This is a genomic window from Phycisphaeraceae bacterium (assembly GCA_019454185.1).
In the GTDB taxonomy this organism is placed as follows: Bacteria; Planctomycetota; Phycisphaerae; order Phycisphaerales; family UBA1924; genus JAHBWV01.
This window is the reverse complement of the sequence record CP075368.1, coordinates 1726657-1841999: the sequence shown is the minus strand read 5'-3', so window position 1 is coordinate 1841999 and position 115343 is coordinate 1726657. Positions and strand designations below refer to the sequence as shown.

97 protein-coding genes (1 of these 97 running past the window's edge) are annotated in these 115343 nt (G+C 63.6%); 49 read left to right on the top strand and 48 right to left on the bottom strand.

All coding sequences use genetic code 11. From position 1 onward, the window contains the following. From KF838_07800 to KF838_07765, 8 genes are all read right to left on the bottom strand, one after another. Positions 1-1061 carry the 5' portion of an IS5 family transposase gene (locus KF838_07800; GenBank protein ID QYK49747.1) on the bottom strand. It extends 376 nt beyond the left edge of the window, so only the first 1061 of its 1437 coding nucleotides appear in the window; its start codon is at positions 1059-1061; the stop codon falls past the left edge of the window. Positions 1062-1064: 3 nt separating this feature from the next. Next, positions 1065-1265 carry a hypothetical protein gene (locus KF838_07795; GenBank protein ID QYK49746.1) on the bottom strand — a complete coding sequence of 67 codons (201 nt, stop codon included), beginning with the start codon at positions 1263-1265 and terminating at the stop codon, positions 1065-1067. A gap of 20 nt (positions 1266-1285) precedes the next feature. Then, entirely contained in the window at positions 1286-1552 is a 267-nt protein-coding gene (locus KF838_07790) for a transposase (protein ID QYK49745.1), read from the bottom strand. Positions 1553-1759: 207 nt separating this feature from the next. Continuing rightward, a complete protein-coding gene (fabG, locus tag KF838_07785; protein QYK49744.1) occupies positions 1760-2500 on the bottom strand; it encodes a 3-oxoacyl-[acyl-carrier-protein] reductase in 741 nt (246 codons plus the stop codon). Between the two features lie 43 nt (positions 2501-2543). Beyond that, positions 2544-3398, bottom strand: a complete 855-nt coding sequence (locus KF838_07780) for a hypothetical protein (protein ID QYK49743.1) — start codon at positions 3396-3398, stop codon at positions 2544-2546. Then, a complete protein-coding gene (locus KF838_07775; GenBank protein QYK49742.1) occupies positions 3367-4344 on the bottom strand; it encodes an ACP S-malonyltransferase in 978 nt (325 codons plus the stop codon). Before KF838_07775 ends, KF838_07780 begins: the two co-directional genes overlap by 32 nt. Positions 4345-4413: 69 nt before the next feature. After that, positions 4414-4908 (bottom strand): YbaN family protein, encoded by a 495-nt coding sequence (locus KF838_07770; protein ID QYK49741.1) that lies wholly within the window; start codon positions 4906-4908, stop codon positions 4414-4416. A gap of 119 nt (positions 4909-5027) precedes the next feature. Then, on the bottom strand, positions 5028-6557 hold the full coding sequence (locus tag KF838_07765; protein ID QYK49740.1) for a catalase: 1530 nt from the start codon (positions 6555-6557) through the stop codon (positions 5028-5030). Positions 6558-6670: 113 nt separating this feature from the next. On the opposite strand from KF838_07765, the gene KF838_07760 reads away from it, so the two are divergent. Next, positions 6671-7594 (top strand): LysR family transcriptional regulator, encoded by a 924-nt coding sequence (locus KF838_07760; protein ID QYK49739.1) that lies wholly within the window; start codon positions 6671-6673, stop codon positions 7592-7594. A gap of 21 nt (positions 7595-7615) precedes the next feature. Here KF838_07760 and KF838_07755 read toward each other — a convergent pair whose 3' ends face one another. After that, complete coding sequence (locus KF838_07755; protein ID QYK49823.1) at positions 7616-9832, bottom strand: copper-translocating P-type ATPase; 2217 nt, start codon at positions 9830-9832, stop codon at positions 7616-7618. Between the two features lie 206 nt (positions 9833-10038). Between KF838_07755 and KF838_07750 the strand changes: the two genes are divergently transcribed. Next, on the top strand, positions 10039-11454 hold the full coding sequence (locus tag KF838_07750) for an L-serine ammonia-lyase (protein QYK49822.1): 1416 nt from the start codon (positions 10039-10041) through the stop codon (positions 11452-11454). A 225-nt stretch (positions 11455-11679) separates the two neighbouring features. Continuing rightward, positions 11680-12021: a DUF2934 domain-containing protein gene (locus tag KF838_07745; GenBank protein QYK49738.1), complete on the top strand. Its 342-nt coding sequence runs from the start codon at positions 11680-11682 to the stop codon at positions 12019-12021. Positions 12022-12042: 21 nt separating this feature from the next. On the opposite strand, the gene KF838_07740 is transcribed toward KF838_07745, so the two are convergent. From KF838_07740 to dnaG, 4 genes are all read right to left on the bottom strand, one after another. Beyond that, positions 12043-12612, bottom strand: a complete 570-nt coding sequence (locus KF838_07740) for a DUF2179 domain-containing protein (protein ID QYK49737.1) — start codon at positions 12610-12612, stop codon at positions 12043-12045. A gap of 40 nt (positions 12613-12652) precedes the next feature. Beyond that, positions 12653-13807 (bottom strand): TerC family protein, encoded by a 1155-nt coding sequence (locus tag KF838_07735; protein ID QYK49736.1) that lies wholly within the window; start codon positions 13805-13807, stop codon positions 12653-12655. 220 nt (positions 13808-14027) lie between these two features. Further along, positions 14028-16007 (bottom strand): RNA polymerase sigma factor RpoD, encoded by a 1980-nt coding sequence (gene rpoD / locus KF838_07730; GenBank protein QYK49821.1) that lies wholly within the window; start codon positions 16005-16007, stop codon positions 14028-14030. Between the two features lie 215 nt (positions 16008-16222). Beyond that, positions 16223-18073, bottom strand: a complete 1851-nt coding sequence (dnaG, locus tag KF838_07725; protein ID QYK49735.1) for a DNA primase — start codon at positions 18071-18073, stop codon at positions 16223-16225. A 344-nt stretch (positions 18074-18417) separates the two neighbouring features. On the opposite strand from dnaG, the gene KF838_07720 reads away from it, so the two are divergent. The 5 genes from KF838_07720 to clpX all read left to right on the top strand — a co-directional run bounded on the left by KF838_07720 (position 18418) and on the right by clpX (position 22236). Beyond that, complete coding sequence (locus KF838_07720) at positions 18418-18687, top strand: acylphosphatase (GenBank protein ID QYK49734.1); 270 nt, start codon at positions 18418-18420, stop codon at positions 18685-18687. 49 nt (positions 18688-18736) lie between these two features. Beyond that, entirely contained in the window at positions 18737-19447 is a 711-nt protein-coding gene (locus KF838_07715; GenBank protein ID QYK49733.1) for a haloacid dehalogenase-like hydrolase, read from the top strand. Between the two features lie 63 nt (positions 19448-19510). Continuing rightward, positions 19511-20242: a hypothetical protein gene (locus tag KF838_07710; GenBank protein ID QYK49732.1), complete on the top strand. Its 732-nt coding sequence runs from the start codon at positions 19511-19513 to the stop codon at positions 20240-20242. Positions 20243-20273: 31 nt separating this feature from the next. Further along, positions 20274-20753, top strand: a complete 480-nt coding sequence (locus KF838_07705) for an SHOCT domain-containing protein (protein QYK49731.1) — start codon at positions 20274-20276, stop codon at positions 20751-20753. 157 nt (positions 20754-20910) lie between these two features. Further along, positions 20911-22236 (top strand): ATP-dependent Clp protease ATP-binding subunit ClpX, encoded by a 1326-nt coding sequence (gene clpX, locus KF838_07700; GenBank protein QYK49730.1) that lies wholly within the window; start codon positions 20911-20913, stop codon positions 22234-22236. Between the two features lie 156 nt (positions 22237-22392). Here the strand turns inward: clpX and KF838_07695 are convergent, their stop codons facing one another. The 4 genes from KF838_07695 to rsfS form a co-directional block, all read right to left on the bottom strand. Then, positions 22393-23805, bottom strand: coding sequence for a hypothetical protein (locus KF838_07695; protein ID QYK49729.1), 1413 nt, complete (start codon positions 23803-23805; stop codon positions 22393-22395). Positions 23806-23860: 55 nt separating this feature from the next. Then, the gene (locus KF838_07690) at positions 23861-25432 is read right to left on the bottom strand and encodes an AAA family ATPase (GenBank protein ID QYK49728.1); all 1572 of its coding nucleotides are present in this window, start codon (positions 25430-25432) and stop codon (positions 23861-23863) included. 130 nt (positions 25433-25562) lie between these two features. Then, entirely contained in the window at positions 25563-26777 is a 1215-nt protein-coding gene (locus tag KF838_07685) for a 3-dehydroquinate synthase (GenBank protein QYK49727.1), read from the bottom strand. 10 nt (positions 26778-26787) lie between these two features. Next, complete coding sequence (gene rsfS, locus KF838_07680) at positions 26788-27543, bottom strand: ribosome silencing factor (GenBank protein ID QYK49726.1); 756 nt, start codon at positions 27541-27543, stop codon at positions 26788-26790. Between the two features lie 115 nt (positions 27544-27658). Here rsfS and KF838_07675 point away from each other — a divergent pair, with 115 nt between their 5' ends. Together KF838_07675 and KF838_07670 are read left to right on the top strand one after the other, a co-directional pair. After that, complete coding sequence (locus tag KF838_07675; GenBank protein ID QYK49725.1) at positions 27659-28531, top strand: glycosyltransferase family 2 protein; 873 nt, start codon at positions 27659-27661, stop codon at positions 28529-28531. Further along, complete coding sequence (locus KF838_07670) at positions 28528-29469, top strand: glycosyltransferase family 2 protein (GenBank protein ID QYK49724.1); 942 nt, start codon at positions 28528-28530, stop codon at positions 29467-29469. The genes KF838_07675 and KF838_07670 overlap by 4 nt, the downstream gene beginning before the upstream one ends. 18 nt (positions 29470-29487) lie before the next feature. On the opposite strand, the gene truD is transcribed toward KF838_07670, so the two are convergent. From truD to KF838_07655, 3 genes are read right to left on the bottom strand one after another with little or no spacing between them, the layout of a single operon-like run. Next, complete coding sequence (truD, locus tag KF838_07665) at positions 29488-30780, bottom strand: tRNA pseudouridine(13) synthase TruD (GenBank protein ID QYK49723.1); 1293 nt, start codon at positions 30778-30780, stop codon at positions 29488-29490. Continuing rightward, complete coding sequence (locus KF838_07660) at positions 30781-31263, bottom strand: bifunctional nuclease family protein (protein ID QYK49722.1); 483 nt, start codon at positions 31261-31263, stop codon at positions 30781-30783. It abuts the gene before it with no gap. Continuing rightward, positions 31254-32180 carry an NAD(P)H-hydrate epimerase gene (locus KF838_07655; GenBank protein QYK49721.1) on the bottom strand — a complete coding sequence of 309 codons (927 nt, stop codon included), beginning with the start codon at positions 32178-32180 and terminating at the stop codon, positions 31254-31256. Before KF838_07655 ends, KF838_07660 begins: the two co-directional genes overlap by 10 nt. A 39-nt stretch (positions 32181-32219) precedes the next feature. Here KF838_07655 and KF838_07650 point away from each other — a divergent pair, with 39 nt between their 5' ends. From KF838_07650 to KF838_07635, 4 genes are all read left to right on the top strand, one after another. Further along, positions 32220-33446 (top strand): glycosyltransferase, encoded by a 1227-nt coding sequence (locus tag KF838_07650; protein QYK49720.1) that lies wholly within the window; start codon positions 32220-32222, stop codon positions 33444-33446. Further along, positions 33443-33889, top strand: coding sequence for a biopolymer transporter ExbD (locus KF838_07645; protein QYK49719.1), 447 nt, complete (start codon positions 33443-33445; stop codon positions 33887-33889). Before KF838_07650 ends, KF838_07645 begins: the two co-directional genes overlap by 4 nt. A 120-nt stretch (positions 33890-34009) precedes the next feature. Further along, entirely contained in the window at positions 34010-35305 is a 1296-nt protein-coding gene (locus KF838_07640) for a hypothetical protein (protein QYK49718.1), read from the top strand. A gap of 38 nt (positions 35306-35343) precedes the next feature. Beyond that, entirely contained in the window at positions 35344-35886 is a 543-nt protein-coding gene (locus tag KF838_07635) for a hypothetical protein (protein QYK49717.1), read from the top strand. Here the strand turns inward: KF838_07635 and KF838_07630 are convergent. Further along, complete coding sequence (locus tag KF838_07630; GenBank protein QYK49716.1) at positions 35881-39135, bottom strand: UvrD-helicase domain-containing protein; 3255 nt, start codon at positions 39133-39135, stop codon at positions 35881-35883. The genes KF838_07635 and KF838_07630 overlap by 6 nt on opposite strands. Continuing rightward, positions 39132-42089, bottom strand: a complete 2958-nt coding sequence (locus tag KF838_07625) for a PD-(D/E)XK nuclease family protein (GenBank protein QYK49715.1) — start codon at positions 42087-42089, stop codon at positions 39132-39134. Before KF838_07625 ends, KF838_07630 begins: the two co-directional genes overlap by 4 nt. 141 nt (positions 42090-42230) lie before the next feature. On the opposite strand from KF838_07625, the gene KF838_07620 reads away from it, so the two are divergent. The 4 genes from KF838_07620 to KF838_07605 all read left to right on the top strand — a co-directional run bounded on the left by KF838_07620 (position 42231) and on the right by KF838_07605 (position 48716). Continuing rightward, positions 42231-43220: a WYL domain-containing protein gene (locus tag KF838_07620; protein ID QYK49714.1), complete on the top strand. Its 990-nt coding sequence runs from the start codon at positions 42231-42233 to the stop codon at positions 43218-43220. Between the two features lie 124 nt (positions 43221-43344). Continuing rightward, positions 43345-44034 carry a hypothetical protein gene (locus KF838_07615; GenBank protein QYK49713.1) on the top strand — a complete coding sequence of 230 codons (690 nt, stop codon included), beginning with the start codon at positions 43345-43347 and terminating at the stop codon, positions 44032-44034. A gap of 94 nt (positions 44035-44128) precedes the next feature. Then, a complete protein-coding gene (locus KF838_07610; protein QYK49712.1) occupies positions 44129-47398 on the top strand; it encodes a DUF1080 domain-containing protein in 3270 nt (1089 codons plus the stop codon). Positions 47399-47453: 55 nt separating this feature from the next. Then, a complete protein-coding gene (locus tag KF838_07605; protein QYK49711.1) occupies positions 47454-48716 on the top strand; it encodes a DUF1080 domain-containing protein in 1263 nt (420 codons plus the stop codon). A 21-nt stretch (positions 48717-48737) separates the two neighbouring features. Here KF838_07605 and KF838_07600 read toward each other — a convergent pair whose 3' ends face one another. From KF838_07600 to lpxA, 5 genes are all read right to left on the bottom strand, one after another. Beyond that, positions 48738-49403, bottom strand: coding sequence for an HAD-IA family hydrolase (locus KF838_07600; protein QYK49710.1), 666 nt, complete (start codon positions 49401-49403; stop codon positions 48738-48740). Continuing rightward, positions 49400-50353: a hypothetical protein gene (locus tag KF838_07595; protein QYK49709.1), complete on the bottom strand. Its 954-nt coding sequence runs from the start codon at positions 50351-50353 to the stop codon at positions 49400-49402. The genes KF838_07600 and KF838_07595 overlap by 4 nt, the downstream gene beginning before the upstream one ends. After that, a complete protein-coding gene (locus tag KF838_07590; GenBank protein ID QYK49708.1) occupies positions 50346-51143 on the bottom strand; it encodes a methyltransferase domain-containing protein in 798 nt (265 codons plus the stop codon). The genes KF838_07595 and KF838_07590 overlap by 8 nt, the downstream gene beginning before the upstream one ends. Next, entirely contained in the window at positions 51140-52015 is an 876-nt protein-coding gene (locus KF838_07585) for an MBL fold metallo-hydrolase (GenBank protein ID QYK49707.1), read from the bottom strand. The genes KF838_07590 and KF838_07585 overlap by 4 nt, the downstream gene beginning before the upstream one ends. 61 nt (positions 52016-52076) lie before the next feature. Next, a complete protein-coding gene (lpxA, locus tag KF838_07580; GenBank protein QYK49706.1) occupies positions 52077-52976 on the bottom strand; it encodes an acyl-ACP--UDP-N-acetylglucosamine O-acyltransferase in 900 nt (299 codons plus the stop codon). 15 nt (positions 52977-52991) lie between these two features. On the opposite strand from lpxA, the gene lipB reads away from it, so the two are divergent. Beyond that, positions 52992-53786, top strand: a complete 795-nt coding sequence (gene lipB / locus KF838_07575) for a lipoyl(octanoyl) transferase LipB (protein ID QYK49705.1) — start codon at positions 52992-52994, stop codon at positions 53784-53786. On the opposite strand, the gene KF838_07570 is transcribed toward lipB, so the two are convergent. Then, the gene (locus tag KF838_07570; GenBank protein ID QYK49704.1) at positions 53783-54436 is read right to left on the bottom strand and encodes an OmpH family outer membrane protein; all 654 of its coding nucleotides are present in this window, start codon (positions 54434-54436) and stop codon (positions 53783-53785) included. The genes lipB and KF838_07570 overlap by 4 nt on opposite strands. 114 nt (positions 54437-54550) lie before the next feature. Between KF838_07570 and rsmH the strand changes: the two genes are divergently transcribed. The 4 genes from rsmH (at position 54551) to KF838_07550 (ending at position 58957) form a co-directional block, all read left to right on the top strand. Continuing rightward, positions 54551-55519 carry a 16S rRNA (cytosine(1402)-N(4))-methyltransferase RsmH gene (gene rsmH, locus KF838_07565; GenBank protein ID QYK49703.1) on the top strand — a complete coding sequence of 323 codons (969 nt, stop codon included), beginning with the start codon at positions 54551-54553 and terminating at the stop codon, positions 55517-55519. Positions 55520-55601: 82 nt separating this feature from the next. Continuing rightward, positions 55602-56507, top strand: a complete 906-nt coding sequence (locus KF838_07560; GenBank protein QYK49702.1) for a LysM peptidoglycan-binding domain-containing protein — start codon at positions 55602-55604, stop codon at positions 56505-56507. Positions 56508-56552: 45 nt separating this feature from the next. Then, entirely contained in the window at positions 56553-56888 is a 336-nt protein-coding gene (locus tag KF838_07555) for a hypothetical protein (protein ID QYK49701.1), read from the top strand. Then, on the top strand, positions 56885-58957 hold the full coding sequence (locus KF838_07550) for a penicillin-binding protein 2 (protein ID QYK49700.1): 2073 nt from the start codon (positions 56885-56887) through the stop codon (positions 58955-58957). Before KF838_07555 ends, KF838_07550 begins: the two co-directional genes overlap by 4 nt. Positions 58958-58967: 10 nt before the next feature. On the opposite strand, the gene KF838_07545 is transcribed toward KF838_07550, so the two are convergent. Together KF838_07545 and KF838_07540 are read right to left on the bottom strand one after the other, a co-directional pair. Beyond that, entirely contained in the window at positions 58968-60035 is a 1068-nt protein-coding gene (locus KF838_07545) for a DUF1570 domain-containing protein (protein ID QYK49699.1), read from the bottom strand. Positions 60036-60122: 87 nt separating this feature from the next. Next, positions 60123-61121, bottom strand: coding sequence for an aldo/keto reductase (locus KF838_07540; protein QYK49698.1), 999 nt, complete (start codon positions 61119-61121; stop codon positions 60123-60125). A gap of 199 nt (positions 61122-61320) precedes the next feature. Between KF838_07540 and KF838_07535 the strand changes: the two genes are divergently transcribed. Both KF838_07535 and KF838_07530 read left to right on the top strand, forming a co-directional pair. Further along, positions 61321-64221, top strand: a complete 2901-nt coding sequence (locus KF838_07535) for a PAS domain-containing protein (GenBank protein QYK49697.1) — start codon at positions 61321-61323, stop codon at positions 64219-64221. Between the two features lie 96 nt (positions 64222-64317). Further along, positions 64318-64578: a 4Fe-4S binding protein gene (locus tag KF838_07530; GenBank protein ID QYK49696.1), complete on the top strand. Its 261-nt coding sequence runs from the start codon at positions 64318-64320 to the stop codon at positions 64576-64578. Positions 64579-64605: 27 nt separating this feature from the next. On the opposite strand, the gene KF838_07525 is transcribed toward KF838_07530, so the two are convergent. Further along, positions 64606-68700 carry a class I tRNA ligase family protein gene (locus KF838_07525; GenBank protein ID QYK49695.1) on the bottom strand — a complete coding sequence of 1365 codons (4095 nt, stop codon included), beginning with the start codon at positions 68698-68700 and terminating at the stop codon, positions 64606-64608. Between the two features lie 35 nt (positions 68701-68735). Here KF838_07525 and KF838_07520 point away from each other — a divergent pair, with 35 nt between their 5' ends. Continuing rightward, complete coding sequence (locus KF838_07520) at positions 68736-69782, top strand: tetratricopeptide repeat protein (GenBank protein ID QYK49694.1); 1047 nt, start codon at positions 68736-68738, stop codon at positions 69780-69782. After that, the gene (locus KF838_07515; protein QYK49693.1) at positions 69742-71577 is read left to right on the top strand and encodes a hypothetical protein; all 1836 of its coding nucleotides are present in this window, start codon (positions 69742-69744) and stop codon (positions 71575-71577) included. The genes KF838_07520 and KF838_07515 overlap by 41 nt, the downstream gene beginning before the upstream one ends. A gap of 107 nt (positions 71578-71684) precedes the next feature. Here KF838_07515 and KF838_07510 read toward each other — a convergent pair whose 3' ends face one another. Beyond that, positions 71685-72497, bottom strand: a complete 813-nt coding sequence (locus tag KF838_07510) for a PEP-CTERM sorting domain-containing protein (protein ID QYK49692.1) — start codon at positions 72495-72497, stop codon at positions 71685-71687. Between the two features lie 253 nt (positions 72498-72750). On the opposite strand from KF838_07510, the gene mdh reads away from it, so the two are divergent. The 7 genes from mdh (at position 72751) to KF838_07475 (ending at position 82151) form a co-directional block, all read left to right on the top strand. Beyond that, on the top strand, positions 72751-73731 hold the full coding sequence (gene mdh / locus KF838_07505) for a malate dehydrogenase (GenBank protein ID QYK49691.1): 981 nt from the start codon (positions 72751-72753) through the stop codon (positions 73729-73731). 65 nt (positions 73732-73796) lie between these two features. After that, positions 73797-74852, top strand: a complete 1056-nt coding sequence (locus KF838_07500; protein QYK49690.1) for an FKBP-type peptidyl-prolyl cis-trans isomerase — start codon at positions 73797-73799, stop codon at positions 74850-74852. A 61-nt stretch (positions 74853-74913) separates the two neighbouring features. Beyond that, complete coding sequence (locus KF838_07495) at positions 74914-75861, top strand: DnaJ domain-containing protein (GenBank protein QYK49689.1); 948 nt, start codon at positions 74914-74916, stop codon at positions 75859-75861. A gap of 100 nt (positions 75862-75961) precedes the next feature. Continuing rightward, positions 75962-77437, top strand: coding sequence for an undecaprenyl-phosphate glucose phosphotransferase (locus KF838_07490; protein ID QYK49688.1), 1476 nt, complete (start codon positions 75962-75964; stop codon positions 77435-77437). Between the two features lie 15 nt (positions 77438-77452). Further along, positions 77453-78301, top strand: coding sequence for a WG repeat-containing protein (locus KF838_07485; GenBank protein ID QYK49687.1), 849 nt, complete (start codon positions 77453-77455; stop codon positions 78299-78301). Between the two features lie 101 nt (positions 78302-78402). Next, entirely contained in the window at positions 78403-80358 is a 1956-nt protein-coding gene (gene mnmG, locus KF838_07480) for a tRNA uridine-5-carboxymethylaminomethyl(34) synthesis enzyme MnmG (GenBank protein ID QYK49686.1), read from the top strand. Further along, entirely contained in the window at positions 80355-82151 is a 1797-nt protein-coding gene (locus tag KF838_07475) for a cation:proton antiporter (GenBank protein ID QYK49685.1), read from the top strand. The genes mnmG and KF838_07475 overlap by 4 nt, the downstream gene beginning before the upstream one ends. A 28-nt stretch (positions 82152-82179) precedes the next feature. On the opposite strand, the gene KF838_07470 is transcribed toward KF838_07475, so the two are convergent. Continuing rightward, a complete protein-coding gene (locus tag KF838_07470) occupies positions 82180-83031 on the bottom strand; it encodes a UvrB/UvrC motif-containing protein (GenBank protein ID QYK49684.1) in 852 nt (283 codons plus the stop codon). 360 nt (positions 83032-83391) lie between these two features. On the opposite strand from KF838_07470, the gene KF838_07465 reads away from it, so the two are divergent. The 4 genes from KF838_07465 to KF838_07450 all read left to right on the top strand — a co-directional run bounded on the left by KF838_07465 (position 83392) and on the right by KF838_07450 (position 87871). After that, positions 83392-84345, top strand: coding sequence for a sigma-70 family RNA polymerase sigma factor (locus KF838_07465; GenBank protein ID QYK49683.1), 954 nt, complete (start codon positions 83392-83394; stop codon positions 84343-84345). Between the two features lie 119 nt (positions 84346-84464). Next, a complete protein-coding gene (locus tag KF838_07460) occupies positions 84465-86066 on the top strand; it encodes a hypothetical protein (GenBank protein QYK49682.1) in 1602 nt (533 codons plus the stop codon). Positions 86067-86140: 74 nt separating this feature from the next. Next, positions 86141-87142: a thioredoxin-disulfide reductase gene (trxB, locus tag KF838_07455; GenBank protein ID QYK49681.1), complete on the top strand. Its 1002-nt coding sequence runs from the start codon at positions 86141-86143 to the stop codon at positions 87140-87142. A 9-nt stretch (positions 87143-87151) separates the two neighbouring features. Beyond that, positions 87152-87871 carry a phytanoyl-CoA dioxygenase family protein gene (locus KF838_07450; GenBank protein QYK49680.1) on the top strand — a complete coding sequence of 240 codons (720 nt, stop codon included), beginning with the start codon at positions 87152-87154 and terminating at the stop codon, positions 87869-87871. On the opposite strand, the gene KF838_07445 is transcribed toward KF838_07450, so the two are convergent. From KF838_07445 to KF838_07410, 8 genes are all read right to left on the bottom strand, one after another. Next, positions 87855-88334, bottom strand: coding sequence for a hypothetical protein (locus tag KF838_07445; protein QYK49679.1), 480 nt, complete (start codon positions 88332-88334; stop codon positions 87855-87857). The genes KF838_07450 and KF838_07445 overlap by 17 nt on opposite strands. Positions 88335-88508: 174 nt before the next feature. Beyond that, positions 88509-88865, bottom strand: coding sequence for an iron-sulfur cluster insertion protein ErpA (erpA, locus tag KF838_07440; protein ID QYK49678.1), 357 nt, complete (start codon positions 88863-88865; stop codon positions 88509-88511). A gap of 304 nt (positions 88866-89169) precedes the next feature. Further along, positions 89170-89601 carry a Fe-S cluster assembly scaffold IscU gene (gene iscU, locus KF838_07435; GenBank protein ID QYK49677.1) on the bottom strand — a complete coding sequence of 144 codons (432 nt, stop codon included), beginning with the start codon at positions 89599-89601 and terminating at the stop codon, positions 89170-89172. 60 nt (positions 89602-89661) lie between these two features. Continuing rightward, the gene (locus tag KF838_07430; GenBank protein QYK49820.1) at positions 89662-90897 is read right to left on the bottom strand and encodes an IscS subfamily cysteine desulfurase; all 1236 of its coding nucleotides are present in this window, start codon (positions 90895-90897) and stop codon (positions 89662-89664) included. 128 nt (positions 90898-91025) lie between these two features. Further along, the gene (locus KF838_07425) at positions 91026-91466 is read right to left on the bottom strand and encodes an ATP-binding protein (protein ID QYK49676.1); all 441 of its coding nucleotides are present in this window, start codon (positions 91464-91466) and stop codon (positions 91026-91028) included. A gap of 41 nt (positions 91467-91507) precedes the next feature. Further along, a complete protein-coding gene (locus KF838_07420; protein QYK49819.1) occupies positions 91508-91864 on the bottom strand; it encodes an STAS domain-containing protein in 357 nt (118 codons plus the stop codon). Positions 91865-92028: 164 nt separating this feature from the next. Then, the gene (locus KF838_07415; GenBank protein QYK49675.1) at positions 92029-95493 is read right to left on the bottom strand and encodes a hypothetical protein; all 3465 of its coding nucleotides are present in this window, start codon (positions 95491-95493) and stop codon (positions 92029-92031) included. Between the two features lie 406 nt (positions 95494-95899). Continuing rightward, entirely contained in the window at positions 95900-96910 is a 1011-nt protein-coding gene (locus KF838_07410) for a hypothetical protein (protein ID QYK49674.1), read from the bottom strand. Between the two features lie 95 nt (positions 96911-97005). On the opposite strand from KF838_07410, the gene KF838_07405 reads away from it, so the two are divergent. The 4 genes from KF838_07405 (at position 97006) to KF838_07390 (ending at position 100995) form a co-directional block, all read left to right on the top strand. Continuing rightward, on the top strand, positions 97006-97809 hold the full coding sequence (locus tag KF838_07405) for a type III pantothenate kinase (GenBank protein QYK49673.1): 804 nt from the start codon (positions 97006-97008) through the stop codon (positions 97807-97809). Positions 97810-97811: 2 nt separating this feature from the next. Next, positions 97812-98780: a 50S ribosome-binding GTPase gene (locus KF838_07400; GenBank protein QYK49672.1), complete on the top strand. Its 969-nt coding sequence runs from the start codon at positions 97812-97814 to the stop codon at positions 98778-98780. Positions 98781-98888: 108 nt separating this feature from the next. Further along, entirely contained in the window at positions 98889-99779 is an 891-nt protein-coding gene (locus KF838_07395) for a hypothetical protein (protein ID QYK49671.1), read from the top strand. 10 nt (positions 99780-99789) lie between these two features. Further along, the gene (locus KF838_07390) at positions 99790-100995 is read left to right on the top strand and encodes an RluA family pseudouridine synthase (protein ID QYK49670.1); all 1206 of its coding nucleotides are present in this window, start codon (positions 99790-99792) and stop codon (positions 100993-100995) included. Between the two features lie 21 nt (positions 100996-101016). On the opposite strand, the gene KF838_07385 is transcribed toward KF838_07390, so the two are convergent. The 3 genes from KF838_07385 to KF838_07375 form a co-directional block, all read right to left on the bottom strand. Continuing rightward, positions 101017-101910 (bottom strand): hypothetical protein, encoded by an 894-nt coding sequence (locus KF838_07385; GenBank protein ID QYK49669.1) that lies wholly within the window; start codon positions 101908-101910, stop codon positions 101017-101019. Between the two features lie 68 nt (positions 101911-101978). Beyond that, positions 101979-102614: a YceI family protein gene (locus KF838_07380; GenBank protein ID QYK49668.1), complete on the bottom strand. Its 636-nt coding sequence runs from the start codon at positions 102612-102614 to the stop codon at positions 101979-101981. Between the two features lie 265 nt (positions 102615-102879). Then, positions 102880-103509, bottom strand: a complete 630-nt coding sequence (locus tag KF838_07375) for a Fe(2+)-trafficking protein (protein ID QYK49667.1) — start codon at positions 103507-103509, stop codon at positions 102880-102882. A gap of 78 nt (positions 103510-103587) precedes the next feature. Here KF838_07375 and KF838_07370 point away from each other — a divergent pair, with 78 nt between their 5' ends. Further along, positions 103588-104577 carry a dihydroorotate dehydrogenase gene (locus tag KF838_07370; GenBank protein QYK49666.1) on the top strand — a complete coding sequence of 330 codons (990 nt, stop codon included), beginning with the start codon at positions 103588-103590 and terminating at the stop codon, positions 104575-104577. Between the two features lie 184 nt (positions 104578-104761). Here KF838_07370 and atpD read toward each other — a convergent pair whose 3' ends face one another. Continuing rightward, complete coding sequence (gene atpD, locus KF838_07365) at positions 104762-106201, bottom strand: F0F1 ATP synthase subunit beta (protein ID QYK49665.1); 1440 nt, start codon at positions 106199-106201, stop codon at positions 104762-104764. 344 nt (positions 106202-106545) lie between these two features. Between atpD and KF838_07360 the strand changes: the two genes are divergently transcribed. Together KF838_07360 and pgeF are read left to right on the top strand one after the other, a co-directional pair. Beyond that, a complete protein-coding gene (locus tag KF838_07360; protein QYK49664.1) occupies positions 106546-107142 on the top strand; it encodes a hypothetical protein in 597 nt (198 codons plus the stop codon). A gap of 97 nt (positions 107143-107239) precedes the next feature. Beyond that, positions 107240-108076: a peptidoglycan editing factor PgeF gene (gene pgeF / locus KF838_07355; GenBank protein ID QYK49663.1), complete on the top strand. Its 837-nt coding sequence runs from the start codon at positions 107240-107242 to the stop codon at positions 108074-108076. A gap of 45 nt (positions 108077-108121) precedes the next feature. Here the strand turns inward: pgeF and KF838_07350 are convergent, their stop codons facing one another. Continuing rightward, positions 108122-108613, bottom strand: a complete 492-nt coding sequence (locus KF838_07350) for a GNAT family N-acetyltransferase (protein QYK49662.1) — start codon at positions 108611-108613, stop codon at positions 108122-108124. Positions 108614-108730: 117 nt separating this feature from the next. Between KF838_07350 and KF838_07345 the strand changes: the two genes are divergently transcribed. The 3 genes from KF838_07345 (at position 108731) to KF838_07335 (ending at position 111837) form a co-directional block, all read left to right on the top strand. Then, a complete protein-coding gene (locus KF838_07345; GenBank protein ID QYK49661.1) occupies positions 108731-109495 on the top strand; it encodes a hypothetical protein in 765 nt (254 codons plus the stop codon). 81 nt (positions 109496-109576) lie between these two features. Continuing rightward, complete coding sequence (locus KF838_07340; protein ID QYK49660.1) at positions 109577-110761, top strand: aminopeptidase P family protein; 1185 nt, start codon at positions 109577-109579, stop codon at positions 110759-110761. 254 nt (positions 110762-111015) lie between these two features. Further along, a complete protein-coding gene (locus KF838_07335; GenBank protein QYK49659.1) occupies positions 111016-111837 on the top strand; it encodes a hypothetical protein in 822 nt (273 codons plus the stop codon). 341 nt (positions 111838-112178) lie between these two features. Here KF838_07335 and KF838_07330 read toward each other — a convergent pair whose 3' ends face one another. Together KF838_07330 and KF838_07325 are read right to left on the bottom strand one after the other, a co-directional pair. Then, a complete protein-coding gene (locus KF838_07330) occupies positions 112179-113168 on the bottom strand; it encodes a DUF58 domain-containing protein (GenBank protein ID QYK49658.1) in 990 nt (329 codons plus the stop codon). A gap of 108 nt (positions 113169-113276) precedes the next feature. After that, positions 113277-114041, bottom strand: a complete 765-nt coding sequence (locus KF838_07325; GenBank protein QYK49657.1) for a 3D domain-containing protein — start codon at positions 114039-114041, stop codon at positions 113277-113279. A gap of 397 nt (positions 114042-114438) precedes the next feature. Here KF838_07325 and KF838_07320 point away from each other — a divergent pair, with 397 nt between their 5' ends. Continuing rightward, positions 114439-115230 carry a sulfite exporter TauE/SafE family protein gene (locus KF838_07320; GenBank protein ID QYK49656.1) on the top strand — a complete coding sequence of 264 codons (792 nt, stop codon included), beginning with the start codon at positions 114439-114441 and terminating at the stop codon, positions 115228-115230. The last annotated feature ends 113 nt before the right edge of the window (positions 115231-115343 follow it).

Below are 115343 nucleotides of genomic sequence, written 5' to 3'. Positions count from 1 at the left end.
AGATGATCGAGCATCGCCAGCGTGTTCTCACGCTCGGCCGTGCCGCACGCCTCGTCCACACGCACGCACATCACCAGCCCATGCCGGTTCTCGGTGAGCGCATGCCCCGAGTGGCAGAGGAACGCGCCCACGCCGTCGCCCTTCCTGTACAGCTTCGCCTCGGGGTCGGTCGTGCTCTGGTGCGTGGCGTTGGTGCGACGCTCCCCCTTGAAGTCCACAGACGGGTTGCGTCCCCGCGTGCCTCCGGCCGATGTCGGCGGATCGCCCCCATCATCCTCTCCGGCGGCCTCCCGCTCGATCTTCTTGAGACTCTTGAGCGACGCATGGCTCTGGATCAGGGAGCCGTCCACGGTGAAGTGCTCGTCGCTGGTCAGCCCGGCATCAATCGCCTGCTTCACCACGTGGTCGAAGAACTTCTGTGTGATCCCATGCTCGCTCAGCCGCACTCGGTTGTGCGTGAAGACCGAGTGATCGAACACGTCGTCCGACGGCTGGAGGTCCAGGAACCAGCGGAACAGCAGGTCGGTCTTCAGCCGCCGGCACAGCTCGCGTTCGGACCGGATCGTGTACAGGCACTGCAAGAGCAGGGCCTTGAGCAGCGTCTCGGGCGGGATGCTCGGGCGGCCACGATCGCTGTACGCGGCCTTGAACGTCCGGGACATGTCCGCCAGAGCGCGATCGACCATCCGCTTGATCGCACGCAGCGGATGGCCGGGCTCGATCAGGTCCTCGACGTTGAACGTGTGATAGACTGCCGCCTGACGCTCGGGTTTGCCCTTCATACCCAACTGTTCGCAGCACCAGCCGTTGCGGATGCGCCCGCTCAAGAGCACTTTTTCAACGGCCTGCTCGCGGCTGAAGTCATCCACCAACGTCAACAGCCGAAACTTCCGCCCGTCGAAGAGCTGGTCGGCCATGAAGTCCATGCTCCAGCTCTCGTTCACCCGCATCGCCGTCGTCCGCGCAGGCCTGGTCACCGCGCTGCGATGCCGCCGCGGCTTGTGCCGGCCCACACAGAGCCCCTCCTGCCGGTACAGCCGATACACGCGCTTGCGGTTCACGCGTCAGCCTTCCCGCCGCAGCTTCACCCAGATCCGCGGGTAGCCCCACGTCACATGCACGCCCGCGATCTCCCTGATCCGACTTCGAAGCACCGCCTGATCGTCCTTCACCGATTTGTACCGCTGCGTCGCACGGGCCTGATGCAACACCCGGCACGCGCGACGCTCGCTCACCCGGTACGCCATGCGTGCCTTCTGCACCATGGTTCGCCGACGATCAGGCGTCAGAGTTTTCCCCGCAGGGCATCCTGCAGCATCGCCTTATCCAGCGCAAGATCCGCCACCAACGCCTTGAGCTTGCGGTTCTCTTCCTCCAACTGCTTGAGCCGCCGGACCTCAGTGATCCCCATCCCCGCGAACTTCTTCTTCCACCGAAAGAACGTCTGCTCCGAGATCCCCATCTTCCGGCAGACCTCGACGATCGGTGTGCCGCTCTCCGCCTGCCTCAACGCGAACGCGATCTGTTCTTCCGTGTACCTCGACTTCTTCATCGTCCTGACCTCCAAGCAGAGGCCGGACTGAAGCTCCAAACTCTCACTCAGACTGGATCAGGATTCGGGTTTGAGCGCACTGCGTGGGCCTCAAGCTCCTTGGCCAAGTCTGCGGGTATCGGCACGTTGGTGATGGGAGCGACCACAGCACATTTTATCGACCATCCATCCATCACGGAATAGCGGCTGTCCACCCCCCAATAAGCCCTAACACATCGTCATGCCGCCGTCAACACAGATCGTCTGGCCGGTGATGTAGCCCGCATCGTCGGCCGTGAGGTAGGCGATGGCCGCGGCGATGTCGTCAGAGACGCCGAGGCGGCGGATGGCCATCATCTGCTGGATTTTGTCCTTGATCTCCGCGGGGAGGTCTGAGGTCATGTCGGTCTCGATGAAACCCGGGGCGACGACGTTGCAGGTGATGTTCTTGCCGCCGAGTTCGCGGGCGACGGTCTTGGAGAGGCCGATGAGACCGGCCTTTGCAGCGGCGTAGTTGGCCTGTCCGGCGTTGCCGACGACGCCGGAGGTTGACGAGATGTTGACGATGCGGCCGAACTTGCCGCGCATCATGTGGCGTGCGGCGGCCCTGATCGCGACGAAGCAGGAGGTGAGGTTCGTCTGGATGACGGTGTTCCAGTCTTCGTCGGACATGCGAAGGATGAGCCCGTCTTTCGTGATGCCAGCGTTGTTCACGAGGATGTCGATGCGCCCGAGATCGGTCGCGATTTTCTCGATGGTTTCAGCGAATGCCTTGTTGTCGGCGACGTCGGCGGCGAAGACAGATGCTTTGCCGCCGGCGGCTTCGATGGCGTGTTTGACGTCGCCGAGTGGTCCTGCTGAGCGTGAGACGAGCGCGACGTGGCGGCCGTCTCTGGCGAGTCGGAGGGCGATGGCCTTTCCGATGCCGCGGGATGCGCCGGTGACGATAGCGGTGCGAATGTCGGACATGATTTTCTCTGCGGAGCGTTGGAGCGAGTTGGTGGGAGGAAGATCAGTTGGCGTCACGCCCGCCCGGCGCTGGGCCACCCGGGTTCGGGATGGTGATTGGTCCGCCTGGAGTGGACTTGCGGATGACGTCGGGATTCTGTCTGAGGGCTTCTTCGACGGCGGCTCGTTGATCGGGCGTCAGGCCTTCGAGCATCTTGGCGATCTCGTCGTCGAGGCCTGCCTCGTTGAACGTGAACGCGCCCGCATCTGCGTAGAGGGTTTCCGGCTGATTGTCCCACATGGCGGCGCGGGCCCGAGTCTGGCCTGTGGAGGGCATGGAGGTGAATCGCCACCCTGCGAGGGCCTGCTTGGCAGTCCACGCGAGGACGTATGCCGCGCCGGGCTCTTGGATAGCGAGCACGACGTTTGCCTCGCTGGGCTCTGCGTTCTGGAGCGCGTCGGGCGTGATGAAGACGACGCGAACGCCTTCGATCTTGGAAGTTCCCTCTTCCCAGCCGCCGGACGCAAGGAGTTCGTCGACGATCGCGCCGGATTGCGGAGCAAGAACCGACTTGACGGTCTGGGCGTCCCCCTTTGCGAGCCCCGTCGCGAGTGTGATGATGGCGCGAGCGAGGGGCTCGCTGACGGGCGATTGTTCCTGCGGGAACTGCACGCGGGGATCGGTGCCCATGGACTGCATGAGGGCAGAGATCTCAACCTGTTGTGGCTTGGGCGGGGGTGGCGGCGGGGGTGGCGGCGGTGGTGGTGGCGGGGGTGCCTTTTTGCAGGCCATCGGCGTTACGGCGAGTGCCGCGACGAGACCGATTCCGACTGCCTGGAAGAGCGTGATCGACAGAGCCGCAGCATGCCAGCGGCGCATGCGGGATTTACGCTGCGTGTGTCTGTGTGGGGTCTTCATGGGTCGTCACCTTGATGTTTCTGTCGATGCGTCGCATCAGTCCAGCGAGGGTCTTTCCCGGCGCGAGTTCGTGGAACTCAACTCCCGGACGGGTGGAGGCGAGAGATGAAAGCGTCTGGCACGATTCCGCCCATCGCACGGGTGAGGTCAGTTGGTCCACGAGTCTCTGGCGGATGGAGTCTTCGAGAGTGGAATCTTCGGCTCTGTGGGGGCTTGCCGTGACATTCGAGATGACGGGGCAGCGGGGCGCGCGGATCGGCGTGCGGGCGAGTGCGTCACGTAGACGGTCTGCGGCGGGGGCCATGAGCGGCGAGTGGAACGCGCCGGCGACAGCGAGTTCTGTGGCGCGGAGGCCGAGATCGGTCGCGACGGAGGCGGCACGTGTGATCGCGGCTTTGTGGCCGCTCAGCACGATCTGACCGGGCGCATTGAAATTAGCGGGTACGAGGACATCGCCCTCGGCGGCTTTGTCGCACACGGTTCGGGCCTGGGGCTCATCGGCACCGATGAGGGCGAGCATTGAGGATGGCTGTGCTTCGGCGGCGTCCTGCATTGCGCGGCCGCGGAGCGTGACGAGTTCCAGGCCGTCTTCAAAGGATAGTGCGCCTGCGATGCAGAGCGCGGTGTACTCACCTAATGAGAGGCCTGCGGTGGCGACGAGGTCGGTCTCGTTGGCTCCCATCGACCATTCGGCGAGCAGGCCGCGCCAGCACGCGATGCTCGCGGTGTAGATCGCGGGCTGCGAGGCGTCGGTCTGATTGAGTCGTTCGGCAGGGCCGTTGAAGCAGAGATCGGAAAGCGTGTGCCCGAGACGTGTTCCGAGCGCGGAATCGGCAACTTCGAAGACCTTGCGGGCCTCAGGGGAAAGCTCGCACCAAGTCTTGGCCATGCCGATCGCTTGGGCACCTTGGCCGGGGCAGATGATCACGTGTGGAGGGATCGCCATGTCTGCCGGAATGGTATGTGCCCAGCCGGTCAAAGACGCGGGCACCTCCCCACGGGAACGGTCACCGGCTCATTGCCCTGCGTGTTCGGGTGTGAACGCGGGGGATTGTCTGGCGGTGTGTCCTTGCCGCACGATGCAGAGTGTTCCGATGATGCCGGAGAGCATGATGATGGCGGGGATGAGAGGCGAGACGGACCGGGAGAGCAAGAGTGCGCACGAGAAGATGATCGCGAGCCACATCGCGGAGATCGCGACGACTTTGGCCCGACGCGGCATGATTGCGCCTGGCTCGAGATATCGAAGGAATGGTCCGAAGAAGCGGTTGCGTACCAGTCGATCCGTGAGCCACGGGCAGGATCGGGTGAAGCACCAGACAGCAATGATGAGGAAGACGGTGGTGGGGAGTCCCGGCACGATCGCGCCAACGCCGGCAAGCCCGACACAGCCGATGCCTGTTCCCGCGAGCAAGATGCGAACAGGCGAGAGCGACTTCGGCTGCTGAACGTGCGCAGTGCGAATCTCGCACGTGTCGGCACCGGAGAGGTTGGTGGGCAGCGTCGTCAAAGTCGCCGAAGGACCTGTCGGCCCTCCGGCGGCGAGATCATTGATGCGACGGTCCGAAAAGTCACGCGCTATTGAGACTGAATCTCAGGCGTTGTGATAGGATGTTGTAAGGATTTGGCTTACGGCTGTCCGGCACCGACTGCGGCCTCGTGCTTGAGTTCCTGGAGACTAGATGGCGTGAACGCGGCGGTATCAACGCCGAGTTTCTTGGCGACGCGGGTTCCGTAGTCGGCATCGGCGCGGAAGAAGTGGCAGAGCTGGCGCAGCTGGATCTCCTTCCGTGCCTGCGAGAGACCGCCGGCGATGCGGGTGGTGAGTCGGTCGCGGTGGGCTTCGTCGAGCATCCTGTAGAGATTGCCGGGCTGCGTGAAGTCGTCATGGCCGCCGGTTGAGTCGAAGCGATCGACAACGACCTGTCCGAGGTTCCACGCGGGATCGGCGTGTGCGGCGTTCGGGCGTGGTGTGCCAGCGTGGCTGTTCGGCCAGTAGTTTGGAGCCGCGCCGTACGAGCCGTCGGTGATCGCGCCATCGCGGATGTAGTTCATGACGGGGCAGCGCGGCTTGTTGACTGGTATCTGATGGTGGTTGACACCGAGACGATGCAGGTGGGTGTCGGCGTATGACATCAGACGGGCCTGGAGCATCTTGTCGGGCGATGCGCCGATGCCGGGGACGAGAGCGGAGGGTTTGAACGCGGCCTGCTCGACCTCGGCGAAGTAGTTCTCGGGGTTTCGGTTGAGTTCGAGCACGCCGACCTCGATGAGCGGGAATTCGGCGTGGGGCCAGACCTTGGTGAGATCGAACGGATTCCAGCGGAACGAGTCTGCCTGAGACTGCGTCATGACCTGGATGCAGACGCGCCACTTCGGGAACTCGCCTCGGGCGATCGAGTTGTAGAGGTCGCGCTGATGGCTTTCGCGGTCGTCTCCGATCAGGCGCGAGGCCTCATCATCGGAGAGGTTCTTGATCCCCTGCATGGTTTTGAAGTGGAATTTGACCCAGACGCGATCACCCTCTCTGTTGACCATGGAGTAGGTGTGGCTTCCGTATCCGTTGAGGTGGCGATAGGTCGCCGGGATGCCTCTGTCGCTCATCAGGATCGTGACCTGGTGGAGTGACTCGGGACAGAGCGACCAGAAATCCCACTGCATGTCGAGGTCGCGGAGGTTTGTGGCGGGGTGGCGCTTCTGGGTGTGGATGAAGTTCTGGAATTTGTAGGGATCGCGGACAAAGAAGACCGGTGTGTTGTTGCCGACCAGGTCCCAGTTTCCTTCTTCGGTGTAGAACTTGACGGCGAAGCCGCGCACGTCGCGTTCGGCATCGGCCGCGCCGCGTTCGCCCGCGACGGTTGAGAAGCGGAGGAAGGTCTCGGTTGTCTTGCCGACAGACGAGAGGAACCCGGCTTTCGTATAGCGTGTGACGTCGTGTGTGACGGTGAAGGTGCCGTACGCGCCGGATCCCTTGGCGTGTACGACGCGCTCCGGGATGCGTTCGCGGTTGAAGTGCTGCATCTGCTCGAGGAGTTGAACATCCTGCATGAGGACGGGACCCCGGGGGCCGGCGGTCAGCGCCTGCTGCACGCCAATCGGGGCTCCGTTGGCGGTCGTGAGTGGACATTGAGGGGCGTTGGACCCGTTCTGGTTTGACATGTGCTGACTCCTCTCGGGGTGTGATCTGCTGCGTATGCAGTGCGCTGGCAGATTAGGGGGATTTGTCATAGTTTTCCAATATGCTATATCCAATGCATGTATAGACTATAGCTATGGACATTCGGCAGCTCACTTACTTCGTCGCGGCAGCGGAAGTGGGGACGATCAGCAAGGCGGCGGAGCGGTGCGGGATCGCGCAGCCATCGCTCAGCCAGCAGGTTCGGAAACTTGAGGACTCGCTCGGCGTGGACCTGTTCGACCGGGTCGGGAAGGGTGTGGCACTGACCGACGCAGGGAGGGCGCTGCTGCCGCGGGCGAGGCGGATTCTCGCGGACGTGCGAGAGGCCGAGGCGAACATCAAGCGAGAGTCTGAAGCGGGGGCGGCGACGATCTCGATCGGCGCGATACCAACGATGGCACCGTACCTCTTGCCTCGGGCGGTGGAGCGGCTTCGTCATCAGTGGCCTGATGCAGAGATCATGATCCAGGAGGCAATGACCGAGCAGCTCATTGATGCGCTGGTCGATATGGTGATCGATTGCGCGGTCGTGAGCACGCCGATCGTTCATGATCAGATAGACGTTGAGGTGATCGGGACAGAGGCGTTGCTGCTGGCGATGCCTGTTGGTCATGCGAGGGCGAACAGGGGTGTTGCATCGTGGATGGATCTGCGTGGCGAGCCCACTGTGACGTTGCGGGAGATGCACTGTCTGGGCCGGCAGATCGAGGGTTTCTGCACTTCACGCGGCATGGCGGCGAGGGTCGTGTGCAGAACGGCCCAGCTGGCCACGGTCTTCGAGCTTGTCGGGCTCGGGCTCGGCGTCTCGATTGTACCGGAGATGGCGGCAGTGCATGAAGGAACTGAGAAGTGGCGGTACGCGCGGCTCACAGGTGAGGCGCCGGCGAGAGAGATCGCCGTCGCGTGGCGGAAGGACAGGAGTCGTGCAAATGGCGCACGCAGACTGGTGGAATTGATCGCAGAGGACCTTCGTGCCGGTCGGCACACGCTCCAGAGGCGGCGAGCCGGTACGCGGTGATCGGTTTGGCGGTGTGCAGGTTCATCGAAGCCTGAGACTGTTCAGAACGACGCTGATACTGCTGAGGGACATCGCAAGCCCTGCGATCATCGGCGAGAGAAGCCAGCCGGTGACGGGGTAGAAGAGGCCGGCCGCCAGCGGAATCGAAACGAGGTTGTAGCCAAACGCCCAGCAGAGATTCTGGCGGATGATGGCCAGTGTTCGGGCTGAGAGCGCGATTGTCTCGGCGACGGAGCGTGGGTCGTTGCGCATGATGGTGACGTCGGCGACCTCGGCTGCGGCGTCAACGCCAGAGCCGAACGCGAAACCGACATCGGCCAGCGCGAGCGCGGGAGCGTCGTTGACGCCATCGCCGACCATGGCGACGAGCTCACCGCTCGATCTGTAGGACTTGATGAACGCGGCTTTGTCTTCGGGCCGCAGGCGAGCATGAGACTCGGTGATGCCGACGGATGCCGCGGCTACGCGGACGGCGTGCTCGTGGTCGCCGCTCAGGAGCGCGACTCGGATCCCCATCGCATTGAGGCGATCGACGGCCTCCGCGGCCTCAGGTCTGATGGCGTCTGAGATTCCGATGACACCTGATGGCTGGTCCGCGATCGCGACCGCAACGATGCTCTCGGCGCGGGCTGCGGCACACTCAATAGCTGACGCGAGGGGTGAGGTGTCGGCACCGTGAGAGGCAAGAAAGTCCATCGTTCCGACGAGCACCGTGCGCCCGTTGAGGTTTGCTTTGAGTCCCGATCCGGCGGTGATGGTCGTGTCGATGCCTGTCGCGAGAGAGAGGCCTCGGCGGGTCGCTTCGGCGACGATGGCGCGGGCGATCGGGTGTTCGCTGGACTGCTCGAGGGACGCGGCGGTTCGCAGGAGTTCGGTCTCGTCCACGCCGGGCACTGCGTAGATTGAGGAGACGGTGGGATTTCCGCGCGTGAGCGTGCCGGTCTTGTCGAACGCGACGAGCGTGATCTTGTGGGCCTGTTCGAGCATGGCGGCATCTGAGAACAGGATGCCCCGGCCAGCGGCTCGGCCCGTAGCGGCCATGATCGCTGTCGGGGTCGCCAGACCGAGGGCGCACGGGCAGGAGATCACGAGCACAGAAACGCTGGCGCTGAGCGCGAAGTGGAGGGAATTCTCTGTCGGAAAGACGAGGTACCAGCAGCAGAACGTCAGGAGCGAGGTGAGCAGCACGAGTGGAACCAGCCACGCGCTCACGCGGTCCGCGAGGCGTGAAATCGGGGCTTTGCCCGACTGGGCCTCCTGAACGAGACGGATGATCCGGTCGAGCATGGCGTCGCCAGGCGGCGAGGAAACCCGTGCACGGAGAGACCCGGTTGTGTTGAGCGTGCCGGAGTGAATCGTGTCGCCGACGGCTTTATCGATGGGCAAACTCTCGCCGGTCAGGAGCGATTCGTCGAGCGCGGATGATCCGCTGACGATGTTCGCATCGGCCGCGACGCGCTCGCCCGGGCGCACGACAAGGAGATCTCCGACTTTCAGCGAGCGGGCATCGACCTCGCGAAGTCCGTGATCGCTCTCGATGGTCGCGCGGGGGGGGCGGAGCGTGACGAGGCGATCGATCGCGTCGGCTGCCCTGCGCGTCGCGCGTGATTCGAGCCGCTTGCCGACGAGGATGAGCAGGATGACGACTGCGGTTGTCTCGAAGTAGACCGGTGCGTGCGATGGGGAGTCATGCGGCGGATTGTGTGTGAGGAGAGATGACGCGACCGTCGAGTAAGCGGAGAAGAAGTACGCGGCTCCCGTGCCGAGCGTCACGAGCGTGTCCATGTTCGCGGTCCTTGCTCGGGTGCTTCGCCACGCACCGCAGATCAGCGGCCAGCCGGCGAAGAACAGGACCGGTGTTGTGAGAACGAGTTGGACCCAGTTAGACAGCGCGCCGTGCAACCACGGGATCGTGCCGTGCGACATGGCGATCACGAAGACCGGGAGGGTGCAGACGAGGGCGATAATGAGGCGTATCTCCGCGAGTTCCAGCGTCCTCGAGCCTGGTTTGGGATCGGGAACGGGCTGCTCGATGTCGAGTTTCTGTGCGACCGCGGCGTCGAACCCGAGAGCGCGGATCGCGCCAAGCACGCCGTCGATGTCCTGCGACGTCGGACCCGATGGCAGGTTGAACTGAACCGTGGCGGTAGCGGAGGCGAAACTCACGCTCGCGAGGCTGATGTTTGGGAGCCGGAGCAGCGAGCGTTCGATGCCGGAAGCACAGCCGGCGCAGGACATACCTCGGATGTGTATGAGTGTCCGTCCCGATTTGGGTGGGTTGTCGAACGAGTCGGATTCGGTATCGCTTCTCGGCATGCTTCCGTGATTGTTGCACTCAGTGGGGGCGTGTGGGGGGGGCGTGTGGGGGGGGCGTGTGGGGGGAGTTGGATCGGCGTGGAAGGTCTCAGGCGTGATGCTGCATACGCTGATGCCCCGTGGACCCGATCAGTGTGTTTGACATCTTCAAGGTCGGCGTGGGGCCGTCGAGTTCCCACACCATGGGGCCGTGGCGAGCGACCCAGCGGTTCATCGAGTTGTGCAGGCGTGAAGCGGGTCCGAGCGGGCTCGACGCTGTTCAGTCGGTGCGCGTCGATCTCTTCGGCTCGCTGTCAAAGACCGGGAAGGGGCATGGGACTGATATTGCGGTCATCCTCGCGCTTCGCGGCGAGGACCCAGTTACGTGCGATACGACGCTGATCGAGCACACGGTACGATCGATCAGGGAACGCAGGATGCTGATGCTGGGAGGATGCCGCCTGCTGGCATTCGATCCCGCCCGTGAGATCGTCTTCCATGACCGTTCGCTGCCTGAGCACCCGAACGCGATGACCCTGACTGCCCGGCTCAGCGACGGGCGCGAGGTGCAGCGGTCTTACTACTCGATCGGAGGCGGGTTTGTTACCGAGGAAGGGGCCGGAGGCGGCTCGTCGTCTGGACCGGTTGTTGTGCATCCTTATCCGGTCGGGAGCGGCGAGCAGTGGCTCGGGCACTGCGTCGGGCCCGATCTGGCGACGATCGTGCGTGCGAACGAGCGTGTGTGGCGATCGGACGATGAGATCGATCAGGGGCTGCTGCAGATCTGGAGCGTGATGCGAGAGTGCATGCACCGAGGATGCCACTCGGCGGGCGTGCTGCCTGGCGGGTTGAACGTGAGCCGCCGTGCCGCGCCGATGGCCGACCGGCTGCTTGGCGGCGCGACGTACGAGAGCATCGACTCGTGGTTCGACGCGGTCAGAGGTTCCGGAGCGAGCTTTCGGCAGGTTCTGAAGTGGGTGAGTTGCTTTGCGCTTGCGGTTAACGAGGAGAATGCGAGCTTCGGGCGGGTGGTGACCGCACCGACGAATGGTGCGGCGGGGGTGATCCCCGCGGTGATGATGTACTACGACCGATTCTGTCAGAGCACGCAGAGGGGGCTGATCGACTTCATGCTCGTCGCTGGTCAGGTCGGGTCGCTCTTTAAGCAGGGGGCCACGATCTCTGCGGCGATGGGGGGGTGTCAGGCGGAGATCGGGGTTTCGAGCGCGATGGCGGCCGCGGGGCTCGCGCATGTGCTGGGGGCGTCGCCGGAGCAGTCGCTGATGGCGGCGGAGATCGCGATGGAGCATCACCTGGGGATGACATGCGACCCGATCGGCGGGCTGGTTCAGGTGCCGTGCATCGAGCGGAACTCGATGGGGGCTGTGAAGGCGATCACGGCCGCGAATATCGCGGTGGATGGCGACGCGAAGGCGGCTCGGGTCTCTCTGGACGATGTGATCAGGACCATGTGGGCGACTGCGCTCGACATGAACTCGAAGTACAAGGAGACGGCAGAGGGCGGGTTGGCGGTAGCTATCCCGGTGGGTGTGAGCGAGTGCTGAGCTGTACAGAATCGCTCGGAGTCCATTGATCGGGGCGCGAACAACCGGCGGCTGCCAGGGGTTGGATCTGAGGCCTGCGGGACTCATGGGTGGCGGGCGGTGCCGGCGAATCGGGCGTTCGATTCTGAAATTCCGGATCGGGCGAAAGTGGGTTCTCGGGCCTGCCGAACATCGTGTGGCGTGATGGCCCGGCGTGATCAATCGCGCGGTAGACGGAGAGCCACGATGGATCGCGAGACAGTCCAGCCGGCGTTGCCTGCGATGTCCTACACGGTGGTTGAGTCGTCCGGGCGTGAGCTCATGCGTCCGACCGAGGCGCAGATTCGGGATCGCGCGCATCGCATCTGGATCGCACGTGATTGCAAGCCGGGGAACCCCACGCTGGATTGGCTGCAGGCGGAGCTTGAGCTTGTGGCGGAGTTAAGACTCGGTCGGCCGATCACGGACGTGTCGGTAGAGCACAAGGGTGCGAGGCCGAGGGCGTCTTCGATGGTCGAGGCCTCGCCGACGGAGACGGACCGATTCGTGCGAGCGGATGCGCCGCGCCGGGCGTCAAGGGCCGCGTGATCGCGTGCTGATCGGGCGCGGCTACTTGCGTTTGAGTTGTGACCGCCAGCCGCCGGACTGCTGCTGGGCTTCGACGAGCTTCGCGGATGCGATACGAATGTCGTCGACGACCACGAAGCAATCGGGATCGAGCTTCCGGGCATCGGCGAGGAGTTCTCGCGCGGTTCGGCGTTCTGTCTCGATGAAGAGCATGTCGACGGGCCCGTCGCGGCCTCTGCCGGAGAACTCGGTCACGGCGTAGCCGTCTTCGCGGAGCTTGCCGACAACCTCGGGTCCTTTCCGCGTGAAGACGCGGACGACCTGGTGGCCGAAGGCGATTTTGCTCTCGATTGTGATGCCGATGAAGTTTCCGGTGGCGAAGCCGAGCGCGTACGCGACGGGGTAGAGCGGGTTCTTCGGGACTTCGCCGATGACGCGCGAGACGACGACGATCCATACGAGGACCTCGAAGAATCCGAGGATCCACGAGACGCCGCGCAGGCCGTTGATGACGGTGATCGTGCGGATCGTGCCGAGTGAGACGTCGGTGACCCGGGCGAGCACGATGAGCAGGCACGTGAGAAGGACATCGGAATTGACAGCGAAGTTCATGCGTGCGAGCTCGTCGGGGTGCGTGGCGGTAGATGGGAGGTCATGATGTGGATGAATCCGGGGCGTTGGTGCTTGCCGGCGCGGGTGTGTCCTTGGGCTTCCGGCGGAACGCCGCGGCGGGGTCGAGGATGCCTTCGGGGCCGGGGAGTTCGTGCTCTTCTCCGGGCTTCGCGGGGATGAGCCACGAGGCGAAGACCGCGATGCCGAGGAGTGAGATGATGACGGCGAGCGAGACGGAGTTCGGGATCTTGAACTCGGTGTGGACGAGCAGCATCTTGACGCCGACGAACGCGAGCACGAGGATGAGCGCGGGCTTCAGGTAGCGGAATGCCGAGATCATGTTGGCGAGACAGAAGTAGAGCGCGCGGAGCCCGAGGATTGCGAAGACGTTGGAGGTGAAGACGATGAAGGGGTCCGCCGTGATCGCGAAGATCGCGGGGATCGAGTCCACGGCGAAGATGAGGTCCGTGAACTCGACGAGGACGAGCGTCAGGAACAGCGGCGTCGCGGCGCGATGCCCGTTCCAGTTGGTGAAGAACTTCTGTCCGTCGTAGTGGGGCGTGACCGGGATCATTCGGCGGACGAGTTTGACGGCGGGGTTGTTGTTCGGATCGACGTTCTCGCTCTTGATCACCGCCATCTTGAGGGCGCTCAGGATGAGGAACCCGCCGAAGACGTAAACGATCCAGGTGAACTTCGCGATGAGGGCGGCACCGACGCCGATCATGAGGCCGCGCATCAGGAGCGCGCCGATGATGCCCCAGAAGAGCACGCGGTGCTGGTACTTGGCGGGGACGCCGAAGTAGGTGAAGATCATCGCGATGACGAACACATTGTCCATCGAGAGCGATTTCTCGACGATGTACCCCGTGAAGAAGAGCTTCGCGGCCTCGGCTCCGCCCACGTCTCGCGCTGCCGCGCCGAGTTGCTGGACATCGCGTCCGATTCCGAGCACGTGGTTCTCGTAGATGAAGTAGACGCCCACGTTGAAGAGCATGGCGCAGACGACCCAGACGATCGTCCATGTGATCGCCTCTTTGACCTTGACCTCATGGGCGTGCCTGTGGAAGACGCCCAGGTCAAGGGCGAGAAAGACGAGCACCATCGCGACGAACGCGATATAGAGCCAGACGACCCCGGGGTGGGAAGCCGCGGGGAGCGTGACGGCTGCGAGGCCGGAGACAAGATCATTCATTGGGGAGTGCTTTCTGCGTGCGCGCAAGAGACCGACGACGGAAACCGCCGTGTGGTCTTGCCTGTGCGTTCTTCACGCAAGGAGCGGCCGGGGGTTGGAGTCCTTCCCCGTGTTGACGACCGGCTCCTGCCCGCTTGACTGCGGGAGGCTACTCCCCATCACGCGCGAACTACTCGCACCGATAGGGTAGCGATGTTCGGGTTGCCGTCAATCGGGCTGATCAGTCGTCGGTATCGTCGATGAAGTCGTCCCTGAAGCCCTCTTGGGCGAAGGGGACATGCCCGGGCGAACCGTTGGGGCCAGTGCCGGGGGCGCCGGCGCGATGTCCCCCGTTCTGGCCTGTTCCTGGGCCTGTTCCCTGAACAGCCGAGGGGTTGCCACCGGCGGCATCGGGGCGAATCTCGCGGTAGACAGAGCCATCGACGAACCCGTGGAGCTTGCGGGCGCGGACCGGGTGCTGCAGCTTGCGGATGGCCTTGGCCTCGACCTGGCGCACACGCTCTCTTGTGACCTTGAAGATCCGGCCGACCTCTTCGAGTGTGTACGTGTACCCATCGCCGATCCCGTATCGGAGCTTGATGATCTCTCGCTCGCGGTAGGTCAGCGTCTTGAGCACCTGCTCGATGCGGTTCTTGAGCATCTCCTGAGCGGCGGTGTCGGCGGGCGGGGCGGCCCGGTCGTCTTCAATGAAGTCGCCGAAGTAGGAGTCCTCGCTCTCGCCGACGGGGCGATCGAGCGAGACCGGGTGGCGGCTCACCTTCATCACGCGCCGGACCTCGGAGACGGACATCTTCGCGCGGTCGGCGAGCTCCTCAATCGTCGGCTCCTGCCCGGTCTCCTGGAGGAACTGCTTCTGGATGTTGCGGAGACGAGACATGGTCTCGATCATGTGGACGGGGATCCGGATCGTGCGGGCGTGGTCCGCGATGGCTCGGGTGATCGCCTGGCGGATCCACCACGTGGCGTAGGTGCTGAACTTGTAGCCCCGCTTGTACTCGTACTTATCAACAGCTCTCATCAGGCCGGTGTTGCCTTCCTGGATCACGTCGAGAAAGGAGAGCCCGCGGTTGCGATACTTCTTCGCGATCGAGACGACGAGTCGGAGGTTGCCTCCGGAGAGGTCTCGCTTTGCCTGTTCGTACTCCCAGAAGACAGAGCCGATGTTCTTGACGCGAGAGGCCAGTTCGTCCGGCTCTTCGAGGACGAGCGCCCTGAGCCCGTCGAGCTCGTCCGAGAGGACATCGAGATCCTCGGCGTGCGACTTTCCTTCGCTCTGGAGGCGGTCGGCCTCTTTCTTCAGCGAGTCCATCTTCATCGCGATCGAGCGGAGCTTCCTCATAAGGGGGATGATGCGACCGGTGCGGAGCGAGAGTTCCTCCGTGAGTGCCGCCATGCGTCGGCGACGGTCGCTCATGCGTTGCCTGATCGCTTCCGTGTCCTTTGTTCGTCGGGACTTTCGGGCCGCTTCGAGCAGATCCCAGTCGGCGGCGTTCATGTCGAGCAGTTTCTCGATGGTTCTCAGGTTCGCGGGGATCCGACGGGCAATCTTGTCCTTTGCGTTCGCTTCCGCCGTCGAGATCCTCATAGTTCGATCGAAGGGAAGGTCACCCGCGTCCACCAGACGGAGTGTATCGACCGCCTGCTTGACGACGTAATCAGATTCGAGGCAGCGACGCCTGAAGATCATCCGCGTGGTCTCGATCTTCTTCGCGAGGCGGATCTCCTCGTCGCGTGTCAGCAGCGGGATCGACCCCATCTGCGTGAGGTACATCCGAACCGGGTCGTCGATCCGCTTCGCGCCCGCTTCTTCTGACGCAGCCTCTTCGAGTTCGCGGGCCAGAGCCGCCTCGTCCATCGCCTCGGCTTCGGCGACGTCGAGCTCCGCTTGTGTGAGTGGGCGTCCGTCCGCGGTCGGTTGCTTCGAGAGCGCGGCGGCCTCATCCGAGCGTTCGCCGCCCGCGACGCTCATGGCGCGGAACTGGCGGATGCTCCCTGTGACGCCCGCCATCGGCGCGCGGGAGAGGGCGTTGTGGTTCGGTTCTTCGCCACGCGCGAGGGACTCTCGGTGGAGGCGGGCGCGAAACTCGAGTTCATCGATCAGTTCGAGCCCGAGTCGGTCGCAGACGCAGAGGAGCTCGTCGATCGGCTCCGGCGCGACAACCTCGTCCGGGATCGTGTTGTTGAGTTCCTCGTATGCCATCCACCCGCGTGTGGCGGAGAGGGACAGCAACTCCGCGACAGCGGGGTGCATGCCCGTGACGAGCAGGGCCGCATCGACCTGCTTCGTCGAGCGATGGCTCTTGGCTGGTTTCTTAGTGCCGCTCGTTCCTTGCGTGGCTCGCATCGGCCGTTTCCTCTCAACACATCAGGCACTGCCGGTGCGCCATCGCAACTGACCGGCGGCGGGGAACGTGATCAGTTCATGCTTCTCGGGAGGATACGCATGTCATCGCCGAGCTCTGCCCTTGCGCGCCGATTTGCTTCCAGGCGCGCAGCGAGGTCATCCACAGAGTCCAACTTGACACGAGCTCGCGACTTTCGAGAGGTCAGCAGGCAGCCCTCAAAGTGAGCCCTGAGTCTCGCGGGGTCGCTGCCTGTGTCCTGCTCGATGCGCTGGGACAAAGAGACCGCTGCGGCGTGGAGGCCTTCTGCATCCTTGCTTCCGAGGACGAACGTCAGCCCGGGCTGAGTCCCGTCGACGGCGGCTTGCAGCAGCATGTGAGTGAGCTTCTCGATCACGGGCCAACGGTAGGCAGAGCACTTCATGAGGTCGCGATCCTCATCGCTCAGCATATCCCAGAGCGAGGGCTCAGCGAGCAGGCATCCGACGAGTGACTCTGTGGGACCGATCGCCACCCTCGCGATCTCTCTCGCTGCGAGCTGTTCGGCGGCTGATTCTTGTGAGCCGGCATCCGAGCGAGCGGCGCGTCCAGACGGGATCGCGGCTCCGATCGATCGTGCATCAAGACCGGTCACCTCTGCCAGCCGACGGATGATCAACTGGCGTCGAATCGGGTCGAGGCGGTCCATCCCGAGCTCGGCAAGACGCCCGAGTTCATCTCGGACAGCCCGGTCGAGCTGCGCGAGCCCCGCGCCGGAGAGTCGGGCGCGGAGACGGGCGAAACGGAACTCGATCAGATCGGTCGCGCTGTTGAGGACTCGCTTGAATGTGTCTGCGCCTCCGGGCTGCTTCAGCAGTTCATCAGGATCTTTCGCGGTCGTGTGCGGGGCGAGAGTCGCGACGCGAACATCAAGGAACTCGCCGAGGAGGATCTCGATGGCTCGGTCTGCGGCACGCTGCCCGGCATCGTCGCTGTCGAACAGGAGCACGACGGTGTCGCAGAGGCGCTTCAGAACGGCGGCGTGCTTGCGCGTCAGCGCTGTGCCCAGCGTGGCCACAGTGTTCTGGAAACCGCCCTGGTGGCAGGCGATGGCATCCATGTACCCTTCGGTCACGATCGCCACCCGCTCTCTTTGGATGGCCCTCGAAGCAAGGTGAAGCGCGTAGAGGGTCGACGATTTGTCGAAGAGAGATGACTCGGGGCTGTTCAGGTACTTGGGCTCGTCGGCATCGTCGATCCGGCGTGCGCCGAAGGCGACCACACGACCGATCTGGTCGTGGATCGGAAACATGAGTCGGTTCCTGAAGGCGTCGTACAGCCCGGATCCGTTCTCGCGACGTTTGAGCAGGCCCGCTGCGATGTATGGCTCGACGTTGAGGTCTCGAGATTGCAGCGTGAGAAGCAAGCCGTCCCAGCGATCCGGGCTGGCACCGATGCCGAAAGTCTCCACGGTTTCGGCCGAAAGGCCCCGGTTCGCGATCACGCCACGGGCCATCGCCCCGAGGTCGGGACGCTTGAGAACGGTGATGAAGAAGTCGTTCGCGGAGCGGCACGCGCGGAGCATCGCCGCACGCGGCGAAGGAGCGGGGGAGTCGGCTTCCTGCTGTGTCTGCAGCATGGATCTGCGGGTGAGCGCGATGCCAGCTCGCTCCGCGAGATACTCCAGCGATTCTCGGAAGTCCATCTTGTGGAACTTCTGGACGAAGGTGAAGACATCTCCTCCCGCGCCGCATGAGAAGCAGTGGAAGATCTGTTTCTGGGGCACGACATTCATCGACGGCTTGTGGTCGTCGTGGAAGGGGCAGAGGCCGACGTACTCTCGCCCCTTCGGCTTGAGTTGGAGGTGCTCGCCGATGAGACGAACGATGTCCGACGCGTCTCTGACGCGGTCGCGATCGTCGGTGTGGCTCGGGTCGGTCTTCACGCGTTCCTTACGGTACGCGCCCGAACCCGCGTGAAGCGTGGCTGCGAAAGAGAACAATGTGGGATGACGCTGCCGCGAGAAGAAAAATCAGGTCGGAGACGCTTGGGAGCTGTATCGCTGGATCGCGGCGCGAGTGGCTCTCGGGGTCTCCTCGAGCGGTGCCGTCGATTGGATGCTCAAGCGTGCCGACCTGTATGGCTACAGATTACCACAGAACCGCGTTGGTGCAATGGATATTCTCAGCGATTGGCAGACTTAGAGCACAAACTTCACGCACACGCCCGATCATCGCGAACTGGCACATTGTGGCCTGTTGAATCGGCTGTGTGCCGAGGGGCTGGGTGATGCAGCGAATCCGCGTGACGTTCTCGGGCCGCGTGCAGGGCGTGGGCTTTCGAGCAACGGTGCTCGATGGCGCCGCAGGATCTGGTGTGACGGGCTGGGTCCGGAATCAGCATGATGGAACCGTCTGCATGGAGGTTCAGGGCGAGTGGGAGCAGATCGAGGGCGTGCTGAGTCGTGTGAGGACTCGTTTCAAGGGCATGATCACCGGAGAGAATCGATGCGGGGTTGAGCTTGTTGATGATGAGGTGGGGTTCTCGATCCTGAGGTAGCTGTCGTCGCGGGACTTGTTGCAGATATTGGTAAGACCTTGAGGTGTGTGTGAGGTACCTGCTCTTCGACATTGATTCGACCCTGATCGACACCCATCGTTCGGGGATGCTTGCCATGCTTGACGCCGGCAGGGAGCTCTACGGTCAGAGCTTTACTACCGACGGCGTTGAGTACGCTGGGCGGCTCGATCCGCTGATCGTGCACGACCTCCTGAGCGGGGCGGGCGCTGGAGCGTCGCCATCCTCGGTCGACGATTTCCGAGCTGCCTACTTCGCGATGCTGCGCCGACGCCTGGAATTACCCGGCACAGCGCGGATGCTCCCGGGTGTCAAGGGGTTGCTGACACTGCTGAGTCGTGAGCCCGGCGTGCGGCTCGGGCTGCTGACGGGTAACTACGAGGAGTCCGGCGTGATGAAGCTCCGCGCGTGCGGGATCGATCCTGCGCTGTTTGAGGTACGTGTGTGGGGCGACGAGTCCCCGATTTGGCCTCCGTGCCGGGATCACTTGCCGCCGGTGGGTATCAGGCGATTCTCGGAACGCGCAGGGCGTTCGGTCAATCCCGCCAGCGTCACAATCATCGGCGATACCCCGCATGATGTCCGGTGCGGCTTGACGAACGGCTGTAATGTCCTTGCGGTCGCGACGGGGAGGTACGGAGCCGCGGCACTTCGCGAGGCCGGTGCGGAGCATGTCATGGATGATCTCTCGAACACCGAGCGCGTGGCCGAGGTCCTTCTGCGATCGGGTACGCTGCGATAGACTTCGCCTCGTCGTTGGTCGCGAGCCGCGGTGCATGTGTTGAGCCGACCCAGGAGGAGCCCGATGGCCGAGAGCTTCAGAGCGATGGTCTCGGATATGTATGTCAACCAGAAGTTGAGCGTGAAACTGGATCTGCCGAAGAACCGGGAGACCGTGCTCGATCTCTTCGAGCGCGTCCGGCGCGAGCACCCGATGATGGAGAACTTCAAGCGGTACAAGGAGGAACTGGCTCTCGAGTCTGCGGCGGGCGTCTTCCCGAATCGCTGGCTGGCGATTCGGAGCAATACGGTGCGTGCGGGTGAGGTCAACGGCGAGTCTCTCAAGAGTGCGTACGACCTTCACAGGCGTCTGCTGGAGATCGTGCCCTTCTATCTCTCGGTGAGCCCGCTCGATATCGAGAGCCAGGAGCTGTTGTTCGGGTTCGATCTTGCGGCTTCGGGCAACCATGACGCGATCGTGCACGAGGCCCTGTACATGGGCACGTCGTTCGGTCAGGCGTTCGATGTTCCCGGGGCGATGGCGGTTGATTGCCAGCCGGTGATCGGGCTCTCGCTCGGGAATCAGGTGCAGGCGATCTTCGAGGTAAAGACCCGTTCAGGTGCGAAGAGCGAGTCGGATGGCGAGCCAGAGCCGATCAGCGTGTACCTGACCATGCGCCGACGCGGACCAGTCCGTGAATTGAGAGAACTCGTGGATCACTTTTCGACGCTTGTGCGGCACGGCGAGGAGCTGCTGCGCAGCAGGGTGGTTCCTCATATCATCCATCCGATCCGCCACGCGATCGCATCCAGTTAGACGAGCACGTTCACTCAAGGAGATGCCCGGATTGGGTCATGTACCAGCATATGGTCTGCCTGCCATCGGCACGATCGCGCAGACGGAGGCGGCGGGGGCCATCGTCTGGGCAATCGTCCTGATTGTTGCGGCGATCATTGGCGGCTTTGTGATTCTGGCCGTTCGGAAGCGCATACTCTCGCCGGAGAGAACGGACATGGAATCCGAGGGACTCTTCGACTCACTGCGACGCATGCGGGATTCGGGAGAGATTTCCAGGCAGGAGTATGACTCTGCTCGAAAGCGGATCATCGAGAGAACACTCGACGCAAGGTCGTCCGACGCGAGCGAGCGTGGTTCGGCGGGCGGCTCGACGGAAACGAGATCGCTGGCAAAGCCGTACCGTGCAAGCACCGACTCGCGACAAGATGCTCAGGGTGAGCGCGACGCACCGCCGATTTCGGCTCCCCCCGGTTACGACCTGACCGGAGATCCGCTTCCGGACTCGTCGCGAGAGACAGGTTCCGGATAACGAGCCGAGGACGTGGGCGAGCCGGGGATAACTGCGAATTGACGATGTTTGTAGCGAGTTCGGGCTCTTCGCTATAGAGAAAGATCGGCGGCAGGCCGATAGACTCGCTTTCGAGGGATGCCGCTGTCGGCGACTCTCTGTGTCAAGCGAGGGACGCATGCCAAAGAACAGGACAGAGGGCGGAGATCAAACAGGCGGCACCGACAACGCGGACGGCGGCTTTCGCGGCCGCAAGGTCACGACGTGCAGCTTCTGCGGCAAGACAAGCCGCGATGTCGGCCCGATGGTCGAGGGGCCGAGCGAGGTCTACATATGCGGCCACTGCGTCGATCTCTGCCAGAACATTTTCCGGCAGGAGCGGCGTCGTGTTTCGTCGTTCGGTTCGCAGTTGCGTGAGATCCCCGCGCCGCGGACGATCAAGGAGTATCTCGATCAGTATGTGATCGGCCAGGACCACGCGAAGAAGTCGCTGTCGGTCGCGGTCCACAACCACTACAAGCGACTCCAGCACCTCGAGAGCGGCGAGCAGGGCAAGGTCGAACTCGACAAGTCGAACGTGCTCCTGATCGGGCCGACCGGTTCGGGCAAGACGCTGCTCGCGAAGACGCTCGCACGTATGCTGAAGGTGCCGTTTGCGATCGGCGATGCGACGACGCTGACCGAGGCGGGCTACGTGGGCGAGGACGTTGAGAACCTCGTGCTGAAGCTCCTCCAGGCGGCGGACTTCGATCTCGAAGCTGCACAACGGGGCATCATCTACATCGACGAGATCGACAAGGTCGGCAAGACATCCAACAACGTCTCGATCACAAGAGACGTGTCGGGCGAGGGTGTGCAGCAGTCGCTGCTGAAGATGCTCGAGGGCACCGTCAGCAACGTGCCTCCCCAGGGAGGACGCAAGCATCCCGAGCAGCAGTACATCCAGGTGGATACCACCAACATTCTCTTCATCTGCGGCGGCACGTTCGTCGGGCTTGAAGAGATCATCCGCAGGCGTCTGGGTCGGACCAAGATCGGCTTCAACATCGGGGCCGACAAGGACGTGCGAGGCGACAACGCCGAGACAGCCCAGGTCCTCAGCCGCGTGACGGCAGACGATCTGATCGAGTTCGGGATGATCCCGGAGTTTGTGGGCCGTCTTCCGCTGCTCGCCCCGCTCATGCCGCTCACGGTGGACGCGCTGGTATCGATCCTTACCGAGCCCAAGAACGCGATCACTCGTCAGTACAAGCACATGTTCTCGATCGAGGGAGCAAGTCTTGAGTTCACGCACGGCGCGCTGCGAGCGATCGCGGAGAAGGCGCTCAAGCGTGACACCGGTGCGAGAGCTCTTCGTGCGGTCATGGAAGAGCTGATGCTCGACCTGATGTATGAGCTGCCCGACATGGAGAATGAGGGTGCTCACTACGTGATCGATGGCGACGATGTGGTTTCGAGGCGTTCCCTGAAGGAGCTTCGGGTGCAGCGGAAAGAGTCCGCCTGACGCTTCGGCACTCGATCACTCATAGTCCCACACGTGCAATCGGACCCGCAAGTCGGGTCCGATTGTCTTTGAGTGATGTGATTACACGAAGAGGGAGGCCGAACCAGTCACCAGGGTGGATCCACGGTGCTGGGGCTGGCGTTCTGGCGATTCGGATCAGTTGAGGTCAAGAATCGCCGCATCGCTCCCGAGCCGGACAAAGGCGTGGACCTTGACGTCGGTGTCGAGCAGCCGCCTGTCTGTTGCGGGGTCGCTCGTGACGTAGTGGAGCGTCGGTTCTGAGGCATTCTCAATAGAGGGGGCGGCGAGAGCGAGCAGAGACGCGTGCGAGCGAGCCCAGTTGGCGACGGCAAGCAGGTTGCCCATCGGATCGCGCGAGCCGGAACGCTCGACGATGTGCAGGCGTCCATCGTCATCCACCGCGAGTTGAACCGCGGGGAAGAGCGGGCACCTGACCCCGACATCCCGCAGCCCCGCGAGAGGGATCGAGTCGGTCGGGCTCGTCGTCGGAGTTGCAGGACGCGGCGCAGATTCGCTTGATGCCACTTCACGGGGGCTTGGTGGGCGCGTCTCGGGCACAGGTATGGATGCTCGTGCGTTGTCGAGAGAGCGGGCATTCGTTGCCGAAGTGGGGCTTGGTAGCGATTGCTCTGAGGGGGCAAAACGAGTGGGTGAAGATCGGATGAGCGAGATCGCCTCGCGCCAGGACATCGAAGCGGGTCCATCGAACAGGAGCGACGTTCGCGAGGCACCGATCCGGGCCACACAGGCCGAAATCTCGAGGTCTGATTCCAGGTACGCCTCGGCTGCGCGCCCGATCTTCTTGCCGGCCTCAGCCGCCTTGATCGGATCGGCTCCCATGATCGCGACACGCCATTGGATGGGGCCGGTGGCGAGGTGGTCGGAGGACGAGTCGGGTTCGCGTGTCGTGAGCGACTTCAACGTGCGATAGCAGGCGACGATGGCCGCTTCGTCCGCGCCGGTCAGGAGTGTGAGGGTGTCAACGCAACCGTCAGCCAGCTCTGGTTCGCAGGCATCAGGCAATCTGACGATCCATCTCGGGTTCAGCGCGACGGCGGCCCGGATCGCATCCGAGAGTGTGTCCGATCTCGTGCCGTTGGATTCTGAGCGGCGTGCGGCGTGGTGAACGTCCAGAGAGGCACGGTCTCCGGTGAACCGGAGAAAGGCGACGGTCTCTTCCTGCGTCTGCGCGACATGCTTGGCGTACTGGCTTGCCCAGGCGGAGGCAAAGACCGGAAGGTGTCCGAGGATGATGCCCTCGATCGGCATGCGATCGGCGGCGAGATGGACGGGCCGATCCAATGGGTTTGAGGCGGGAGAGGCGGAGTGGGGGAGAGAAGTCGGTGAGGGGGTTTCTCGTTGGGTGTCGTCTTTACAGACGAGTCGCAGCGGAGCGGGAGAGGTCGCTTCCGATCGCGCGGGCGGACCGAGGAAGAGTTCGGCGAGCGTATCGAATGGATCGCCACGGCCGTGACCATGCGCATCGACGCCATGCGGCTGATGCGGGCGGAGGGGGTTGTCATGTGATGGGCGAATCGGTGCATCCATGCTTCGATCTCCCTGCCGGCGTGGGCGCTGCTTTGCGTGAAGGGTGGTTGATGGTTCAGGATGGCTGTGCGTTGTGAGGGTAGAGCGGGTTCACGGACACGCTCGGAAGGGTCGATGTCGGGGTTCCCTGAACGACCACGATGCTGTTGAGTTCGCCGAATGGGTTCGGTGCTGCATGTGGGTTGTAAGGGTCCGGCGTCCAGCGGCCGTCGATGATGAGTCGGTACTGCCACACGCCGGGCGGTAGTTCGACCCGAGCCGCGAGCACGTCGCGAGTCTCGTCGAGCGCGAGCACGACCTCCGAATCGGACCAGTTGTTGAAGTCGCCGCTGACGATCACTCTGCGCCCGACTGTGGTGGGCTGGATGAAGTGGACTCCATCCTGCGCGGCGTGTGCTCCGAACTCCGAGGCGGGCCGGGGGGTGGACCGAGCGGGACGCTTGTGCGTGCGATCACCAATGCCATCGGTGCGGGTGCGTGCGATCGCCGCCGCACGTCTCGCGACATCGATGGATCTGTTGGTCGTTTCCGGCTCGTGGGGCGAGGTGGCTCCGTGACGGAAAGACTCCGCAGCGGGCGCGTGTTCTTGGATGAGTTGGGTCTGCTCCGGAGTCATCGCGGCCTGGCCGGATGGGGCAACGCGGCGGGAGGCGGGCACCGGCTTTCTCGGGCGATTGACGACCTCGAGCGGCTGCTCCGGATCGCGATCGTCATGAGAAACGCGTCCCAGCCCGGGGTCAGGTTCGTGGTGAACCGATGCGGGCACCGGGTGAGCGATCTTGGTGCTTGTTACGGACCCGGTGGGCTTCGTGGCGGGTTCGGCACCTCTCGCATGGTCTGGCTCGGTGTTCGAGTCGAATCGCTCACGAAGCCAATCGGCGAGCGCGGCGTAGTCCTGAGCGCCCGGGCATTCCGGGGCGTAGTCAACGACGGGGAGGCCGAAACTGGCTGCCTCACGCAGCGCCATGTCGTGATGGATCACGACGGGGCAGACCGCTTGCTCGTAGCGCCTGTGCAGCTCTTCGAGAAGATCGCGGGCGAGTGCGCTGGCGGGGTCGTGGATTGTCGCGAGAAGCCACGTGGGGACACCTGTGCCGACACGTCTTGAGAGAGACTGGATTGTTGAGAGCTGCTTGGCCGCGCCCTGAAGCGAAAAGAACGACGTTTCGACAGGAACGAGCACGAAATGTGCCGCGACGAGAGCGTTGTATGTGAGCAGGCCGATCGAGGGCGAGCAATCGATACAGCAGACGTCGTACCGGTCTGCGAACCTGTCGAGCACGCGTGAGAGTCGCTGGTCGCTGTCGGTCTGATCGGCGAGTCCGCCTCGGGCTGCTTCCAGACCTGCGACACGGGTGCGGCTCGGAAGGAGGTCGAGGTTGCGTGAAACCCGCCAGATCAGTCGCGAGGGCTCGACCGGTTGATCGGCGGGAGCCAGCATGGCATCCCCGATGTCGAGATCGATTCGTTGCTCCGGGATCGCGAGACCCGCGGCACAGTGTCCTTGGGGGTCCATATCAACGAGCAGCGTGCGCATGCCCTTCCTCGCGAGGATTCCCGCGAGATTGATGGCAGTCGTGGTCTTTCCACAGCCGCCCTTTTGGTTGACGATCGCGATCCTGCGCACCGCAACCCCCGATCGTTCCGCGCGAGGACCAGGCAGCAGCTCCAGTCAACGCCGGAACAATCTGGTTATCGGGTTCACGTCGGAAACCCCTTGAATCCCGAGCAGCGTAAGTCGCGTTGTGGACAACTCTTTATGCCCGGACCGCATTCCACCCGGCTTCGATCACCGGAACCGGCGGGTCAAAGTGCGAGCGGGCGTGTCCCAGTCCGTGCGGCAGAATCAGCCGCAGACGCCCAGCCGAGACCTTCTTGTCGTGGTGCATTCGAGCGATCAGGGTTTGATTGTCGGGCAGGCCCGCGACGCGATCGGGAAGACCAAGCGCGGCTACGGCATCCCTGATACGAGACGCGTCACGCTGATCGAGCGTGCCGAATTCGACAGCGGCGTATGCCGCGGCAACCAAGCCGAGCCCGACCGCTTCGCCGTGATGGAGCGGGCAGTTCTTGGGATTGCCGTCCGGCGAGAGATTCGCGAGGGTCTCGATCGCGTGGGCAAATGTGTGGCCGAGGTTCAGGATCGCACGACCCCCGACTTCAGCAGTTGACGTTTCGTGTTCATCGCTCTCAACAACCCGGGCCTTGACGGCGAGGTTTCGCGCGATCAGCTCGATCATCTCGCCCTTGTTCGGTTCGGTCAGACTTTGGGCGATGTCCCTCGTTTGCTTGAACAGGTCGGTCTCGTGCGTGCCGGGATGCTCAACATCTCGTGAGATCAGCGCGTGCTTCAGGCACTCGGCCATGCCGGCACGCAGGTGACGGACGGGGAGGGAGCCAAGGCACGCGACATCTGCAAGGACCAGCGAGGGTTGATGGAACGCTCCGACGAGGTTCTTGAGCAGCGATGTGGTTCCGTCGGCGTTTGGCACCTCGAGGTTGGCGCCGGTCTTGCCGCCTATCGAGGCATCGACCATCGCGAGCAGTGTCGTCGGACACTGGATCACGGGCACGCCACGCCGGTACATCGATGCGGCAAAGCCCGCAACATCTCCGACGATGCCGCCGCCGATCGCGATGACGGGGTCTTGCCGCTCCATGCGTGCCGAGGCCATGCGTGTGCAGATCCGCTCTGCTTCGCGGACGGACTTGTTCCGCTCTGTTGCGTCGAGTTGGACACTCGAGACCAGGAAGCCGGATAGCCGCAGGGAGGCATCGGCTGAGGCGACGAGTTCGACCGGGAGTGAGGAGTCTGTGACGAGGGCCGCGTGCTTTGGGGAGGTGCCAAGCGTGGCACGGACGTGCTCGCCCACTTCAGCGATGAGGCCGCTCCCGACAACCACCTCGTAAGAGCGTGGGCCGAGCTCGACTCGCACTCGGCGAAGGGGCTTGTTGTGGGGATCGAGCGGCATGGTTGAGCAATCAAGATGACGAACGGGTCTTCCGAGCCGAGGTTTGGGCGGGCTTGCGAATCTTTCCTGCCGGCCGCTCCCAATCGATTCGCTTCGCATCACCCCACATCATCTCGATGTCATAGTGAGCCCGTGTGTTCGGTTCGAAGATGTGGATCACGACATCCGAGAAATCGATGAGGAGCCAGAGGGCTCGCGGGTCTTTGTTTGACCGGTAAGGGGGGTGCCCCAGGGAAGCACCGAGGTCTTCGGCGTGATCGGCGACCGCCCGCATCTGGCGGTCGGAGGTTCCTGACGCGACGACCACGTAGTCGGAGATGGAGCTCAGCCCTCGCACATCGAGGAGCACGATGTCGCTGCACTTGTCGTCGAAGGCGAGGCGGGCGAGTTCGATCGCAAGGTCCCTCGAATCGATTCGAGAGGGGGGCCGAGTGGCACGCGGCACGTCCACTGCCGACTTGGGATCCTCTGCCACGACCTGTCCGTTCTTCTTCGCGACGGGCTTACGGACGCGAGTCGGGGCCGTGGGGGCCGTCGGGGCGGCGGTCTTTTTTGCAGTTCGTTTGGTCGGCTTGGACGTCTTCGAGGCGGACGCTTTCTTCGCTTTGGCGGGTCGCTTTGTTGGCGAGGTGGGCGCTGAGGCGCTGCTCGATCTTGCGTGCGACTTCCCGGCTGTGGCTGCTTTGGACCCTGAGCGGGCCGCCCCGGGCTTTGCCTTCGCCTGCTTCTTTGGAGTCTTCTTTGACGTTGCTTGTTTCTTGGCCATTCGAAACAAGCGTAGCCATGATCGCGCCCCTGTCCGAGATTGGAGGACGTTTGAGCCGCCCAATCGTACAATCCGGGGCGAGGGCCGGAGAAGCCGGTCGGGGAACACTTCTCGAATGTCGCTGCACGTCATTGTCACCGCGTTCAACCCTGATTCGGCACTGCTTGAGCGGGCGGTGGCCAGCGCGCTGGTATGCGACAGCGTCGAGCGTGTGACGATCGTCGACGATGGTTCTGCGCTACCTGTGAAGTGCCCCGTGTCCGACAAGCGGGTGGAGGTCGTCCATCGGCAGAACGGGGGTCCGTCTGCGGCACGGAATACAGGGCTCGACCGGGTTCGCTGTGACTATGCGATGATGCTCGATGACGATGACGAGCTGATCGCGGAAGGCGTCGCGGAGGTGGTCTCGCTCGCGACCCGGCTCGGGGCCGTTGGTGCCCTTGTCGGCAGGATCGAAGAGAGGGATGATGGTTCGGTGTATTCCCGGCTGGCACCCGCCGAATGGGCGGGCAAGACCATGCCGTGCCCCGGCGACGCGTTCAGGCCCATACAGATCTTCAACGCATCGGGCACGCTGATTTCGAGGCGTGCCATCGACCTTGGGCTTCGCTACGACGAGACGTTGTGGGTTGTCGAGGATCGTGAGTTCATCCGGCGACTTGCAGATATCGGGCCGATCGCGATCTCGGCGGGCGCGGCGGTTCGATCGGGAGTCAGGCCGGGAGGTGTGAGACTGACCTCCGCGGCCAATCTCGTGAAGCGAGCAACGGGGCATGCGTCCATGATGTCAAAGTGGCTTGATGGGGAGAGCGAGGCGCACTTTCGCGATGCCACGCTCTGGCTCTTGAACGCAATGAGCAAGTCAGGCCTCTCTGGCGATGCGACGTTCGTGGCGTTGCACGCTGTGGCTCTTGAGCGTCGCTGGATCGGTCCGCTGCGACGGTTAAAGCTACGGAGCAGAGATTGCTTTCGGAGGCCGCCTGCGTGAACGCGGATCGCATGGTCATCGGAGTCTGCACATACAACAGGGGCGAGCGGATCCTGCGCACGCTGCGGACGATTGCCGAGATGGATCGTGCCGGTGGCCGAGTGACACGGTGTGTCATTGTGGACAACCGGTCGAATGATGGGACGAGCGAGATCATCGATCGATTCATCGCGTCAGGTCCTGCACTGCCGATGGTGAGAGTGCGCGAGGAGAAACCGGGGAAGCCGGAGGCGTTGCGCCGTCTCTTTGAAGAAACCGATGAGCCGTTGCTGGGTGTGATCGATGACGATTGCCTCTGCGATCCGGCTTGGGCGCGCGAGATCCTGCGGGTCTTCGATGAGCAGCCCAGGGCAGGCCTTGTTGGCGGCCCGGTGTCTGTTGTATGGGAGAGCGGCCCGACGAAGATCGCGAGAATCTACAAGCAGTCGCTCGTCGATCGCACGCTTGGGAACGAGCAGAAGCTGCTCTCGGGTCCGACGGACTTTGTCGTTGGCGCTGCCCAGGGCATGCGCCGGGCGTCTGTGATCGAGACCGGCTTTCTCTCACAGCGTGTGATGGATTGCCTGCGGGGCGAGCGCCTTGAAGCGGGCGACGATGTCGAACTGTGCATCAGAGCGAGAAAGCTGGGATGGGAAGTCTGGTACACACCCGACGCGAAGATGGGGCATCTGATCCCACCGTCTCGGCAGAGCGTTGCGTACATCGCCAGACTGCGTGAGAGCATACGCCGCAGCGAGCCGTGGACCGAATGGATCGCGGGGCTCGTCGACCGTGATCGAGCGAAGCGCGAACGCACGCGGGCGCGGCGTCTGTACCTGAAGTCACTCTTCTTTGATTGGCGTCCTGCTCGCAGGCGTGTTCGTCTCGCAGAGCGAGCGGGCACCCTCCGTGGGTGGGAGGGGGTCTGCCGTCGCATGTCGGGAGAGCAGGGCGTGTAGCCACATGCTGGCGCGTGCCTATTCGTCCTCGGCCATGGTGGTGTCGGGCAAGGTCGGCTTGATGACTTCACGCATCACGGTCGTTGCGAACGCTCCGCGCGGCAAGTCGAACGCGCATCGCACGTAGTGGCCGTGCTCGTCGATGCCGCCCTCAGACTCGATGTCGGAGATCGCGATCCTCAGTGGCCGACGCGCGCCCTCGATCATGTCTCGTGTGTTGCGATCGAACTCGTTGATCGCGTCCAGACTGACCCCGGATCGGTGGAGTAAATCGAGCTCGAGCGAGTCGATCGCCCCGGATGCGCGACGCATGCGCGGACCCCACATCGGGCCCGAGGGTCCTATCTCGCAGGATGCGAGGCGCGGGGCCGTGTCCGGCGCGTCGAGCACGGCCTGATCGACCCCGAACGTGTTCCGCGAGTCCTGGTGCATCGCGACATCGCCGAGGCAGAGCGTCGCGAACGTGCCGTCCGAGATGCGCCGCGCCAGCACGTCGTTGAAGACCGATGATTGCCATGAGGAGACGAAGAACGAGAGGGCACGAACCCCCGCGGCTCTCAGGGCGTGCTTCGGCTCGACGCCCTTCGCGAGCAGTCTGAGCACCGTTCGCTCGGTGTGCAGGGTTCGCATGAACGCTGCGTACGCGCCGGCGTAGTCTCCGGCTTCGTACATGCGCCGAGCGTCCAGTTGGGGGCCGGTATGCTCAGGCATCGGAAGCAGCATCAGGTCGATCGCCCGTTGGAAATCACCTAACACGAGTGCTCGACCGATGTCGTGGTTGTTGGCGAGGGCTCCGAAACGCTGCTCACCGAAGGCGTTGGGTACCCCGGTGCGGCTCAGGCGGTCGAGCACTCGCTTGGCCGCGAGCACGCGGGTCATGTCGAGGCCTCGGATCTTGATCGAGAAGCGGTTTCCCTTGAGATGTCCCTGCCTGAGCTTGTTCGTGTGAAGGTCAACCCAGAGCACGGACATGCGATCGTGGCGCAACATCGGGAAATCTTCGGGCTTCTTTCCCGGTACGTGCACGGAGAGAACCTGTCTCGTAATGGCGTGCTTGTCCTTGAGCCCGGCGTATCCCACGGCGTCGTGACGGACGCCGAAGTGATGAGCGATGACGCCCATGGCCTCGAAGGTGGCCATGGCTCTCTTCTCGATCATGATGTAGATGTGCTCGCCCTCGCCGCACGGGTCGTAGAGAGGGATCTCCTCGACGAGAAAGTCCTCCGGCCGCTGCTTGATGGTGCCGCCGGTGCCCGGTAAATCGCTGGTGACGAACGGGATGAGAGGCAGCCGAGTGCGCAGGTCGATCACTCACGACTCCTCTGGCTTCGATGCCGCCTCGATGACATGCTCCTCGACGTAGATCGGCACGTCGTTCGCGATCCCAAGGGCGATGGCGTCGCTCGGGCGAGCATCGATGTGCAGGAGTTCGCCCTGGCTCGTCTCCACATCGAGCGTTGCGAAGAAGGTGCCCTCGCTGAGATCACAAATCGTGATCGATTGCAGCGTGCCGCCGAGCGCAGTGATAACGCCTGCGAGCAGGTCGTGGGTCTGAGGCCTCTTGATGGGGATGTTCTTCAACCGACGCTCGATCGCCTGCGCCTCGGGAAGCCCGATCACGATGGGGAATGACCTGAGGCCGCTCTCCTCAGGGTCTGCCGACAGGGGGTCGGATTCTGCGATGTCGAGTTCGTCGCGTTCGATCGCATCGGGATCGATCTCACGCAGCTCGATCAATTGGTAGTCGTTGAGTTCCCGGATCAGAACTCGTGATAACTCCATCCTCACCGCCATGGGTTATCTCCGCCTGAGGTACACGATTGGTCTTCTCTCGATTGCGTGGCGTCTGCTCGCGAAAGGTGGCACTGTGACTCACCGAAGGGCACATGGTCCGGGCTGCACGGTGTATTCGATGCGTCTCGATCGCCGGAGTCACTCGCTGATTGATTGAAATCGACCGGCGTCCCGTATCTCTGGATGAGCTCGATAGGCGCACCGATGTCGCCGATCATGATCTCACCGCACGCGGCGCGGCCGACGGACGTGAGCATGCCCCGCTTGAGGCCGACGAGGGAAACCGTCAGGTCTGCAATGACGCAATCCCGGCAGGCAACGCCCGTATCCGCATCAAGACCCGACGGCAGATCCACCGAAACGATGGCGGCAGACTGACATCTCATCGCATTGCACATCGCGAGCAGAGTTTGAGTCTCGGAACGAATCGGACCGGTGAAGCCCGTTCCGAGCAACGCATCGAGAACGATGTGCGGCTTCGCGAAGGCATCGGGCAGGTCGTTCCAGACGCTCACCGGACGATCGGGATGGAAGGTTGCGAGCGGCATACTCGACCGCTGCGCGATTGTCAGGTTGGTCAATGCGTCCCCCTGCACGCGGTCTATGGCACCGGCGAGAATCAGGCCGACACGACACCCGCGGTTCGTGAGGTGTCTCGCCGCGGCGAAGCCATCTCCCCCGTTGTTTCCTGTGCCGGCGAAGACCAGCACGGTGGGGTTACTGCCGCGGGGCACCACGCGGTCCATGCACGCTTCGGCGATGGATCTCGCGGCGTTCTCCATCAGCACGATGGATGGGATTCCATACTGCTCAGAGGCAAGTCGATCGATGTTGCGACAGTCCTCTCGCGTGAGCTCGCGGCATGAGGACGCGCGGGTGTGAGCGCCAGTCGCACTGAGTTGTCCCGGCCGGCTCATGCCGAACTGTAGGGGGCCGCTATCCTTCTCCCCTCACCTATGGTCTGGCTCTGGCTTATCGCGGCATCTGTTGGAACCGGGCTCTCGCTCGCTTTGTTGGTCTATTGGTCATTCGCGATCGGGCGGATTCTGGATACATCTCGGAAGGTCCCTACGGCACGGGCGGGCCTTGGGCTCGCGGCAGCCAGGCCGCTGACGGAGTCGGTGTGCGTGGTTGTACCTGCCCACAACGAGGCGCACGCGATCGCCGGCGTCATCCGTTCGCTCCGGAAACAGGATCACCCTCAGATGCGTGTGGTGATCGCGCTGGATCGATGCACGGACGGCACGGCGGACGTGGCAAGGGGCGAGATCGGGGAAGACGCACGGTTCCGCCTGCTCGAGATTCAGCACTGTCCGCAGGGTTGGGCGGGCAAGGTGCATGCCGTCTGGTCCGGCGTGACCGCCTCTGATGAAGCCGAACAGGCCGAGTACTTGCTCTTTATCGATGCTGATACTGAACTCGATCCCGGATGCGTCTCGGCGACCGCTGCGTTGATGCGAGAGCGACAGCTCGACATGTTGAGTCTCTTGAGCACGCTGACGTACGACCGGTGGTTTGAGATTCTGGTCCAGCCGGCGGCATCGCTCGAGTTGCTCAGGCAGTATCCGATCCTGCAGGCAAACCGCGACGAGGACAGACGGCCGTTTGCAAACGGGCAGTTCATGATGTTCCGGGCCAGTTCTTACCGTGCGATCGAGACACACGAGTCTGTCAAGGACGAACTGCTGGAGGATCTCGCGCTTGCCAGACGCATCTCTCAGGCCAGAATGCGGGCGGGCGTGTACGTGGCCGACGGAATGGTCCGATGCCGCATGTACGAGTCGTGGGCTGCGTTCAAGAAGGGATGGAAGCGGATCTACACCGAGGGGGCGCGGCGAAGGGCCGCGAAGCTGCGCCGGGCCTCGTTTCGGGTCGCTTTCCCCGGGGCGGTGCTGCCGCTCTTGGCCGTTGTTGGCGTGGTCTCGGGCGCAGTGCTCTTCTCCCTGTATGAGAGGGAAACGCTCGGCATGCTCGCGATGGCGGTGGGGGTAGTCGCGATCGGCGTCCACGCGACGGCGCTCGCGCTGGCGTACCGTGCTGGCGGTGCGCCATTGTGGTCCATCTGTGCCTATCCGATCGGTGCGGTTCTGACGGCGAGGATTCTGAGGCAAGCAGCGAATGACCTCCAGGCGGGTCGCCCGACGAGTTGGGGTGGGATCGAGTACGTGAGAACCAGTCAATGAGGACACGTATCCGCAGGTCGATGCCCGAAGTCCGCTTCGAGATGACGCCGCTCATCGATGTGATGTTCCTACTCGTGACCTACTTCGTCTTCGCGCTCGTTTTGATGATCCGTGCCGACGTGATCGATCTCACACTTCCCGATCTTCGTGCCGGGCACACCGCCACAGGAACAGCGATCACCGTGGCGGTCGGCGAGTCGGGCGCGATCACTGTGAATGGTGAGACGATTGAACTGGAGAGACTCATCGAGGTCATCAGAGCCCGTCAGGAGGAGACGCCGGAAGCGGCTCTACTTCTCGCGTTCGATACCCGCGCGAGCATGGGGACGGGTCTGGCAGTGGTCGATGCGCTGATGGGTGCGGGAATCACGCGATTCTCGATGGTTGGGAACCCTACAAAGTCTGACGCCGCTCCGACTCGTCTGCCCGAAACCGGTGAATGAAGCCCTGAACTGGCAGAGTGCTTGTTCGTCGTGCGTATGGATCCCGAACCAGTGTGGCTCCACGGGGGTACATACAGTCAGGGGGAAGTCGTTACGCATGGCATGTGGTGGAGACCTCAGGTGAGCGGGACATCGCGTCCATCGGGGAGTCTGAACCTGCCGATCGCTGCAGCGATCAGTCTTGTCATCCATCTCATGGCTGGATTTGCCGTGTTCGGCAACTGGGTCTCAGCAGCCGAGCGGGCCGAGGCCGCTCGCGATACATCAGGACCAGAGGATGAAGAGCGGGATGAGAAAAAGCCCAATCCACCACGTCTGCGCCTCGGGATCGAGCGATCCTCGCACGCGAGCGTGACCTGGCTCGGGTTCGACACGCCCGAAGAGCATCAGGTCACATTTCAATCAGAGGTCGAGCAGGCCGCGCTCGCCAAGCAGGACAGCCGCGGCATGCCGTCAGGGGTGCCGGATTCGCCGGGGCAGGATCAGCCGATCGCGAGTGTGATGCCTGTCGAGTCGCGGCTGAGTCCATCCGAGGCAAGAACGGCCGAAGAGACTGTGCCGGACAACCCGAACGGTACTCTTCCAACTGAGGTTGCGCCAGAAGTTCCGACACACGCAATGGATCGGGCGGAAACGCCGGGTGAGCCGGCTCCGGCAAGCCCTCAGGCCGCTGCGGTCGAGGCGAGCAAAGATGCCGCCGAGGCGCTGGTACGAAGCAGCGCGGCAGACGGAGCAGAAGAGACAAAGCACAATCCCGCCCGTGAGTCTGAAGCCGGCAAGCCGGCGAAGGGTGAGGCAGAGGAACCTGAGCCGGCCAAGGTCCCGGTTCCTCAAGAGAGCACTGCGGATACTCCAAAGGCCGAGGCAGTTGAGTCGTCCCAGCAAGCTGAGCAGAAGCAGGGTCCATCGAACCCGGCCCCGGAGCAGGTGTCTCAGAATAGTTCCCCGGCTGTCGTGCCGCGCCCCGGTACTCGACCAGAAGACACGCAGGGCGATGCGGACCGGCAGGGGGAAGGGCAAGCGATACGGGTTGGCCTTCGGAGCGACAAAGAGTCGCCAGCCAGCGCGCTCAAGCGTGCCGTGAAGTACAGACCCGGCCGGCCCGTCGCGGTGCAAGGTCTTGAACTGACCACGGTTGAACCCCGTTGGCCGGTCAGCGTTCGGCTGACGACGAGCCCTCGGAACCCTCTTATGGTCATCCACTTCGACCGAAGGGGGATCGTGACGAGGGTTGACTTCGTGAAAGATGAGAAACGAGGCATCGTGTACAGCACGGGCGAGCCCGCAGTCGATGAGCCGCTTCGAACCGCTCTCTTCCAGTGGCGAGCAAAGGGTGGAGAGTTGACGCGGATTCCAGCCGATGATCCCAATGCGACGATTTCGATCGTGATGGAGATCATGCTCAACGGTCGCTGAGGATCACGAGAATGTCGATATTCCGTATCACACTTTTCATGAGCACGGTCCCGACCATGCTCTCGTTCGCGGCTTTGGCCCAGCCCGCAGAGCGATCGCAGATCCAGCGGGTCGAGGCGGGCGTTGCCGACGTCGGCCCCATTCGTGTGTCGAGCCGCGAGCTTCCTGTCGATCTGCTCGTCCCGAGCGGCTTCGAGCACGTGTACCGGAGCACCGGCGACAGCCAGACGCTGATGCGTATCAACGGGGCGATCGTTGCCGAGTTCCCTCGCTCTCAATACAACGCGTCCCCTTGGGGACCAGTCCCGGTTATCCCAGCGGGCACGATCTTTCGCATCGGCCCGCGCCTCAGCGGCGTGTGGGATATGCAGCCCGATGCGGATCCTCAGTCAGTCGCCTTCAACCGGGTCAGCACGCGCGTGGGTAAGGTCGAGAGGCCGTTCTTGGAGGATCCCGATCGAGAAGTTGATCGCTCGATCTGGCAGAGCGATGTCTACCGCGCAATACGCATCAGGGAGCTGCTTCGGCGAGCGGCGGATGAAGAGTCGGTGCAGAGCTCTTCGCAGATTGACGCCTCATAGTCCTTCCGGCACGACAGCCCGTCCGAGTTCGGTAAACAAGAGCACGCAGCGAACGCTTTCCGGCGGCAGCCCGGTCGCCAGCATGATAGCGTCGCGATAGGCACGAATCTGCGGCGCGTAGTGTGCAGCGCGTTTCGTGAGCGATTCATCGTCGGTCACCGCGTCGGTCTTGAAGTCGAGCAGCGTCGCGCTGATCGGGACGGAAGTGCTGGAACGCCGCACAACGACGCGATCGAAACGGCCCGAGAGCAGTGTCGGCTCGCTTCCGGAATCCAGCCGAGTGGCAAATGCACGCTCTCTCCAGAGTCCCAGCGTCTCTCCCGGATCGATCGGGAACGCGGATCTGCTGAGCCAGTGTCTGATCTCGGCATGCTCGATCGAAGCGACAGCCGCGTGAGCCGCCTCACTCGCTTGCTCCGGCGACGCGCCGTTCGCTGACGCGACGTCGCACAGCAGTTCGAGCGAAGGGATGCCATCTTCGATCCAACCGATCTGCTCGAAGATCGCGTGCAGAATGGTCCCTCGCGAGCGGCCTCGCTCGTCCGTGGGGCGAAGAAACTCGCTCAGCGTGCGCGTGGAGCCGCCTTCGAGAGAAGACGGGCTCACGCGGGCGAGCCGGCCCGTCGCACGCTGCCGAGCCGGCTTCAGGGAAAGGGTGACCTGCCTGACGGTTCGATCCCGGGGTGTGGCAGCGGACGAAGCCTCTCGACGCTCGATGTGAGAGACCCAGTCTCCGTGCGCATCGCTGAAGAGCACGCCGGAGAGTTCCGTCAATGGTTGCTCGCCGATACACGCGTGGACGATCAATCGCCCGGGGTACATCGTCGTGCTGTCCTTGCCGGGCTGCTTGAGCGAGGGGCCGGAGACGATCGCATCCAGCACGTATCTTGCCCTGGTCATGGCGACGTACAGAACGCACAGTCCCTCCATCAGCGTGCGATTGCGGCAGCGCGTCGCGATGGAGTGGATCTCAGAGTCCGCTTCCCTGAGAGAGTCCGAAGGTCGGACGATCACGCGCGAGATCGGCCCGAGCGCCTCTTCGCGGTCGCCGATGAGATCGGGGAGCTGGCGGAACATCGCGCTGTTCAGATCGGTCAGGATGACGACATCGAACTCGAGCCCCTTCGCGGCGTGCGTTGTCATCACGCGGACGGTCGCCTCGGATGTCTCCCGCACACGGGATGAGTCGATCGCATCGACGAGTTCGGCGCATGTGCCTCTTCCCTCCGCGTCGAGCCGGCGAGCGAGCAGGACCAGCGAACGCACGCGGGATCGCTCCCGAGGGCTCATGGCGTCGTGGGTTGCAAGATACAGACGATGCACGGTGAGCGCAAGCCCATGCTGCGAAACCTCGGCTCGGAGAGATGCTGTGGTGATTGCTGTTGCCCTCTCGCTGGACTGAGCATCGATGCCGATCGCTCTGCCGAGCGGAGAGGTCGAGACGTGGAACTTCGAGGCCGTGTCCGTCGGGTGGTCCGCGAGATGGAAGAGCGAGCGGAAGACAGCGCACGGCGCGGCGTCGAGCAGTGAGGCCGTGCCCTCCTCGCTCGCGGGGATGCCGGCGGTGCGGAGCGCGTGGATCACTGGCGGAATCGACTTGTTCGAGCGGACCAGAACGGCGATCGAGGCCAGTGGACAGCGATCTCGATGCCTGATCACCCGCTCAACAACGGTGGAGACCTCGATCGAAGCGATTGTCGGCTTGTCGTCATCCTGCGGCGAATCGTCGTTCTCATCCCGCGTTGCGGTGTCGGCAGATTCAGCGGCCGGCGTCAGAAGCGTGAACTCGCCCGGGAGCGAATCGTCGTGCGCCTCGTGGTCGATCCACTGCCCGCTCCATCGCTGAGCCAGGTCCGGATTGCCAGTGATCGCTGTGTTCTTGTCCAGCGATCCGAACACACGGTTCACCGCACGCAACACAACGGCGGATGATCGGCGTGAGACGTGCAGCGGCCGCTGGCTGAGCTGTGGCCACTTGTCTCCCAGTGCCGGCAGCAGCTCGGGTTCCGCGCCGTTCCATGCGTACAAGGACTGCTTGATGTCTCCGACACAGAACAAGGATCTTTCAGGAGGGCTGCTCGAGACGATCTGGTCGATCAGCGGCTCGAGCAGTCTGAACGCGAGCATCGAGGTGTCCTGGAACTCATCGAGCAGCAGGTGCTGGACACGCCCGTCGAGTCGGTAGTACACATGATCGAGCCCCGCGATACCGATCTGGCGCAGCACGCGCAGCGGCACATCCTCGAAACGCCAGACCGAACGGTCTTCCTTCAGTCGCTCGTACTCGTGTTCGAAGCGTTCGAGGAGATGCCGCGATGCCGTTGTGCGTTCGGTCAGACGTTGACGCAAGCGAGAGACAGCGTGCGCGTGAACGGGGGCGTAGGCACTCGCGAGTGCTGGGGGAAACGGCTTGCCGTAGTATGAACCCGTGGTGACGTACCCACCGAGCCCGCCCAGGAAGCCGGTGAAATCCCTCTCGACGAGTGCGTCAAGCGATTTCATGTGCGATTTTTTCCAACGCGCGTCGGCCTCACCGGCTTTCTTCGTTGTAGGAAGTGGGGCACCTCGCAGTTGCTCGATCGCTTCGGTCAGGCGTGCATCGTCCAGAACGTAAAGTGGGTCAACGCTGAGCCCCCAGAGTTCCGGCTCGTGGCGCGTCTCACGCAGGAGGTGCAACCCGCGAGCGATCACGCTCATGAGTTGCATGAAGACCCCGGCAGCTGGGTGCCCGTCGTAAATCAACCGGATCGCGGCGGCGATTTCCGACGGGTCCGCGTTCGAGATCGTCCGCGTGAGGGCTTCAACGCGGAGCGAGGTGTCCTCCGCGTCGTCGGCGACCCGAGAATCGAGGGTCATGCCCGCTTCGATGGAGAGCACTGTGCCGATTCGCTGGAAGAACGAGTCGATCGTGAGAATGCTGAACCGATCGAGCGAGGAAGCGATCCTCTGCAGCAAGTCGATGCAGCGGTCGGGCGACAGTTCGATGCCAATCGCCTGAGAGAGGGATCGGCATGCATCCGCGTGCTCGGCGGCATCGCAGAGGCGCTCCACGATCCGCTCCATGATCTCGCCCGCCGCTTTGCGCGTGAATGTTGTCGCGACGATGGTCGACGGATCGGCACCCATCGCGAGCAGGCGGATAAGCCGATTCGTGAGCTGGAATGTCTTGCCAGTTCCCGCTGAAGCCAGGATGAGCGTGTGCTCAAGTGGCGGGGAAACGGTGTCGCTCGCAGGGGTCGGCGAACTCATGGGCTCGGCCTCCTGTGGGTCGGAGCGTCAACCTCGGTCAGGATGCCGAGTCCGGCGATCAGGCCGAGCGTGCCCTCATCAGATGGCGAGCCGATCTCATCGAACTCGCCCCGAAGAACAGCCGAAACCACGTCGCGGGCCGCATCATCTGCACTGTCAAGCTCTTCGGCGGTCCACGGTGCCACTGTGATGCCGATCTCGTCGAGATTTCGGGGGATGTTGAAGTACCCGAGCGTGATCTCCCCGCGAAGGCCCAGCGGTCTGATGAGTTCGCGGTAGAGCGGGAGCTGCAGATCCCTCCATTCACCGTCCCTCGTACGGTGTGTCTTCTCGGGCGACCTGGCGTTCTCTGAGGACTTGTAATCGAGAATCGCGATGCGATCGTCGGATTCATGGATGTCGATGCGATCGATCTTGCCTCGAAGGGTGACAGAACCCTCTTCAACACGGATTGTGGGAGGATCAGCGACTGTGCCATCGCGCGGTTCTGTTGCGGACCACTCGGTGTGGAGAATCCGCCATCCGGCTCGCGCCCACTCTGCCTGCATCGTCGCCCACTGATCCAGACGCATCGAGGCGTGCTCGACCTGGAGCGAGATGATGGCCGAAGATGAAGATCCGAATCGCTCCCGCGCGAGAGTTCGGAGGTCATCCTGCACGAACTCGCGGATTGCCTTCTCGTCCGTGCTGTGGCGCGTATCGCTCCGTCCGAATGACTCGAGCACATCGTGGACGAATGTGCCGAACGATCTCGGATCGAGCTCTGGTTTCGCCCGTCCGTGCTCGGACAGTCTCAGCACATGCCTCAGGTAGAAGGCGTATGGCGATGCCAGATAGTCCTTGAACGCCGTCACCCGCATGCTCTGCACCGGCGGCGTATCGATTCGCGGCGCAACCCTGTACACGCCGAGTTCCCGGCTACTCGATCTCGTCACAATCTCAAGACCAAGCGGGCCGTCGCCCTCGCGGCCGATCGTGCGCCGCATCCTGCCCGCGAGCGAGCCACGATCGGATCTAAGCAGGATTCGGCTCGGATTCAGCGGGCTGCCTTCGTTGTCACGACGGGGAGCGATGAAGAGCGTATGGCGACGCGACTGCGTCATCGTGGCTGCAAGAAACGAATCGCGAGCAAGCCGATCTGTTGAAGCTGGAAGCCCGAGCCGCGTCCGCAGCGATCCGGGCAGCATCGAGTCGTACTCACGCGTGCCCGGCACGTTGTTGTCCGTCATCCCGACAACCACGGCGAGCGGCGAGGGATCATGGGCCAGTTCCAACCAGCCGACTATCTCGATCGCATCGGCATCCGGCGGCGAGGGAAACGCGCGCGCCGCCTGCAATCCAAGCAGGTTCGAGAGAAAGTGAGCAGGCGTCTGATGCGGCAGCGAAACAGCGTCCTTCTTCGCGAGCGTGATGATGCCGTTCAGATCATCGGCAAGCGACATGCAGCACGATGCGATCGGCGCGAGAACGCGGTCGGTCCTGCTCGTGGTGAGGTGCCCGTACAGGCGATTGAGTAGAGAGAATGTTCCCTCCGCCAGCTCTTCTGGTGGCTTCTCGCTCTGCTTCACTGATTCCTGGTCCGTCCAGAGGTTGCCGAGGAGCAATCGCACCGATGCCACGATGAACTCGAGCGCGGCACGCTGGCGGTCTTTCACTGGCGGTGGAAGATGGTCGATGCTGCTCGGCATGTGGGACTCGTCGTACGCGTCCAGCTCGCCGAGCCATGACGGCCAATCAGCACGTGATCGGGCCTTCTCATCGGTTGGGTCCGCACTAAGCAGCCACCGCTCAACCCGCGGGTGACGCACGAGTGACATCAGCTCATCGAAGCTGCGTGTCTCGAGAAGTCGCATCACCTGACGGAGGACGCAGCAAGGTTCGAGGCGAGAAGAGGGCATACCAGCCGCGGCGTGTGCGCAGAGCGAAGAAACTCGCTGGAGTTCCATCGAGATCAGGTCTGATTGGCACTCATCGGCAAGACCGATGACAACGTCATCGATCGAGAGCCCTCGTGCGTTCTCGGCGATCCACGCGACCGCTCTCGTTGCCTGATCGGCGTGATCGGTTGCGACTGATATCTGGTTATCGCGTATGGGCAACTGGCAGACCGACCAGTGAGACGGCTGCACGCACCCGTAAGCATCGTATGTATGTGACAGCTCTTCGGGGGCGTGGATCAGCGTGTGCATGGCGGTGCCGCGCTCGATCGCGACTCGCATGGCACGCCTCGCGAGCCCGGGCAACTCAGGAACACCGACGAGAACAACATGGTCAAAGAGCGGAGATCCGGCCTTGTGATCATCGGATTCGGCGAGTTCGGTGAGTTGGATTCTGTCCTCGGCACCATCGCCGAGGCCCCATGAGTCCAGAATCGATCTGAAGCGTCGAACCACGTGAGCGGCTGCGTTCCAGCGGGCGGCTTCGGTCTCGCCGCCAAGCTCGCGTGCCGCTGGAGCGATGTCCGAGACGCGAAGCCCGTGCCCGGCCAACTCCGTGTGAAGTCGGTCGATTGTGGCACCAAGGGTGCGAAGAACGGGGTCGAGCGGTCGCTCTTCCGCTTGGAGTGTCGCGAGATCGACGAGCGGATGCAACTCATCGTGAGGCGTGGCTCGAATCGCGATGGTCCACGCGAACTCACGAGCGACCGGGCCTGCTGCTTGTCGTTGTGGCAGGCCGATCAGCGGCTCGACAGCTTCACCCGGTGTGATGATCATGGGGGGGACGAGCGTCGTTCCCCGCTCCGTCGCGCAATCGATCAGCATGCCGAGAAACAAACGCCCCGAACGCGACCCCGGAACGATGACGAGCGTGCGGCCAAGATCCGCTCTGTGGCTTTCGTTCGGGATGTGGTCCAACACCCAAGACGCCGCGGCCGGAAGGAGCGGTCTCTCCCACCCGAGAAAGTGGCGTGCCGGCTGGGGAATTGATGGAGGATCGTCTGTGTGCATACTCAAGTTGCGTAGCGTAACCGGTCTGCCTGGTCTCCGTCGCTGGAACGGGGAGAGGTTGGATTCCGTCACTGACAGACGTCTGTCAGTGAGACGCCGGGTCTGGGGGGAACCAGAGGCAATAATCGAGTCTGGGAGGAACCGCTTATGAAGCAGAACAGCGACATCCACCGACTCCTCCGGATCGTCACGCTGGTGCAGGGGCCGGGTGTCTACCCGGCCGAGCGACTGGCGAGCGAACTGGGCGTGAGCGAGCGGACGATCTTCCGAGACATCAAGAAGCTGTGCGATACCGGTGTTCCCGTCGTCTTTGACGAGCGGACAGGCGGGTACAGAGTGGGGACGGGGTTCTTTCTGCCGCCGCTCCAGCTCACGGCAGACGAGGCACTGGCTCTGGCGGTCCTGTGCGATGATCTTGCCCAGAAGGAGCAGATCGCCTTCCTGGCTCCTGCCTGGAGGGCACTCGCGAAGATCGAGGCCCAGCTTCCGCCCGAAGCAAGGGCGGAGATCGACGCGATGGCCGGTCACGTGGTGGTCCGCACGGCCCAGGCAGATCCGGGCGAGGGCTCGTCGGATGTCTACGACCGCATGAGGCAGTCGATCGCGACCCGCAGGTCGCTCCGATGCGAGTACGAGTCTCCTTCGAGCGTTGCAAACGGCACGCCCGCCGAGCGGGAGAGTTTCATCTTTGAGCCCTATGCGTTGCTGTTCTCTGTTCGTGCCTGGTACGCCCTCGGACGTCGAGAAGGTCGGGAGGGCGTTCGCTGCCTCAAGCTCTCGCGATTCTCTCGCGTGTCACCCACGGACGCATCCTACGAGATCCCGACCGACTTCTCGGTAGAGAAACACCTGGGCAATGCGTGGCGGCTAATCCCTGGACCCGTTGAGTACGACATCATCCTCAGATTCGAGTCGCCGTTCAGCGAAACGGTCTCCGACACGCTCTGGCATCCCACACAGACGATCGAGCACGAGCCCGACGGTTCGATCATCATGCGCATGCGTGTTGCGGGACTGGATGAGATCGTCTGGTGGGTCCTGTCGATGGGCCCAAGCTGCCGCGTCATTCAGCCGTACTCGCTGGCTGAGCGCGTACGGGACCTTGCCATGAGCACGGCTCGCCTGTACCAGAGGTGATCGGGCAGGACCGTGAGCCCCGAAAGACGCATGGAGGTGCCTGTCCGTCGGGTCGTGCACACGCGAAGCGAGGGTGCAACAATCGTACGGCATGCGGCGTGCATGCAGCCACAAGGAGTCAACGATGCTCACGACAGCGAAGCTCTGCTCTGGACTCGTCTTGATCGCAGTATCTTCTGGAGTCGCTGCGATGCTGGGCGATCGCGTCGGAGATCCCTTCTCCCTCCGGGATTGCCCTGTGGCGTACCACGAGATCGGCGAACTACAGGATCCTGTCGTCCGCGTCTATGACGGGCGAGAGATTCGCTTCTGTTGCGAGGACTGCGTCGAGGGATTTCAGGAGGACTTGACATCATCCCTCGCAGAGGTTGACAAGGAGATGGCTAAGGACCAGGCGCCCTTCTACCCCACGACACAATGCCTCATTTCGGGCGAGCATCTAGGGCCCGCGGGTGATGTCGTTGAGGTTGTGTGGCATAACAGACTGGTGCGGTTCTGCTGCGACGCGTGCGCGACCGAGTTTCGGAAGGATCCCGCAGCGACCATCGCAAAGCTCGATCAGGTCGTCAAGACCGCGCAGAGCGCCGGGTATCCGCTCAGCGTCTGCCTGATTGCGGGGGAAGAACTGGGCGAGGAAGAGGCGACCGAGATCGTCATCGCGAATCGCCTTGTACGTCTCTGCTGCGAGGGATGCGCTGGCGAGTTCTTCAAGAACCCCGGCGTTCACATCGCGAAGCTCGATGAGGCCTGGAAAAAGGCCAAGCCGGAGATGTTTGCCCCGCAGGCAGACGGGAAAGCCGAATCCGCCAAGTGATGGGCCTGGCTCTCGAAAGTGCCATTCAAGGGCTCTGGAAGCAGCGCGGGCACGATCGCGTTACACTGCACCTCCCACAGGTGTTGGAGGTCATATGCAAGTGTCCATCGTGCGTCATGCCGCTCTGGCTCTCGTCATTTGGTCGTCGTCCGCGGCAGCGGATATCGGTATGCCGGCGATCTTCGGCGATGGCATGGTTCTGCAGCGAGATACCCAGGTTCCTGTCTGGGGCTGGGCATCTCCCGGGGAACGCGTGAGGGTCACCGGATCGTGGGCTCCCGACAAGAGCGAAGATGTCGTCGCTGATGCGAGAGGGCAGTGGGTCGTAAAGCTCTCAACGCCCGAGTCCGTCGCCGGACCCTCAACGCTCACGGTGCAGGGCACAACCACAAAGGTCTTCAAGGACGTCCTTATCGGAGAGGTCTGGGTCTGCTCGGGCCAGTCGAATATGGAGTGGCCGCTGGCCGCGACCGAGGGGGCACAAGCGGAGATTGCTCGCGCATCTGATCCGATGGTCAGACTCTTCACGGTCAAGAACACCATATCGCTGCATCCGAGGATCGACTGTGAGGGCGAATGGACCACTTGCACGCCGGAGAATGCGGCAAAGTTCTCGGCTGTGGGTTACTACTTCGCGCGCGAGATCGCATCGCACCTGAATGTCCCTGTCGGCATCATCAGCGCGGATTGGGGCGGGACGCCCGCGCAGGCATGGTCAAGCGAGCCGACACTTGCGAAGTTCCCCGAGTTCGCATCACAGCTCGATTTCGTTGCGAAAGCTCGTGATCCACAGACCCGAGACGCGGTCACAGAAGGATGGGAGAGGCGATGGTGGGATGGATTGGACCAGCCCGGCGCCAAGCGCCAGCCACGAGAGTGGATCACCGACACCTTCGACGACTCTGCATGGAGCACCATGGAGGTTCCCGGCGTGTTCGCCGGTGATGAGCTCGGGCGGCACGACGGGATCGTCTACTTCAGGCGCACGATCGATCTGACACCTGAGTTCGCAGGGGCGGGGGGCGGCGGCGCAGGGCGGCTCCATCTCGGGCCGATCGACGATCGGGACACCGTCTGGCTCAACGGAAAGCAGATCGGCGCGACACACTCCGATGGGAAGTGGGCTGAGCCCCGTGAATACGAGATTCCCGCTGGCTTGCTCCGTTCGGGTCGAAACGTTGTCGCCGTGCGTGTGCTCGACACTGGCGGGCTCGGCGCGATCGGCACCGCGAGCGGCAGGGCACACGAGGTCAAGCTGATCGCCGGTGTTGGTCCTTCGGAGCAATCCGTGTCGATCGCCGGATCGTGGAGATACGCCATCGGGCCGAGCATGCGAGAGCTCCCCCCGATGACCAGCGCGCCCCAGATCGGGCCGGGGACGCCGACCTCGCTCTACAACGGCATGATCGCTCCGATCGTGCCCTTTGCGATACGGGGCGTGATCTGGTACCAGGGTGAGTCGAACATCGGGAACGCGCCGCTCTACGCGCGTCTCTTCCCCGCGATGATCGAGGGGTGGCGGAACGCGTGGGGCCAGGGCGAGTTCCCCTTCTACTTCGTGCAGATCGCGCCGTACCGCTATCCGAACGTGAATCCGCATCTAGTCGCGGAACTGCGTGAGTCTCAGCAGAAATCACTTGTCACGAGCAACACGGTTATGGCGGTCACGCTGGACATCGGCAACCCCGCGGACATCCACCCGGCAAACAAACGGGACGTCGGCCTGCGGCTTGCGTCGATCGCGCTCGCGAACACATACGGACAGGATGGCATCGAGTGGTCCGGTCCGATTCCATCGGGTGTCAACGCCCGCGGACCCGAGTTACGGATCACGTTCGATCACGCCGACGGGATGGAGTTGCGCCAGAGCGCGGTACCTCAGATCTGGATCGCCGGCGAGGACCGGAAGTTCAGGCCCGCCGGCGCGAGGGTAGAGGGCGACGCGCTCGTGCTCACGCACCCCTCGGTTCCGGCCCCTGTTGCTGTTCGCTACGCATGGGCGTCATCGCCAGAAGCGGTGATCTTCGGCTCAGCCGGGTTGCCCGCCGCGCCCTTCCGGACAGACTCATGGTCCGCATCAGAGGTCGAGTATGTCGATGACGGACGCACGGTTCATCTCACGACAGAGCCCGGATTCACACCCCTCTTCAACGGCAAGGATCTCTCTGGCTGGTTCAACATCAACTGTGCGCCCTCAACGTGGCAGGTGCGTGATGGAATGATCATCTGCTCGGGCTTCCCGACGGGGCTCCTCCGTACCGATAGGCACTACGAGAACTTCATCATGGAGGTGGAGTTCCGCCATATGCGAGCAGAAGGGAACGCCGGGATCTTCGTATGGTCCGATCCGATGCCAGCCAGAGGACAGCCGTTCACCCGGTCGGTCGAGGTGCAGGTCATGGATGGGCTCGAGGGCGACTGGTACACAAGCGATGGCGATATCTTCCCGATCTGGGGAGCAACGATGATTCCCGAGAACGGGCGCGGCGGAAACAGGGCGTTCCCGACAGAGAAACGCATGCTTCCCTCTCCCGGCTGGAATCACTACAGGATCGAGTGCGTCAACGGAGAGATCTCACTCGCGGTCAACGGTAAGGTCGTGACCCGCGGGCGCGAGGCCTCGCCACGAAAGGGATACATCTGCCTGGAGTCAGAGGGATCAGAGGTTCACTTCAGGAACCTGCTCATCAAGGAACTCCCGCCCTCTGCCGCTCCGCTCTCGGACTCTCATGTTGCGAAGCTCGATGAGGGGTTCACGAGTCTCTACAACGGGGTGGATCTCTCCGGTTGGCGGGCAAATCCTGCGAACGGCGGTCACTGGCGCGCCAACGACTACGTCCTCTCGTATGACGGCAAGGGTGATCACTTGTGGACCGAGCAGGAGTTCCGCGACTTCGTGCTCGTCGCGGACTGGAGGTGGACTGGTCCTGCGCGTGAGGTTGACAGACCCGTGATCGACAGCGACGGGACTCAGCGTATCGATTCGGAGGGAAGGCCTGTCACGGCTCGAGTCAAAGAAGCTGGCGATAGCGGCATCTACCTCCGAGGAAATGAGAAGAGCCAGGTCAACATCTGGTGCTGGCCAGTCGGTTCGGGCGAGGTCTACGGCTACCGCACTGACATGAGCATGCCTCCGGCAGTGCGGGCGGCCGTCACGCCAAGAGAGAATGCCGACGCTCCTCTTGGGGAGTGGAATCGCTTCGTGATCACGATGAAGGGCGAGCGTCTCACGGTTCAACTGAATGGCAAGACCGTGATCGAGGACGCTCACCTTCCCGGCGTGCCCGCCTCGGGACCGATCGGGCTCCAGCATCATGGTGATCCGATTGAGTTCTCGAACATCTACGTCAAGCCGTTGAACTGATCCAATCGCTCGAAACGGCCGTACCCAACCTCGGGCACGCCACGCAGGAGTCCGCATGATGTCCACTCGTTCGATCCCTGTGTTCGTGTCGATCCTCATCGCCTCAAGCGTGCCGCTCTTGTCCACGCTTGCGCAGTCCGATGTGACGTCTGCCGCCTCAGCGGGAATTCACAACCCGTCACCGGCTTCAGACGGTGCGGGCTGGGTGGATCTGTTCAACGGCAAGGATCTGGCCGGTTGGACGACGTGGGGCGAACCGGACGCCTGGGCCGCGGTCGATGGAGAACTGCGCGTCGTGAAGCCGGGAAAGGGCTGGTGGCTCCGGACGACGAAGATGTATCGCGACTTCGAGTTGTCGCTGGAGTTCCTGCTTCCACCCAACGGCAACAGCGGCGTCGGCTTGCGTGGATCAAGCAACGGCGATCCCGCGTTCACTGGGTTTGAGGTACAGGTCTTTGACTCGTACGGCAAGCCGATCACCGATGGCGTCTGTGGGGCGGTCTACAACGCGATCCCTCCGAGTGTCCAGGCGTGCAAGCCGGCCGGGGAGTGGAACACATACCACATCTCCCTGACTGGCGACACGCTGAATGTCTCGCTGAACGGCATCAAGGTGCATGACAACGAGAAGCTCGACTCACGCGGCTATATCCATTCCCGGGACAATCCCAGCCCGCTGAACGCACGCATGCCGATCGGATACATCTCGCTGCAGGATCATGGCGACGCCGTCCGCTACAGGAACCTCCGGATCAAGGATCTTTCTCCGGATCCGGATCGCGATGGGTATATGCAACTCCTCACGCCGGACATGTCCGGTTGGGTGAAGCGCGGCAGCGGTTCATGGGCGATGCAAGACGGCACGCTGGTCGGATCGGATGGGCCGGGGCACCTCTTCTCTCTGGAGCGTTACGGCGACTTCGAGCTTCGCGCGCTTGTGCGAGTTGGCGAACGCGGGAACAGCGGCATCTACTTCAGGGCCGAGCCGCGCACGGAGGATCCGAACTCGTGGCCGCGAGGATATGAAGCCCAGATCGATAATCACGATGCGAAGAACTACACCGGATCACTCTACAACAGACAGCTTGGCTCTCGGCTCATAACCCGTGATGGCGCGTGGTTCGATTATCGAGTCCGGGCAAAGGGCAACCACATCCAGACTTGGATCAACGGGATCCTGATGACCGATTCAGAGCAGTCTGACTTTGCCGACGGCTACATCGCACTGCAGGCCCATCACCCCGGCAGCAGGATCGAGTTCCGCGATCTGCGCCTCTGGCACCTGTCGGATGGAGCACCAGCCACCCCGCGCGAGTGACGGGTTTCGATCTCGACATGCTCAGCGGTCGTCGAGAATCCCGAGCGATCGAAGGGTCGCTCGCATCTGCGAGGCGGTATCGCCCGTGTGGTCGATCTGGACCGCATGCCACCCGGCGGCACGGGCTCCGCTGATGTTCTCTGCCAAGTCGTCGAAGAACAGGATCTGAGAAGGGAGCAGCCCGGACTCTCTCTCAAAGGCGCGATGAATGTCGATGCTCGGCTTCGCGAGCTTGAGCAGATGGCTCGCGTGCTTGTGTCGAAGCAGCCCGATCGTCGGAAAGTCCGCCATGCCGCTGCCGGTGGGTATGTGCCGAAGCCAGTGCCTGTGGCTTGTGTTCGAGAGCAGACCCGTCTGCACGCGTCCCGAGGCGTTCAGTTCCTCGATCAATGCCCGTACACCGTCATACTCCTCGACAAGCCACGCGTCATGCACTCGCCGAACATCGGATGCCGCGTACGCGCCCATGGTCGTCGCTGCAACCCCGTCAAAGTACGTGTCGCAGTCGATCATCCCGGTCTGATACAGACCGTTGAGGCGACGCCGCTCCAGCGTCATCGCCTCGCCTCCGGGGCGTTCCCGACGTGCAACACCGGCGCGATCGCACCCCTCGTCCCAGGAGCGACAGATGCGCAGGATGACACCCCCCCAGTCGAAGACGACAGCACCGATCGCGTCCGTGCTCATGATCCGCCGCCCTTTCGTAGTTTCAGCACCCTGTCGCGAACGCCTCGCACGGATTCTTCGATCCTCTTTCCGAATCCCTTGATGGGTCCGTGCGGCGGCCTGTAGTACAGCGACGCGTCATAGAAACGATCGAGCCCCTTCCGGGCGCGGTACGCGCGTCGGATGCGCAGCAGCTCTCGTCCGCGCTTGTTGACATGGTTGATCGTGAAATCGATGGACTCCGCCCTTCCGAGCGTCTTCAAGCCGTGCTCAACGACCTGGTGATGCCAGAGCCACTCGACCAGCATCCGCTTGAAGCGATCCTCGGTGCGAATCTTGGCAGGATACTCGCCTCGGAAGTTGCTCCGGACCAGGTCGCCTATCTGATCCTCGATCGAGCGTTCAAAGACGCTCCGCTTCATCAGCCCGAAGTTCAGACTCGTGAAGTCGAACACGAAGTACGGCCCTTCGCGCCCGATCGGTGGGTTGTCCTGATGCGAGTGTGTGATCGCAAAGACATCGTGCCGATCGAGCGCTGCCATGTCCTCAGCGAGCCAGTTGCTCAGGCCGCGCCGAAACGGAAGCGTGTCCATCTTCACGAACATGATGTAAGGAAGCGTCGCAAGCCGCCCCGCACGATACTCCTGGATATAGCAGCGATCGCGGTGGTTCTCGAAGTGCCCGGGCGTGAGGAGCTCAAGTCTATCGATCAGGCCATCGTGCAGCATGCCCGTCAGGCGGCGAACCGTCGAACGCGGCGAGCCGCCATCAACATAAACGATCTCTCTGGGCCTGCCCCCGATGAACTCGATCCAGTCGCGAAGAACAGGCCGAAGCTCGCAGCCATCGCGATAGCCCGAGATCGCCAGCGTGACAGACTTCCACGGCTCATCCCGATCGAACCGGGTCTGCGAATCGCCCGGAACGCTCGATGGATGGGCTTCCATGCTGGGCGTGCCACGCTCAGGCATCGGTCGGACCCTCGTCGGCATCGGATTCGTTCCGAAACTCTGCTGCCGTCGGCACGCCCTTGCGGACGAGGAATGTCATGAGCCCGTCTGGCCCCCGGGTCACAACCTCTGATGTCGCGATCTCCGCATCCTGCACCCCTGAGTCGATGAGGATGGTCGTGATCGCCTCACCCGCGGCCGGGCCGCCGAGGAGCATCCACCCGCCGGGCTTGAGAACGCGCCAGAGTTCGAGGATCTGTGCCGCGCGGTCATCGTGCTCGCGACGAAGCACGGCGAGCGCGACCACGCCGTCGAAAGAGCCGTCGAGTTCGCCCCTGAGCGATTCGGTCGAGCCGCGCTCGAACGCGACGTTCGGCAGCGTGTATCGCCTGATCGCGTAGTGAGAACTCTCACCGTCTTCTTCGAGGGCGACGATAGCCCCCGCAGGGCCGACGCGCTGGACAAGCCACGCGGCACCGAAGCCGGTTCCGGCATCGATCACGAGCAGCCTCGCACCAGGCCGGATCAGCGTGTCTGCTGGGCGATATGGAGCGAGCGCGGACGCCCCGGCGATGTCAGCGTAAATGCGTGAAGGCGCGTAGCGGATTCGCATGCGCTCGCCCGATCGGAACGTCACTTCGTAGTCCTTGTACCCGCGCCCCTTCTTGCTGAGTGCGCGGCGCAGCGGCTCATGGGTGCGCTCCACATAGCGAACGCCATCGACCGTGATCGTGTCCCTCAGGCCAAGCAGCAGCCGGACCTGCTGCCGCAGGTCTTTCAGTCTGCCCGGCTCGTTCGGAGCCGTGCTCATGCGTGCTGTCCTGCCGGGAAGAGGTGCCATTGCTTCCCAACCCGTGTCTCCACACGGGGCGGCGCGATTCGTGCTGTTTCTGAGCCGACGATCGGAATTGGCATGGTCGGCTCGGCATGGGTGGACACGGTGATCGGGCAGCCGATTCCCTCGTGATGGCCGAGCGCGATCGAGGGGCTGTTGCACTGGCGGGAAAGGTGAAGCAGAACGAGGTGTTCCCGTGGCCCGATCGCTCGGGCGGCTGAGGCAGACTCCTCGTTTGAGATATGCCCGCTACCGCCCATGATGCGGCGTTTGAGAAACTCCGAGCGGTCCGACGCGAGCTCGAGTCTGGGGCAGTAGTTTGATTCGATGGCCAGGACATCAACCCGCCGAAGGTGCTCGATGAGTCCAGGCGTCACACGCCCGACATCCGTTGCGAATCCGAGTTGCCCGGGATGCTGGGTGAAGCCGATCCTGAAAGTCGCGACGCCGAGTTCGTCGTGCGAGGCCATATGCACCGAAGCGACGAGGCCGCGCTCGCGAAAGCCCTCGTCGTACACCTCGGTGCGGAGCGTGGCGATCCCCTCGCGGGACGCACGCCCGACATGCCTCCTGTGCATCCACAATGGCCCAGGCACAAGTCCCTTTCTGAGCCAGCCGGAATGGAAGTGGTCGCTGTCAAGGTGCGTCAGCAGCACGAACGAGATGTCATCGAGTGACAGCCCGAGCGACGCGAGCGAGTTGCGAGTCCGCCTCGGACTCAGCCCGAGATCGATCAACGCTGCCGCACGCCTTGCCCCGTCGTTCCATGACAGGACAGAGCAATTGCCCGACGATCCGCTCGCCAGCACGCTCATCCATGGCGTCTGCTCCGTGCCGTCCGTGTGCATGTCCTGTGCTCTCCGGCCTTCGCTTGAGGATATCGACACGGACCACGTCGCGTCCAACGACTCACTCTTCGTCCGACGAGCCAAGCAGCGCCTCCTGCAGGCCGCTCTTGCCCCGGCGGCCAAGATGCAGGAATGTCGTGAACATCCGGGGTGGGCGTCCCGGCCCGGGGCATATAGCGCGCCGATTCGGCTCCGCGACAAACGAGGCCATCTCGGCGACAGGGGGGCAGGTCCGCCCGAGCTCCTGGAGCTTGTCCACCATCTCCTGCTTCGTGAGCGTCGGCACCCGAAGAACCTCGCGGAACGCACGCCGCACTCCCGTGATCTCATCCCGAGTGAAGCCGGCCCGACGCATGCCGACGAGATTGATCCCGCCCAGTCGATTCCGCTCCGCGACGACGCAGAACGGCGGCACATCCATCGAGACGCCGACACCCCCCGACAGCATCGCGTATCTCCCTACGCGAACGAACTGGTGAATGAGCACGCCGCCCGAGAGGATCACGTTGTCCCCGATATCACTGTGCCCGGCGATGCCCGCGCCATTGACCATCACCACGTTGTTGCCGATTCGAACATCGTGGCCGAGATGCGTTGTCGCCATGAGGAAGCAGCCGTTGCCGACCTGGGTCGGTACATCCGGCTTTGTCGAAGCGTGGATCGTGACGTGCTCTCGAATCAGGCAGTCGGAGCCGACCACGACTCCCGCAGTCTGCATCCCCGGCTTGTACTTAAAATCCTGGGGCTCGAACCCGAGGCACGCGCCGGGATACACACGGGTCCGATCGCCGATGCGCAGCGGTCCGCGCAAGCAGACGTGCGAGATCAACTCGGCGTCATCGCCGATCGTGATCTCCCCCTCGAGCACACAGAATGGTCCGATGCGGACGCCCTGACCGAGGCGGCATTCAGGCGAGACGATCGAGGTCGGATGGATCTGCGGTGAGCCCTGTACTTGCATGCGGCTATCGTAGGTATGGGCCGTTTCAGGGATCATCACGATCCCGAGGCGCGTTCCACGCAGGGCACACGTCGCTCGATGGCAGAACTCCCATTCCAGTCTGTCGATCTCGGCCGGATGGCCTACGGGGAGGCCTTGGAGGTCCAGCGTCACCATCTTGAAGAGGTCCTGGCCGCGCGTGAGTCCGGTGCTCCAGAGATCGGCCGCGTGCTCCTTGTCGAGCACCCGCCCGTGATCACGATCTCCGCCAGGCCAGATGCTGCGAGGCACCTCGTCGCGGATCCGTCAACGCTCCAAGCGAAGGGCGTGCGTGTCGAGCAAACCGACCGTGGGGGGGACATCACCTACCACGGCCCCGGACAACTCGTTGTCTACCCGATTTTGGACCTCAACACGCTCGGTCTGCGCCTGCACGACTACATGCGACTGCTCGAGGCGGCGACGATCGATGTCTGCCGGCAGTGGGGGGTCTCCGCAGTCCGCGATCCAGTAGCAACGGGTGTCTGGATCACCAAAGGCGAAGCCGACGAAACGCCTCACGCGAAGGTCTGCGCGATGGGCGTCCGGGTACGAAAGTGGATCTCCATGCACGGGCTCGCGTTGAATGTCGCGACCGATCTGTCGCACTTCCAACTGATCGTTCCGTGCGGCCTTGTCGGACGTCCGGTCACGTCGCTCCAAGACGTACTCGGAGATCGCTGTCCAGCGATGGGGGATGTCAAGCAGGCCATGTGCGCCTCGCTCGGGAGGCACATTCGAGATCGCATCAATGTGATGGATCTTGGGGGACGAGAGGGCTCGGGCGATTAGCGTCCGCCGTTGGCCGTGCCGGCATCGTCAGTTGCCGCCGGCTTCTCAGGAAGACCAAGGCGTGCTCGCACCTTGTCGGTGATGTCGTCCGTCGTGCTGGTCCGAACGAGCGGCCGAGCCAGTATCTCCTGCATGACCGGGGCGAGAGAGTCCCCCTTCATGTTGGTCGCGCTCGTCCGGGTTGTAAAGACGTGCGTATACCCGAGTTGGGCCGCCGACTCGTTGACGGCAGCATGCACAAGTGCGTAGGCCTCTTTGACCTGAGAGGCCACGAAGGCATCCTGATCACGCCCGACCTGCTGAGCGAACTGCTGACGCTCCATCTCCTTCGCCTGTCCCTGCGACATGGTCGCCTGGAACTCCGGCGTTCCCTGCGGGATGAGCTGGATCTTGGTCTCGAGCGACTTGAGTTCAGCAAGGAGCGCGTCGTACTTCGACTTGATCTCGGCATCCCGCGCATCGCGAGCGGGCTTGTAACGGTCAGAATCGATCATCGACTCAAGCAACTGGAACATGTCAACAGTCGCGACCCTGATGATCTGATTCGTCGGCTGTGCGGTCGCTGCGCGTTCCGGGATGCGGAGGTTGAAGGCGAGGATGATCGCCACGGAGACAGCAATCCACAGACCGGCTCGCTCGTACGTGCGCATTGAATGGACTCCAAGAGACTCATGTGTACCGCTTGCGGGGTCGGACGATCCACGAAACGAATCATAGGCCAGTCGAACAAATCCCCACCATGGGATCGCGATACGCTCCTCGACATGTCCGACAGATATAGCCACATCCCGGTCTTGCTCCACGAAGTGCTGGATGCCCTCGACCCTCGCCCCGGCCAGGTCTATGCCGACTGCACAACGGGTCTCGGTGGGCATGCCCTGGAGATCGCACGCAGGATCGGGCCGTCCGGCTGCCTGATACTCAACGACTGGGACTTGGGCAATCTCAGACGCGCTGAGGAGAGGATCAGGGCGTCGCTCGGTGCCGACTCTCCCGAGATCCAGAGCTTCTGCGCCAACTTCGCCGGATTCCCGAAGCGGATTACCTCCAGCGGGCGCATGGCCGACATGGTCCTGGCCGACCTCGGTTTCGCCTCCAACCAGATGGAGGATCCGCAGCGGGGGCTCTCCTTCTCCCGGGAAGGTCCACTGGATATGCGTCTCGCGAGCCAGGATGGTGCGGCTCCCAAGACGCCCGGGTCGTCTGAACCATTGCCCCACTCCGCGGCCGATCTTGTCGCGTCACTCCCCGTCTCTGAACTCGAGCGAATTCTCAGAGAGTTCGGCGAGGAACGCCGCGCCGGGGCGATCGCACGAAAGATTGACGAGGAGCGTCGGACGCACCCGATATCCACAACTTCGGACCTTGCCTCAATCGTCCGGTCCGCAGTCGGGCGTTCCGACTCGGCCGGCATCGACCCAGCCACCAAGACCTTCCAGGCCATTCGCATAGCCGTGAACGACGAACTCGGCAATCTCGATGCTCTACTCCACTCGGTTGAGGCCGCGATGCTCGGCTCTTCGAGGTCGCAGTGGCTCGCTCCGGGAGCCCGCGTCGGCGTCATCTCGTTCCACTCCCTCGAAGACCGCCCGGTCAAGAAGATGTTCTCAAGTCTGCGAGATCGTGGCTTGGCCGACGATCTGCTCTCCGGCCACGTCGGGCCCTCCGGAGCCGAGGTCGAGGTGAACCCTCGGTCGCGTTCGGCGAAGCTTCGAGCGGTTCGAAGGCGCTAAGATTTTTCTGCGGTTCTTCCTCGTGTCCAAGGACAGGATCGCGAGGTCAGTTCACACCCGTTGCAAGCAAGGATGCGGCCAAGTGACCCGTGAACACAAGCTCGCCCTCATCATCGGATTCACGCTGATTCTCATCGTCGGCGTTCTCGTCAGCGACCATCTCTCCGGCCAGCGAGAACTGAAGCTCGCGTCCGTCGCGGTAGACGACGAGCGTTCGACCCTGGGGCTCGGTGAAGCGATCAGCCCTGTGCTTCGATGGGCGGAGCAGAACGCGCGTGAAATCGCGCCCGCCGCCCGGATCGAACCCTCGCCCGCGGCCGCCGATCCCCAGCAGATCGCGCAGACACAGACCGTACAACCTGAACCGGTCGTTGCGGAACCCACCTTCATGGTCATCGAGCAGGGGCTCCAGCAGCCCTCGCGGAACAACCTTGAGCAGGCCATCCGGCGTGCGGGAACACCGACAGACTCCGGGGCTCAGCGTTCGACGCCAGCCAATCCTGAGGCGCGAGTCGCCGACCGTGCCACTCCGGCGGTTGATCCCAAGGACATCCAGATCTACAGGATCAAGGAAAAGGACTCTCTCTACTCTATCGCGAGGGCCACGTACGGCGATGCCAACCTGTGGAAGGCGCTCGCCGCCTTCAACGAGGGCAGAGTCGGTGCCGATGGCACCGTGCGGGTCGGAGCGACCATCAAGCTGCCCCCGAAGCATGTGCTGACAGGTGAGCAGCCGACATCAGCCCAGACGCGAGCACCGGAAACGAAGCCCGAGCCCAAGGCAGCTCCGAAGCCCACGACCGCCCCAGCCACTGCAAACGTCGGCACCACTCACAAGGTGGCGAAGGGCGACTCGCTTTCCAAGCTCGCCGAGAGATACCTCGGCTCCAAGGCACGTGCTGACGAGATTCTGGCCGCGAATCGCGACAAGATCTCCGACCCGAACCAGATCAAGATCGACATGGTGCTGCGCATCCCGCCGAAGTAGTGTCTGACCATACGATTGAGGCAGTGGCAGTAGAGTGAGGCCAAGGTGTTCGGAAAGATCGTTGCACTTGTGCTTTCTCTGGGCATCATCGCGTGCGCGTTGCTTGCCGTCCGCCAAGCCAGGATCCAGGCGTTCCACGAGTTGACGCAGACGCGGCTGCGCATCAAGCGCCAGGATGAGCAGATACTCGCGATTCGCACGCGTATCGCAACCCTCGTCACGCCCGAGCACATCCACGAGATCGCGGCTGCCGCAAGCGATCTCAAGCCGCTCCTCGATCCGGCGCCTGGCCACAACGCAGAGCCGACCGTGTTCGACGATCTCGGGCGGGCTGTCCCGAGTTCGCCGGGCGTCCACCAAAGACCCCAGGCACCACGATGACGCACGACAGCAGGGCAGAATCTCGCGCGAACCTCTCCACCATGGTCGCGTGCGCCTGCATGGCTATCGCGATGGTGGCAGCCGCCTTGCGTGTTGTTCAGCTGCAGGTCCAACCGCCGTCAAAGCTCGCTGAGCACATCCAGGCCCGCGTGACCCGGGCGACCCTTCCAGGAGTTCGAGGCGAGATCCTCGACCGTCGGGGTCGGTTGCTCTCAACCACACGCATCGGATATCGCGCCTTCATCGATCCGACAGTCTTCCCCGATCCGCCCGAGGCCGCGATCATCCGGTTGGCCGACGCGCTCGGCGTACCGCCCGAAAAGGTCGGTGAGCCGTTGATGGCGAAGATCGCGCAGAATGACAGCAAGCTGGCCCAGGTACAGCCCCCTGAGCCGCCCGAGCCCCTCACCTTGTCGTCCATGCTGCGCCAGGTATTCGGGAGGGACAGCAACGAACCCAGCGACTTGGATGAGGGCGATACTCCGCGTCTCGCGAGGTACGTCGCGGTCGGGAGCGTGCTCGATGAGGATCAGATCGCAACCGTTAAGTCGCTCAAGATCCCCGGCGTTTACCTTGAACGCCGCGATATCCGCGAGTATCCCGGCGGTCCGCTGGTCGCATCGGTTGTCGGCAAGGTCGGTGTCGATCCGAAGTGGTCGATCGGTGCAGAGCGGATCCTGAACCAGGGTCTGCTCGGGCAGAGTGGCAAGGCGGAGTATGTCAGAGACGCGCAAGGCCGTCCGCTCTGGGTCGAGCCCGGTCATTGGAGCCCCGCCAAGCGAGGGCAGGATGCCCGACTCTCGATCGACCTTGAACTCCAGCGTATCGCGCACGAAGAGCTGATGCGTGGCATCCAGGATGCCGACGCCGCGGGCGGGCGTTGCATCATGCTGGACCCTTTGACGGGTGAAGTCTTGGCGATGGTCGACATCGTGTTAGACCGCGATGATGTTGTTCCGTTCGCGTGGGAGCCAAAGGATCCAGTGGCGCGTCGGCCGAACCCGGTGTCGGGCTCCGCCCGGCCTCGCTACAAGACGCTCACCGAAGATCCCGGACGCCGCATCCACCCCGCTCTGGCTCGCAATCGCTGCATCGAAGATGTCTACGAGCCCGGTTCGACCTTCAAGTCGTTCATCTGGGCCGTGATCACCGAGCGTGGCTTTGCCAAGCCGGCCGAGATCTTCGATACCGAAGGCGGGCGCTGGTTCACGAGCTACGGCAGATACATCGAAGACGTGACAAAGCGTGACGTCATGTCGTGGCAGGACGTGCTCGTGAATTCGTCCAACATCGGCATGGTCAAGGCGGGCGAGAGAATGTCCTTCCAGCAGATGCACGAGGCGGTCACTCGCTTCGGGTTCGGATCCCGTACCAACATCGGTCTTCCCGGCGAGGGCGCGGGCATCGTGACCCCCGCACGCAGATGGTCGAAGTACAGCCAGACCTCGGTGCCGATCGGACACGAAGTCGCCGTCACGCCGATCCAGATGGTCAGGGCGTTCGCGACATTCGCAAGGCCGGGTGAACTGGCAGGAACACTGCCGGATGTCACACTCCGAGCCGTAGATCACGATTCACTCACGATTCCGGTCATCAACCGCGTCCTCCCTTCGGATGTCGCGTTGCTGACACGGGCGACTCTCAGCGGCGTGACGCACAACGTCGAGAACCGCATGCGCGTCCAAGCTAGAAGATCCGGATCTGAGAGCGAGCTGGCGGCCGCGAATCAGTGGCGGTACTCGATCTTCGGGAAGTCGGGAACCGCCGAGATCCCGCTCGGCAAGGCGCCGGACGGCATGAGGCGCCCACGCGGTTCGAGCGGCTATTTCGATGGCCAGTACAACTCGAGCTTCATCGCCGCTGGTCCAACCGAAGAACCCCGCCTCGTATGCCTGGTCGTGATCGACGATCCGGGGCCGAAGCGGGTTCGCGAGCGAACGCACTATGGATCAATGACAGCCGGCCCCGTCGTTCGGCGCGCCATGGAGAGAGCCCTCACCTATCTCGGCGCGCCCCCCTCTCCACGTCATGACAACACAGCGGGCTCGCTCGCCAGCACCCGAAACTGAGCCGTTCGGATCAGCCGCTGAAGGGGCTTCGACCGAGCACGACGAGGTCCTTGCCTCCCGGTCTTGTGATCCGCTCCACAAAGCGACGGTATGAGTCCGATGCCGATTCGATGTCCTCTTTGAAATACGTCCGGAACACGGCTGTGCTTCTTACGGCGCGCCCACCGCTCTGCCCGCTGCCTACACGCATCGGAACGATCTGCCCCATGCGTCCCACGGCAGCGTCAGTGAGCAGACGCTCAAGACTCTCGCGACGCAGCCCACCTTCGCTCTCTCTGAGCCAATGGACCAGCGCCCAGACCTGCGCGTAATAGACCAAGGGGTCCGATGCCGACCGATCGAGCAACTCTCCCGGTTCGGACACAAGCAACGCTTCCAGAGGCATCAGCTTGCCCGATTCCCGCGCGGATCGAAGCGCGTCGTAACGCTCGACATTCGACCAGGGCAGGAACACCGGCCGATCCGAGAGTGTGTCCCAGCGATACCCCTCCATATACGCCGCGATGCCTTCTTCGAGCCAGATCGGCAATCGGTCTCTGAAGGTCGTTTGGGTGTACTGGTGCCACCCCTCGTGAGCGGCGATGGCGAGCGTGTCCTGAACTCCGATGTCGAAATAGACGCCCCGCCCGTCCGCCGCGTAGCCGCCGCGCTGGATCCGCAGGTACACCCCCGCGCGTTCACGCATCAGCGACTCCGTCAGCCGCGCCCACTGGGGCCGAGTCGCCAGCACGTATGTCTCAAGCCGTTGCGAGGGCGCGGGCAGAACGCCGAAAGAGCCGGTGTACGCAGCAATCGCGCTCTCGACGAAGGTCGGCAGGCGATCGAGCAGCAACCCGGGACGCACGGTCGTGAGAATCCGATAGGTCGTTGTTTCGATCACCTCGCCCGCAGCACCTTCAAACGTCCACGGGGCTCGGGAGACCACATACCGCCCCTGCCCGCGCCGGATTGCCGAGGTCTCTGTCGTGCTATCAGCGAACATCGCCGGTGTCGAGACCGATGTCTCTGTGGTGGCGCACCCCGTGAGAAGAGCCAACGTCGCGGTACCGATGCTGACTCCCCGAGCGATGACGCGCATCGGTCTCGTCCTCACCCGGATTGACATGGCAAACAACCGCATCGCGGGAACGTCCTCTCTGAGTGAGCCGATATCGAGTGTACGCGGTCAGACCAGCTCGAAGCCGGCCAGCGCCGTCGCGATACGGGACAAGTCATCGCTCGTCAGTCGAACGTCCGCGGCACCAGCGTTGTCGGAAACCTGCTGCTCGTTCCTCGCGCCGACCAACGCGTGCGTAACGCCCGGTTGCGCGAGTGTCCACGCGATGACCAACTGCCCGAGCGAGCACCCGTGTGCATCCGTGATCGGCCTGAACCGAGAGAGCAGGGCCTGGATACGCGTTCGATTCTCCACACTGAACCGCTTATGCGTGCGGCGCATGTCCCCTTCTGCATACTCACGCTCAGGGCCAGCTGTGCCGGTGAGAAGCCCAAGTGCCAGCGGCGAATACGCCAGCACCGCCACGCCATTCCGCTCACACCACGGCAACTGCTCCGCTTCCAGCTTGCGATCCAGCATCGAGTACTTCTCCTGATCGCTGTCCAGGCGCCCGACGCTGCGATACCGCTCCATCTGCGTCGTGCTCGCGTTACACACGCCGATCGCGCGGATCTTCCCCTCCTCGCGCAACCTCACCAGCGCGCCCATCGTCTCCTCCAGGGGCGTCACCCCCTCCTGCCAGTGCGTCTGATAGAGATCGATCCGATCCGTCTGCAAACGCTTCAGCGAGTCCTCCACCTCGCGTCGGATCGACTCTGGATTGTTGTAGATGTAGACCTCGATGTGCCCGTGCTCGCTCGGTCCCGATGCGGTTGATCGCATCTTCAACTCGCCCGCGCGCGTGTTGCACACCATGCCGCACTTGGTCGCGATCACCGCTTTATCCCGCCGCCCCTTGAGCGCACGTCCCACCACGATCTCCGAGTGCCCGAACCCGTAGATCGGCGCTGTGTCGATCAGGTTGATGCCGCGATCAAGTGCGCTGTGAATCGCCCGCACGGCCTCGTCCTCATCCGACCCGCCCCACATCCACCCGCCGATCGCCCAAGTCCCAAGCGCGATGACCGAGGCTTCAATCCCTGACTGACCTAGAGGCCGGGTTCGCATCTGTGTGCTCCGAGGCAATCGTCGAAAGTTGTGCTTCTCTCGCCTGCCATGGTCAATATACCTATCTGCCGCCATTCAATGCATGCCGCTGCGATGACAGAGGTTGCGCCCGCTGCGATCTCCGCACGATCGCTCCCCGCGTGGGATCTCCCCCCGGAACGCGTGTGTGAGTCTCGTCTTTCTGATACCCTTTGGCGACATGCCCGATGCGGACCAGACACAGCCGAAGCAGCGACGGGCCATCTCCCGTTGGATCTACCCCTTCCTTGTGTGGATGATGGTGGGCGTCCTGCTCTGTTTCATCCCGATCACGTATCTCGGTGTGAAGCGTCTCGAGGCGATCGGAGAGAAGCGAGATCAAGCCGTCTCCCTCCTTCGTGCGCGTCGCGCTCTGATTCTCGAGATCGTTCGCGCCGCCGAGCGTGAGCCGGAACGCCCCCTCTCGCAGGCAACGGCCTCGATGATCGAATCCATGCTCGACGACATCGCCAGACTCGGAGAGTCCGAGGATGGACAGGCAACGGTCATGGACGACGTCCGGATACGCCTCAGGCAAGCGACCGAAGCGCCGCGCGGCACGATCCTCGAAGCCACGATCCCAGCCCTCGACGAGCTCTATGTCAGAGACCAAGAGATCGTCGACGCCTATCGACTGCAGTTCGCCCGCATCGGCATCCAGGGCCCTTACTCGCTGCTCCTGCTCGAAGGGCTTGCGGTGATAGGGCTCGCCGGCGCGGCATGGATCGTGACAGCGGAGTTCCGGAGGCGTGACCGAGTCGAGTCCGAACTGAGACAGAGTCGCGAACGCCTCGCCGACGCCGAGCGTCTCGCGAAACTCGGACATTGGCAAGTCGATTGGGTCTCGAAGCGAGTCGATTTTTCCGACGCCTTGCACGGCATCCTCGGCATCCCGCGCGAGTACTTCGGCAACATGCTCGACGAGGCGTTCACGGTCATACACCCTGAGGATCGTGATCGAGTGCGAGAGTCAATCTCCGAACTCTCTGAGAATCCGCGCCCCCTCTTCGACCAGTTCAGGTTCATCGTGGATGGCGAGACACGCGTAATGTTCATACGAGGCACGCCCGTTCTCGATGACCAGAAGCGATTGGTTCGGGTCTGGGGAACCGCGCAGGACATCACAGACCAGGTCGAGGCCGAGCACGAGATTCGGCGTGGCGAGGACCGCTTCCGGGCCATCAGCGATTACGCTCCGCTGGTGGTCTTCCAGTGCCGGCCAGACGGCGCGAAGACATACATCAGCCCGCGATGGGAGCAGGTCACGGGCCAGCGGACCGAACACGCGATTGGCTGGGGATGGTCGGAGCTCATACACCCCGACGACAAGAAGCGCGTGATCGATTCGTGGCGTGAGGCCCTCGAGACGGCCGCGCCATGGGTGCATGAGTATCGGATCGTTCGCACCGATGGCAAGGTGCGTTGGTTGCATGTGCTTGCGTCTCCTATTCTGGACGAGCAGAGAGAAGTGACCAGTTACGTCGGGACAGCGGAAGACTTCACCGAGCGCCGCAACGCTCAGCGTGCCGCCCTCGCGTCTCAGGCCCGTTTCGATGCGGTCATCCGCGCCAGCAAGCAGATTCTGTACGACTGGGACCCCGAGACAAATACTGTCGAAATCGAGGGCAGCGCAGAAGATGTGCTCGGCCTTTCAACTGATGTCCTTCGATCGCTCGGCAAGTGGGCACTCCAGGTCCATCCAGACGACCGAGAGCGTTTCAATGACGAGATCGCCCGTGTCAAGGCAACCCGAGAGCCATTCAATCTCGAGTATCGAATGACGCGAACCGACGGGACGTACATCCACGTTCACGACCGCGGCTACTTCGTTCAGGCAAGCGACGACAAACTCCACATGATCGGCCTCGTTGCCGATGTCTCCGAGCGAAAGTCACTCGAGATCCAGTTCCATCAGGCCCAGAAGATGGAGTCGATCGGACGCCTCGCGGGTGGCATCGCGCACGACTTCAATAACTGGCTGACCGCGATCATCGGACACGCCCGAATCGCAAGAGACGCCGCGATAAAGCCCGAAGTCGCGGCCTCGCTCGACCAGATTCTGCTCGCCGCCGATTCCGCAGCCGACCTCACACGCCAGCTCGTCGCCTTCGCGCGAAAGCAGATCATCGAGCCCAAAGTCTGCCGCCCGGCGGATGTAGTCGATCGTGCTCGCACACTGATCGAGCCGCTCATCGGCGAGGGGATCACGCTCGAAGTACGAGCTTCCCACGACCTTCTCAACTTCCGCGTCGATCCCGCCCAGATCCAGCAGGTGCTCGTCAACCTCGTGATCAACGCGCGTGACGCCATGCCCGATGGCGGGTCGATCACCATCGAACTCGCAAACACGCAAGTCGATGCCGCCCTCGCACGCCAACTCGAAGGAATGCAGCCGGGTCAGTACGTGCAGATCGCCGTTACCGACCGCGGCTCCGGCATCCCCGCAGAGAACATTCCCCGCATCTTCGAGCCCTTCTTCACGACCAAAGAACAGGGGAAAGGGACCGGGCTCGGGCTGCCGACCGTCATGGGGATCATGCAGCAGAGCGGGGGCCACATCAAGGTAGAGAGCGAGGTCGGTTCGGGAACAACCTTCAGACTCTACTTCCCGGCAGCGAAGGGGTCGGCGAGGGCCGACACGGACCAATCCCGACAGGCGGGTTCTACACGCACCCAGGCCGTTGCCGACGATGCCGCGCCTTCCGAGACGATCCTCCTCGTGGAGGACCAGCCGCTCGTCAGAGACCTTGTCCGCGAGGTGCTGGAACGAAGGAAGTACACGGTCCTGCTCGCAGGTGATGCAGCCGAGGCGATGGCCGTTTCCGACACCCATAAGGGCCAGATCCACCTCCTCCTGACCGATCTTGTCCTACCGGGCATGAACGGGCGCGACCTCGCGGCCGAGATCGAACGCCGCCGCCCCGGCATCCGGGTGCTCCTCTCATCCGGATACACGGACCGGCTCGCCGAGATCGAGCCCGGACTCTGCTTTATCCAGAAACCGTACAGCCCGGACGCCCTCGCAGCAGCGGTTCGGCATGCGATCGATTCGCCCGCCGCCACCGCATCGAGCCGCGCCTAAACCGCCGATCCCGATCGAAACGATAAAGAACCCGGCCTCACGTCCCTTTGGCGTGGCCCTACACTCCACGCCACCCTCCATACGAGTTTCACGACCATGCCACACGTCATCGCCGAACCCTGCATCGGAACCAAGGACACCTCGTGCGTCGAGGTCTGCCCCGTTGACTGCATCCACCCCACCAAGGCAGAGGCCGATTTCGGCACCTGCGATCAGCTCTACATCGACCCGGACACCTGCATCGACTGCGGGCTCTGCGTCGACGAGTGTCCGGTGAAGGCGATCTTCCCACAAGAGGATCTGCCGACCGAGTGGAACAAGTACATCCAGATCAATCTGGAGTACTACAAGAAATAATCGGGCATGCCCCGTCCTCGAAGGGCATCACGAGAGTCTCGCGAGGTTCGCCCGCGCCGCCTCGCGATCAGCGATGGCCTTGGCCAGTTGGTCCCGTGTCTGATCGACCAGGTGCTTGGGAGCCCGGTCGGCGTATCCGGGATTGCCGAGCCGTCCCTCGAGCGCCGCGATCGACTTGTCGAGATCGGCCACCTGCTTCGCCAGACGCTCGCGCTCCGCGCCCGCATCCACCTGATCGGCAAGATCGCTGAGGAAGCACTCCTTTGAGTCGAACATGAACGACACGGACGCGCCGGTGGGCTTCGAAACGCCGGCTTCGGCGAGTCCCGCGAGCGTTTCGACCATTCCGGCGGCGGAGGTGATCTCTGCCGCCAGATCGGCGTGGACGTGCAGTTTCACGCGCCGCTTCGGCGCCACCTGGTGCTGGCTCCGCACCTCGCGGCAGGCCGTCACCAACTGGCGCAGCCGCTCGAACGAGGCCTCGGCCTCGGCATCTCGCAGCGCCGCATCCGCCTTCGGCCAATGCTCGCGGCAGAGCAGCCCGTTCCACTTCGCGTTCGCACGCCGCGCGGCGTCCTTGGGTTCGCCCACAAGATCCAGTCCCGCGATGGCAGCGGTGGGGGGGAGCGACCGTACACGCTCGTGGATCGCCTCGGTGATGTACGGCGCGATCGGATGCAGCATCCGCAGGATCGCATCCAGCGTCGCACGCAGCACCGCCCGCTGCGGCGCGGAGGATGCAACCGTCGGCTTGATCGCTTCCAGATACCAGTCGCAGAAATCACGCCACAAGAGGTCGTACATCGCGGTCGCGTACGGCGCGTACTGGTACGACGCGAGCGACTGATCGATATCAGCCACTGTCGCCGCCACGCGCGAGAGCATCCACCTGTCGATCAGCGAAAGATCACCCGCTCTCACGCTCTCCTTCGTGCCTTCGTGCCTTTGTGCCTCCGTGCCTTCCGCCTTCTCCAGAATGGAGACCACGAACCGTGCCGCATTCCAGAGCTTGTTGCAGAAGTTCCGCCCCTGGTCGAACTTCGGGCTGGTGTTCTTGCCGCTGGTGGGGTCACGCTCGACGGGCATCCGCACATCCTGCGTGCTCGTCGTCATCTGGACGAGCGTGAAGCGCATCGCGTCGGAGCCGTGGCTCTCGATGATGTCGAGCGGGTCCACGCCGTTACCGAGCGACTTGGACATCTTCCGCCCCTCGCCATCCTGGATGACCGAGTGGATGAAGACGTCGCGGAACGGCACGGGACCCTTCCCCTTGCCTCCTTCCGGGCTCTCCTTCTTCGTGCCTTCGTGCCTGTGTGCCTTCGTGCCTTCCGGTCTGAGGTACCTATTGAACATCACCATGCGGCTGACCCACAGGGTGATGATCTCCCGCGCCGTGCACAGCACCGATGTCGGGTTGAACGCGTCGAGCATCTGCGGGAAATCTGCGATCCCCGTCGCCTTCGCCGCGGCTGCCGCGTCCGGCCACCCCATCGTGCTCATAGGCCACAGGGCGGACGAGAACCACGTGTCGAGGACGTCGGGATCTTGTGTCACGTCCGATAGCTGACTCGCGAGCTCCCGAGCGTTCTGCCAGGCAGCTTCACCGTACTCGCTCTTGAATGCCGCCCATTCGGCCTTCTGTTCGTCCATCGAGCCTCGCCGCGCTATCCGCTGGATGTGCGACAAAAACTTTTGTGCTCGCTCAGTGCGAGCACAAGCAATGCCAAAGTAAATGCGTTCGCCGAGGGATTTTCCGGTGCTGGGAGCAACGCTGTTGACGCCATCTCTATTGAAATGAATCTCAGAGGCGACCCCGCATGCGCTCGCTGCTCGAAATCCAAGATCGTCAATTCGAGACTCTTGCTGCAGGTTCTGAATCTCCCAAGATTGAGGTACGCCAACATCTACGCCCTGTGCAGTGTTCTGATGAAGATAGTAAACCGGTATCCGATGCCCCCACCAAAGCTGGCGGCTGATGCACCAGTCCCTGATGTTCTCGTGCCACGTCTCGTACGTCTTCGCGTACCGCTCCGGATAGAACTTCAGCGAGCCGTCGCCGGTGTCTCTGTCTTTGGTGGCACCGCTCTCCAGAGCGGTGTGCCTTTGGTCTTTCTGCTTCCATATGCATTCGAGAATCGACGCGGACAGATACGTCCATGCGTAGTCGGATGGCCGTGCACAGATACCGTCCTCGACTGGATTGCGGAGGATGTACTCGACAAAGTCGCCAAGCCAGCCCCGGTCACGGACGATGTGGTCGAACCGCTCATCCTGCCACAGATGCCCGTTCGTTCTTCTTGATTCGTTGATTCTGCGAGCGGTGAACTTCTTGACGCCTGAAACCCACTCTCCCACACCGATGGTCTGCAACGGCCGGATGATCGCGTGCACATGGTCGGGCATGACGCACGCGGCAAAGAGATCGAATGCCTCGCCCTCGCCATGCCTCATTGATTCGAGGACAGCAGTTCGTTCCTGAGCAGATAACGCGCCTGTCATCAATCGCCATGTCACAAAGTAAGTGGCACCCTTGAGTTCCACATGTGGCAGGTTGCGAAGAGAGCGAATGAGCCCATTGGGAGAGGGCTCAAATGGTGGATAAGGGTCCATTCCGACAAAGCCCGCTGGTGCAAGGGGGCGGGACTTGAAGCTATCGATGGCCGAACCACCGCTCTGGAGAGCGGTGCCACCCAAGGCCCCTCTTTGTTCCGGCACCATCGCGTCCACCGCAGCACCGGCCAGTTTCGAGTCCGTCACCCTCACGTACCACTGATCGCTCAGGTACGGCTCGATGATCGCCTTGCTTCGGTCGCTGTGCTTGACGCTGTGGCGGTACGGCCTTACCTCTTCGAGCAGCCCGCGCTGCTTGAACTCGGCGACCACGCGATTTCGCGCATCGGCCATGGTGAGACCCACAAACATTGCGCCGTCCTTCGATTCGCTCCACAATTTCTCGCTTGTCACGCGGCCATCCGACTCCATCATGTTGCAGAGACCGTCACCGACTCTCATCAGCGAGTCCACCCGCTCCTTGTGCCGCTGGTAGAGCTGGTAGTCGTTCTCATCGTGCGCGGGCGTCACTTTCAGGAACCCCGTGGCGAACTTCGCCTTCGGGTCGTTCTTCTCTTCTTCGCTCGTCGCAAGCGACTCCGGCAGCACCACGTACGAGTCCACAAGGATCGGCACCACCCGCTTGATGATGGGCAGCTCCACGCAGAGGTCCTTGAGCACTGCCGCGCGAGGATCCTTCGGGCTCACCGCCACCGCGGTATCGCCGAGGTACGTCTCCGGCCTGGTCGTCGCGACCGTAATCCAAGCTCGCTCATTCGCCGCGCCCTTGATGTGCTCAGCCGGGAATCCGAGGTGCTTGAGCTCACCCCACGTGATTCCCTTTCCGTCACCCTTGTCACGCACCAGCGGATACCGCAAGTAATAGAACGCTCCATCGATCTCCTGATCGAAGCACTCATCATCCGCCACCGCGGTCTGCAGCACCGGATCCCAGTTCACCAGGCGCTTGCCGCGATAGATCAGCCCATCCTTGAACAGCTGGAAGAACGCCTCGCGCACCGCCGCGGCACACACCTCATCCATCGTGAACCGCTGGCGCTCCCAGTCGCACGAGCACCCCATCCGCTTGAGCTGATCCGTGATGACCTTCTCGTACTCGTCCTTGAACGCCTGGATCTTTCCGACGAACTCGCGCCGGCCTTCTTCGCCCTTGAAGTCCGCGCGGCGTCTTCCCTCTTCCTTCAGCACGCGCTTTTCGACCACGCTCTGCGTGGCGATCCCCGCGTGGTCCGTCCCCGGCATCCACAGCGTCTCGAACCCCTTCATCCGGTGGGCCCGCACCAGCACATCCTGCAGCGTGTTGTTGAGCGCGTGGCCAAGGTGCAGCGCGGCGGTGACGTTCGGGGGCGGAATCACGATCGCATACGGCTCCGCCTCCCCGTTCAGAACGCGCGAAGGGTCAGCGTGGAACGCGCCGGTGGACTCCCAGTGTGCACGGATACGATCCTCGTGCTCGGTGGGCTTGTAGGTCTTCGGGAGGTCGTTCGAGGGCGCAGCCGCTCCGGGCTTCGGATCGGTGCTGGAAGACGGATTCGGTGCGTGATCGGTCATGGCGTCAAGGGTATCGCCGTGCCGATAGGGATGCGATGATGAACCGGTCAGAGCCAGACAACAAAGTACAAGACGGGCAGTGGCGAGCCGGCAAGGTCAACCTCGCCACACTCATTGCCGCCCTCGTTCTTCTTTCCGCCTTCATTCTCAGCATCCTGACCATATCCGGACGCCCTGAACCGAGTGTGGCATCAGGAGCACCCAATCAGCAGCGGATCTCGCCCGCGGAAGCGACCGAGGCCATACTTGTCTCCGTCCAGCAACACGTGCGGGCGGGTGATCACGGGCAAGCCGCAGCGATCCTCGAAGAAGCCGTGAGGAACTATGCCGATCAGCAGGAACTGCGGATCGCTCTTGCAGAGACCTACATCGCACTCAATCGCTCGGGTGATGCATACGAGCAGTTCCTCGCCGCACTGACGATCGGTCCTCGGGACGCATCAACCGAATTCGCAGCCGGCACGATGGCGAGGATGAACAATCGCTTCGATCTCGCGCTCGAGCACTACTCCGCCGCCCAGAATGCCGAGAAGTCCAATCCGACCTATCCGCTCTATCTCGCCCAGATGCAGCGCAAGCTGGATCTGACGGAAGACGCCAAGGTCTCGCTCTTGAGAGTGGTCGCGCTCCAGCCCGAGAACGCGATCGCATGGGGCACCCTGGCCGACATCGCACTCGCTGAGAACAAGATCGATCTCGCTCTCCAGCACGTCGCGCGTGCCCGCGAGCTCGAGCCGAGAGTGGGTGCATGGCGACTGATCGAGGCGAGAGCTCTGAAGCGTCAGTCGAAGCCGGAGCAGGCCTTGCTCGTTCTCGACGGTCTCTCCGATCTGGATCGCCAGGAGTTGCACAACGTCCGCCTGATCGCCGAGTGCAACGCGATGCTCGGCAAACGCCAGGAGGCGGTCGCCTGCGTCGTCGATGCCTCCCGGGCTCGGCCGGGCGATGCAGATCTCGCTCTGGAGGCCGCGATCTGGCTCTACAACGCCGGCGACAAGGACGCCGCCCGCACATTCGCCATGCGTGCCTATACACTTGGCAGTGACTCTGCTTCATCGCTGCTCGAACAGATCGGGGAATGAACCGCCATCACCCAACCCGGTCGGCGGCCGATTCCCTGCGAACCCTCTGAAGCAACTCCATCTCACGCACCGCACAGCGTCTCTCGCATGGCTCTGCGCCCTCATCACCGTCACGACCCTTCTCTCGCTCGGGTGCTCAGAGCCCTCCCAGACAAACCGCGATGAATCCGCAAGGCCGGTGAGAAAGGGCCCACTCGGGCCGATCAGCCCGATTGAAGAGCGGGTCGATCATGTCATGGGCACCACGCTCGTCCTTCCAGTGAACGTTCTGCCTTCGCTCGCAAAGCCCGGACCGATCTCTGCTCAGCTCGAAGATGGGCGCGAGATCGCCGCAAAGTTGGTGTGGATTCGCGTCGAGTTCGATCCGAACGAGTTCGCTCGCTGGCTCCCCGAATCCGGCTCGTGGAGCGTGATCGATTCCCCCCAGGGTCGCCCCGGCGAGGGTCAGGGATACTGGGCGATACTGACCGATCTTCCTCTGGACGCCGCCGGGCAGGGCGTCTGGATCGAACGCGGTCTCATCGAGATCAACTGGATCGCACCCCTCCCGCAGGGTCGCAACTCCGGCGCCCTCACGCCGGTCTTTCCCGAAGCGATCGGTTCACCGGGGTATCAGGCATATCTCACGCCGGAGTTCTCCAGCCCTTCAAGGCGCTGGCGTGCGCGTCTCTCCACCGAGGGGCTGGCGGGCTCCCTCCCCTTGCTCATTCCTGATCGAGACGAAGAACGTGCTCCAATCCCCGATCCTCTCGAAGCGATCGCCTCCCAGCAGGAATCCCGCTGGGCCGCGGCTCTCACTCGACTACACCAGGATGATCCCGACCTGTGCGAACGCCTCAGGCGCGTGCTCTGCATGCACGCGGTTCTCGACAACGGCATACGCATCCCAGCATGGCCGCTCAGCCAACGTCGGCTCGATCGTCTCCTCTCCGAACTCCTCAATCCCGGCGGAAGCGTCCGAACTCGCGCAAGGGCCGCCGCCGACTTCATCGCCGATCAACCACTCGGGCTCGCCTGGGTCATCGACGATGCCGGACTCGTCGACGCCGCAACCGGGGACGCGATCTCCACGGTGGGCATCGTCAACCTCGGCGACCGCGCGACACTCGCGTGGGCCGCGTCGTCCGCGAGCGAATCTCCTACCAACATCACAACGCTCGAAAGCGGCCGTGGCGTCGCCCTCACTTCAACCTCACGCAAGGTGCCGGACGGCACCGGGTCGATCGATATCAATGTCGGGCGTTGGAACACCAGCCGCACAGTGCTCAGCTCGCCGATCCCCGTCTCCCCACCCGGCCTCAGAATGGGCCCCTTTCTGCCCACATGGACCCTCGACCGCTGGCAGGCCGCCGCAGAACCGACACGCCGACCCGGAGATGCGGAGTGGACGACCGCAGCATTGCTCGAGCGGCTACCCGGCTCGAACGAAGAGTGGACACTTTATGTCGAGTGCCTGCGCCCCGAACAAGCCGGAAACGACGCGGATTCCGTCAGGATCTGGCTCGGCCCGCGTTCGAAGCCGATCTCCGTCATCCGCGTGACGCGTGGCGGCACGCCCACCGACGAACTCTCACTCACGACGCCCCAGATCCTCGCGGGCTCGATGCGGGTTCAATCCGATCGCTGGTCATTCCGGATACGTCTGCCGCGTGCCGCATTCGACGCCCAGGGCGGCATCACCCTCGGCCTTGAACGCATCGGCTCCCAGGGCAGACGATGGACATGGCCACGCCCGATCGCCCCATGGCAATCCGAACCCGGACGCGTCCGGCTGGACACATCACGCTGGGGTTGACCAACCCGCCTGACGTGCCCGCACTCCAGTTCCAAAATGAATCGCCCGGCCGAGTGGGCCGGGCGATCGTGATGCGTGCAAAGATTCAGTCAACCACTATCAGAGCATCAGCGACGACGACGCCCGAAGGCCAGCGCGGAGCCGATCATCAGCAGCCCGGCCGCTGAGGGCGCGGGCACGACAACCATACCGACAACGCCCGGGGTGTACACATTCTCAAGGACCATGTCCGTCATGAACGCGCCCGTCATCTGGTCGATCCAGCCGACCTCGAGCGTGCCGAGGTCATTCCGCTGCACCGCTGCATACAACGTCCCGTTGAAGAAATCCAGATCGTGATTCTGGAAGTCAAATCCCATGGAGCCGACCAGCGTGCTCGCCGGCGTCGGTCCGTTGCTGAGCGAGTAGTCGACGGTGTAGATCGCGTCGGAGTTGCTGCTCGCACCCCAGAAGGTGTCCGTCGCCGCGTCATATGCCGCGCCGCCGTTGCTGATAGTTCCCGTGGGTCCGACAGGCGTCACGGCGAAGGTGACGGGGTTGATCTGGTCCAGGTTCTGCGAGCCGCCCCGATACCCGTAGATCGAGCCGTTCGCGAAGACCATGCCCGGATACGTGCTGTCGAATCCGTCATACAACAGCGTCAGCGAAGGAGCAGCCGAGAACGCTCCATCAAGCCGGTATAGCTCAAAGGTGCCGTTCACGCTCGCTGTCGAGCTGATCGCCCAGATCTCGCCTCCGGGCATCGTGAACATCGACACAATGTCGTCGGACAGGGCGAATGACTGCACGCCCCCGCCCGACGAGGCGCGGAAGAGTGTCGAACCCTCTGTGACCAGATACGTTGGTGATGCGGACGCGACTCCCGCCGCGACCAAGACCATTCCACACACCGCGACGATCTTCTTCGTGCTCTTCATCATCTTGCCTCCTTCTCTCTGAGTGCTCTGCTCGAAAGCTGTCTATGACACTACCGTTATGTCATTATCACGGCTGCGGCAGGCGTTTGGATGCGGAATCCATCAGGTTTCTTCGTATTTGAACCTCCGATGACGCACGCCACGACTCGCTGCAGATGCCGCGCGAACCAGCACGCTCTGCCTATAGTTGTGCCAACTCGTGGATGGGTAGGTCGGAAATCAAACACAAAGCATTGAATCACAGGGGTTTAAGGCCATGCGTCGTGCCAAGATCAGCATCATCGGAGCGGGCAACGTCGGAGCCACGTGCGCCCACTGGGCAGCCGCGAAGGAACTCGGCGACATCGTCCTCCTCGACATCCCGAACAAGGACAAACCCGAACAGCACATGCCCAAGGGCAAGGCACTCGACCTCGCCTGTTGCGCTCCGATCGAGCGATTCGACAGCACGATCCACGGAACCTTCGACTACAAAGACATCGCGGGCTCTGACATCGTCGTCATCACCGCCGGTCTGCCCCGCAAGCCGGGGATGAGCCGCGACGACCTTCTGGCCGTCAACGTCCCCATCGTTCGCAGTGTGAGCGAGAAGGTGAAGGAGTTTGCGCCCGATTCGATCATCATTGTCGTCGCAAACCCGCTCGACGCGATGGTGTACACGGCCTGGAAGACAACCGGATTCCCGACCAGTCGCATCATGGGCCAGGCAGGCGCGCTCGACGTCGCTCGATTCCGCCAGTTCGTCGCGATGGAACTCGGCGTCAGCGTCGAAGACATCTCCGCGCTCTTGCTCGGTGGTCACGGTGACGACATGGTTCCTCTCCCGCGCCTCACCAGCGTCAGCGGCATCCCCCTCACCGAACTCATGCCCGCAGACAAGATCCACGCATGCGTCGAGCGTGCCAAGGTCGGTGGCGGCGAGATCGTCAAGCTCATGGGCACCAGCGCGTACTACGCCCCCGCCAGCGGCACCATCCAGATGGTCGAGGCGATCGTCAAGGACAAGAAGCGGATCGTTCCCAGTGCCGCGTACTGCGAGGACGAGTTCGGCGTCGCCCCAGGCAAAAAGGGCAAGGGCTACTTCGTCGGCGTCCCCGCTCTGCTCGGCTCAAAGGGCGTTGAGCGCATCGTCACCTTCGGCCTCACGACCGACGAGCAGAAACTCATGGATGAGTCGGTCAGCCACGTCAAGGACCTCGTTGGTGCAGTGACCAAGCTCTTCCCCGACCTCGCATGAGATACACCCGGCGGGCCTGTTTCTCCCTGTCAAACACCCTGTCGTCTCAAGAAGGAGTCATCGGAATGCTCCGAACCCTGATGTCCAGAGTCGCTTGTCTGACGCTGCTTGTCGGAGCGTCCCACGCAAACGCGTTGCAGCCATCATCCTCCGATGGGATCGTCGCGCCCGCATGGTCCTCGAGCGAGACACGCACCGTCGGAGAGATGCTCGCGGGTGTCTGGAAGTCCGGTTCCGTCGCCCAGTCAGATGGACAGGGTTCCATCGGCATCGTGATGGCGATCGCGCATGTCAATGTTGAGGGCGTGCCCGATGCCCTGTACGTCGAAGCCGCACGCGAAGACGCCCTCTGGCAGCCCTATCGCCAGGCGATCTTCCAGGTGTACGCCTACAAGGGCGGTCTGCGCCTCCGCACATACGAGATCCGCAACAACCCCGGTATCAAGAACGCGATCGTCGGCTTTGTCTACGCCCCCGAACTCATGCCGACGCTCACCCGCGACGACCTCATCGCAACTCTCGATCTCGATCTGAAGAACTCCGGCGCGGGGTTCGTCGGCCAGACGCCCTATCCCTATCCCACGGGCGTCGGCGGCGCGGTCGAGATGACCAGCCGCATCGAGCTCTCACCCACAGCCCTTGCCTCGATGGATCAGGGCATTGCCGCCGATGGCTCCATTGCCTGGGGATCGAGCGAGGGAGAGAAGTACGAGTTCACAAAGATCGAAAGCCCCGTGAGCGTCACCAGAACGCCCGAGGGTGTTGTCATGATCACCCTCGCCAAGGGAGAAGGCGAGCCCCTCGCCGACGGACAACTCGCCACCGTGCACTACACCGGATACATCGACGACGGCTATTCGTTCGATAGCTCCCGCAAGCGAGCCCAGCCCATGACCTTCCGCTGGCCCGGACAGATGATCCCCGGCTGGAACCTCGGGGTCGCGGGTCTCAAGAACGGAGAGCGTCGCAGGGTCATCATCCCCTCCGACCTCGGATACGGACCCAACGGGAACCCGCAGGCACGCATCCCAGGCAACGCACGCCTCACCTTCGATATCGAATGCGTGCTCCTCCAGGATGCGCCGGTCCAGAGCCAGCCCTCGCCCTCCGGCGGCCACTGAACACGTCCCCTGATGTATTCATCGCTCCTCGCACGCTCATAGTCCGGGGAGTCCCGCGGATATGTCCCAACGCGACTACTACGAAGTGCTCGGCGTGCCTCGAACCGCGAACGCGGACGAGATCCGCCGCGCGCATCGCAAGCTCGCGCGTCAGTTCCACCCGGATGTCAACAAGTCGCCGGACGCCGCGCGGAAATTCGCCGAACTCCAGCAGGCCTACGAAGTCCTCTCCGACTCAGGCAAAAGAGCGGCATACGACAAATTCGGGCACAACCAACCGGGCGCCGCCTCGCAAAGCGCAGGACAATCGGGGCCGTTCCGCTGGTCAACCTCTGGCGGCTCAGGCGGCTTCGACTTCGAAGCCGAAGATCTCGGCTCCGTCTTCGACGCCTTCTTCGGCTCGCGCTACGGGCAGTCGCAGCCCAGCCAACAGGCCGGACAGAGAGCACAAAGACCCCGCAGAGCCCAACGACAACAAACCGTGCAGATCCGCGTTCCCTTCCTCGTCGCATCTCGAGGCGGCACCCACTCGACTCACATCTCGATCGACGGTGTGCAGAAGACAGTCGAGGTCGCAATTCCGCCCGGAACCGCCGAAGGAACCAAGCTCCGCGTGAAGCCCCCGGGCAGCGAGACCCACATCGTCTTCGTCGTTGCGATCGAGCCCCACCCCGTCCTCACACGACTCGATTCCGGCCGCGGCAACCTGGACCTCGCTCTGGATGTGCCTCTGACGATTCCCGAAGCGGTCCTCGGTGCCACCGTCCGCGTCCCTACACTTGACGGTTCGGCGGATCTGGCGATCCCGCCCGGGTCGAGTTCCGGTCGTAAACTACGCTTGCGAGGGCTGGGCATTCGGCTCTCAGATGGCACTGCGGGCGACCTTTACGCAACCGTGCGCATCATCGCTCCGGAGCCATCACGCATCACGCCCGAACTCCGGTCAGAACTCGAAGCCCTCGCCTCGCGATTGCGATCGCCGAGAGACGGACCCGGTTGGCCTAAGTGATGCGGGCTGGCCACAAAGCCCCAGCATCGGGCCAGACTTGACAGACCATGCCCCACCGGCGAAAGTGAACGCTCGGTGAGGGTCCCAGGACACCGAATCAGTGCTGAAGCAGCAGCATCAACTCTTTGTCTTCCTCCTCGGCGCATTCGACGCGATCGTTGTCGCCGCGGCGTGCTACGGCGCATGGGGAGTCAGGCGGACGCTCCTGACCGAGCCGCCGCTGCCCGATTGGGAGTCATACTTCAAGCAGCCCCTCGTCCTCTTCGCTGTCCCCATCACCCTCTACATGCTCTGGACCTTCCGGCTCTACCGGCCACGCCGAGACCGCTCGCTCCTGCACGAACTCGTCCAGGTTGGAAAGGCCAGCGTCGGCGCGATGGCCGCGTTGATCGTTGTCCTCTGGGCCGTCGGCAGCGGCGCCATCGAGAGCGAACCCCGACGCATCGACCACGCAGACCAGTACGTCGTCGTCGCGGGTCGCGCGCTCGACGCGGGCCGTGTCCAACTCATGTCGCTCGGCGTGCTCCTCCCGCTCCTGCTCGGCATCCACCGCGCGCTGGCACGCATCGCCCTCCGCGAAGTCAGACGCAGGGGAAAGAACCTCCGCCACGTTGCCATCATCGGCGATGGCCGTCTCGGCGCAATCGTCTGTCGCACCCTCGACCGCAATCCGTGGACCGGCATCCACGTCTCCTATTTCATCTCCCATCACGAGACCTCTTCCCGACCGAGGTGCGCCAACCGCCCCGTCGCCGGAGGGCTCTCCGAACTCGAAACGATCCTCTCCAAGTTCCCTGTCGATTCTGTCTACATCGCCGTCCCGACCGCTCGCTCCGCCATCATCCCCCGCGTGCTCCAGCGCCTGGAAAAGTTCGTCGTCGACGTCCGCATCGTCCCCGACGTCCAGGCCCGATACCTGCCCCAGAGCATGGCCGTCGCCGAACTCGACGGCATGCCCATCCTCAGCTACCGCGAGAGCCCGCTCTATGGCCTCGGCGGCATGCAGAAACGCGTCATCGACTTCCTCGGCGCGATCGGCGCCCTCATCGTCTTCGGCCCACTCATGGCCATCATCGCGATCTGCGTGCGACTCGGCTCGCCCGGACCGGTGATCTTCAGACAGCGTCGCGTCGGCCTCGGGGGCGAGACCTTCAGCATCTACAAGTTCCGCACCATGTACCACGTCGAGGACGAGGGCGAGGGCTCGCTCGCATGGACAAAGCGTGGCGATCCGCGCGTCACTCCGATCGGCCGTTGGCTCCGACGCACCTCACTCGACGAACTTCCGCAGCTCTTCAACGTACTCCGAGGCGAGATGTCCCTCGTCGGCCCACGCCCCGAGCGCCCCGAACTGGCCGAGCAGTTCCGCGAGAGCTGGCGCGGGTACATGATCCGCCAGCACGTCAAGGCCGGCATGACCGGATGGGCGCAGGTCAACGGCCTCCGAGGCGACTCCAGTCTCCGCAAGCGCCTTCAGTACGACCTCTACTACGTCAAGCACTGGTCGCTCGGCCTCGACCTCCGCATCCTCTGGCTCACGATCTTCAAGGGCTTCGTTCATCCCAACGCACATTGAGGAGGAGCAGGCCCGATGTCACGCGTCCATCGAAAGGCATTCTTGGGCCTTGCTCTTGTGTCGGCAGCGGCGAGCTCCATTCTCGTACGCGAATGTCGGAGCGAGCGACTCCCGATGGTGCCGGTGTACTGGCGAGCGTCGGACTTGGTACCGCCCGGCGATCTGTCGCCTGACGACCTCTTCCAGGTCAACGTGAATGGTCTCACTGGCTACATCGATCGAACCGGGTCGATGCGGATCACACCCCGATTTGAGCACGCGAGCCCCTTCTCAGAGGGGCTCGCGTGGGCCTCGCGAGACGGCCTGTATGGCTACATCGACACGAAGGGCGAGTGGGTGATCCAGCCCTCGTATACATTGGCGCAGCACTTCTCGCACGGCCTCGCCCCCGTCCGCAACGCAGGCGGGTTGCACGGCTATATCCGCCCGGACGGCTCGTGGGCGATCGAGCCGCAGTTCGAGAGCGCGAGGAGCTTCAACACCGACGGTGGGCTCTCGTCGGAAAGATCTCGCTCAAGGGCAGATTTCTCTCGATCCTCGATGCAGAATCGGCAAGCGACTGGACCTATTGGTGGATCGACACCTCTGGTCGAAAGGTCGCGACATGCCTCGATCCATACAATCCGTCAGTCGAACCCGGCGGCCTCGGTCTCAAATGGGAAGGAGGTGGCGTCGGCTATGTGGATCACACAGGACAATTCGTCATTCAACCCGTGTTCGCAGAGGCCGGCCAGTTCTCAGAGGGTGTGGCGCCCGTCAGAGCCGTCGGCGGCAAGTGGGGTTGCATCGATGCCGCCGGGAACTGGGTCATCGAACCGAAATGGGACTGGGCATACGGCTTCAAAAACGGCTTGTGCGAAGTGACGTTCGTCGGAGCGAACGGCTATGTGAATCGCCATGGTGAAGTGGTCTGGGCGCACCCAACGTGGATCACTGCAGAGTAACGATGCTCCATAGCATCCTGCATGGTGGGACGGCACTCCGTCATTGTCATCGGTGGGGGCCACGCCGGCGTCGAAGCCGCGTGGGCTGCTGCCAACCTGCTCCCGGTCCGTCCCGGTGAGCCGCCCACAGTCGCACTGGTCACTGCCGACCCAACCAAGATCGGCGTCATGTCCTGCAACCCCGCCATCGGCGGGCTCGCCAAGGGCCAGATCGTTCGAGAGATCGACGCCCTGGGCGGCCTCATGGGCCTCGCCACCGACGCCACCGGCATCCAGTTCAAGGTCCTCAACACCTCCAAGGGTGAAGCCGTCCACGGCCCGCGCGCCCAGTGCGACAAGCACGCCTACGCCCGCGCTGTCCAAGCCCTTATCGCCTCCCGTCCCGAGATCCGGGTCATCGCCGCGACCGTTGAGCACATCCAGACGGACAGCGACCTCGTCCGTGGCGTGGAGATCCAAACGTCCACGGGCCACCAATCCCTCGCAGCCGACGCGATCGTTCTCACCACCGGCACCTTCATGCGCGCCCTCATGCACTGCGGCGAGCACAAGGCCGAGGGCGGGCGCTACGGCGAGCACGCAGCGGTCGGCATCGCCGCATCCCTCCGCCGACTCGGCTTCGAACTCGGACGCCTGAAGACCGGCACACCGCCCCGCCTCCGCAAGGGCTCCATCCGCTGGGACGACCTCCCGCCCCAGCATGGCGACACCCCGCCCACACCCTTCAGCGATCTCACCGCCGACACCACCGCTCCCGGCTGGACAGTGGGGGACCTCGCCCTCGATCGCTTCCCCCTTCTCCCACAGGTCGAGTGCCGCCAGACCTCCACCAACGCCGCCGCCCACGAACTCATCCGCGCCAACCTCCACCGCGCTCCGATGTTCTCCGGACAGATCGAATCCGTAGGACCCCGCTACTGCCCCTCGATCGAAGACAAGGTTGTTCGATTCGCCGAACGCGACACGCACGGCGTCTTTCTTGAGCCCGAATCGCTCGAAGACGACTGGATCTACTGCAACGGCATCTCCACGAGTCTCCCCGCCGATGTGCAGGATGCAATTGTCCGCGCCATGCCCGGCTGCGAGAACGCCGAGATTCTCCGCTACGGCTACGCCGTCGAGTACGACATGGTCCGCCCCCATCAGATCTACGCGACCGGTATGACCAAACCCGTACGCGGGCTCTTCCTCGCAGGGCAGATCAACGGAACCAGCGGCTACGAAGAGGCCGCCGGCCAGGGCCTCATTGCCGGAACCAACGCCGCCCGCCTCGTCCGCAGCGAACCTGAGTTCATGCTCGGACGCGACCAGGCGTACATCGGTGTCATGATGGATGATCTGGTCACCAAGACCCCCGTCGAGCCCTATCGCATGTTCACAAGCCGCGCCGAGCACCGCCTCCTGCTCCGCGCCGACAACACCGCCGATCGTCTCACGCCCATCGCGATCGATCTCGGACTCCTCTCCTCGAGCAGCATCGGCCATCATCGCCAGCGGGTCTTCCGCCGCCGTTGCGATCGGCTCGCACAAGCCCAAGCCCTGATCGACGCCACTCGCTTGAATGGTCAGTCGCTCGACCATGTCATCCGCTCATCGGATCTCTCTGTTGAAGAACTCCAGTCACACCTCGCCGGCGCACACGGTTCGGCCGCGTCCGATCTTTCCATACCCGTGCTCCGCTCGGTTCTTGCCGACCGCCGCTACGCCCCCCTGCTGAACCGCCAGCGAGCCGAGATCCGGCGTCACGCCGAACTCGAATCGCGACGCATCCCTCTCGGCTTTGATTTCACGTCCTGCGTCGCACTCCGCAACGAGGCCCGCCACGCGCTGGACCGCTTCCGCCCGGCCACCTTCGGACAGGCCGCACGCCTCGAAGGCGTCACTCCCGCCGATATCACACTCCTCTCCGTGCTCGTCGAACGCTCCCGCCGCGCCGAACGCCCCACCCACGCTCCCGTGAGGCCGCGCGAAACATGAAAGGTCTTGTCTGGCCACTCGCCTCGGCATCGCCGGACACGCCAAACGTGCTCTTCGGGTTCGTCGTCATCCTCACCGCGTCCGGCCTCCTCGCGTTGCTCATGACGCGCCTGCGCCAGGCGACGATCCCCGGGTATGTGCTCGCCGGCGCGATCATCGGCCCGAACGCCCTCGGTTGGGTTTCCGACAGCGAATCCGTTGAGTCAATCTCACATCTCGCCACGATCCTCCTCATGTTCAGCATCGGGCTGCACATGGAGCTCTCCTCACGCAACAAGGGTCTCGTGCCGGTCACGATCGTCGGCGCGGCCTCGACACTCCTCTCCGCAGCCGTCATCGCCGTCGTCTCTCTGCTCGTCGGACTCTCCCTCCCCGTGTCACTCACCATCGGGCTCGCGATGTCCATGTCCTCGACCGCTGTTGTCGCCCGCATCCTCTCCGAGCGTCGCGAACTCCGCCAACTCGCCGGACGCATCTCATTCACCATCCTGCTCGTGCAGGACATCCTCGCCGTGGCGATCCTCGCCGCAGTCCCCATGATCGCCGCATGGTCCAGCCACAACCACGCGCCCGATGCATCCGCCCCTAGCGCGGCGACCCAGCCACTCCTCGACCAGATCGCCTCCGGCTCACTCAAAGTCGGGCTCGTGATCGCGTTCCTCCTCTTCGGCAAGTTCATCCTCCCGCGAATCATGCACGAGGCCGCTCGTGTCGCCAAGGGAGAGATCATCCTGATCGTCTCCGCCGCCGTCGCATTCGCCGCGGCAGGCGGCGCAACGCTCGCCGGTCTCAGCCCCGAACTTGGCGCGTTTGTGGCTGGTCTTCTGCTCGCCGCAACCCCGTTCCGGCATCAGGTCGTGGGCCAGCTCGAGCCCATGAGAGACCTCTTCCTCGCGATCTTCTTCGCCTCGGTAGGTCTGAAACTCGATCCCGCGATGCTCGCTCACAACTGGCTCCCGATTCTGATCGGTGTCATCGGGCTCGTCGCGACGAAGGCCATCAGCATCGGGCTCACCGCCTGGTCGATGGGAGCCCCTCCGGCAGTCTCTGCCACGGTGGGTCTCTCGCTCTCTCAGGCCGGCGAGTTCTCCCTGGTTGTCCTGGGTGTCGCTCTTACCGCCGGAGTGCTCGACACCCAGACCATGGGCATGATCCTGCCGATCGTGGTCCTCTCCCTCGTCTGCACACCCTGGTTGATGGCGGCCGCTCGAAGCGTCTCGCCCAAGCTCGCGCCCGCCCCGCTCGCCCCGTGGAGCGTCGCATCCTCGCTGCGTGCCGACACCCCCGATCCCCATCCCGACATCGCTGCCGCCATCACCTGTCGCGCTGTCATCGCCGGCTTCGGCCCCGTTGGACGCGCCGTCGCCGACCGCCTCGACCTTCTCTCAATCCCCTACACGATCATCGAGCTCAACCCCAGAACCATCGAGACCCAGCGGGCGATCGGAAGATCAATCATCTACGGCGACGCCTCGAATCGAGAGGTGCTCGAAGCCGTCAGAATCGAGGGCGCGTCCGTCGTGGTGCTCGCGATCCCCGACGATGAGGCCACCATCCGTGCGTGCCGCGCGATCCGACAACGCGCACCGGACGCGTTCATCGCCGCTCGCGCCGGCATGCTCCGCACGGGTATGGCCATCAAAGAGGCCGGTGCAAGCATCGTCGCCATCGACGAGATCGCAGCAGCCGAATCCCTCACTCGCGAAGTTATCGAACGGATCGAGGGGCTCGCCGCCCCGGCTCCACACAGGCCGCCCCTCTCCGATGAGCAGCCGTCGAAGCCCAAAGCGTGAACTTCCCCTCAGCAACCCGCCCAACCGATCAATCCTTGATCTGGCGAATCTCATCCCTCAATATCGCGGCCAGCTCGTAGTTCTCATCCTCGATCGCCTTCGCAAGCCGGGCCTGCAACTCGCCCGTCTGGCTCACCGGCAACTCCGGCGTCTGCTGAGGCACTCGAGCCCCGAGGGTCTCCCTCATGGCACGCAACGCCTGCACCTCCGCTGATTGCTCGAACTGCTCCGGGGCCTGTTCATCGAAGATCCGACGCAGAGCTTCAAGCCCCTCCTCGATCGCGACCAGTGCCGCCTTCGGCTCGCTCTCACGCAACGACCGCCCCGCCAACGCACGGGCACGGATCATCGTGACATAAGGCCTGAACTGCTCCAGCGCGGTACGGTCAGACTCCATCTGGGCGTGAGACACACAGAAATCGAGCAGCCGCAGGTTCCGCGTCGTATCCCTGATCACGCGATCAAAGTCCTCGATCGCCAGCAAGCCCACGTACCGGTGGTAATACTGCACCGCTTCTTCCCTGAGCAGGCGGCACTCCTCCGCTCCGAGAAATCGAGGCGCCTCGGTTGCCTCACCCGACTCGAAAGCGGATCGCCCGAACTCCTTGCGCTGCTCACGCCGATCCACATCCAGATCGTCGGCCCCGGAGAGGCCCGCCGCCTGATCCTCGTACAGGTCGAGCAGACTCTCGAATCCCCCCGGCCTCTGCCCGTCCGGGCGCCCGTCGAGCTTCATCTGCAGCACGCCCAGATCCACCCTGAGCTGAAGCATCTCCTCGCCGTCGGCCCCCTGAACGAGCCGCGCTGTGATGTGACCGGGTTCGTAGGGCCATTCGTTCAAGAATGAAGTAAGGTCTTTGTTCATGTTTCGGGTCGCCAACCGGCCAATTCTTCGCGTACTTTCATACGTCTCCAAGGCCTGCGCGGCCTCGCGACGTCTTTCTAGGAGGACGATTGTACGTGATTCGCGCGTGCTTCCGCGCGTCTCTCGGACTGTTCGGTATGTATCCGGACCCTGCACGCCCGTGTAGGTATCGCATTCATTGGGACTTAGGAGCGATAACGCCACAGATCAACAGAAACTTCAAGTGCCAACTTGACCCCGACGATGCAACCGGGACCAATTTAGCGGCGAATCTCAAAAGTGAGTGGCATTCTTGAATTTTCGTGTCATGTTGTAAGGTGAGAGAGACTCGGGCGACGAAGGTCCGGGTCGCACACGCGGAAGGTGGGATGAGACGTGAGCGGCAAGAGCGAGCTGTCGGGCTATGCCCGGCGGGAACTGCAGTCCGACCTCCAGCTCTATTTAAGGGGCATAAACGAGGTACCGCTGCTGTCCGCCGAGGATGAGCGTGAACTGGGTTGGGCGATCATCAACGAGAACTGCCCCCAGGCGCGTGAGCGCATGGTTCGGGCCAATCTCCGATTGGTCGTTTCCATCGCCAAGAACTACATGAATCGGGGTCTTCCCCTCACTGACCTGATCGAAGAGGGGAACATCGGGCTTCTCAGGGCCGTCGAGGGCTTCGACCCGGCCCAAGGTGCCCGGTTCAGCACCTACGCGTCCTGGTGGATCAAGCAGGCCATCAAGCGGGCCCTGATCAACGCGACCCAGCAGATCCACGTGCCGGCCTATATGGTCGAGCTGATCGCCAAGTGGAAGGTCGCGCAGCGCAAGCTTGAGGCCGAACTCGGCTACACACCGTCGATCCAGCAGCTGGCCGACGCGATGAACATCCCGGTCAAGAAGGTCAAGATCATCAAGCGGGCCATTCGGGCTCTCAATTCGACCGTTCGCGAGCCCCAGAGCCGCGACGGCGAGATGATCTCGCTTGCCGACGTCGTCGCCGATGCTCGCATGAAGACGCCCGACGACAACGTCCTCCGCGGCGACGAGCTCGGCGTCCTCCGCCGCCTGCTCGAAGCCATCGACGAGCGTGAGGCCATGATCCTCCGCCTTCGGTTCGGTCTCGACGGTCAGGAGCCCCTCACCCTCAAGCAGATCGCCGAAGAAATCGGCATCAGCCGCGAGCGTGTCCGTCAGATCGTCGACGAGGCCCTCACCCGCCTCAACCAGCAGATCACCGACGACAAGCCCAGCCGCTTCTATCGCGCCGCACCCGGACGCGAAGAAGCCGCCACGGAAGTCGAATCCCAGGACTCGGCCCCGATCCCAGGCCAGACCGTCGGCTGAGTCAACCCTCTCTTCGAATCGCACGGGCACGCAGCGACGCGTGCCCGTGTGTCGTTTTATCCCCCTCATCGCGCCGCTCACGGGGACGCTCCACGCGGCTTGTGCTACCATCGTCGGCCATGCAAAACAGCTCAACGCTCCGCCCACCCCGAGCATCCAAGCTCGCAATGCACAGCCCGCTCCACACCCTCATCGCCATCGCGATCACGCTGGCCACGCCGGCCCTCGCACTGGCAGACGACTTCGTCAATCGTGTGAATCAGCCCTTCCGGATGATTCGCACCGAACTGAGGTCCGATTCCGTCATTCTCCCAGTCATCGCTCGCATGGCGACCCCCCCGGTCGGCGTTGACCGCCTCGATCGCGCCAGGATCATCCCCGCTGGCTCACAGTCATGGGCCGCCGCCGAGACGTGGGCACAGGGCGAGTCGCAGCAGGCCGTCCTGAAGGCGATCCATCAGGTCACGCAGGAACCCGACTACCGCATCGCATTCGGCTTCGGACAGCCCTACGGAGCCCAGGGGGTTCCCGCAGCGCAGATCCGTGACCGTCTATACACAGATCTCGGCGACCCGCCCCTCCTCTCCGCCGCTCGACATCACTACCTCCCGGCATTTGAACGTGTCGCCTGCCTGGTCAACGTCGAAGCCACGCGCCTCGCGGCAGCCGGCGACCCGAACGCAGCGATCGACCTCCTCATCGACTGGGTCTTCTTCTGCCGCCAGATCGCAGATCGCGAGTTCGCAGTCGAGGTTATCTGGGCCATCCAGGAGATGTCTCGCTCGTTCGAGCGCGTCCGCGATATCGCTTACGTCGACTCACTCGCCTCGTCGCCCACCCTCTCGGCCGACCGCATGAAAACGGTGATCGACCGCCTCGACGAACGCGGGTTCCTCGGGATCGAACGCATCGCGCTCCCGCTGGCCGACACGATCGGTGCCGAACAGGTCATCGCTCGTGTCTACGTCGAGCGTGCTGGAATCAACAAAGCCACGTTCGGTAGCACGCTCGCCCGCCTGGGAAGCTCCGACCGCCCGCTCCGCCTCTTCGGAGAGGCCGCCAAGTGGGATGTCATCGCCGATCGCCAGAAGACGTGGTTCGATATCCGCGACACCCTCAGCAAGATCACCAACGACTGGACCAGCCGCTGGACGCTCGATGCCTTCGACCCCAGAATGACGCAGGCCTTCGAGTACAGGTCGCTCGACGCCAGTTCGAGCGTGATCCAGGCGACAGTCCCCGACCTCGGCGAGATCTTCGCCCTCCGACAGGTCCTTCGTACGGAAGCCGTCGCCACACGCCACGCCCTGGCCGTGTACTGCGCAAAGGTCAGCGGCGGGCAATGGCCGCCCACACTCGCCGCCGTACGCCCCATCTGGATCCAGCAGCTCGAGACCGATCCCTTCAACCCCCGCAGAGAACGCGGGGCCAGGCCGCCGCTCGAGTACTTCGTACCCATCCGCGACACCCGCTCCCAGTTTGGAGACCGCGAAGTTCCCAAGCCCCACGACATCAGCATCGTGACCAGCGGCCAGAATTTCTCTCGCCAGATCGACGACTCACAGTTCATCCTCTACTCCGTCGGCGGCAACGGAGGCAAAGACTGGGCGCGCCGAGTCCAGAACACAGCCGACAACATCGCAAACGCCGACTATCTCGCCTGGCCTCCCATCCTTTCCCTCCAGCGTCAGCACATGGCCGACACCGGTCAGCTCAAGTAACGCCTCCGATCCCGCGGCATCGAAAGCAACGATACCCCGGCGCGAATCTCCACGCGCCGCGAGGAGACACCACCTTGGCCTCCAGCTCAACCACTCCCGGTGTCGGCTCAGTCGAGAAACTCGTCATCATCGGCTCCGGTCCCGCGGGCTGGACCGCCGCGATCTACGCCGCCCGCGCGAACCTCGCCCCGCTCTCCATCGTCGGCGTTCCCAAGCAGGACCCCAGCATCGTCCTTCCCGGTGGCCAGCTCATGCTCACCACCGAGGTCGAGAACTATCCCGGATTCGAGCACGGCGTCATGGGCCCCGAGATGATGGGCAAGTTCCAGGCCCAGGCCGAGCGCTTCGGCACACGCATCATGGGCGACGACGTCGTCCGCTGCGACTTCTCGAAACGCCCCTTCGAGCTCCACACCCAATCGAACGGGATCGTCCGCGCCCACGCCGTCATCATCGCGACCGGCGCAACCGCAAACTGGATCGGTCTCCCCAACGAGATGCGACTCGCCACCATGGGAGGCGGCGTCTCCGCCTGCGCCGTCTGCGATGGTGCGCTTCCCGCGTTCCGCAACCAGCCCCTCGCGGTGGTGGGGGGAGGCGATACCGCGATGGAAGAAGCCACCTACCTGACCAAGTTCGCAAGCGAGGTCTACATCATCCACCGCCGCGACTCCTTCCGCGCCAGCAAGATCATGCAGGAGCGGTTCCTCAGCCGCCCCAACGCCAAGGTACTCTGGAACAAGGTCGTCGTCGATGTCCTCGGCGAGGACAAGATCAGCGGCGTCCAACTCAAGGACACCGTGACCGGCGAGCTCTCCACGCTCGATGTCAGGGGGCTCTTCATCGCCATCGGCCACACGCCCGCTACCAAGTTCCTGAAGGATGCCGGCATCGAGCTCGATGAAGCCGGATACATCGCGCTCCGGACCCGCAGCAGCCGGACCAACGTCGAGGGTGTCTTCGCCGCAGGCGATGTCTCCGACAGCGTCTACCGCCAGGCCGTCACCGCCGCCGGTATGGGCTGCCAGGCCGCACTCGACGCCGAGCGCTGGCTCGCCGCGACGGGCGTTCACTGAAGTCCATGTATGCGACGTGCTGAGATGATGCAGTTCGCTCATCACATTGATTCGCTTGGATACGCCCTGTGTCCAGGCATCATCGAGCGTGACGAGATCGAGCGCGTGCGAGCAACGCTTCCCGTTGTTCCTTCAGGCGGCATTCGGAACGCTCTGGCGAACAGCCAGGCGCTGGCCATGCTCGCCCGATCCCCGCAGCTGCGTGCGCTCGCTGATGTGGTCCTCGGTCCCGGAGCCCGCGTGACACGCGCCATTCTCTTTGACAAGACGCCCGATTCCAACTGGCGCGTCCCATGGCACCAGGACACGACGATCGCCGTCAAGGATCGCGTCGACACTCCCGGTTTCGGCCCATGGTCTATCAAGGACGGCGTGGCCCACGTCAAACCTCCCGCGTGCGTCCTTGAGCGAGTGCTCACACTGCGGCTGCATCTCGATCCGTGCGACGATTCGAACGGTCCGCTTCTCGTCCTGCCCGGCACGCATCGCGAGGGGTTCCTCGATGAGTCTCGTTCGAACGCACTGATCTCAAATGGCTCGCCTGTAGCGTGCACCGCGGAGATCGGCGATGTGGTCGCGTTTCGACCCCTATTGCTGCACAGCTCGCACAAAGCGCGAGCCGCCACGCACCGGCGCGTGCTGCATCTGGAGTTCGCCGCCGGAGTTCCGGGTGGCAGTCTTGAGTGGAACGATGCGGACCCCGATGCCCCCGTCAGTGCGGGTCGCTGATGTCCGCCTCGCCGAAGAGCCGGAACTCTTTCCGCCGCAGCACCTGCCCGGCCAGATCCGTGTCGTCGACCGAGAGGGCAATGGTGGGGGTGCCGTTCGGCCTCAGCATCAGCGAGTACGCGAAGTGAATGTTGATCTCAGCGCCGAGCAGCGAGAGGCAGAGACTCGAGATTGTGTGCCCGCGTGAAAGCTCGACAACCAGTACGTCTCGTTCAGAGAACGTCGCGTTCGCGTTCCGAAGAATCTGGCGTGCCAGTTTCGATGAGTTCGTGATGATCCGGATCACCGCGTGATCGCTCGCCTCGGCCACGGAGAGCGCGCAGATCGCACACCCAGAGCCGTCGAACGCTCGCACGAGGTCGAAAAGCCGACCGACACGGTTATCCAGAAACACGCTGAACTGTGTCACGCGTGGCGGGGAGTACCCCATCGTCGTCTCGGCAGGCATCGATGCCTGGCTCATGCGCGTCCTCTCGCCGATTCGATCGTGCCGGCGCGTCCGACGCCGACAACTCCCAAGATACATGCCGCAGGGCCGACTCCACCGAGCCGCGCGCCAACGACACCTCACACAAATCGTACCACCCCGCGTCGCGGCTCACAAGCACAAAATCCGCTCGCCTCACGCCCCGGACGGTCAAACCGCGAAACTCGACCCGCAACCACAGGAAGTCGTCGCGTTCGGGTTTGTGAACACAAAGCCGCGCCCCATGATCTCGTCCTTGAAGTCCACCGTCGTCCCGTTCAGGTAGAGCAGACTCTTCGGATCGCAAATGATCTTGACCCCGTGCTGCTCAAAGACCTCATCGGTCTCCTTCTGCGTCTCGGTCAGGTCGAGCACATACGAGAAACCGGAACACCCGCCGCCCTTGACGCCGACCCGGAGCCGAACCTTGTCCGCGTCCAGCTCCTGCTGGGTGATGATCGACTTGATCTCGCGAGCAGCCGTCTCGGTCAGAATCACGCCCTCGACTTGTGTGGCCTGCTGACTCATCGCTTATCCATCCTTTTCCGCAATTGTGCGGCACTCATTCTACGCCGCTTTCTGCCGATCCTGAAGCCCGTTCCGCACTGGCACAGGCCATCACCTATTGGATGTCGGATGGGCCGGAATCGCTTCTGGATCGGTCCGAGAAGATCCGTAGCTCGAACACCGCCAGAACCAGCCCCGCCCCACACAGGGCCGCACCCACAGTCCCGCTCACAAGCGCGGGCATGAAGTTGCGGCCGGTCTCCCACATATTCAACAGGGTGTCCTGCTGCTCCGTGGTCAAATCCCGATCCCGAAAACGCTGCCCTCAGTGCGCCGCCGCCTGCTCGGCCCCGGCGGTGATCCCGTTCTTCTGCTTGTAGTCCGCGATCGCCGCACGGATCGCATCCTCGGCCAGCACCGAGCAGTGGATCTTCACCGGAGGCAGCGACAGCTCCTCGACGATCTCCGTGTTCTTGATCGCCAGACCCTCATCGAGCGTGCGGCCCTTCAGCCACTCCGTCGCCAGCGACGAAGACGCAATCGCGGAGCCACACCCGAAGCACTTGAACTTGGCATCCTCAATGACGCCCGTGCCCTGGTTCACCTTGATCTGAAGCTGCATCACATCGCCGCACTCGGGCGCGCCGACCAGCCCGACGCCGACGTCGGCCCGCTTCTTCACCTCATCCGTCGTGCCGAAATTCCCCACGTTGCGGGGCTTCTCGTAATGATCGATGATCTTCTCGCCGTATGCCATGTTTCACCTCGTCGTATCACGCCAGACCGAGCCCGGCCGAATAAACCAAATTCAATCCGATCAGTGGTGCGCCCACTCCACCTTGGAGAGGTCGATCCCTTCCTTGTGCATGTCGTACAGAGGGGACAGATCACGCAGCTTCTTCACAGACTTCACGATCGCCTCGGCCGCGTAGTCCACCTGCTCATCCGTCGTCCAGCGTCCGAGCGACAACCGAAGCGACGAGTGTGCCAGCTCATCACCGACGCCCAGAGCCTTGAGCACATACGACGGCTCCAGCGACGCGCTCGTGCACGCCGAACCCGACGAGCACGCGATCTCCTTCACGGCCATCATCAGACTCTCGCCCTCGACGAATCCGAACGAAATGTTCGTAATCTGCGGCAGCCGCTTCTCGCGATGCCCGTTGACCTGCACCACGTCCAGGGCCGCCGTCACCGCGTTCTCCAGCCGTGTCCGCATCGCGAGCAACCGCCGCCCGTCCTGCTCCATCTCCTGAAGGGCGATCTCCGCCGCCTTCCCGAGCCCGACAATCCCGGGCACGTTCAGCGTGCCCGATCGGAAGCCCCGCTCCTGCCCGCCTCCGTCCACCAGCGACTGCAACCGCACCCGCGGCTTCCGCCGCCTGACATACAACGCGCCGACGCCCTTCGGTCCATAGATCTTGTGGCCGCTCATCGAGAGCAGATCGACGTTGTCCTTCGCCACATCGGTCGGCATCTTCCCGACCCACTGCGTCGCATCCGTATGGAAGATCACCTCTCGCTCGTGGCACACCGCGCCGATCTCGCGGATCTCATTGATCGTCCCGATCTCGTTGTTCGCCCACATGATCGTCACGAGGATCGTGTCCTCGCGCATCGCGCCCCTCACCATCTCCGCGGTGATCAGCCCGTCCGAACCGGGTTCGAGGAACGTGACGTCAAACCCTTCCTTCTGCAGACGCTTGCAGGGATCAAGCACCGCCTTGTGCTCGTGGATCGCGCTGATGATGTGCCCGCGAGGCCGACCAGAGCCCGCCGGCGCACGCTCGTACATGTACGCCGCGCCCTTGATCGCGATGTTGTTCGACTCCGTCGCGCCGGACGTGAACACGACCTCTTTCTCATCGGAGCCGAGCAGAGCCGCAACCTGCTGCCGAGCGGCATCCACGCCCTCCTCCGCCTCCCAGCCGAACCTATGGTTGCGGCTCCCCGGATTCCCGTACCGCTCTGTGAAGTAGGGGAGCATCGCCTCAACGACGCGCGGATCGCACGGCGTGGTTGCCGCGTGATCAAGGTAAATCGGGAACTTCAAGCCCATCGCACACCTCTCGAAAGTCACCCCGTCCGCAAACCGGATAGGCATGTCCTGATAATTAGAATCATTCCATTCTAGAACGCAATGGATGATAGGCACCGGAGCAAGGACCCGCAGCCGCGGCCTCACTCGCTCGCAGTATTCCGCTCGAACGTCATCTTCACGCGATTGCCGGCATCGTTGAACTCAAGCCGCGTCATGTACGCGCGAATCAGCATCAGCCCTCGCCCAGTCGGCACCTCGAGATTCTCGTCGAGCGTCGGGTCCGGAACATCGCTCGGGCTGAACCCCGGCCCCTGGTCTTCGACAGCGATTGACACCCGGTCAGGCCCGACCGCCAACTCAACGCGAACCGGTGCCGAAGCAGAGAGCCCCTTGTGGCCGTGCTTGAACGCGTTCGTGATCGCCTCCTCAAAGGCAAGCCGTATCGCAAACTTCGCCGCCTTCGGATAGCCGAACTGGTCGAGCGCGCCCAGAACCTCCGTCTCGGCGCGATGGATCAGCACCCGATCATTCGTCAGGTCGATCTTCCGCTCGATCGATTCAGGACCGTGGGATGGTGGCATAAGCGCATGCTCAACGAGGGACCGGGGCTCGATCGACGCAGTCAACCGAAACTCTTGATCGCGTCCTCGGTCGTCGGCATGATCTTGAAGATGTTGTTGAGGCGCGTGATCACGAACACCTCATAGATCTGGGGATCGATGTTCGCGAGCCGCAACTGGCCCTTCTGGCGCAACTTGTTGTTGATCGTGATCAGCGTGCCGAGCGCCGCCGAAGACAGATGGTCCACATTCGCGAAACTGATCAGCAGTTTCGGTGAAGACTCCGAATCGATCAGCGAAGTGATCTCATCGCCGATCATCTGGATGTTCGCCTCATCGAGGATGTTCCGGTCCACGAACTCGACGATCGTGACCCCTGAATCCTTGCGGACGCGAAGACGAGAGTCCGAAGCCGCCATGCGTGCATCTCCCAACTGATCAACCGCCGCGGCGGGTTGCCGCATCCCCATCATAGTGCCCCCGAACCGTTGGGGCATGAAAACACGCAACGAGAAAGGGGCGACCCGCTCGGGCCGCCCCCTTTGTTTGATTCACACCGGGGTTCGATTCACACAGGCATCTCTCAGCCGGCCAGACCAGCCCGCGTCGCATCGCCCAGACCCGGGAAGTTGCGGTCCTCTTCCTCGTTCTGGATCAGGATCGTCGGCTTGAGCAGGATCAGCAGCGTCTGCTCTTCCGTCGTCTCGATGCGGTTGGTGAAGAACCTGCTGATGATCGGGATCTTCGAGAGCACGGGCACACCCGTCTCGACCTCGACCTCGGTCAGAAGACGCTGCCCGCCCAGCAGGATGGTCCCCTGGTCCGGCACCGAGACCGTCGTGTTGACGGTCGTCGCCGTGATGGTCGGCAACTGAACGAACGATTCGACGCTCGAAGAGCTCACCAGCTGGCCGCCCGCGACCGCTGTGACCGCACGCTCCGCGAAGCCGTCGATACGGGCAAGATTCGTGCGGACGTTCAGAGTCACATACCGGCGATCCGCCGAGACCGTGCCGTCAACGTCGAGCAGCACACCCTCGGACACTGCGCCGACAGTCGGATCGAAGCCGACCGCCGAATCGCTCGTCACAGGCGTCAAGTCAGAGATGAACGCCACCTGCGTCGCCACAGAGATATTCGCCCGCTGACCGTTCATGAACGTCAGACGCGGGGCAGTCAACTGCACCGAGCGACGATCGGCCTGTGTCGCCGTCACAAGGAAGTCGACCTGCACATCGTCAAGGAACTGCCCCGCAATGCCGAGCGCGGGGGCCGCACCGATCACCGCGCTGCCGACGCTGCCCTCGGGCAACGCGCCGCTCAACAGGCCGCCCGCAAGGCCGAGCGAGTTCTGTCCCGCCCCGATAGGTGACCACGAGCGAGGATTGACAACGCCCTGGCTTGTGCCGGTTGCTCCCGTGACGTTGCGCTGCAACCCGCCCTGCCCGAAGTTGAAGAAGTCGCTGCCTTGAATCGTCGGGTCGTTCGCCTGTGCAGCGCGAACCTGGTTGTTGTTCGAGTTGAAGTACACGTCCAGATCGAAGCCGATCTGCTCGAAGAAGCCCGAGGAAACCAGCAGGAATCGGGTCTCGACGTTGATCTGAAGCGCCCGCTGCTCACGCAGCTTGCTCAGAAGGCCGCCGATCTCGCGATGGTTCCGGGCCGTGTTCGTGATGATCAAGGAACCCGCGAGCGGCTGGATCCGCCCCGTATCGCCCCCGTTGTCGGTCCACCCCTCGAAGTCGATGTTCTGGGTGATGATGTCGATGATCTGCTGGCGACGCTCCTCCAGCGGGAGCCGAGTATCGTTGTTGTCGTTGTTCGTGTTCTGGAACGGGCTCTGACCCCCGCCGCCGCCGCCGCCCTGGTTGCTCTGTAGCACCTGAGACAGATCGAACTCGGGGGCGTTGTCGAAGTCAGGCACCTCGATCAGCAGATCGCGGATGTCGTAGATCGCCAGAATCGTGTTCTTCCGCAGCGCCTCGTCCGAAGCAATCTGCAGAATCCCGTCATTCACAGCCCACGCGGCGCGGCTCAACCGATCGGGGCTCACCTTGTCCAGCACACGGTCAAGCACAGTGCGGATCGGCACGCGCGAAAGGTTCAGCGAAACCGGGGCGGATCGATCGACGCCGATCTCCTCCAATGAAGCCCAATCGACGTCGATATTCAACTGCGAGATCGCCTCGACGAACTGCACCACCTGCTCGATCGTCGCATCCGCAAACCGCGCCTGCTGAACAGTCTGATCGAGCTTCGCCAGAACCGACTGGTTCTCCGGCGGCTCGCGGAACGCCTGCATCTCGCCCCGGCGGAAAGAGATCGAGGGCCAGTCGCTCGGGTAGTTCACGATCGAGGCACCGGGGATCTGTGCCGCTTGCTTGTTGTTCAGCCGCATCATCGCGTGGGTCAACTCTGCACGAGACTCCAGCTCGTTGAACTCCTGATAGATCATCAACGCAGTGATCACGTCCTTGAGAAGAAGTCCCGAAGGGCTGATCGGATCAAGGAACAGGATCTGATCAACGACCTGCAGGGCCTCCTTGTACTTCATCTCCATCTGCAGCGCACGCACGCGATCGATGTGCTCACCGATCTTGCGATCGCGATCCAGCGTCCTCGCGCGGGCCTGTTCATCCGCCTGACGCTTGAGGTCCGCCTCGCGACGCTTGATGTCGTCAAGCCGCAACTGGTCCTCGGTCTTGCCGATCTTGTCGAGCAGCGAAGTCGTCTGAGCCATCAGCCCCTCGTACTCGCTCTCGGCGAAATACTGGCGGGCCGACTTCAGTGTCAACTGGGCCTTCAACGCCTGAAGTCTCGCCTCGGAGACGCTCTGCGTTTGCAGCGAAGCGCTCGACTGCGACATCAGGTTGTTGAACTCGGCCAGCGTCGCCTGCTTCGCGAATCGATTGGTCTCCAGGGCCGACTGGATCAGATCCTGCTCAGGACCGACATTACCGCGCAGCAGCAGCCGCGTCTCGGTCAGACGCCCGTCAACGTGGCGAGACTGGTCCGCAGAAAGCAGATCCCGATACTCGCCCTGAAGCCGCGCGTACTTGTTCGCGGCCTCGTTCAGCCGCCGCTCAGTAAACGCCAGATCCGCCTCCGCAAGCATGCTCTGCGCCTCGAACATCCTCGCCTGAGTGATCAGATCGGTGCTCGAAGGAGGAGGAGTCGCAGGCGCCGCCGCCGCCGCCGGTGCCGCCGGTGCCGGTGCCGGTGCAGCAGCCGGAGCCGGAGCGGGCTCAGCAGCAGGGGGCGTGCTCGCAGGGGGCTGCGATCCCGGCTGCGCGGGCTCGGGCGTTCCAGATCCGTTCACCGGCGCAGGGATGTCATCCCGACGCTTCACAACGCCCGGCTGCAGCATGCCGAGCGACACAACATCGGCATCGATCAGCGAGCCCGATGCATCCTCATGCTCGATCACGAGGGCCTGAGCACGATCCAGAGCCGCTGAATCAGCCGGAGACAACGCAACGCCGCTCCGAAGCACCGAACCGATCAGAGACTTCGCACGCGCGTAATCACGGATCGCCATCGCTTGCTCGATCTCGATCATCGCCGTCGGCACGCGATCCGCCACCCGCTCACGCTTCGAGCGAACCACCTCAAGGACCTCAAGCGCGGACTCGATCTGTGTGTCGGTCGCGCCAGGCAGGTTCGCGATCGAGCCCGCGCTCCGCTCCGCAGCCGCAAAGTCGTCAGCCGCCAGCGCCGCCTCCGCCTTCTGCAACGCCAGAGCCGCAGGCGTCAGCCCGCTGATCTCTTGGTTCAGCCCGGCCAGCATCTCGAACGCACGCGCTCTCTCAGGATCAGAGAGCGATCGCCCGGCATCACGCCCGACAACCGCCATGATCGTGTCACGCGCCTGAACCAGACGCCCTTCCGAACGCAACACCGCTGCCCGATCAAGTGCATCGATCGTCGCGGCGGTTGCAGGGGGCTCCCATGCAGCCGCCGAAGCGAACGGAGCCAAGCCAGCCGCGCTCGCGAAGGCGCTAGCGGCGACGATCAGAGAGCGTACCGAACGGTGCTTCACCACGTGCATGCCGATCTCCAAGACCATGCGAAGAAAGAAGGGCGGAACAACAGGGCCAGTGCAGAACGCGCTGAGCTGCTGAAAGCGAGACGACGACGAATCCAACGACGAGAACGCAAGTCGCGTACACGCCGGGGCCGGGGCGCAACGAACGCCGCCCGGGTATGGCCCTCGCCCGGGGACGGGAAAGATAACCGGGGTCCTTAGCGAACGCAAACCGCTCGTGCGCGGAATCGTGCTTTCGGATCCCCAGCGGTCCTTCGCGCGCCAGGTGGACGGCCCTTCGCTCGGCAAAGCCGACCGGTTCCGCCTGTCCCAGTGCATTAGGGAATCATCCCGATCAAAATTCCAACGAAGCCCCCGCCGACTCACCCGCCATACCCACCATGGCACTCTGAACAGGCAAAGTGCCGGGTCAGGGCAGCCACCGGAAGAAGTACACCGTCGGCGTATCTGCCGCGGAAGGGTCCAGCCGATCCACCTTCAACTCCGCCAGCAATTGGTCCAATTCCTGCTCGGTCACACGATCGGCAAAGACCAGCGATGTCTCTCGATCCAGATCCTCCCCATCCGCCACCTGCTTCAAAACCTCATCCAGCGCAAGGTCTTCCGCCTGCCCAAGACAATCCGCACGCACGATGAGATCAGCATAACTCCATGGTATATCAAGAGATGGGCTCGTTCGCACCAGGCATCGCCACGGACAAAGCCCAAGATCCCGACCCTGATCATCAACATTCGTCTCCGGATCGACATTGAGCGTCAGCCGCCACTCGTCCCGAAGGTGCTCAACGACCTCATCCGCCGTCAAGAGATCCGGCCGGTCGTCCGGCGCAACCAGCACCCCCCTATGTTCGTGGGCTACCGCATCCGCCCCGGCCGGCTCCTCGACCTCCGCCAGATCAAAAGCACCCAGCAACCTCTCGATCCGCTCCTGCATGAGCGGCTCGGCCCGCACCGTCACGATCTTGTGCTCATCCACAAACACATAGAAAAACGGATCCTCGGACATCGCCCCGAATCCGCACAGCCCATCCTCGTACAGGTAATCCTCGTACCGGCGTGACGAATCCATGAACTGGTCGAGCGGGACCAGCTCATACGCCACATACGGATCGATCTCCCTGAACGCATCATGCCCGAGCACATCCAGGATCGGGAACACCCGCCCCGGCATCATCAGGAAAAGCGAGTTGCACAACGATCGCAATCGGTCCGCACCGATCACGATGTCCCACACATACCGATCCGGCCACTCTTCCCACTCGCCCGAGCCGTCATCCGTATCCGCCGCTTCAAACAGCACCTTGTACCCCATCCGCGAGGTCACCGGCTCGATCGGATACACCCCGAGTGGGAACTTCAGCTCCCCGACCTCGACCCGTTCGATCGTCCGATCCGCCTGCGTGCTGGGTGGCTTGGGCAACGTGCTGGACTCCGTAGCGCGTCAAACGCACGCGCTTCTCACGCCAACTGTACCGCCCGCATCGTCCCGCGGCACCCCTGCATACGCTGGCCCGGATGAACGACCCCCTCCAACTCGCAACCCTCGCCGTCGGAAACACCCGAGCCAGAATCGGCCTCTTTCAGGGTGAAGAACTCCTGGGCGCGCATTCCTTCGCCTCTACGGACGCCGCCGGAATCGTCGAGTGGCTCGCATCGCAGCAACGCCGAGCCGCTCACTGCCCCCTCCTCGTCGCATCCGTCTACCCCGACGCATCAGAGAAGATCCTCGCCGCCTGCCAGGATCTCGCGTGGCTCTCGCCCCATCTTCGCATCGGGCGCGACGTCCCGATCCCCATCACCGCAAACGTCCGTCACCCCGAGAAAGTCGGCCAAGACCGCCTCCTCTGCGCCATGGCAGCGTGGGCGAGCACCGAAGGTCCCTGTGTCATCGTCGATGTCGGCACCGCGACAACCGTCGATTACATCGATGCCGAGGGTGTCTTCCAGGGCGGCGCGATCGCGCCCGGAATCCGCATGATGCTCGACGCCCTCTCTCGCGGCACCGCCGCCCTCCCCTCCCTCACCTTCGACGCCGAACGCATCGATGCCGAACCCATCGGAAAGGACACCGAGCACGCCATGACCATCGGCGTCGCCGAGGCCACAAGAGGGCTCGTCTCACGCCTCGTCGAGCGGTACGCAGGCGTCATCGGCGCCTATCCCCGCGTCGTCGCCACAGGCGGCGATGCCGGCGCGATCTTCGCCTCCGATCCCATCGTCGAGCACATCGTCCCCGATCTGCAACTCATCGGCATGCGCCTCGCCTTTGAGGCGCTCATGCACGACCACGAGAGTGATCACCCCGAAGCCGAGGGCTGAGCGTGCCCGTCCGCGCCTACTCCCAATCTCCGCGAGGGCTCCCCGGAGCGATCGCCCTCTTCAGACTCGACGCAGACTCCGAACGCGAACTCGACGCATGTCTGGAGCAGATGGGCTCTCGTCCAGTCCGCGCAGGCCAAGCTCGTCTCTCGACACTCCACCAGGGACATCAGGCCGTCATCGCGCGCTGGACACCGACCGAAGCACACCTGATGCCCCATGGCGGGATTGCTGTCCTCAAGCAGGTGGCATCGATCATCAGGCACGCGGGTGCCGATCTCCTCGAACATGAACCGCTCCGTCCGGACATGGACGATCCCGCCCCATTCCTCGAATCCGCGCTCGCCCACGCCGCGAGCCCCCTCGCGATCGACCTCCTGCTCGACCAGCCAAGACGCTGGAACCTCTCGCCGCGCGTCGATCTCACGCCCGCGCACGCCTCCATGCTCCGCCATCTCCTGGAGCCCGCGCTCGTCGTCGCCTGGGGACCTCCCAACGTCGGCAAGTCAACGCTCCTGAACGCCCTCGCGACGCGCACACTCGCGATGACATCTCCCGATCCCGGCACCACCCGCGACCACGTCGGCGCGATGCTCGATCTGGGCGGGCTGGTCATCCGCTACCTCGACACACCCGGCGTGCGCGATGATGCCCATCCCGCCGAGGCCGAAGCCATCGACATCGCACGCTCACTCGCCCAGACCGCGGACCTCATCCTCTGGTGCCGCGACGCCTCCTCGCCTCGCGTGCCCCTCCCGAAGACCACCGCAATCGTCCTGCCCGTCGATCTCCGATCCGATCTCGGCACGTCACAAGGCCCCGAGGGGATCCGCGTCTCGGCCTTCGATCCTCACTCCATCCGGTCACTCGCCGCAGCGATCCGCCAGACGCTCGTTCCCGACACCGCGCTCGCCGATCCCGGTGCTTGGGCCTTCTGGAGAACACCACCCCGCCCCCAACCAACCCACTAGCCCTCACGTGCGAGCGCCCCTCACCCCTCACGCATGCCGACCGAGCGGTGCCGCCCTATCCTTCTCATTCAAGCCATCGCAGTCCGCCATCTACCAGGGGCACTCAACGTGTCGATCGATCAAAGACACACGCAGATCCGTGAGAAAGCCGGTCTCGAAGAGTCGCGGCTCAATCAGGAGTTCATCGGGTTCCTCCAGAAATGGAGCACCCCGATCATGGCCGTCATCGCCGTTGTCGCGCTCGGCTACATCGGCCTCGGAAAGCTCAAAGAACAACGCCTCGCCAAGATCGACGCCGCGTTCCGTGAGTTCCAGAGCGTCTCCCTCGGCGGCACCCTCAACGCCTCCCCGGATTCGCTCCTCAACGTCGCAGAGGCCTACGACGATGTTCCCGGCGTCGCGGTTCTCGCTCGGCTCGGTGCCGCCGATGCACTCCTCCAGTCCATTCGCACCGGGCTCCGCCCCGGCGCGGTGCTCAAGCCCGATGGCACGGTCGAGTCCGATGGCGACACGCTCTCAGATGCCGAACGCGAGCGATACCTGGACCGCGCGGCACAGATCTACCGAACCGTCCTCGACAGAACCCGGGGCGTCGCTGGTCAGGAAATCCACGCGATCGGCTCCCTCTACGGCCTCGCCGCCGCCAGCCAGATGCGGGGCGACACCGCAGCCGCGACCGACGCGCTCGAACAGGTCCGCTCCATCGCCGGTCAGGCCGGCTTCGAACTCCACGTCCGCATCGCCTCCGATCGCATCGAAGCGATCCGCAATCCGGTCAAACCCGCCGCGCTCGTCAGCCGATCCGAACTCCCTCAGACGCTCCCGACCGTCACGACAACCCCCGGTCTGACGCTCCCGATCGGCGAAGACCCGGTCACGCCTCCCGACGCGGACGAGTCATCCGATCCCGACTCCCCGGCGGACCAGCAGGCAGATCAGCAGGCCGACGAGCAGGCCGGCGCCGACGCCCCGCCCGACTCGACGGGCGACCCCAAGTAGTTGATGACCGATGCCCGAGAACGCGCCCAAAGGCAACCATCCCTCCGCATCTGCCGAGGCCGATGAAGTTGTCAGCACCAACGCGGGGCTCATCCTCCCGGGCGGCAAGGTCGATCCCGAGGCGATCCAGCGCGCCATCGACTCATCCGGTGCGCCGGACGACGACTCCGAACTCCGGCGTGTCGTCTTCACGCTGCGCCGCGATCTCAAGTCCCGACTCGACAAATACCTCACGACGCGCATCACCTTCATGTCGCGCAACCAGCTCCAGAAGCTCATCGATGGTGGGGGAGTCGCCGTCAACGGACGCCAGCCCAAGGCCTCGACCGTCCTCCGCGCTGGCGATGTCGTCGAGGTCGTCGTCCCTCCCCCGCCCACCGGCGTCATCAGGCCGGAGGAGATCCCGATCGATGTGCTCTACGAGGACGATGCGATCATCGTCCTCAACAAACGCCCCGACATCATCGTCCACCCCGCCCGCGCCGAGCACTCGGGCACGCTCGTCAACGCCCTCGCGTGGCATCTCCGCAACCGATCATCGCTCGGAGGCGATCTCTCAACCGTCGGCAACGAGTTCGCTCGCCCCGGCGTCGTCCACCGGCTCGATCGACACACATCGGGCTGCATCGTCTTCGCAAAGTCGGACGAGGCCCACTGGAAACTCGGCCACCAGTTCGAGCATCGCCGCGTCGACAAACGCTACCTCGCCATCGTCCAGGGAAACGTCGAGCCCCTCGTCGATGTCATCGAGGCGCCCATAGGACCGCACCCCTCGCGAGAGAAGGGCTATCGAGAGAAATACGTCGTCCGTCACGACGAACTCGGCAAGCCGTCGGTCACCATCTGCCGCGTCCGCGAACGCTACAGGTTCAACCGACGCGCCGTCGGCGATCAGGACTTCTCACTCGTCGAACTCGAACTCAAGACCGGCCGAACCCACCAGATCCGCGTCCACCTCTCCCACACCGGTTATCCGATCGTCGGCGACGATATGTACGGCGGCCGATCCTTCATCGACCACAGCGGCGCCACGCTCATCGCCCGACAGGCGCTCCACGCCGCGACACTCGGCTTCAACCACCCCATCACCGAGCAACCCATGCGGTTCACCTCACCCTTGCGAGGCGACATGGGCGATCTCATCCGCGCGCTCCGGAACGCCGATCGCGTAGAACGACTCGACCCCCCCGGCGCAACCGTCGATGTCCAGATCTGATCCCCGAACGACCCGTTCACCTCAGTATCCGTAAGGGCTCGCGTCCTTCGCCGCAGAATACAGCGCGAAAGCCCAGCCGGCCGCCCCTGCGGTCATCGCAACAACCGCAATCCACGCCACCAGACGCCGCCCCGCGCCCCCGAGTGCAATCCGAGAGCACCCCGCCGCAACGAAGGGCAGAGCCGCACAAAGCACAAGAGCACCGATCGCAGGCCGTGCCGACAACTGCCACGTCCCGACCAGCAGGTACGCCAGCACCGACAAAGCGACCGCATACGCACCGACGCCAAGCGTGGCTCTCCGCTTCCACAACCCCAGAATCGCCGCCGACGACATCGCCGCCACCAGCCCGCCCGTCGCCTGCGCGTACACACCGATCGCAGAGAACAGCATCACAAGACTGCACCCAAGCAACGCGATCGCCAACATCCCGGGCGTGCCATATCCAGGCGATGCACGCTCCGACCATCCGAGCAGCATCGACGCCGAAACCGTCCACACCCCCGCGCCCGCGGCCACGCCGATCAGCAGCGCCGTCGAAACCGCGTGCGGATGCAGCGCCACAAGCACCGCATACGCGCCGAAAGCACCCGCACTCGCAGGCATCGCCAATCCCGCCCGCTTTCCCCAGAGCCCCAGTCGGCCCGTGCCCAGCACGCCCATCAGCATCACCAACCCGAGCGAGACCACGAGCACAGCCAGTCCTCGCTCCGACGCATTCACGGGCCACAGGTTCGCATGCTTGTTCGACACGATCGACGCCGGGATGAACGCCAGCCCGACCGCCCACGGCGCAACCCACCGCAACACGCCGGCCGCACGATCTCGAAACACCACCCACGGCACGCCGAGCAACACCAGCGCAATCACGCCCGGCAACACGCCGCCGATCAGGAGTTCAGAAACAGGCGGCATCGATTCACCCCCGACCAATCAGTCGTGACCGAATCGCGGGCGCGACCGTCAGGCCGCGCCCGCGTCATTTACTGCTTGACAGCCTCAATGCCGATCATCAGACGCACCTCGTCCCCGACGCCGGGCAGGTACTTGTTCATCCCGTACTCGCTCCGCACGATCGAGAACGTCGTCTCGAATCCCGCGATGTCCTTCCCGTCGCGGGTCTTCCCGTTGCCCGTGTGCTCGAGCGTCACCGTGATCGGCTTCGTCACACCGTTCAGCATGAACTCGCCCGCAACCTCGAACGACGAATCGCCCGAACGCTTCACGCTCGTGCTCTTGAAGGTCGCCCGGGGAAACTGCTTGGTATTGAAGAAATCCGGGCTCCGAAGGTGATCGTCGCGATTCTTGTTCGCGGTGTCCACCGAGTTCGTGTCAACGTTCACCTTGATGCCCGTGACGCCCGATGACGCGTCATACGTCACCACACCGTCCATCGTGTTGAAACGCCCGTAGTTGTACGCCGCTTCATTGTGCTTCACGCGGAAGATCACCGCCGAGTGAACCGCGTCGATCACGTAATCGCTCGACGCCGCCGACTCCACCGCCGAGGCCTCCACGCCCCGCCCAACGCCCGTGGTCCGCACTCCCGCGGCAGCCATCATCGCCGCCGCACCCACAATCGCAACCCCGATAATCCCGGTCCGCATCAGACTCGCCATGTGTCATTCTCCCAGTTCGTGTGATCAATTCCGGCTGGCGTGCGCCACAAACAGCGCAGACACCCCTGCCGATGAGATGAATCTGTTTCAACAAGTGTTACAGCCCCAGCCCCGAAATGGTTCATTCCCGCCCTTCCTGTTCCGTCCCAATCTTCCCCCCGACGACACCCACCACCTCGCGCATGTGCCTGAATGACAGGGCGTTAGGTACGTCTGAGGCATGCCTTTGTGGCACTGTTCTTCACAGAGCTGATCGGACGCACCATCAGCTCCGGATCGCCGCCAGCACCTCGTCATCGATCCCGAGATACTCGCGCATGTGGCGGTCATACGTCTCGTTATCCTCATCCCGCGAGAGATCCAGGCGCAGCTCATTGATCACCTTCGTCCCCTGCCCGATCCACTGATCGAACGTCTCCTTCGAGATGTTCTCAAAGATCCACTGGCCCACGGGACCCTTGAACGGCGGGCGAGCCATCTTCGTCCCCGGCTTCCCCGTCCGCTTGCACACGAACGACCCCTCCGCGCCCGCCGCCGCACCCGCGCTTGTCGCCGGCGCCGTCACCTCAGGCACCGGACGCCCGATCTGCTTGAGCATCGCCCCCATCGCGTTCTTCGGCAGAAGATCCCCACGCGTCGCCGCCGCCACATACCCCTTCGTGAGCAAGTCCCCCGCCTCCTCACTCCGCCCGGCCTTGATCAGGGACTCCCCCGCAAGCTGATACGCCTTGCTCATCGAAGGATTCAACGCGATGCACCGCGCAAAGCTCGCAGCCGCATCCGCGTGCCGCTCCGACTGCGCGTACGCGCTCCCGAGCGAGAAATGAGCCATGTCATTCTCAGGGTCGGCCTGGACCATGTTCTCGAACTGCGCGATGCGTGCGGCAAGATCCATGCGTGTGCTCCAATGCTGCTGCTGGTAGTTCGATGCTATGGCCCGTCGGGGCCTTCCTGCGCTGCTTACGCTTGGCCGATGGCCAAAGGCCCGACCGATCCGATCCTCAGGACCGATCTCGCGGGGCTCACCCTGCGCAATCCGGTCATTCTGGCCGCGGGCACCGCCGGCTACCTCGACGAGTTTCAGGACGCCCTGAACCTCGGACGCGTCGGTGCCGTCATCGGGAAGTCCATCACGCGCCTCCCGCGCGATGGCCACGAGACCTGGCGCATCATCGAGAGCGACTCGGGCATGCTCAACGCCGTCGGGCTCGCCAACATGGGCCTCGACGCCTGGTCGCGCGACCTCGCCCCCTCCATCGCGAACCGCGCCGCCGCCATCGGGCTCGCGCCCTTCGGCTCCATCTCCGGCTTCTCGATCGACGACTACGTCGCCGTCGCCGAAGCGATGAACAAGACCGAGGGCCTCCCCGCCGTTGAGATCAACGTCTCCTGCCCCAACGTCCACACAGGCACCTCCTTCGGCGAATCTCCCGACATGCTCCGCGACCTCATCGCCGAACTCCGCGCCACCCTCACCGCGAAGCGCATGATCGTCAAGCTCTCCCCGCTCGTCTTCGGGCCGATGCTCGACATCGCACGCGCCGCGATCGAGGCCCGCGCCCGCCCCGGAGGCCCCAACAACACGCCCGGAGCCGACATCCTCTGCATCTCCAACACCATGCCCGCCATGGCCATCGATGTCGAGTCTCGAAAGCCCCGCCTCAGCAACACCACCGGGGGCCTCTCCGGTCCCGCCATCCACCCCATCGCCGTCCGCCTCATCCACCTCGTCTACAAAGATGTCGCAAAGCCCGCGGGCATCCCGATCATCGGCCTCGGCGGCGTCCTCCGCTGGCAGCACGCCGCGGAGTTCATCCTCGCAGGCGCAACCGCAGTCGGCATGGGCACCGCCCTCTTCGTCGACCCCCGAAGCCCCATCAAAGTCGCATCCGGCCTCGCCGATTGGGCAATGCGACAGGGCGTCGCCGACATCACACAACTCGTCGGTGCGATGTCCGCCTGACAGACCAGTGAACGCTTGACAGCCGCTGAACGAAAGATGCATCAGGTTCAAAGAAAGAGCCCCACGCACTCGCATGGGGCTCTCCAGAACTCATGATAATCTGCCTTCGTGCCTTCGTGCCTTCGTGCCTTCGTGCCTTCGTCACTCCGTCACTCCGTCACTCCGTCACTCCGTCACTCCTCTCTCACCCCTTCATCTTCTCCGCCTTCGCACGCGCATCATCCAGCGTGCCGACGTACATGAACGCACCCTCGGGCAGGTCATCACCCTCGCCGTTGCACAGACGCTCGAACGAGTCGATCGTCTGCTCAAGCGTCGTGTACACGCCGCTGAAGCCCGTGAACTGCTCCGCAACGAAGAACGGCTGCGACAGGAATCGCTCGATCTTGCGGGCCCGCGCCACGGTCTGCTTGTCATCATCCGAAAGCTCGTCAACGCCGAGAATCGCGATGATGTCCTGAAGGTCCTTGTACCGCTGCAGAATCCGCTGCACCCGCTGCGCCACGCGATAGTGACGCTCGCCGATGATCCCCGGATCCAGGATTCGCGAGTTCGATGCCAGCGGGTCGACCGCCGGGTAGATGCCCTTCTCCGCGATGCCGCGCGCCAGCGTCACGAACGCGTCAAGGTGCGCGAACGCCGTCGCCGGTGCCGGGTCGGTCAGGTCGTCGGCCGGCACGTAAATCGCCTGCACCGACGTGATCGCGCCCTTCGCCGTCGAAGTGATCCGCTCCTGCAATTCGCCCATCTCCGTCGACAGCGTCGGCTGATAACCCACCGCGCTCGGCATACGACCCAGCAGAGCCGACACCTCGGAACCCGCCTGCGTGAAGCGGAAGATGTTGTCCACGAAGATCATCGTCTCCTTGCCCGACGAATCACGGAACTCCTCCGCCATCGTCAGACCCGACAGCGCGACACGCAGACGCGAGCCCGGCGGCTCATTCATCTGCCCGAAAACCATCGCCACCTTGTCGAGCACGTGCGCCTTGTTCCCCTTCTCGTCCGTGTACTCCGCCTCCTTCATCTCGCGCCAAAGGTCGTTGCCCTCGCGGGTACGCTCCCCCACGCCGCAGAACACGGAGTACCCGCCGAACTCACGGGCCACGCGTGCGATCATCTCCTGGATGATGACCGTCTTCCCGACGCCCGCGCCACCAAACAGGCCGATCTTCCCGCCTCGAACGAACGGACACAAAAGGTCAATGACCTTGATGCCCGTCACCAGAATCTCCGTGTTCGGGTTCAACTGCGCGAACTCCGGCGGCGCACGGTGGATCGGGCTCCGCTTCACACTCGCCGGAACCTCCGCACCCATGTCGATCGGCTCGCCCAGCAGGTTGAACACGCGCCCGAGCACCGCCTCACCGACAGGCACCGCCACCGGAGCGCCCGTGTCCTGGCACTTCATGCCGCGCTTCAGACCGTCCGTAGAACCCAGCGCAACCGCGCGCACACGCCCGCCGCCCAGGTGCTGCTGAACCTCACCGGTCAGACGCAACGCCCCGACCGGGGTCTGCTCGCTGATCTTCACCGCGTTGTAAATGTCCGGGAGCTGGTCCTCGGGAAACTGAACGTCGAATGTCGAACCGATGACCTGCGTGATCGTGCCCGTGGTGGCCATGTTGACTCCTGCTGTGTCAGCCCACCCGGTTCCTCCCGGCCCGAACGCAACGCTCGGGAGCAGGAGGGGAGTGGGGGGATAGGGGGTCCGAATTGAGGGCCAAACAATAGACCCCACCCCACCAAAGGGCCAGACCCCGAACGCACCAACCGCTTCCATCCCGCACCCGCACCCCGCCGACCTATTCCCCGATCTTCTGCCCTTTTTGCGCCGATCGCTGGCATCTTCTCAAATCCGAGGCACATTACTCCCGGAGGCAGCCGCACCAGCGGTGCGCCCTGTCCCTATGCACCCCGCCCCATCCCCCTCCGGATCGGGCGTTCCGTCCCCGGGAGGTCCGCAAGATGCTTCGCTCCCCACACACCGCCAGGCTCGCTCTCGCTCTCGCCGGCCTCGCCTCGCTCCCCGCGGCTATCGCCGCCGCCGCAGACAAGATCGGCTACTTCCCCGAGTTCCTCATCACCGCACCAGAAACCGTCAACGACCCGCTCGTCGTCCTCGGCCCGCCCGACGACCGCTACTTCGGGCTGGGTGAAGACATCGTCATCTACACCCTCGGTGCCTGGCGCGTCGTCGACCTCCCAGGCCCCGATCTCAACGTCTACGAGGCCGACTTCGGCGCGGTCGAGTTCAACCTCATGGACATCCTCGTCTCCAACGATCGCCGCGAGTGGGTCTCCCTGAAGCCGACCATGGCCGCAGCCGTCAAACTCGTCGGTGATGAACGCCACAACAGCGCAACCCACCGGAGATCCTTCGACCTCGCCGGCTCCGGACTCTCAGAAGCCCGTTTCATCATGATCCGAGGACTCGGCACCGGCCCCGCGAGCGGCACAAACGGCTTCGATCTCGACGCCGTCGGTCTCATCAACTGGACAGTCCCCGCACCCGGCACCCTCATCGCCATCGCAGGACTCGTCGCACTCCGCCGCCGACGCTGAGTCACACTCCCTGACTCCGTGACTTCATGACTCCGTGACTTCATGACTCCGTGACTCCGTGACTTCCCGTCTCTCTCCCCCCGCGTACGGTCTCTCCGTGCGACCGCTCCTCCTCCACTCTGACGCGCTCGCCGTGCTCGGCGTCCCGCACGCCTTCTCCACGCGGATCGGCGGCTACTCCGTCGGCCCTTTCGCCTCCCTCAACTTCGGCAACCCCGGCGACCTTGCACAGGACCGCCGTGATCCCCCCTCCAACATCGCCGCCAATACCCGACTCGTCCTCGACGCAATCGACGCATCCAACCGCGAGGTCGTCCAGGTCCATCAGGTCCACGGCCCCGATGTCCGCATCGTCCGCACGGGCGGCCCAACACACGCCCCCGAATGGAACGGAAACGACACCAAGGCCGACGCCCTCGTCACCGACGATCCCGCCCGCATCCTCGCCATCCGCATCGCGGACTGTGCGCCCGTGCTTCTCTCCACGCGCGATGGCCGCATCGTCGCCGCCGTCCACGCCGGATGGCGAGGCGTCATCGCAGGTGTCGCCCCCCGCGCTGTCGAGGCCATGCGTTCCCTCGCCGCCGACTCGCACGCCCATGACACCGAGATCATCGCCGCCATCGGCCCCTGCATCGGCTTCGATTGCTTCGAAGTGGGGCCGGAAGTCGCCGCCGAGTTCACGCGCGTCTTCGGCGATGCCACTCCACACGTCCGACCGCGCGAAACACACCCCGGCAAGTTCCTCGTCGATCTCAAGGGCGCGCTCTGCGAGCAACTCAACCGCGTCGGCATTCCCATCGTCGATCTCCTCCCGCACTGCACAGCCACATCCACCGACCCCGCAACCGGCACGCCCCTCTTCTTCTCCCATCGCCGCGATCACGGCCTCACCGGGCGCATGGTCGGGCTGATCGGGCCTCGCTCCGATTGAACGGCGTCGCCCACATCGAGATCCGCCGGCCCCGGAAAATCGCGATCACGCCGCCGGCTCATCGAGCGGCATCAGCATCTCCACCACGCACGGCCTGAACCCCTCACGCGCAAACAACGCTCGCGCCTGCTCGTTGAATACACCCGTGTGAAGCCGCAGCTGCCTCACCCCCATCGCTCGATAGCGACGAGCAACCTCCCGCACCATCGCGCCGGCGATTCCCATCCTCCGAAAGCCGGGGAGAACATACAGGTCATGGATCCACCCGCACTCCGGAATCCAGAAGATCGTCACCTCCGGCTCGATCGTGCAGACAGTGAACGCGACGGTCCGCTCGTCGACGCACGCCACCAGGAAGACGCTCCGCGAGTCGGCCGCGCGCTCCGGCAGCCATCGCTCGTACCGCTCGATCACGTCGTCCACAACCCTGAACCGCTGAGGATCCCGACTCGCGTGAAGGTCACACAACTCGCGAACCAGGGGCAGCGCCTCACGCACGTCCCCCTCAACACCCGGACGAACAACAAAGCCGTGCATCCCACACCTCCCTCACGCCCATCGGATATGAAAAAACCGCCTCCCGACTGTACCCGTAACGCCCGTGACACCGACAAGACCGCCGCCGGTCAGTTACAATCGCCCCAGGAGGTGGCTATGCCGCTGAGGCGATCGAGCATCATCCTCAACCTCGGTCAAGCCGAAACGTGGAACTCCGGACTCGCGAACGAGTCCCTCGAACCCACAGGCGAACTGAAGTACGAGGCAACGTTCGACGCCATCCCACCCCTCATGCTCCCGCTTCGAGCACAGAGCCCGCTCCAGCGCGAACGCGAACTCGAACAGGCCCTCTCCGCGATCCTCCCGACCTCAGAGCCAGAAGAAGCCCGCGTCCTCCCTCTCGATGTCGAGGTCTGCATCCCCGTCGCCGAGTCCTCCTGGATGCCCCACGCCGCGTTCAGGATCATGCGCGAATGGACGCACCGCCTCGGGCGTCCCGATGCACGCTGCATGGTCTGGAACATCAGGTCGGACCGGGACCAGAGCCACGGCTGCGGCGTGCTCTGCTGGAACGGACAACTGCTTCTCAACCTCACCGGATACGCCGTCGAGTGCCTCGTCAATAACCACGATCAAGGCGTCATGAACTCCTGCCCCATCCGCAAGGCCAACGACGGCGCGATCGAACTCCTTCTCGAACCCGGATTCTGGAACGACGTCGCCGTCTGCCTCACCAACGCCATCGCGAAGGACGAGAAGGTGCACGCAGTCACGATGTTCCTCCCCGCCGCTGGGCCGCTCATGACCGAGATCCAGATGCAACAGACCGCCGTGATGCTGCTCTCACGCGTCTACCAACTCTGCTTCGGCACGCTCGGCCGCTCATGCCCCGGCTCCGCCATGACACTCTGGAACTCATGAAGACCGCCTCGCTCCTCGCTCTTCACTTCTCGCTGTTCGCTCTTCGCTTTACGCTTTACGCTTCTCGCTGTACCCTTCCCCATGCCCATCCCCAACCTCGCCGATGCCCAGGCCTTCATGCGCTCCGCTTCTATCGACGCCTGGCTCGTCCACGACTTCCGCTCCTCCAATCCCATCTTCAGCGCGCTGATCCCCGACGGCCTCGCCCACCTCACCCGCCGCGTTGATCTCCTTATCCCCTCCCGTGGCGAGCCCACACTTATCACCAGCCACATCGACTCCACCTTCTTCCAGCACATCCCCTTCCCCGTCGTCAAGTACCTCACTTGGAACGAGTACCACGCCGCCCTCCGCGCCGTGCTCCAGGGCCGACCCCGCATCGCCATGGAGTACTCACCCTCCGGCGAACTCCCCGTCATGGGCATCGTCGATGCCGGCACCATCGAACTCGTCCGATCCTTCGGGTCCGACGTCGTCTCCTCCGCTGATCTCGTTCAAACAACCATCGCCCGCTGGTCCGCCGATGCCGCCGCCACCTTCGAGCAAAGCTCGCGCGAAGTCGCCGAAGTCAAAGACGAGTGCTTCGCCTACATCCGCGACACGCTCGCCGCCGGCAAGCCGCTCACCGAGTACATGGCCCTCGAACGCATCCACGAGGGCTTCCGCCGCCGGGGACTGGAATGGCCCGACGGCCCCATCGTCGCCGCCAACGCCCATGCCGGCGACCCACACTTCGAACTCACCCCCGCAAGCAGCATCCCCATCGTCAAGGGCGACTGGGTCTTGATCGACCTCTGGGCCCGACGCCCCGGAAACGACAACCCCTTCTGCGACATCTGCTGGGTCGGCTCGTGCGGCACACCCACCGAGCGCCAACAGCGCGTCTTCAACACCGTCAAAGCCGCACAAGCCGCCGCCGTCTCACTCGCGCAATCTCGCTGGAAGTCCGGCACACACGCCCAGGGCTGGGAAGTCGACAACGCCGCCATGGCCGTCCTCCGCAACTCCGGCATGCACACCGCCATCCGTCACCGCACCGGCCACTCCCTCTCACGGGGCGCCAAGGTCCACGGGCTCGGCGTCAACATCGACAACACCGAAACCCACGACACCCGCGCCCTCCTCCCCGGCGTCGGCTTCACCGTCGAGCCCGGCCTCTACTTCGATGACTTCGGCGTGCGCCTGGAAATCGACGTCTACGTCGATCCCGATACAGGCCCGCGCGTCATGACGCCCATCCAGCAAGACATCATCCGCCTCGCCTGAACCCTCCCATCGTCAGCAGTCGCAATCCTGCGTCCGCACCCTTATGGAGCCGCGAGCGGTCAAGATGCAGCGTGCTCGCAGGCCGCAGGCCTGAGAGTGGACAGCCGTGGGTAAGGTCGCCGAAGGCGACCGCAACCCACGGAATGAGTCCGCAAGCGATCGCACCCCGCGAGGGGTGCAAGTCTCGTCGCGAACGAGCATCCTCGAAACCCTGGTCATGAACCCCCACACACGCTACCCCGTATGCTGATGCCATGGTCGAACAGGCCGCAAGCACAGCGTCCCAGTGTCCGCGATGCCGCTACGACCTCGCCGGGCTTCCCCCCGACACCCCCTGCCCCGAGTGCCAGCTCCCCGCCGAAGCCATCCGTTCCCCGATGCCAATCGTCATCGCGGAAACCGCACAGATCCGCTGGCTCGCCCGCCTGATTGATGTGCTCGGCGAAGTCCTCGTCATCTGGACCTCGCTGAGTCTCTTGTTCTCATTCGTCGGGCAGTTCTCCGGATACGGCCATTTTCCCCTCCTGAACCTCACGCATGAGTGGGGAGGACGCGCCGCTTGGCTCCTTATAGCGGCACTCATCATCGGAACTGCCTGTGCAGATCGAAGCATGCTCCGACCGCCCTCCTTCAGAAGAGTATGGTGGCTGCTGGCAGCCGGACTCGCGAGCACCATCTACTCGCTCGCACTGATCCTTGTCGCCCGAATCGCAGGGCTTGTCGGCAATGCTGTCGGCATCGTCATGTTCATTATCCACTTTGCCGCATCGCCCATACTCGTCCTGACGAGTGTCTACTTGTCTCGCGTGGCAACTGCCGCGGCCGAAGGACGATTATCCCGCAGACTCCGAGTTCTCGCGTGGATTCTGGGCGCGTTCCTGGTTGCGGCTTTCGGGCTCGATCTGGCATGGATGCTCGAACTTGTCCAAGCGTGGCTCTGGGCAGGAAGCAAGTGGTGGGGCCAATACGTGTCCATGAGCTTCCACCTCGCCCTCGGCCTCTTCGCCGTCCGCCTCGCCCGCCATCTCCGCGGCCCGGTTCTCGCCGAAGCAACCCGTGTCCGCGGGAAGCCCTGACCCTCGATCGCCTCTTTCCGCATTCCCCTCTCTGTGCTCTCCGTGTCCTCTGTGCTGAATGTCTTCGCCTTGCCTGTCTCGCGGCACGACCCGATCAATCTCCGCGGCCCTCCGCGGCCCTCCGCGTTGAAACTCTTTCCCCCCGCGTTGGCACGCTTTCCCTCCGTGGCCCTCCGTGTTCTCCGTGGTGAATGTCTTTGTCTTGGCTGTCTGCGGCACGACCCGATCAATCTCCGCGGCTCTCCGCGGCCCTCCGCGTTGAAACTCTTTCCCCCGCGTTGGCACGCTTTCCCTCCGTGGCCCTCCGTGTTCTCCGTGGTGAATGTCTTGTCTTCTCTTCTCTACCCAACCAACTGCCGCGCCCGTAGCGACCGCAGCACCAGCTCATCCGCCGTCACGCTCGTCGGTGTCAACAGGTGCGCGATCGACCTTGCCGCGCACGCTTTCACCAGCCCCGTCTGATGCGCCTCAAAGTTCCGTTTGTACCGCCGGATCACATCACCCGTGATCGTCACCTCCGCCGCACGCCCCGACTCCGCATCCATCAGACGCAAGTCGCCGACCAATCCCTTCTCCACCATCGTCTGCGGCTCAATCTCCCCCGGCGAAAGCGTCTGAATCACGAACGACTCGAACCCCGCGCTACCGGCCAGGTACGAAAGCCCCGCGCTCGCGCCCTCCAACGGCAGCAGCATGTCCGAGATCAGCACCACCACGCCCCGCCCGCTCCGCGATCGCGCAATCGTCCGCATCGCACGCTCGAAAGTCCCCGCTGCTGTCACGCCATCTCTCGACGCGCCGACACCCCGCCCTGCCCCATCCCGCGCGCTCTGCAGCAGGAACTCACCTAGCCGCTCGATCGATGTCCTTCCCCGCAGCGCCCGCATCACCCGCGCCCGCCCATCCGCATCCGCCCCATACGACGCCGCGATCACCCGTGCCCGGTTCACCAGCCCCACATACCCGAGCGCCATCGCCATGCGATGCGCAGCCAGCAACTTGCTCGGCTCCCCAGCGTTCATCGATGCGCTCGCATCCACCACCAGATACAGCGCCAGATCCTCATCCTCTCGAAACAACTTGATCACCAGCCGCTCAAGCCGCGCCAGCACATTCCAGTCGATATGCCGCAGATCATCCCCCGGCACATACGGCCTGAAATCGTCAAACTCCACCGATCGCCCGCGCCGCCTCGAACGCCGCTCGCCCGGCAGCTTCCCGCCGAACACCTTGCGGCTCAAAAGATCCACCCGATCCAGACGCGACAACAACTCCTTCCCTAGAAGGTCGTCGATCGTCTCCAGCCGAGTTGTATCTTGTCCGATCAGCACGCCAACATGCTAGCGGCATCCCACGCCCGCGAACTCACGCGTATCGCCCCTTGCCTTCATGCCTTCATGCCTTCGTGCCTTCATGCCTTTATGACTTAGCGACTTCCGTCACTTCGCCTTCCCCTCGCGCGCCTTCCGGGGGTTCGGAGCGGGCTTGCCATCCGCGTACCCCCACACCGTCACCGTCACCGTCTTCTTTCCCCACCTGAGCGCCTGCTCATGCGTCGGAAACAAGAGATCCAGCCGATTCCCCTTGATTGCACCACCGCAGTCCAGCACAGGAACAACATTCCCACCGTCATACCCCGGCACTGTCAGCATCGAGCCATATGCCAGCACCCGCGGATCCGCCGCAACCAAGCGATGCGCATTCGTCTGCACCGAGTGCAGCGTCGCAGTCCGACCATCCGCGTACTCACCACACGATCGTGCGTCCGGCGAATATCCGGTCACAACCATCCGCATCGTCCTCACAGGGCGAATCGGACGCCCGTTGAAGAACCTCGTCCCCAGAGGCCACAACTCCGCCTGCTTCAACTGCTCGCGCACGCGTGATGCAGCGAGCACAGCCGTGCCTTCCTCCTTCACCTCAGCCACAGACGACGCGACAACCTCCGGCACGTGCTCAACAACCGTCACACCCCGTGCCGACACATGCCCCTTCGCCACCGGCAGATGCGCAAGCTCCGCAAAGTCCACCTTGTCAACCGATGCCAGCGGCACAGGCGAAATGTTCGCGTGCCGCGCTTCCTTCATCGCAATCGCAGATCCCGCCGTCAACACAACCGCCCCGACGCATGCTGCGCCATGCAGCAAACGCCTTGCGATCACCTGGGGCATCGTCCCCGGTGTGCGGCCATCATTCTGTACCAACTCGCTGCTCCGACCGACTCCAGCCAAACCCGCAACGCCTCGAACGCCTGACCAGCCCTGGTCGCGTCGGGCCAACAAAGAGGCCCGTCGGTCGCTGCGGGCAACTGAAGCCCGCTCCGGAAGCCGACCCCATCCAATAGGGCCAGCGGAAAGTGAAGACAAGACTATACCCTTGACCCAACCGTGGATCATGCAACACCCCATTCTGGACGTTCCTAGAATGTTCGGGTCCAATGAGCAGGGCGAGCCACCACGCCGCCCATCAATTCACTGGTCCGAACAACCGACCCGTCGTTTATCTGTCCGTTGCCCCTTCCTTGTCCACACGCCGAGTGCCCTCCACTGACAACTGTCTGTCAGTGAGCACACCAGCGCCACACTCGGAGAATAGCCGCAAGTGACTTACCTGCAAGCATTTGAAGCGGTCCTTGTCGGATTGGGTGCCGGTTGTATCGGTGGTATCGCTGGTATCGGCGGAAGCATGGTCATGCTTCCGGGCTTGTCGCTGGTTTTCGGAACTTCACCCGCCTCCACCCACCACCTCTACATGGCCGCCGCCATGGCCGTGAACATGGCCGTCGCCATACCCGCGGCCAGAAAGCACCGCCAGGCAGGCGCCGTCAGGTCCGATATCGTCCGCCGTGTCCTCCCCGTCATGGCCATCGCCATCGTCGCCGGCGTCCTCCTCTCCAACCTCATCGACGGCTCGTACCTTCGCCTCGGGCTTGCTGGCTTCATCTTTCTCTACACGCTCGGCACCTTCATCGCCCTCGCACTCCGAAAGCCCGACCACTCCGGAACCCGCGAGCGCATCTCCACCCCGAATCTCCTCGCCATCGCCATCATCGCCGGGCTCCTCGGCGGCCTCCTCGGCATCGGTGGGGGAGTCGTCATGGTCCCCGCTCTCCAACTCCTCTGCCGCCTCCCCCTCCGCCAGGCCATCGGCACCAGCGCGGGCATCATGTGGCTCACCGCCCTCATCGGCGCAACCCTCAAACTCGCCACCCTCCACACCCACGACCAATCCGTCACGCACGCACTCCTCCTCGCCCTCCTCATGACACCCGGCGCGATCATCGGCGCACGCATCGGCGCATCCCTCGCTCACTCACTCCCACTCCCCATCGTCCGAGCCATCATCGCCACCATCCTCACCATTGCCGCTGCCAGAATGGCAGACCTCTTCTGATGCTCTCTTGGTGGCACCGCTCTCCAGAGCGGTGTTCCTGAAGAACCCCGAGCTGACACTTCCTCTCACGCTTCTCTCCGTGACCCTTCCGTGTTCTCCGCGATGAATCCCCC

Coding starts and splice junctions, on each gene's coding strand:
- KF838_07620 (QYK49714.1), top strand. CDS start 42,231: ATGAAGCAGAACAGCGACATCCACCGACTCCTCCGGATCGTCACGCTG.
- KF838_07545 (QYK49699.1), bottom strand. CDS start 60,035: ATGCGCGTCATCGCTCGGGGAGTCAGCATCGGTACCGCGACGTTGGCT.
- KF838_07745 (QYK49738.1), top strand. CDS start 11,680: ATGGATCGCGAGACAGTCCAGCCGGCGTTGCCTGCGATGTCCTACACG.
- KF838_07635 (QYK49717.1), top strand. CDS start 35,344: ATGAGCACGGTCCCGACCATGCTCTCGTTCGCGGCTTTGGCCCAGCCC.
- KF838_07695 (QYK49729.1), bottom strand. CDS start 23,805: ATGGATGCACCGATTCGCCCATCACATGACAACCCCCTCCGCCCGCAT.
- KF838_07405 (QYK49673.1), top strand. CDS start 97,006: ATGAACGACCCCCTCCAACTCGCAACCCTCGCCGTCGGAAACACCCGA.
- KF838_07610 (QYK49712.1), top strand. CDS start 44,129: ATGCAAGTGTCCATCGTGCGTCATGCCGCTCTGGCTCTCGTCATTTGG.
- KF838_07415 (QYK49675.1), bottom strand. CDS start 95,493: ATGCACGTGGTGAAGCACCGTTCGGTACGCTCTCTGATCGTCGCCGCT.
- KF838_07540 (QYK49698.1), bottom strand. CDS start 61,121: ATGCGAACCCGGCCTCTAGGTCAGTCAGGGATTGAAGCCTCGGTCATC.
- rsfS (QYK49726.1), bottom strand. CDS start 27,543: ATGGCCAAGAAACAAGCAACGTCAAAGAAGACTCCAAAGAAGCAGGCG.
- KF838_07605 (QYK49711.1), top strand. CDS start 47,454: ATGATGTCCACTCGTTCGATCCCTGTGTTCGTGTCGATCCTCATCGCC.
- KF838_07630 (QYK49716.1), bottom strand. CDS start 39,135: ATGAGTTCGCCGACCCCTGCGAGCGACACCGTTTCCCCGCCACTTGAG.
- KF838_07390 (QYK49670.1), top strand. CDS start 99,790: ATGCCCGAGAACGCGCCCAAAGGCAACCATCCCTCCGCATCTGCCGAG.
- KF838_07370 (QYK49666.1), top strand. CDS start 103,588: ATGGCCAAAGGCCCGACCGATCCGATCCTCAGGACCGATCTCGCGGGG.
- rpoD (QYK49821.1), bottom strand. CDS start 16,007: ATGGCATACGAGGAACTCAACAACACGATCCCGGACGAGGTTGTCGCG.
- KF838_07585 (QYK49707.1), bottom strand. CDS start 52,015: ATGCACACGGACGGCACGGAGCAGACGCCATGGATGAGCGTGCTGGCG.
- KF838_07615 (QYK49713.1), top strand. CDS start 43,345: ATGCTCACGACAGCGAAGCTCTGCTCTGGACTCGTCTTGATCGCAGTA.
- KF838_07450 (QYK49680.1), top strand. CDS start 87,152: ATGCGACGTGCTGAGATGATGCAGTTCGCTCATCACATTGATTCGCTT.
- KF838_07360 (QYK49664.1), top strand. CDS start 106,546: ATGCTTCGCTCCCCACACACCGCCAGGCTCGCTCTCGCTCTCGCCGGC.
- KF838_07650 (QYK49720.1), top strand. CDS start 32,220: ATGGTCTGGCTCTGGCTTATCGCGGCATCTGTTGGAACCGGGCTCTCG.
- KF838_07445 (QYK49679.1), bottom strand. CDS start 88,334: ATGAGCCAGGCATCGATGCCTGCCGAGACGACGATGGGGTACTCCCCG.
- KF838_07350 (QYK49662.1), bottom strand. CDS start 108,613: ATGCACGGCTTTGTTGTTCGTCCGGGTGTTGAGGGGGACGTGCGTGAG.
- KF838_07645 (QYK49719.1), top strand. CDS start 33,443: ATGAGGACACGTATCCGCAGGTCGATGCCCGAAGTCCGCTTCGAGATG.
- KF838_07590 (QYK49708.1), bottom strand. CDS start 51,143: ATGAGCACGGCTCCGAACGAGCCGGGCAGACTGAAAGACCTGCGGCAG.
- KF838_07550 (QYK49700.1), top strand. CDS start 56,885: ATGACGCACGACAGCAGGGCAGAATCTCGCGCGAACCTCTCCACCATG.
- KF838_07535 (QYK49697.1), top strand. CDS start 61,321: ATGCCCGATGCGGACCAGACACAGCCGAAGCAGCGACGGGCCATCTCC.
- KF838_07420 (QYK49819.1), bottom strand. CDS start 91,864: ATGGCGGCTTCGGACTCTCGTCTTCGCGTCCGCAAGGATTCAGGGGTC.
- erpA (QYK49678.1), bottom strand. CDS start 88,865: ATGAGTCAGCAGGCCACACAAGTCGAGGGCGTGATTCTGACCGAGACG.
- KF838_07655 (QYK49721.1), bottom strand. CDS start 32,180: ATGAGCCGGCCGGGACAACTCAGTGCGACTGGCGCTCACACCCGCGCG.
- KF838_07600 (QYK49710.1), bottom strand. CDS start 49,403: ATGAGCACGGACGCGATCGGTGCTGTCGTCTTCGACTGGGGGGGTGTC.
- iscU (QYK49677.1), bottom strand. CDS start 89,601: ATGGCATACGGCGAGAAGATCATCGATCATTACGAGAAGCCCCGCAAC.
- KF838_07660 (QYK49722.1), bottom strand. CDS start 31,263: ATGGCGGTGAGGATGGAGTTATCACGAGTTCTGATCCGGGAACTCAAC.
- atpD (QYK49665.1), bottom strand. CDS start 106,201: ATGGCCACCACGGGCACGATCACGCAGGTCATCGGTTCGACATTCGAC.
- KF838_07710 (QYK49732.1), top strand. CDS start 19,511: ATGGCCGAGAGCTTCAGAGCGATGGTCTCGGATATGTATGTCAACCAG.
- KF838_07740 (QYK49737.1), bottom strand. CDS start 12,612: ATGAACTTCGCTGTCAATTCCGATGTCCTTCTCACGTGCCTGCTCATC.
- lpxA (QYK49706.1), bottom strand. CDS start 52,976: ATGCAAGTACAGGGCTCACCGCAGATCCATCCGACCTCGATCGTCTCG.
- KF838_07495 (QYK49689.1), top strand. CDS start 74,914: ATGTCCCAACGCGACTACTACGAAGTGCTCGGCGTGCCTCGAACCGCG.
- KF838_07790 (QYK49745.1), bottom strand. CDS start 1,552: ATGAAGAAGTCGAGGTACACGGAAGAACAGATCGCGTTCGCGTTGAGG.
- KF838_07485 (QYK49687.1), top strand. CDS start 77,453: ATGTCACGCGTCCATCGAAAGGCATTCTTGGGCCTTGCTCTTGTGTCG.
- KF838_07335 (QYK49659.1), top strand. CDS start 111,016: ATGGTCGAACAGGCCGCAAGCACAGCGTCCCAGTGTCCGCGATGCCGC.
- KF838_07755 (QYK49823.1), bottom strand. CDS start 9,832: ATGTCCTGCGCCGGCTGTGCTTCCGGCATCGAACGCTCGCTGCTCCGG.
- KF838_07685 (QYK49727.1), bottom strand. CDS start 26,777: ATGCCGCTCGATCCCCACAACAAGCCCCTTCGCCGAGTGCGAGTCGAG.
- clpX (QYK49730.1), top strand. CDS start 20,911: ATGCCAAAGAACAGGACAGAGGGCGGAGATCAAACAGGCGGCACCGAC.
- KF838_07425 (QYK49676.1), bottom strand. CDS start 91,466: ATGCCACCATCCCACGGTCCTGAATCGATCGAGCGGAAGATCGACCTG.
- KF838_07775 (QYK49742.1), bottom strand. CDS start 4,344: ATGGCGATCCCTCCACACGTGATCATCTGCCCCGGCCAAGGTGCCCAA.
- KF838_07720 (QYK49734.1), top strand. CDS start 18,418: ATGCAGCGAATCCGCGTGACGTTCTCGGGCCGCGTGCAGGGCGTGGGC.
- KF838_07765 (QYK49740.1), bottom strand. CDS start 6,557: ATGTCAAACCAGAACGGGTCCAACGCCCCTCAATGTCCACTCACGACC.
- mnmG (QYK49686.1), top strand. CDS start 78,403: ATGGTGGGACGGCACTCCGTCATTGTCATCGGTGGGGGCCACGCCGGC.
- KF838_07475 (QYK49685.1), top strand. CDS start 80,355: ATGAAAGGTCTTGTCTGGCCACTCGCCTCGGCATCGCCGGACACGCCA.
- rsmH (QYK49703.1), top strand. CDS start 54,551: ATGTCCGACAGATATAGCCACATCCCGGTCTTGCTCCACGAAGTGCTG.
- KF838_07530 (QYK49696.1), top strand. CDS start 64,318: ATGCCACACGTCATCGCCGAACCCTGCATCGGAACCAAGGACACCTCG.
- KF838_07795 (QYK49746.1), bottom strand. CDS start 1,265: ATGGTGCAGAAGGCACGCATGGCGTACCGGGTGAGCGAGCGTCGCGCG.
- KF838_07385 (QYK49669.1), bottom strand. CDS start 101,910: ATGCCGCCTGTTTCTGAACTCCTGATCGGCGGCGTGTTGCCGGGCGTG.
- KF838_07375 (QYK49667.1), bottom strand. CDS start 103,509: ATGGATCTTGCCGCACGCATCGCGCAGTTCGAGAACATGGTCCAGGCC.
- KF838_07735 (QYK49736.1), bottom strand. CDS start 13,807: ATGAATGATCTTGTCTCCGGCCTCGCAGCCGTCACGCTCCCCGCGGCT.
- KF838_07570 (QYK49704.1), bottom strand. CDS start 54,436: ATGCGCACGTACGAGCGAGCCGGTCTGTGGATTGCTGTCTCCGTGGCG.
- KF838_07675 (QYK49725.1), top strand. CDS start 27,659: ATGTCGCTGCACGTCATTGTCACCGCGTTCAACCCTGATTCGGCACTG.
- KF838_07340 (QYK49660.1), top strand. CDS start 109,577: ATGCCCATCCCCAACCTCGCCGATGCCCAGGCCTTCATGCGCTCCGCT.
- KF838_07380 (QYK49668.1), bottom strand. CDS start 102,614: ATGGCGAGTCTGATGCGGACCGGGATTATCGGGGTTGCGATTGTGGGT.
- KF838_07760 (QYK49739.1), top strand. CDS start 6,671: ATGGACATTCGGCAGCTCACTTACTTCGTCGCGGCAGCGGAAGTGGGG.
- lipB (QYK49705.1), top strand. CDS start 52,992: ATGGGCCGTTTCAGGGATCATCACGATCCCGAGGCGCGTTCCACGCAG.
- KF838_07780 (QYK49743.1), bottom strand. CDS start 3,398: ATGAAGACCCCACACAGACACACGCAGCGTAAATCCCGCATGCGCCGC.
- mdh (QYK49691.1), top strand. CDS start 72,751: ATGCGTCGTGCCAAGATCAGCATCATCGGAGCGGGCAACGTCGGAGCC.
- KF838_07500 (QYK49690.1), top strand. CDS start 73,797: ATGCTCCGAACCCTGATGTCCAGAGTCGCTTGTCTGACGCTGCTTGTC.
- KF838_07520 (QYK49694.1), top strand. CDS start 68,736: ATGATGAACCGGTCAGAGCCAGACAACAAAGTACAAGACGGGCAGTGG.
- KF838_07525 (QYK49695.1), bottom strand. CDS start 68,700: ATGACCGATCACGCACCGAATCCGTCTTCCAGCACCGATCCGAAGCCC.
- fabG (QYK49744.1), bottom strand. CDS start 2,500: ATGTCCGACATTCGCACCGCTATCGTCACCGGCGCATCCCGCGGCATC.
- KF838_07510 (QYK49692.1), bottom strand. CDS start 72,497: ATGATGAAGAGCACGAAGAAGATCGTCGCGGTGTGTGGAATGGTCTTG.
- KF838_07345 (QYK49661.1), top strand. CDS start 108,731: ATGCCGCTGAGGCGATCGAGCATCATCCTCAACCTCGGTCAAGCCGAA.
- KF838_07460 (QYK49682.1), top strand. CDS start 84,465: ATGCAAAACAGCTCAACGCTCCGCCCACCCCGAGCATCCAAGCTCGCA.
- KF838_07595 (QYK49709.1), bottom strand. CDS start 50,353: ATGCCTGAGCGTGGCACGCCCAGCATGGAAGCCCATCCATCGAGCGTT.